The 112,146-nt window shown below is 66.8% G+C and carries 103 protein-coding genes and 1 pseudogene (2 of these 104 running past the window's edge); 64 read left to right on the forward strand and 40 right to left on the reverse strand.

The annotated features are described in order from the left end of the window. The 6 genes from IE92_RS0100505 to IE92_RS0100520 all read left to right on the forward strand — a co-directional run. Positions 1-1,421, forward strand: the 3' portion of a protein-coding gene (locus tag IE92_RS0100505; RefSeq protein ID WP_051701432.1) for an FAD-binding oxidoreductase. It extends 157 nt beyond the left edge of the window; only the last 1,421 of its 1,578 coding nucleotides appear in the window; its start codon lies off the left edge, out of view; its stop codon occupies positions 1,419-1,421. A 142-nt stretch (positions 1,422-1,563) separates the two neighbouring features. After that, a complete protein-coding gene (gene nusA / locus IE92_RS0100510) occupies positions 1,564-2,553 on the forward strand; it encodes a transcription termination factor NusA (protein WP_030142920.1) in 990 nt (329 codons plus the stop codon). A gap of 94 nt (positions 2,554-2,647) precedes the next feature. Next, positions 2,648-2,893 carry a YlxR family protein gene (locus IE92_RS17635; protein WP_081863830.1) on the forward strand — a complete coding sequence of 82 codons (246 nt, stop codon included), beginning with the start codon at positions 2,648-2,650 and terminating at the stop codon, positions 2,891-2,893. A gap of 85 nt (positions 2,894-2,978) precedes the next feature. After that, complete coding sequence (gene infB, locus IE92_RS0100515; protein ID WP_030142921.1) at positions 2,979-5,828, forward strand: translation initiation factor IF-2; 2,850 nt, start codon at positions 2,979-2,981, stop codon at positions 5,826-5,828. 550 nt (positions 5,829-6,378) lie between these two features. Continuing rightward, positions 6,379-6,957 carry a hypothetical protein gene (locus IE92_RS18040; protein WP_156027344.1) on the forward strand — a complete coding sequence of 193 codons (579 nt, stop codon included), beginning with the start codon at positions 6,379-6,381 and terminating at the stop codon, positions 6,955-6,957. Positions 6,958-7,025: 68 nt separating this feature from the next. Next, positions 7,026-7,619 (forward strand): hypothetical protein, encoded by a 594-nt coding sequence (locus IE92_RS0100520; RefSeq protein WP_030142922.1) that lies wholly within the window; start codon positions 7,026-7,028, stop codon positions 7,617-7,619. Here the strand turns inward: IE92_RS0100520 and IE92_RS0100525 are convergent. Next, positions 7,592-8,215, reverse strand: coding sequence for a TetR/AcrR family transcriptional regulator (locus tag IE92_RS0100525; RefSeq protein WP_051701433.1), 624 nt, complete (start codon positions 8,213-8,215; stop codon positions 7,592-7,594). The genes IE92_RS0100520 and IE92_RS0100525 overlap by 28 nt on opposite strands. Positions 8,216-8,223: 8 nt before the next feature. Beyond that, complete coding sequence (locus tag IE92_RS0100530; protein ID WP_051701434.1) at positions 8,224-10,062, reverse strand: glycoside hydrolase family 3 protein; 1,839 nt, start codon at positions 10,060-10,062, stop codon at positions 8,224-8,226. Positions 10,063-10,225: 163 nt separating this feature from the next. On the opposite strand from IE92_RS0100530, the gene IE92_RS0100535 reads away from it, so the two are divergent. The 4 genes from IE92_RS0100535 (at position 10,226) to IE92_RS18045 (ending at position 13,792) form a co-directional block, all read left to right on the forward strand. Next, the gene (locus tag IE92_RS0100535) at positions 10,226-11,554 is read left to right on the forward strand and encodes an MFS transporter (protein ID WP_030142925.1); all 1,329 of its coding nucleotides are present in this window, start codon (positions 10,226-10,228) and stop codon (positions 11,552-11,554) included. Further along, positions 11,551-12,342 (forward strand): tyrosine-protein phosphatase, encoded by a 792-nt coding sequence (locus IE92_RS0100540; protein WP_030142926.1) that lies wholly within the window; start codon positions 11,551-11,553, stop codon positions 12,340-12,342. The genes IE92_RS0100535 and IE92_RS0100540 overlap by 4 nt, the downstream gene beginning before the upstream one ends. Positions 12,343-12,516: 174 nt before the next feature. Next, positions 12,517-12,948 carry a 30S ribosome-binding factor RbfA gene (gene rbfA, locus IE92_RS0100545; protein WP_030142927.1) on the forward strand — a complete coding sequence of 144 codons (432 nt, stop codon included), beginning with the start codon at positions 12,517-12,519 and terminating at the stop codon, positions 12,946-12,948. A gap of 232 nt (positions 12,949-13,180) precedes the next feature. Beyond that, positions 13,181-13,792, forward strand: a complete 612-nt coding sequence (locus IE92_RS18045) for a hypothetical protein (RefSeq protein ID WP_156027345.1) — start codon at positions 13,181-13,183, stop codon at positions 13,790-13,792. Positions 13,793-14,068: 276 nt separating this feature from the next. Here IE92_RS18045 and IE92_RS0100555 read toward each other — a convergent pair whose 3' ends face one another. Continuing rightward, positions 14,069-15,103 (reverse strand): zinc-dependent alcohol dehydrogenase, encoded by a 1,035-nt coding sequence (locus IE92_RS0100555; protein WP_030142929.1) that lies wholly within the window; start codon positions 15,101-15,103, stop codon positions 14,069-14,071. A 378-nt stretch (positions 15,104-15,481) separates the two neighbouring features. Between IE92_RS0100555 and IE92_RS0100560 the strand changes: the two genes are divergently transcribed. Genes IE92_RS0100560 through IE92_RS0100580 form a run of 5 tightly spaced genes read left to right on the forward strand, consistent with a single transcriptional unit; the run spans position 15,482 to position 20,727 of the window. Next, positions 15,482-16,585, forward strand: a complete 1,104-nt coding sequence (locus IE92_RS0100560) for a sugar ABC transporter substrate-binding protein (RefSeq protein WP_030142930.1) — start codon at positions 15,482-15,484, stop codon at positions 16,583-16,585. Between the two features lie 25 nt (positions 16,586-16,610). Beyond that, a complete protein-coding gene (locus IE92_RS0100565; RefSeq protein ID WP_081863768.1) occupies positions 16,611-17,672 on the forward strand; it encodes an ABC transporter permease in 1,062 nt (353 codons plus the stop codon). Further along, entirely contained in the window at positions 17,672-19,192 is a 1,521-nt protein-coding gene (locus IE92_RS0100570; RefSeq protein ID WP_030142932.1) for a sugar ABC transporter ATP-binding protein, read from the forward strand. Before IE92_RS0100565 ends, IE92_RS0100570 begins: the two co-directional genes overlap by 1 nt. A 3-nt stretch (positions 19,193-19,195) precedes the next feature. Beyond that, positions 19,196-20,185 (forward strand): ABC transporter permease, encoded by a 990-nt coding sequence (locus IE92_RS0100575; RefSeq protein ID WP_030142933.1) that lies wholly within the window; start codon positions 19,196-19,198, stop codon positions 20,183-20,185. 23 nt (positions 20,186-20,208) lie between these two features. Further along, positions 20,209-20,727, forward strand: coding sequence for a VOC family protein (locus tag IE92_RS0100580; protein ID WP_030142934.1), 519 nt, complete (start codon positions 20,209-20,211; stop codon positions 20,725-20,727). A 61-nt stretch (positions 20,728-20,788) separates the two neighbouring features. Here IE92_RS0100580 and IE92_RS0100585 read toward each other — a convergent pair whose 3' ends face one another. Beyond that, complete coding sequence (locus IE92_RS0100585) at positions 20,789-21,127, reverse strand: DUF1048 domain-containing protein (protein ID WP_030142935.1); 339 nt, start codon at positions 21,125-21,127, stop codon at positions 20,789-20,791. A gap of 11 nt (positions 21,128-21,138) precedes the next feature. Further along, positions 21,139-21,462, reverse strand: a complete 324-nt coding sequence (locus IE92_RS0100590) for a PadR family transcriptional regulator (protein ID WP_030142936.1) — start codon at positions 21,460-21,462, stop codon at positions 21,139-21,141. A gap of 154 nt (positions 21,463-21,616) precedes the next feature. Here IE92_RS0100590 and IE92_RS0100595 point away from each other — a divergent pair, with 154 nt between their 5' ends. Then, positions 21,617-22,609: an NAD(P)H-quinone oxidoreductase gene (locus IE92_RS0100595; RefSeq protein WP_030142937.1), complete on the forward strand. Its 993-nt coding sequence runs from the start codon at positions 21,617-21,619 to the stop codon at positions 22,607-22,609. 72 nt (positions 22,610-22,681) lie between these two features. Here IE92_RS0100595 and IE92_RS0100600 read toward each other — a convergent pair whose 3' ends face one another. Both IE92_RS0100600 and IE92_RS17020 read right to left on the reverse strand, forming a co-directional pair. Continuing rightward, positions 22,682-23,908 carry an MFS transporter gene (locus tag IE92_RS0100600; RefSeq protein WP_030142938.1) on the reverse strand — a complete coding sequence of 409 codons (1,227 nt, stop codon included), beginning with the start codon at positions 23,906-23,908 and terminating at the stop codon, positions 22,682-22,684. 99 nt (positions 23,909-24,007) lie between these two features. Next, positions 24,008-24,667, reverse strand: a complete 660-nt coding sequence (locus IE92_RS17020; protein ID WP_051701435.1) for an HAD-IA family hydrolase — start codon at positions 24,665-24,667, stop codon at positions 24,008-24,010. A 186-nt stretch (positions 24,668-24,853) separates the two neighbouring features. Between IE92_RS17020 and IE92_RS0100610 the strand changes: the two genes are divergently transcribed. The 3 genes from IE92_RS0100610 to IE92_RS0100620 all read left to right on the forward strand — a co-directional run bounded on the left by IE92_RS0100610 (position 24,854) and on the right by IE92_RS0100620 (position 27,056). Beyond that, positions 24,854-25,612, forward strand: coding sequence for a DeoR/GlpR family DNA-binding transcription regulator (locus IE92_RS0100610; protein WP_030142940.1), 759 nt, complete (start codon positions 24,854-24,856; stop codon positions 25,610-25,612). Positions 25,613-25,757: 145 nt separating this feature from the next. Then, positions 25,758-26,606: an MBL fold metallo-hydrolase gene (locus IE92_RS0100615; RefSeq protein ID WP_030142941.1), complete on the forward strand. Its 849-nt coding sequence runs from the start codon at positions 25,758-25,760 to the stop codon at positions 26,604-26,606. An 18-nt stretch (positions 26,607-26,624) separates the two neighbouring features. Then, the gene (locus tag IE92_RS0100620; RefSeq protein ID WP_051701436.1) at positions 26,625-27,056 is read left to right on the forward strand and encodes a hypothetical protein; all 432 of its coding nucleotides are present in this window, start codon (positions 26,625-26,627) and stop codon (positions 27,054-27,056) included. Positions 27,057-27,223: 167 nt separating this feature from the next. Here the strand turns inward: IE92_RS0100620 and IE92_RS0100625 are convergent, their stop codons facing one another. Genes IE92_RS0100625 through IE92_RS0100645 form a run of 5 tightly spaced genes read right to left on the reverse strand, consistent with a single transcriptional unit; the run spans position 27,224 to position 31,381 of the window. Next, entirely contained in the window at positions 27,224-28,123 is a 900-nt protein-coding gene (locus IE92_RS0100625) for a MurR/RpiR family transcriptional regulator (RefSeq protein WP_162178470.1), read from the reverse strand. Positions 28,124-28,139: 16 nt separating this feature from the next. Continuing rightward, entirely contained in the window at positions 28,140-29,072 is a 933-nt protein-coding gene (locus tag IE92_RS0100630; protein WP_030142944.1) for an NAD(P)-dependent oxidoreductase, read from the reverse strand. 4 nt (positions 29,073-29,076) lie between these two features. Further along, positions 29,077-30,048 carry a shikimate dehydrogenase family protein gene (locus tag IE92_RS0100635; RefSeq protein WP_051701437.1) on the reverse strand — a complete coding sequence of 324 codons (972 nt, stop codon included), beginning with the start codon at positions 30,046-30,048 and terminating at the stop codon, positions 29,077-29,079. Further along, on the reverse strand, positions 30,045-30,773 hold the full coding sequence (locus IE92_RS0100640) for a bifunctional 4-hydroxy-2-oxoglutarate aldolase/2-dehydro-3-deoxy-phosphogluconate aldolase (protein WP_081863770.1): 729 nt from the start codon (positions 30,771-30,773) through the stop codon (positions 30,045-30,047). Before IE92_RS0100640 ends, IE92_RS0100635 begins: the two co-directional genes overlap by 4 nt. After that, positions 30,770-31,381 (reverse strand): glucose-6-phosphate isomerase family protein, encoded by a 612-nt coding sequence (locus IE92_RS0100645; RefSeq protein WP_051701438.1) that lies wholly within the window; start codon positions 31,379-31,381, stop codon positions 30,770-30,772. Before IE92_RS0100645 ends, IE92_RS0100640 begins: the two co-directional genes overlap by 4 nt. 213 nt (positions 31,382-31,594) lie before the next feature. Between IE92_RS0100645 and IE92_RS0100650 the strand changes: the two genes are divergently transcribed. From IE92_RS0100650 to IE92_RS0100660, 3 genes are read left to right on the forward strand one after another with little or no spacing between them, the layout of a single operon-like run. Further along, positions 31,595-32,614 carry a zinc-dependent alcohol dehydrogenase family protein gene (locus tag IE92_RS0100650; protein ID WP_051701439.1) on the forward strand — a complete coding sequence of 340 codons (1,020 nt, stop codon included), beginning with the start codon at positions 31,595-31,597 and terminating at the stop codon, positions 32,612-32,614. Positions 32,615-32,620: 6 nt separating this feature from the next. Continuing rightward, positions 32,621-34,129 (forward strand): xylulokinase, encoded by a 1,509-nt coding sequence (xylB, locus tag IE92_RS0100655; protein ID WP_030142949.1) that lies wholly within the window; start codon positions 32,621-32,623, stop codon positions 34,127-34,129. Continuing rightward, a complete protein-coding gene (locus IE92_RS0100660; protein WP_081863831.1) occupies positions 34,122-35,201 on the forward strand; it encodes a phosphotriesterase family protein in 1,080 nt (359 codons plus the stop codon). The genes xylB and IE92_RS0100660 overlap by 8 nt, the downstream gene beginning before the upstream one ends. A gap of 57 nt (positions 35,202-35,258) precedes the next feature. On the opposite strand, the gene IE92_RS0100665 is transcribed toward IE92_RS0100660, so the two are convergent. From IE92_RS0100665 to IE92_RS0100685, 5 genes are all read right to left on the reverse strand, one after another. Continuing rightward, positions 35,259-36,887, reverse strand: a complete 1,629-nt coding sequence (locus tag IE92_RS0100665; RefSeq protein ID WP_051701440.1) for a hypothetical protein — start codon at positions 36,885-36,887, stop codon at positions 35,259-35,261. Then, on the reverse strand, positions 36,869-37,816 hold the full coding sequence (locus IE92_RS0100670) for an ABC transporter ATP-binding protein (protein ID WP_081863832.1): 948 nt from the start codon (positions 37,814-37,816) through the stop codon (positions 36,869-36,871). Before IE92_RS0100670 ends, IE92_RS0100665 begins: the two co-directional genes overlap by 19 nt. Positions 37,817-37,947: 131 nt before the next feature. Then, positions 37,948-38,199, reverse strand: coding sequence for a PspC domain-containing protein (locus IE92_RS0100675; protein WP_030142953.1), 252 nt, complete (start codon positions 38,197-38,199; stop codon positions 37,948-37,950). Further along, the gene (locus IE92_RS0100680) at positions 38,199-38,846 is read right to left on the reverse strand and encodes a hypothetical protein (RefSeq protein WP_030142954.1); all 648 of its coding nucleotides are present in this window, start codon (positions 38,844-38,846) and stop codon (positions 38,199-38,201) included. Before IE92_RS0100680 ends, IE92_RS0100675 begins: the two co-directional genes overlap by 1 nt. Then, positions 38,846-40,417: a PspC domain-containing protein gene (locus IE92_RS0100685; RefSeq protein WP_030142955.1), complete on the reverse strand. Its 1,572-nt coding sequence runs from the start codon at positions 40,415-40,417 to the stop codon at positions 38,846-38,848. The genes IE92_RS0100680 and IE92_RS0100685 overlap by 1 nt, the downstream gene beginning before the upstream one ends. Positions 40,418-40,563: 146 nt before the next feature. Here IE92_RS0100685 and IE92_RS0100690 point away from each other — a divergent pair, with 146 nt between their 5' ends. Both IE92_RS0100690 and IE92_RS0100695 read left to right on the forward strand, forming a co-directional pair. Then, positions 40,564-41,973 (forward strand): ATP-binding protein, encoded by a 1,410-nt coding sequence (locus IE92_RS0100690; RefSeq protein WP_043321259.1) that lies wholly within the window; start codon positions 40,564-40,566, stop codon positions 41,971-41,973. Then, a complete protein-coding gene (locus tag IE92_RS0100695) occupies positions 41,970-42,632 on the forward strand; it encodes a LuxR C-terminal-related transcriptional regulator (protein WP_030142957.1) in 663 nt (220 codons plus the stop codon). The genes IE92_RS0100690 and IE92_RS0100695 overlap by 4 nt, the downstream gene beginning before the upstream one ends. Before the next feature lie 6 nt (positions 42,633-42,638). Here IE92_RS0100695 and IE92_RS0100700 read toward each other — a convergent pair whose 3' ends face one another. Together IE92_RS0100700 and IE92_RS0100705 are read right to left on the reverse strand one after the other, a co-directional pair. Further along, the gene (locus IE92_RS0100700; RefSeq protein ID WP_030142958.1) at positions 42,639-43,157 is read right to left on the reverse strand and encodes a hypothetical protein; all 519 of its coding nucleotides are present in this window, start codon (positions 43,155-43,157) and stop codon (positions 42,639-42,641) included. 17 nt (positions 43,158-43,174) lie between these two features. Further along, a complete protein-coding gene (locus tag IE92_RS0100705) occupies positions 43,175-44,047 on the reverse strand; it encodes an HhH-GPD family protein (RefSeq protein WP_030142959.1) in 873 nt (290 codons plus the stop codon). A gap of 108 nt (positions 44,048-44,155) precedes the next feature. On the opposite strand from IE92_RS0100705, the gene truB reads away from it, so the two are divergent. The 5 genes from truB to IE92_RS0100730 all read left to right on the forward strand — a co-directional run bounded on the left by truB (position 44,156) and on the right by IE92_RS0100730 (position 47,322). Then, positions 44,156-45,166, forward strand: a complete 1,011-nt coding sequence (truB, locus tag IE92_RS0100710) for a tRNA pseudouridine(55) synthase TruB (protein ID WP_043321260.1) — start codon at positions 44,156-44,158, stop codon at positions 45,164-45,166. Further along, positions 45,163-45,531, forward strand: coding sequence for a hypothetical protein (locus tag IE92_RS0100715; protein ID WP_030142961.1), 369 nt, complete (start codon positions 45,163-45,165; stop codon positions 45,529-45,531). The genes truB and IE92_RS0100715 overlap by 4 nt, the downstream gene beginning before the upstream one ends. Before the next feature lie 106 nt (positions 45,532-45,637). After that, positions 45,638-46,093, forward strand: a complete 456-nt coding sequence (locus IE92_RS0100720; RefSeq protein ID WP_030142962.1) for a membrane protein — start codon at positions 45,638-45,640, stop codon at positions 46,091-46,093. Next, positions 46,090-47,031: a bifunctional riboflavin kinase/FAD synthetase gene (locus tag IE92_RS0100725; RefSeq protein WP_030142963.1), complete on the forward strand. Its 942-nt coding sequence runs from the start codon at positions 46,090-46,092 to the stop codon at positions 47,029-47,031. The genes IE92_RS0100720 and IE92_RS0100725 overlap by 4 nt, the downstream gene beginning before the upstream one ends. 72 nt (positions 47,032-47,103) lie before the next feature. Next, entirely contained in the window at positions 47,104-47,322 is a 219-nt protein-coding gene (locus IE92_RS0100730; RefSeq protein WP_051701442.1) for a heavy-metal-associated domain-containing protein, read from the forward strand. 76 nt (positions 47,323-47,398) lie between these two features. Here IE92_RS0100730 and IE92_RS0100735 read toward each other — a convergent pair whose 3' ends face one another. Both IE92_RS0100735 and IE92_RS0100740 read right to left on the reverse strand, forming a co-directional pair. Then, positions 47,399-48,253: an alpha/beta fold hydrolase gene (locus IE92_RS0100735; RefSeq protein ID WP_051701443.1), complete on the reverse strand. Its 855-nt coding sequence runs from the start codon at positions 48,251-48,253 to the stop codon at positions 47,399-47,401. Positions 48,254-48,379: 126 nt separating this feature from the next. Beyond that, entirely contained in the window at positions 48,380-49,732 is a 1,353-nt protein-coding gene (locus IE92_RS0100740; protein ID WP_030142966.1) for a M20/M25/M40 family metallo-hydrolase, read from the reverse strand. A gap of 245 nt (positions 49,733-49,977) precedes the next feature. Between IE92_RS0100740 and IE92_RS0100745 the strand changes: the two genes are divergently transcribed. Beyond that, positions 49,978-52,185, forward strand: a complete 2,208-nt coding sequence (locus IE92_RS0100745) for a DEAD/DEAH box helicase (RefSeq protein ID WP_030142967.1) — start codon at positions 49,978-49,980, stop codon at positions 52,183-52,185. Continuing rightward, on the forward strand, positions 52,182-52,571 hold the full coding sequence (locus tag IE92_RS0100750; RefSeq protein WP_030142968.1) for a DUF6804 family protein: 390 nt from the start codon (positions 52,182-52,184) through the stop codon (positions 52,569-52,571). The genes IE92_RS0100745 and IE92_RS0100750 overlap by 4 nt, the downstream gene beginning before the upstream one ends. Before the next feature lie 45 nt (positions 52,572-52,616). Here the strand turns inward: IE92_RS0100750 and IE92_RS17025 are convergent, their stop codons facing one another. The 3 genes from IE92_RS17025 to IE92_RS0100760 all read right to left on the reverse strand — a co-directional run bounded on the left by IE92_RS17025 (position 52,617) and on the right by IE92_RS0100760 (position 54,762). Beyond that, on the reverse strand, positions 52,617-52,961 hold the full coding sequence (locus IE92_RS17025; RefSeq protein ID WP_051701444.1) for an RNA-dependent RNA polymerase family protein: 345 nt from the start codon (positions 52,959-52,961) through the stop codon (positions 52,617-52,619). A gap of 20 nt (positions 52,962-52,981) precedes the next feature. After that, positions 52,982-54,181 (reverse strand): RNA-dependent RNA polymerase family protein, encoded by a 1,200-nt coding sequence (locus tag IE92_RS17030; protein WP_051701445.1) that lies wholly within the window; start codon positions 54,179-54,181, stop codon positions 52,982-52,984. Between the two features lie 323 nt (positions 54,182-54,504). Next, a complete protein-coding gene (locus IE92_RS0100760; RefSeq protein WP_030142969.1) occupies positions 54,505-54,762 on the reverse strand; it encodes a glutaredoxin domain-containing protein in 258 nt (85 codons plus the stop codon). Positions 54,763-54,945: 183 nt separating this feature from the next. Here IE92_RS0100760 and IE92_RS0100765 point away from each other — a divergent pair, with 183 nt between their 5' ends. Further along, a complete protein-coding gene (locus IE92_RS0100765) occupies positions 54,946-55,974 on the forward strand; it encodes a 6-phosphofructokinase (RefSeq protein ID WP_030142970.1) in 1,029 nt (342 codons plus the stop codon). A gap of 129 nt (positions 55,975-56,103) precedes the next feature. Here the strand turns inward: IE92_RS0100765 and IE92_RS18670 are convergent, their stop codons facing one another. Further along, entirely contained in the window at positions 56,104-58,419 is a 2,316-nt protein-coding gene (locus IE92_RS18670) for a S9 family peptidase (protein WP_211250736.1), read from the reverse strand. Positions 58,420-58,549: 130 nt separating this feature from the next. On the opposite strand from IE92_RS18670, the gene IE92_RS0100775 reads away from it, so the two are divergent. From IE92_RS0100775 to IE92_RS0100795, 5 genes are all read left to right on the forward strand, one after another. Next, positions 58,550-59,389, forward strand: a complete 840-nt coding sequence (locus IE92_RS0100775) for an aldo/keto reductase (protein WP_030142972.1) — start codon at positions 58,550-58,552, stop codon at positions 59,387-59,389. Positions 59,390-59,481: 92 nt separating this feature from the next. After that, positions 59,482-61,536, forward strand: coding sequence for a DUF2207 domain-containing protein (locus IE92_RS0100780; RefSeq protein ID WP_030142973.1), 2,055 nt, complete (start codon positions 59,482-59,484; stop codon positions 61,534-61,536). Between the two features lie 309 nt (positions 61,537-61,845). Next, positions 61,846-63,249 carry an inorganic phosphate transporter gene (locus IE92_RS0100785; protein ID WP_030142974.1) on the forward strand — a complete coding sequence of 468 codons (1,404 nt, stop codon included), beginning with the start codon at positions 61,846-61,848 and terminating at the stop codon, positions 63,247-63,249. Then, a complete protein-coding gene (locus IE92_RS0100790; protein WP_030142975.1) occupies positions 63,246-63,581 on the forward strand; it encodes a hypothetical protein in 336 nt (111 codons plus the stop codon). The genes IE92_RS0100785 and IE92_RS0100790 overlap by 4 nt, the downstream gene beginning before the upstream one ends. A gap of 206 nt (positions 63,582-63,787) precedes the next feature. After that, complete coding sequence (locus IE92_RS0100795; protein WP_030142976.1) at positions 63,788-65,227, forward strand: leucine-rich repeat domain-containing protein; 1,440 nt, start codon at positions 63,788-63,790, stop codon at positions 65,225-65,227. A 90-nt stretch (positions 65,228-65,317) separates the two neighbouring features. Here the strand turns inward: IE92_RS0100795 and IE92_RS0100800 are convergent, their stop codons facing one another. The 5 genes from IE92_RS0100800 to IE92_RS0100820 are packed head-to-tail and all read right to left on the reverse strand — an operon-like array spanning position 65,318 to position 72,114. Next, the gene (locus IE92_RS0100800) at positions 65,318-66,478 is read right to left on the reverse strand and encodes an ROK family transcriptional regulator (protein WP_030142977.1); all 1,161 of its coding nucleotides are present in this window, start codon (positions 66,476-66,478) and stop codon (positions 65,318-65,320) included. Continuing rightward, positions 66,475-67,326 (reverse strand): carbohydrate ABC transporter permease, encoded by an 852-nt coding sequence (locus tag IE92_RS0100805; protein WP_030142978.1) that lies wholly within the window; start codon positions 67,324-67,326, stop codon positions 66,475-66,477. The genes IE92_RS0100800 and IE92_RS0100805 overlap by 4 nt, the downstream gene beginning before the upstream one ends. Beyond that, complete coding sequence (locus tag IE92_RS0100810; protein WP_051701446.1) at positions 67,319-68,242, reverse strand: carbohydrate ABC transporter permease; 924 nt, start codon at positions 68,240-68,242, stop codon at positions 67,319-67,321. The genes IE92_RS0100805 and IE92_RS0100810 overlap by 8 nt, the downstream gene beginning before the upstream one ends. Beyond that, complete coding sequence (locus IE92_RS0100815) at positions 68,239-69,495, reverse strand: ABC transporter substrate-binding protein (RefSeq protein WP_030142980.1); 1,257 nt, start codon at positions 69,493-69,495, stop codon at positions 68,239-68,241. Before IE92_RS0100815 ends, IE92_RS0100810 begins: the two co-directional genes overlap by 4 nt. A 57-nt stretch (positions 69,496-69,552) precedes the next feature. Beyond that, on the reverse strand, positions 69,553-72,114 hold the full coding sequence (locus IE92_RS0100820) for a glycoside hydrolase family 97 catalytic domain-containing protein (protein ID WP_030142981.1): 2,562 nt from the start codon (positions 72,112-72,114) through the stop codon (positions 69,553-69,555). A gap of 123 nt (positions 72,115-72,237) precedes the next feature. Between IE92_RS0100820 and IE92_RS0100825 the strand changes: the two genes are divergently transcribed. Continuing rightward, positions 72,238-74,451 carry an alpha-galactosidase gene (locus IE92_RS0100825; protein ID WP_030142982.1) on the forward strand — a complete coding sequence of 738 codons (2,214 nt, stop codon included), beginning with the start codon at positions 72,238-72,240 and terminating at the stop codon, positions 74,449-74,451. A gap of 90 nt (positions 74,452-74,541) precedes the next feature. Then, positions 74,542-77,163 (forward strand): glycoside hydrolase family 97 N-terminal domain-containing protein, encoded by a 2,622-nt coding sequence (locus IE92_RS0100830; RefSeq protein WP_030142983.1) that lies wholly within the window; start codon positions 74,542-74,544, stop codon positions 77,161-77,163. Between the two features lie 78 nt (positions 77,164-77,241). On the opposite strand, the gene IE92_RS0100835 is transcribed toward IE92_RS0100830, so the two are convergent. Further along, positions 77,242-78,594 (reverse strand): uracil-xanthine permease family protein, encoded by a 1,353-nt coding sequence (locus tag IE92_RS0100835; protein WP_051701447.1) that lies wholly within the window; start codon positions 78,592-78,594, stop codon positions 77,242-77,244. 101 nt (positions 78,595-78,695) lie between these two features. On the opposite strand from IE92_RS0100835, the gene IE92_RS0100840 reads away from it, so the two are divergent. From IE92_RS0100840 to IE92_RS0100875, 8 genes are all read left to right on the forward strand, one after another. Further along, positions 78,696-80,138, forward strand: coding sequence for an NCS2 family permease (locus IE92_RS0100840; RefSeq protein ID WP_030142985.1), 1,443 nt, complete (start codon positions 78,696-78,698; stop codon positions 80,136-80,138). A 214-nt stretch (positions 80,139-80,352) separates the two neighbouring features. After that, a complete protein-coding gene (locus IE92_RS0100845) occupies positions 80,353-81,795 on the forward strand; it encodes an aspartate ammonia-lyase (RefSeq protein ID WP_030142986.1) in 1,443 nt (480 codons plus the stop codon). Between the two features lie 61 nt (positions 81,796-81,856). Further along, positions 81,857-82,225, forward strand: coding sequence for an FKBP-type peptidyl-prolyl cis-trans isomerase (locus tag IE92_RS0100850; protein ID WP_030142987.1), 369 nt, complete (start codon positions 81,857-81,859; stop codon positions 82,223-82,225). A 5-nt stretch (positions 82,226-82,230) separates the two neighbouring features. Then, positions 82,231-82,752, forward strand: coding sequence for an adenine phosphoribosyltransferase (locus tag IE92_RS0100855; protein WP_051701448.1), 522 nt, complete (start codon positions 82,231-82,233; stop codon positions 82,750-82,752). Positions 82,753-82,918: 166 nt separating this feature from the next. After that, complete coding sequence (locus IE92_RS0100860; RefSeq protein ID WP_156027347.1) at positions 82,919-83,395, forward strand: hypothetical protein; 477 nt, start codon at positions 82,919-82,921, stop codon at positions 83,393-83,395. Next, positions 83,395-84,579, forward strand: coding sequence for a putative T7SS-secreted protein (locus IE92_RS0100865; protein WP_030142990.1), 1,185 nt, complete (start codon positions 83,395-83,397; stop codon positions 84,577-84,579). Before IE92_RS0100860 ends, IE92_RS0100865 begins: the two co-directional genes overlap by 1 nt. A 2-nt stretch (positions 84,580-84,581) precedes the next feature. Beyond that, positions 84,582-85,085 carry a hypothetical protein gene (locus IE92_RS0100870; protein ID WP_051701449.1) on the forward strand — a complete coding sequence of 168 codons (504 nt, stop codon included), beginning with the start codon at positions 84,582-84,584 and terminating at the stop codon, positions 85,083-85,085. Beyond that, positions 85,082-86,137 carry a hypothetical protein gene (locus tag IE92_RS0100875; protein ID WP_030142992.1) on the forward strand — a complete coding sequence of 352 codons (1,056 nt, stop codon included), beginning with the start codon at positions 85,082-85,084 and terminating at the stop codon, positions 86,135-86,137. Before IE92_RS0100870 ends, IE92_RS0100875 begins: the two co-directional genes overlap by 4 nt. A gap of 49 nt (positions 86,138-86,186) precedes the next feature. Here IE92_RS0100875 and IE92_RS0100880 read toward each other — a convergent pair whose 3' ends face one another. Together IE92_RS0100880 and IE92_RS0100885 are read right to left on the reverse strand one after the other, a co-directional pair. Then, positions 86,187-87,221 carry a GNAT family N-acetyltransferase gene (locus IE92_RS0100880; RefSeq protein ID WP_030142993.1) on the reverse strand — a complete coding sequence of 345 codons (1,035 nt, stop codon included), beginning with the start codon at positions 87,219-87,221 and terminating at the stop codon, positions 86,187-86,189. Between the two features lie 33 nt (positions 87,222-87,254). Next, a complete protein-coding gene (locus IE92_RS0100885; RefSeq protein WP_081863772.1) occupies positions 87,255-88,667 on the reverse strand; it encodes an MFS transporter in 1,413 nt (470 codons plus the stop codon). A gap of 152 nt (positions 88,668-88,819) precedes the next feature. On the opposite strand from IE92_RS0100885, the gene IE92_RS0100890 reads away from it, so the two are divergent. Both IE92_RS0100890 and IE92_RS0100895 read left to right on the forward strand, forming a co-directional pair. Further along, a complete protein-coding gene (locus IE92_RS0100890) occupies positions 88,820-89,857 on the forward strand; it encodes an LLM class flavin-dependent oxidoreductase (protein WP_030142995.1) in 1,038 nt (345 codons plus the stop codon). Positions 89,858-90,092: 235 nt separating this feature from the next. Beyond that, on the forward strand, positions 90,093-91,484 hold the full coding sequence (locus IE92_RS0100895) for an MFS transporter (protein WP_245601191.1): 1,392 nt from the start codon (positions 90,093-90,095) through the stop codon (positions 91,482-91,484). Between the two features lie 138 nt (positions 91,485-91,622). On the opposite strand, the gene IE92_RS0100900 is transcribed toward IE92_RS0100895, so the two are convergent. Further along, on the reverse strand, positions 91,623-92,030 hold the full coding sequence (locus IE92_RS0100900) for a VOC family protein (RefSeq protein ID WP_030142997.1): 408 nt from the start codon (positions 92,028-92,030) through the stop codon (positions 91,623-91,625). Between the two features lie 13 nt (positions 92,031-92,043). Further along, on the reverse strand, positions 92,044-92,484 hold the full coding sequence (locus tag IE92_RS0100905) for a helix-turn-helix transcriptional regulator (RefSeq protein ID WP_030142998.1): 441 nt from the start codon (positions 92,482-92,484) through the stop codon (positions 92,044-92,046). A 146-nt stretch (positions 92,485-92,630) separates the two neighbouring features. Between IE92_RS0100905 and IE92_RS0100910 the strand changes: the two genes are divergently transcribed. The 8 genes and pseudogenes from IE92_RS0100910 to IE92_RS0100950 all read left to right on the forward strand — a co-directional run bounded on the left by IE92_RS0100910 (position 92,631) and on the right by IE92_RS0100950 (position 101,603). Next, on the forward strand, positions 92,631-93,863 hold the full coding sequence (locus IE92_RS0100910) for a hypothetical protein (protein WP_030142999.1): 1,233 nt from the start codon (positions 92,631-92,633) through the stop codon (positions 93,861-93,863). Further along, positions 93,860-95,197, forward strand: a complete 1,338-nt coding sequence (locus IE92_RS0100915) for a hypothetical protein (RefSeq protein ID WP_030143000.1) — start codon at positions 93,860-93,862, stop codon at positions 95,195-95,197. Before IE92_RS0100910 ends, IE92_RS0100915 begins: the two co-directional genes overlap by 4 nt. Positions 95,198-95,202: 5 nt before the next feature. Next, on the forward strand, positions 95,203-96,312 hold the full coding sequence (locus IE92_RS0100920) for a hypothetical protein (RefSeq protein ID WP_030143001.1): 1,110 nt from the start codon (positions 95,203-95,205) through the stop codon (positions 96,310-96,312). Continuing rightward, on the forward strand, positions 96,309-97,640 hold the full coding sequence (locus tag IE92_RS0100925; RefSeq protein WP_030143002.1) for a hypothetical protein: 1,332 nt from the start codon (positions 96,309-96,311) through the stop codon (positions 97,638-97,640). Before IE92_RS0100920 ends, IE92_RS0100925 begins: the two co-directional genes overlap by 4 nt. Before the next feature lie 78 nt (positions 97,641-97,718). Continuing rightward, the gene (locus IE92_RS0100930) at positions 97,719-98,909 is read left to right on the forward strand and encodes an LLM class flavin-dependent oxidoreductase (RefSeq protein WP_081863773.1); all 1,191 of its coding nucleotides are present in this window, start codon (positions 97,719-97,721) and stop codon (positions 98,907-98,909) included. 46 nt (positions 98,910-98,955) lie between these two features. Beyond that, positions 98,956-99,510: pseudogene (locus IE92_RS0100935) on the forward strand (CE1759 family FMN reductase); the annotation flags it as partial. 360 nt (positions 99,511-99,870) lie between these two features. Next, positions 99,871-100,638: a bifunctional 4-hydroxy-2-oxoglutarate aldolase/2-dehydro-3-deoxy-phosphogluconate aldolase gene (locus IE92_RS0100945; RefSeq protein WP_081863775.1), complete on the forward strand. Its 768-nt coding sequence runs from the start codon at positions 99,871-99,873 to the stop codon at positions 100,636-100,638. Continuing rightward, positions 100,635-101,603 (forward strand): sugar kinase, encoded by a 969-nt coding sequence (locus IE92_RS0100950; protein ID WP_051701452.1) that lies wholly within the window; start codon positions 100,635-100,637, stop codon positions 101,601-101,603. Before IE92_RS0100945 ends, IE92_RS0100950 begins: the two co-directional genes overlap by 4 nt. Positions 101,604-101,699: 96 nt before the next feature. Here the strand turns inward: IE92_RS0100950 and IE92_RS0100955 are convergent, their stop codons facing one another. Next, positions 101,700-102,470 (reverse strand): IclR family transcriptional regulator, encoded by a 771-nt coding sequence (locus IE92_RS0100955; RefSeq protein ID WP_030143007.1) that lies wholly within the window; start codon positions 102,468-102,470, stop codon positions 101,700-101,702. Between the two features lie 159 nt (positions 102,471-102,629). Between IE92_RS0100955 and rpsO the strand changes: the two genes are divergently transcribed. The 5 genes from rpsO to IE92_RS0100980 all read left to right on the forward strand — a co-directional run bounded on the left by rpsO (position 102,630) and on the right by IE92_RS0100980 (position 107,817). Next, complete coding sequence (gene rpsO, locus IE92_RS0100960; RefSeq protein ID WP_030143008.1) at positions 102,630-102,899, forward strand: 30S ribosomal protein S15; 270 nt, start codon at positions 102,630-102,632, stop codon at positions 102,897-102,899. 114 nt (positions 102,900-103,013) lie between these two features. Further along, positions 103,014-103,649 (forward strand): hypothetical protein, encoded by a 636-nt coding sequence (locus tag IE92_RS0100965; RefSeq protein ID WP_030143009.1) that lies wholly within the window; start codon positions 103,014-103,016, stop codon positions 103,647-103,649. 134 nt (positions 103,650-103,783) lie between these two features. Beyond that, a complete protein-coding gene (locus IE92_RS0100970) occupies positions 103,784-104,851 on the forward strand; it encodes an FUSC family protein (protein WP_030143010.1) in 1,068 nt (355 codons plus the stop codon). 138 nt (positions 104,852-104,989) lie between these two features. Further along, complete coding sequence (locus IE92_RS0100975; protein ID WP_156027348.1) at positions 104,990-105,259, forward strand: hypothetical protein; 270 nt, start codon at positions 104,990-104,992, stop codon at positions 105,257-105,259. Positions 105,260-105,555: 296 nt separating this feature from the next. Then, positions 105,556-107,817, forward strand: a complete 2,262-nt coding sequence (locus IE92_RS0100980; protein WP_030143012.1) for a polyribonucleotide nucleotidyltransferase — start codon at positions 105,556-105,558, stop codon at positions 107,815-107,817. Positions 107,818-107,882: 65 nt separating this feature from the next. Here IE92_RS0100980 and IE92_RS0100985 read toward each other — a convergent pair whose 3' ends face one another. Together IE92_RS0100985 and IE92_RS19125 are read right to left on the reverse strand one after the other, a co-directional pair. Further along, positions 107,883-108,437, reverse strand: coding sequence for a hypothetical protein (locus IE92_RS0100985; RefSeq protein ID WP_030143013.1), 555 nt, complete (start codon positions 108,435-108,437; stop codon positions 107,883-107,885). A 43-nt stretch (positions 108,438-108,480) separates the two neighbouring features. Next, entirely contained in the window at positions 108,481-109,035 is a 555-nt protein-coding gene (locus tag IE92_RS19125) for a matrixin family metalloprotease (RefSeq protein ID WP_081863776.1), read from the reverse strand. A 138-nt stretch (positions 109,036-109,173) separates the two neighbouring features. Between IE92_RS19125 and IE92_RS0100990 the strand changes: the two genes are divergently transcribed. Together IE92_RS0100990 and IE92_RS0100995 are read left to right on the forward strand one after the other, a co-directional pair. After that, the gene (locus IE92_RS0100990) at positions 109,174-109,557 is read left to right on the forward strand and encodes a MerR family transcriptional regulator (protein WP_030143014.1); all 384 of its coding nucleotides are present in this window, start codon (positions 109,174-109,176) and stop codon (positions 109,555-109,557) included. Continuing rightward, complete coding sequence (locus tag IE92_RS0100995; RefSeq protein WP_030143015.1) at positions 109,554-110,543, forward strand: aldo/keto reductase; 990 nt, start codon at positions 109,554-109,556, stop codon at positions 110,541-110,543. Before IE92_RS0100990 ends, IE92_RS0100995 begins: the two co-directional genes overlap by 4 nt. A 46-nt stretch (positions 110,544-110,589) precedes the next feature. On the opposite strand, the gene IE92_RS0101000 is transcribed toward IE92_RS0100995, so the two are convergent. Continuing rightward, positions 110,590-111,756, reverse strand: coding sequence for a globin domain-containing protein (locus IE92_RS0101000; RefSeq protein WP_030143016.1), 1,167 nt, complete (start codon positions 111,754-111,756; stop codon positions 110,590-110,592). A gap of 175 nt (positions 111,757-111,931) precedes the next feature. Further along, positions 111,932-112,146: the 3' portion of a DoxX family protein gene (locus IE92_RS0101005; protein ID WP_030143017.1), read on the reverse strand. It continues 154 nt past the right edge of the window; the window shows 215 of its 369 coding nt (coding positions 155-369); the start codon falls outside the window, past its right edge; it ends in the stop codon at positions 111,932-111,934.

Here is a 112,146-nt window from a genome sequence, read left to right on the forward strand (position 1 = left end):
ACTGGGACGCCCTCGCCCAGAGCCTCGGCGACCGGCTGCTGCGCCCCGGCAGCGACGCCTACCGCGCCGCCGTGCCCACCGAGATTCCCGTATACGACGGGGCCGCACCGCCGGCGATTGTGCGCGCCCAGGACGCCGCCGACGTGGCCACCGCGGTGAGCTTTGCCGCCGCCTCGGGGCTGCACATCGCGACCCGCTCGGGCGGCCACAACTATGCGGGCTGGTCTAGCGGTGGCGGCGGAAACACCGGTTTGCCCGAGGAACTGGTGATCAACGTTCACGGTCTCAACTCGGTCGAGGTGGACCCGGGCACCGGCGTCGCCCGCATCGGTGCCGGCGCGCCCCTCGCGCTGGTGTACGAAAAACTCGCGGCGGCGGGCCGGGCGATCGGTGGCGGCAGTTGCGGCTCGGTCGGCATCGGTGGCCTCGCGCTGGGCGGGGGAGTGGGGGTCCTTGCCCGCGCGTTTGGACTGACCAGCGACCAGGTGGCGGCGGTCGAGATCGTGACCCCGGATGGAAAGACCCGCACCGTGGATGCGAACACCGATCCCGATATCTTCTGGGCCTGCCGCGGCGGGGGCGGCGGGCTGCTCGGTGTGGTGACCGCGTTCCACCTGAACACCAAGCCCGCGCCCGAGGTCACCATGTACTTTCTCTCCTGGGATGCCCGGAACGCCCCGGCGGTCATCGCCGCCTGGCAGGAGTGGGCACCACAGGCGGACCCGCAGCTGTGGTCCACACTCAAGCTGCTGACCGGATCCACGCATCCGGGCGGGGCTTCGCTGAGTGTTTCGGGCACCTGGATCGGGCCGAATGGTGGACACACCGCGGCCCTCGCCGGCCTGCTGAGTCGAGTCCCTGCCCCCGGTCGAAACCAGGCAACCCGGCACGGCTATCTCGACGCGATGATGCGCTATGCGGGCTGCGCCGGATCCACCGCCGCGCAGTGCGTCTCGGGCCCGGGCGGCAAGCTCACCCGCACCTCGTTTGCGGCAACCTCGGGGATCGCGACCCGGGCGCTCACCGCCGCGGAGATCACCGCCCTGATCCAGGCCACCGAGGCCGTGGGGAAGGTGGCGGGGGTGACCGAGGGCGGGTTCTCTTTTGACGCGCTCGGCGGCCAAGCCAACGCCCTCGGTGCCGACGCCACCGCGTTTGGACACCGCGGCGCGCTGTTCAGTGCCCAGTACACGGCAAACTTTGCCGACGGCGCGAACCCCGATCCCTACCGCCAGGCCGTGCGCACGCTGCGCGCGGTGACCACCCCGGCCTGGGGCCCCGGAGCCTACGTCAACTATCCCGACGCGGGCATCGAAAACCCGGCCAGCGCCTATTTCGGTGATAACGCCGCACGGCTGAAAAAGATCCGCGCCGCCGTCGACCCGCACGGGGTGTTCCCCGCCTGGCAGCTGGGCGCCTAACCCGGTTTGCCGAGAGTTCACAGAAACTTGGAGATTTCCAGGCTTTCGAGGTGACGCCGTGCCCAAAAATCCGGTACGGTTATAGATCGACCCCGCGCCAGAGTGCAGGGTTTTGTGTAGCTGAATATAGAGGAGGCCTCCGATGGATATCGACCTCAGTGTGTTGAAACTGACCGAGCGGGAAACCGAAATCCCGTTTGATGAACTGGCGGGGATTATTGAGCAGGCCATCCTCACGGCCTACCTCAAGCACGTCACCCAGGAGGGCCAGCCCGAACCCTCGGCGCGCGTCCACCTGGACCGCAAGACCGGCCACGTCGCCGTGCTGCTGCACGAGCTGGACGAGGAGGGCGAGATCATCGGCGAGTCCGAGGCCGACCTCGACGACTTCGGTCGCATCGCCGCCTATGCGGCCAAGCAGGTTATTACCCAGCGTCTGCGCGACATCGCCGATGACGGCGTGCTGGGCGAGTTTAAGGACCGCGAGGGAGACATCGTTGCCGGTGTCATCCAGCAGGGCCCGAACCCCAAGATGATCCACATCGACCTCGGCACCGTCGAGGCGATTCTGCCCCCCGAGGAGCAGGTTCCGGGCGAGGACTACTCGCACGGTCGCCGCATCCGTGTCTACGTGACCGCCGTGGCCAAGGGCACCAAGGGCCCGCAGATCACCGTGTCGCGGACCCACCCGGGCCTGGTGCGCAAGCTGTTCGCGCTCGAGGTTCCCGAGATCGCCAACGGCCTGGTCGAGATCGTCTCGCTGGCCCGCGAGGCCGGTCACCGCACCAAGATCGCCGTGCGCGCCACCGACTCCTCGATCAACGCCAAGGGTGCCTGCATCGGTGAGATGGGTCGACGCGTGCGCGCCGTCAACGAGGAGCTGGGCAACGAGAAGATCGACATCGTCGACTACTCGCCGAACCTGCCGACCTTCGTGTCCAACGCGCTGTCGCCGGCGAAGGTGTCCAGCGCCTTCATCCTGGACGAGTCGATCAAGGCCGTTCGCGCCCTGGTTCCCGACTTCCAGCTGTCGCTGGCCATCGGCAAGGAGGGTCAGAACGCACGACTCGCCGCCAAGCTGACCGGTGCCAAGATCGATATTCAGCCCGACAGCATTCTCGAAGGCGAATAACCACGGCCAAATCGCGGCGCTCGAACATCGGGCGCCGCGATCTTCGCCGAGCGCGAATCGCCGAGGAATGGCGAGAACCCACAAAGGGGGTAAGATGGAAGCCGTTAGAACGTGCGTTGGATGCCGTACTCGCGCCGCGCGATCCTCCCTGTTGAGGGTTGTGCTGCGGGGAAATGCGGTGGTTGTCGACGAGACTGCATCGCTCCCCGGACGTGGAGCCTGGGTGCATCCAACACTGCAGTGCTTCGGTACGGCAATCAAGCGACGGGCCTTCGGCCGGGCGCTGCGATTCACCGGAGTGCTGGACGTGCAAACCCTAGAGAACAGGCTGAATGGCTAATGGACAACTAATGAGCGGCTCGAAATGAGACCCGTCCGTTACTAATGGTCTGCCCACTGTCTGGGCAGGCCCAGACAGGAGAGAAGTGGCTGTAAAACAGCGCGTGCACGAAATCGCTGCAGAGCTGAACGTGGACAGCAAGGTAGCCCTTGCAAAGCTTAAGGAGCTTGGCGAGTTCGTCAAGTCCCCGTCCTCGACGATCGAACCCCCCGTAGTACGTAAGCTGCGCGAGGCACTCATCGCCGATGGTGCCGCCGGTGCCCCCGCACCCGCAGCAACCCCGGCTCCGGCCGCGGGCGCCAAGCCCGCCGCCGCGAAGCCGGCAACCCCGGCTGCCGCCCCCGCGGCAACCCCCGGTGCCGCAAAGCCCGCGGCCGCCAAGCCCGCAGCGGCAAAGCCTGCCGCCGCGAAGCCCGCGGCTGCCAAGCCCGCAGCGGCCGCCGCCAAGCCGGCGGCTGCCAAGCCCGCCGCGGACGCCAAGCCCGCCTCGGCAAAGCCCGGTACCGCTAAGCCGGCCGCGGCCAAGCCCGCGACCCCCGGTTCCTCGGCAAAGCCCGGCGCTCCGCGTCCGGGTAACAACCCGTTTGCCTCCTCGCAGGGCATGGGTCAGCAGCCTCCTCGCCCCGCGGGCACCCCGCGTCCGGGTAACAACCCGTTCGCTTCCTCGCAGGGCATGGGTCAGCGACCCACCCCCGGCAACATTCCCCGTCCGCAGGCTCCGCGCCCGCAGGCACCCCGTCCCGGTTCGCCGCGTCCCGGCGCTCCGCGTCCGGGTGGTGCCGGTCGTCCCGGCGGTGCCGGTGGCGGATTCCAGCGTCCCGGTGGCGGCGCGGGTCGTCCCGGTGGCTTCCAGCGTCCCGGCGGTGCCGGTGCTGGTGCCGGCGCGGGTGCTCCCGCAGCCGGTGGCTTCCAGCGTCCCGGTGGTGGCTTTAGCGGCCCCCGTCCCGGTGGCGGTGGCGGTCGTGGCCGTGGCCCCGGTGGTGGTACCGCCGGTGCGTTCGGTCGCGGTGGCGGCAAGAGCAAGGCACGGAAGTCGAAGCGGACGAAGCGGGCAGAATTCGAGCTGCGGGAAGCCCCGTCGCTCGGTGGTGTCTCGGTTCCCCGTGGTGATGGATCGACCCCGATCCGTCTGCGCCGCGGTGCATCGATCGCCGACTTCGCCGACAAGATTGAGGCCCTGACCGGTTTCCCGGTTCAGCCCGGTAACCTCGTCACGGTGCTGTTCCACCTCGGTGAGATGGCAACCGCGACCGAGTCGCTGGATGAGGCCACCTTCGACGTGCTCGGTTCCGAGCTTGGCTACAAGATTCAGATGGTTTCCCCCGAGGACGAGGACCGCGAGCTGCTCGACGGCTTCGACATCGACCTGGACGGCGAGCTGGAGGCCGAGACCGAGGACATGCTCGAGGCACGTCCGCCGGTTGTGACCGTCATGGGTCACGTTGACCACGGTAAGACCAGCCTGCTCGACGCCATCCGCAACGCGGATGTGGGTAAGGGCGAGGCCGGTGGAATCACCCAGCACATCGGTGCGTACCAGGTGCAGACCACCCACGAGGGCATCGAACGTAAGATCACCTTCATCGACACCCCGGGTCACGAGGCGTTCACCGCCATGCGTGCCCGTGGTGCTCAGGTCACCGACATCGCGATCCTCGTGGTCGCGGCGGACGACGGCATAATGCCGCAGACCGTTGAGGCCCTGAACCACGCCCAGGCAGCGAACGTGCCGATCGTGGTCGCGGTGAACAAGATCGATAAGGACGGCGCCAACTCGGCCAAGGTGCGTCAGCAGCTGACCGAGTACGGCCTGGTTTCCGAAGAGTACGGTGGAGACGTCATGTTCGTCGACGTCTCGGCTCGCAAGAACATCGGTATCACCGACCTGCTGGACGCCGTTCTGCTCACCGCAGACGCCGGCCTGGACATGCGTGCGAACCCGAACAAGGACGCCCGCGGTGTGGCCATCGAGGCCAAGCTGGACAAGGGTCGTGGTTCGGTTGCTACCGTGCTGATCCAGTCCGGTACCCTGCGCATCGGTGACGCCATCGTCGCCGGTACCGCCTACGGTCGCGTTCGTGCCATGGCCGACGAGAACGGCAACGCCGTTGCCGAGGCCGGTCCCTCGCGTCCGGTGCAGGTGCAGGGTCTCTCCAGCGTTCCGCGCGCCGGTGACACCTTCATCGTCACCGAGGAGGACCGTACCGCCCGTCAGATCGCCGAGAAGCGTGAAGCCGCCGAGCGTAACGCTCAGCTGGCCAAGGCTCGCAAGCGCATCAGCCTGGAAGACTTCACCCGTGCACTCGAAGAGGGCAAGGTCGAGTCGCTCAACCTCATCATCAAGGGTGACGTTTCCGGTGCCGTTGAGGCCCTGGAAGAGTCGCTGCTCAAGATCGAGGTTGACGAGAGCGTGCAGCTGCGCATCATCCACCGTGGTGTGGGTGCTGTCACCGAGTCGGACGTCAACCTGGCGACCATCGACAACGCGATCATCATCGGCTTCAACGTCCGTCCGGACACCAAGGCCCGCGAGCGTGCAGCCCGTGAGGGTGTTGACATCCGCTTCTACTCGGTGATCTACAACGCCCTCGAGGACGTAGAGAACTCGCTGAAGGGTATGCTCAAGCCCGAGTACGAAGAGGTCCAGTCCGGTGTGGCCGAGATCCGCGAGGTCTTCCGCTCCTCCAAGTTCGGAAACATCGCTGGTGTTATCGTTCGCTCCGGTACGATCACCCGAAACGCCAAGGCTCGCGTTATCCGCGACGGCGTCGTGGTGGGCGACAACCTGGCCATCGAGTCGCTGCGTCGCTTCAAGGACGATGTCACCGAGGTCCGCACGGACTTCGAGGCCGGTATTGGTCTGGGCAAGTTCAACGACATTCAGATCGGTGACGAGATCGAGACCACCGAGATGAAGGAGAAGCCCCGCGTCTAATCCCGCAGGCTGATCCATACGACTCCGCCCCCGGCACCTTCTGGTGCCGGGGGCGGAGTCGTTTTCTCTTGTCCTAGGGGTCCTTCATTCCGTTCGGTCAAGAATCTAATGGACCCCGGGGGCCCAATGATAAATCCGGTTATCGCTCGAATAATGATGCCGTCACGGTAGCGCTCAGATCATCTTGCTCCGGGCTAATGCTTGTACTGACAAAGTCGACTTCGGTTCTCGATCCGCGTGTTGATCGAGACGCCCGGCCTCCCCGTGGACATCAATGATGATCGGGATTTCAATTCCCGCGGGAAAACATCACCGTGGTACTGACATATGAATGAACGTGGCTTCACATTCGGGGAGAATCTGCGCCTGAAATCGTCCCTAGGTTCCGTAGATCGAGCGGCAGTGTAGTTCGGCGTGAAGCTGAGTTACCACCGCCGTGTCCGGAGAAGTCTCGAGCAGCGCTCCGATTTTGCTTGTGTCTCAACCCCTGTAGTTGGAGGCTTCACACATGACCCGAAGCTGATTGGAGCTCAAAATGAATGTACACAGCATGAGCAAGAGTATTCGAGGTGTTGTCGCCGTCGTCGGGATTGCATCTCTGGTCGCGTTGGGCGCGGTGGGGAGCGCTAGTGCGACCGAGACCAAACGATCTCCGGAACCACTCGGGCTTGTCGGATTTGATACCGTCGTAGCCGCCGCCCACGGATTCGAAGTACGGACGGATATAAACGGCTATAAGTGTTCGATACCGCAAAACTCCCCGCCGGGCCTCTGCCCCAGCGATTTTCGACTGGGCGAAGCGAATCAGGGAAAGACTTCCACGTACAACACCGTGCGGGATACCTGCGGATACTCCTACCTCTACTGGACCAGTTCGGGCAGGGGCTACGAGACCGGGTACTACATCAACGCGTCGGCAGGGTTCGCACTCACCCACACCTGGAGTCTCTTCTTCACGACCACCTCCGGTCCGGAGCTTCGAGATCACTCGGGGATCGCGCCCTGGGGTGGACGAAGCTGGAGCGCAACGGGAACCCTTGACGGCGGTGGGCAAAGCGGTAGTGCCTCCGGCACCGTGTTCCTGAATAACGGTGGAATCTGCGTTTCTAAGGGCCCCGTTGCAAACTAGCCAGCGGTTCTTGGCCGTAGGGCTCCGAGGGAGCGGTGGTCGCAACATGACTCGGGAGGGAACGACCAATGCAACAGAAGACGAAACACGGATGGATAGCGGTTACAGGTGACGATGAATTGCCTTTCATCCTGGCGCTGGTCGCCGCCGATTTTTATGATCTCAGCGAGGTTCATGGCTTACCGAGGATTGATCTGCCGGCCATGATATCCAGATTCAGCCGATACGCGTTGGCCGAACTTCCGTCGCTGCCACGGGCGGAGCTGTCCGAATGGTGGCAGGCTCTCCTGAGCGCACCCGGCTTGCCAATGCCACCGCCGGGTGTAACACCATACGTTGATGCCTTGAACGCGGCCGGGATCAGTACCTGGTCGATCTCGTGGCAGGAATCATGGCGTCGATGGTCGCGCACGCGAGGCGAGGCGGATTATGGAGTCTACGCGGCCATCATGAGCGAGTGGGAGTCTGCCCGCGCGCGAAACTCGCCGGATTTCAGGCTGAGCGTGCACGTCCTTCCGTTGAAAACAGAATTGGTGTGGACCTTCGAAAACCACGTGTTTGTGAGCGAAAATGCCTGGCGGGATGCATCGAAGTTTCCGGCGCAGTTGCGAGCAATTCTGTTCTCTGCCGCCGATCAGGCAGTGCGTGCCACCGAGGCGTAGAGGCGGTTGAGGGATCGGGTGAAGACGGGGATATAGTCGATGACCTCGGGGGAGACCACGACTTGGCCGCGCACACCCTCGTTCAGGGCGAGGGCCTCCAGCACGAACTGTCGTGGGTCGGTGTCGGCGACAAGTTCGCCGGAGTCGATGCCGCGCTGGACGATCGGCACCAGGGTCGCGAGCGAGGTTTCCAGGACGTGGCGCAGGTGCCCGCTGGCAGGGCTGTCCTCCAGCAGGGCTTCCCCGCTCAGGACCGCGCGGAAGCGCAGCAGTGCGGGCTCGTCGGCGGCCGAGGCGGCACCGGCGATCAGGCGGTCCATCAGGTCGCGCACGCTGGTTGCGGCCGAGGGATCGTGGCGGGCGTAGGCGTCCTCGCGGTGGGCGACCACCGCGTTGAACAGGTTTTCCTTGCTCCCGAAGTGGTGAAGCACGCCCGCATCGGTGACCCCGACTTCCGCGGCGATCTTGGCCACGGTCGCCCGGGTGTAGCCCACCCGGGCGAAGTGCTCGGCCGCGACCTCGATGATTCGCCGCTGCCGCTTGAGCCCGCTGGGGCGCGGGGTCTTGGCCGGAACCTTCGACTCGGACGTGCTCATCAAAACCTCTACTCGCTCGGGGACACCGATTCCGTGCCGGCCAGGACCCTCGTGAGCGGCCGGGGGCTGCCCCCGGGCCAGACCAGGCCGTGTCCAAAACGGAATACCGGATCCACGGTATCGAAGGGAACGTCGGTTCGGGAGGCCGCCACGGCGGCGGTGGACCGTGGCAGATCAAACGGTAAGGTTCCGTTCACCGGCTGATAACCAAAGATCGCATCCAGCACAATCTCATCCTCGACCCCGAAGGTCCCCAGCAGCGCGGTCGCCGCCTCGGCGATCTCGGGCAGTGCGGTGGGGCGCTCCAGATAGACGTCGATCACAGTGGGAACCGTGGCGCACAGCGTCAGCAGGTGTGTGAGCTGCGCGGGCGGAAACTCCAGCGCGCCGTCGTGGAAGGCGCCGGCGAGCAGGCCCTCGCGCGCCTCGAAGGGGGCATCCACCCGGACAATTGCCAGGTGGGCCTCGGCCGGATCGGTGACCACCTCGCCGTAGACGGCGAGGGTTTCGGCGGGGATGCCCTCGGCGTAGAGGCGCATGCCCTCCCGGCCCGGTGCCTCACCGGTGAGCGCCACGACGCTCGCCCGGCGGGTGGCCAGGGCCACCGCCCGATGCTCGGCGGTGGTCGCCGGGAAGGCGGCCCGGGCTGGATCCACGTGCACGGGGGAGATGCGCACCACCGAGTCCTCAGGGGTGGAATCTTCCACCTCGGTCAGCAGGCCCAGCGCCAGGCGGTCGGCGAGCACGCGGCGCACCGAGACGTCCAGACGTTCTTCGGTGACCTCCCCGGCGGCGACCGCATCGATGATCAGGGCGGGATCATCCTCGCCGCCGAGCTGATCCACACCGGCGGCAAACAGGCGTCCGACCCGCTGGATCGGCGTCAGGTGCTCCACGCCCCAGGCGCGCACCGGCAGTTCGATCCCCAGAGCCGGCAGCCGCATCCCGGTGACCACGTTGAAATCGGTGACCACCAGACCCTCGAAGCCGAGTTCCCCGCGCAGCAGATCGGTGATGATCGAGCGGGCAAACGCAAAGCCCACGCTCTCATGCGGGGTGTCCAGCGGGGCCGCGTAGCCGGGCATGACCCGGGTGGCACCCGCGTCGAATGATGCCACAAATGGGCGCACGTGATCGTTGAAGCGTCCGCCCGGATAGACGGTGTGCGCCCCCTCGGCAAAGTGCGAGTCGAGTCCGTCCCGCTGTGGCCCGCCGCCGGGGAAGTGCTTGACCGTGGCGGCCACGCTGTGCGACCCCAGGGCGTCGCCCTGCAGGCCGCGAACCCAGGCGGCGCTGATGCGTCCGGCACGCTCAGGATCCTCCCCGAAGGTCCCCGAGATGCGCGCCCAGCGCGCCTCGGTGGCCAGGTCCGCCATGGGGTGCACGGCCACGCTGATCCCGCACGCGCGCAGCTCCCGCGCCATCGCCCGCGCCGCCCGCTCGGTCAGGGACGGATCGTCGGCGGCGGCGAATCCGATCGGCTCGGGGAAGCGGCTGAGGCCCGAGCTGACCAGCGCGGTCTGCACGTTGAAGCGCGACCCGTGACGCGGATCCGAGGCCACCTGCACGGGCAGCCCCAGGCGGGTGCGTGCGGCAAGGTCCTGGAGAGAATTGTGCCAGGTGGCGATGGCCTCGGCCGGGGGCGCGTTCATCAGCAGGACCGAGGAGATGCCCCGGTTCACGATCAGCTCGGTGGCCGGCACAAAACCAAAGGGTGCGGCCGGATCATCCCCCTCCCAGAGGCTCCCATCGGGGTTCGCGACAATCCGCGCCACACACAGGGCCGCGGCCTTTTCGGCGAGGGTCATCGAGGCGAGGATCCGCTCGATCAGGGGGATCTGGGTCATGCTGCTCCTTGAAATCGCGACGGCTGAGTGACCGCCTGATGCCAGCCTAGGCAGCGGAGGACAAGCGCTGGCCGAAGTTAACTTAGTGGTCACTAAGTCTTTTCCGGGATGTTAAGAAGCGCTGCTGAACTGAGCCCAACTTCACGAAAGGAAGCCCTCAGACATGTCCCTCCCCACCCCGTCCGGCACCGTCCCCATGCGCCGGATCCTCGCGTTCTCCCTCCTGGAGCTGGTCGCGTTGGGATCGCTCGCCACCCCGCTCGTTGTGGGTCTCTCGCTGCGCGTGCTGCAGCTCGTCCCGGAGAGCGGTAAGGAGGCCGGGCTTGCCGCGGTCACCGCCGCGGGGGCGATCGCCGCCCTGCTGTCCAACCCGATCTTTGGTTACCTCTCCGACCGCACCACCAGCCGATTCGGGCGCCGCCGCCCGTGGCTCGTGGCCGGAACCGCCCTCGGTCTGCTGGGTGCGCTGATCGCGACCTTCGCCCCGAACCTGGCCGTGCTGGTGGCCGCCTGGGTGATCGCCCAGATCGGCTACAACGCCGCCCTCGCCTCGCTGAGCGCGCTGCTCGCCGACCAGATTCCCGAGCACCAGCGTGCCCGCGCCTCGGGTCTGTTTGGGGCCTTCGGGTTCCTGGGACTCGTGCCCGCCCTGCTGGTGTCCACGATCTTCTCGGGGTCGATCCCGGTGATCATGCTGTTCATGCCGGTGGTGGCCGTGATCGTGACCGTGCTGGTGTGCTGGAAGATCCCGGACCCCGCAGTGGATGCCTCGGCGGTGCCCAAGGTGCGTCTGCGCACGGTGTTTACAGCGATGTTTGTGAACCCGTTCACCTATCCGCTGTTCACCCTCGCCTGGATCCAGCGCTTCGCGATGCAGTTCGGCTACACCGTGGTGGGCACCTTCGGACTGTTCTACCTGATGCTGCGCCTGGGACTCGACGTCCCGCACGCCACCCCGCTGGTAACCCTGTCTACCCTGGTCGGGGCGACCCTCAACTTCGTAGCGGCCTTTGCCGGCGGCTACCTGGCTTCGCGCCGCGGCAACTACGTGCCCTTCCTGGTGGGATCGGCCGTGCTGCTGGCGATCACCCTGCTAATGAAGGCCTTCACCGACAGCCTCTCGATCTTCTGGATCAGCACCGCCCTGGCCGGTTTCGCCCTCGGCTGCTACTACGCGGTGGACCTGGCCATCGCCCTGCGCACGATCCCCGCCCGCGACGCCGGTCGCTACCTCGGTGTGTTCAACGTGGCCAAGACCCTGCCGCAGTCCCTCGCCCCGATTGCCGCCCCGCTGATCATCATGATCGGCCACGGCGACCCAATCTCCGGCGGCGATAAGAACTATGCCGCCCTCTATATCGTGGCCGCCGTGCTGGTGCTCGGCTCGCTGATCACCGTGCCGTGGCTGATGCCCGCGCTGCGTCGTAGCAAGACCGAGCAGGCCGCTACCGGTGCCGCCACCGACGTGCCCGCAGCCGAGGTGCGCGCATGAGCGGCGAGCGTATCCCGCTGAGCGCAACCTTTAATACCCGCGAGTGTGCAGGTTTGCCGGTGCGCGGCGGGGGAGTGATCCGTTCGAACGTGCTGTGGCGCTCGGATGCGGTGCCGGTCTTGACCGATCAGGATGTGGCGTTACTGGACGGCCGCCTGCACACCGTGATCGATCTGCGCAGCGAGACCGAGCGCGCGAGCCTGCCGAGCGCACTCGAGGCGATTGCCCGTGAGCTACACCGGATCGATCTGGCCGCCGGTGCCCTGCCGAGTGGAGGTGCCTCCGGCGAGGAGGATCCCACCGCGGCGATGCTCGCGCAGATTCCCTCGCTGGAGACCCTGTATCGGGGCATCCTGACCGAGGCGGGGCCGGTGATCGCCGAAATCGCCCGTGCGGTCATCGCCGCGGCGCCGCACGGGGCCACGCTGATCCACTGCACCGCCGGCAAGGACCGCACCGGGGTGAGCGTCGCGCTGCTGCTGGACGCCGTGGGGGTGGAACGCGAGGCCGTGGTCGAGAACTACGCGCGGACCGCCGAGAACCTGGCGGGGGAGTGGGCCGAGCGTATGTTCGCCGCGATCATCGCCCACGGTGTTCCGCTGACCGAGGGCATCCGCGCACTGGTATCGGCCAGCCCCGCGGAGGTCATGGCGGAACTGCTGGCAGGCCTGGACACCGAGTATCCCGACGCTTCCTCCGGGGCTCGCGGATACCTGGCGGTCCACGGCCTGACCGAGGCCGAACTGGCCGAGCTGGATGCGACCCTGGTCGCACCCGCTCCCGCCTGATCGGGCCCGCCCCGGATCGGAACCCGGCCCCGAGGTCGCGTTCCGGTTCGGGGCACCGGCGTTCGCGCAGGGCTGCGCCGGACCCGCGTGTGCGGGTTATATTTCGGGGGTGTCGCTGCTCTAGACTGGGGGTTGCCCGATCGAGTTCGTCGATGGGGAGGCAAGGAGATCATCATGGCTAACCCCCGCGCAAAGAAGCTGGCAGACCGTATCAAGGAGGTCATCGCCAAGCGACTGGACAAGGGACTACGCGATCAGCGACTCGGCTTTGTCACCATTACCGATGTGCAGGTGACCGGTGACCTGCAGCACGCCTCCGTGTTCTACACGGTGTACGGCAGCGACGAGGAGCGCGCGGACAGCGCCAAGGCCCTCGAGCGCGCCAAGGGCATGCTGCGCACCGAGGTTGGCCGCAACATCAACTCGCGGCTGACCCCGTCGCTCGAGTTCATCCTGGATGGTATCCCGGAGAACGCCAAGCACATCGAGGATCTGCTGCGTGAGGCGCACGAGCGCGACACCGCGACCAGCGCCCAGGCATCCACCGCACAGTACGCCGGCGAGGCCGACCCGTACGTGAAGCCCCGCGAAACCGAAGAGGACTAGTCCTCATCCAACAAAAACCCCGCATCCGAGAAATCGGATGCGGGGTTTTTGTATGGGCGTAATCGCTCGGAATTGAGAACAATCCGGTTCCCGACTGTTGAGATTGAAGGTCATCGATCCATTGCGACGCCTCGGAGCGTTCTGAGGTCCGAGCGTTCAGCGAATAACGGGTGAGGCATGTTTTTCTACTGCTTGTCTCAAACCGGTTGAGACATCGCGTAGGGAGAAAACAATGGAGTTGAAGACTGCGCGCCGCAGAGGCGCGAAGCTAGCCGCCGTGTTAGTGGCTTTGATTGCTTTCGCAGGTAGTCCTGCAATCGCCAATGCAACGTCGCCGCACGCATCGCCAGAAAATGAGCAGACTGGGTCTGTTGCAAAAACCTCATCCGCACTTTCTCAAGACCAGGTAGTCACCCTGGGAACCTCATTGAAAGCGGGAAACAGTAGACGAGAGGTTCGACAGACATCCTTCGGAGAACAAACGACGTTCCTGTTTGATAGCGGGCTTCGAATCGGGTTCACCTATGATTTATCCGGTCAGCCGATAGTTCTGCCGAAGAACCATCCAGGTATGGAAGCTCGAGTGGAAGCCGGCGCAGATCCGTTTCCCTATGTAAGTTTCGATTCCGCAGAGCAAGCGGCCGGAGCTGCTGGAAGCGTAGGGGTGTTGGTGGGAGCGGTATGCGCTTCATTGGGGCCAGAGACAGCCGGTGTCGGCTGCGTGGTCGCCGGAGGCATCGGCGCCACAATTGTTGGTATCTTGACGGCCCACGGAGTCTGCGACCACGAACAAAACTATAGGATCTATGTTCTTACTCTCGAAGGGCAGTGCAGAAATGACTAGAGCTGTAGAAAGCCCCACGTATCGGCGGGGGATTATTGCAGGGACGGTACTTGCCGGGATGTACGTATTTTCACAGCTTGTCGTGATTCCCCTCATCACCCACCGGAGTCCCTGGGATGGGATTTGGTTTGTCGCGTTCGTCACCGTTGCACTTTTCCTCGCGGGGCACCTGATCCAGACAAAGCTCGCTGGGATTCTTCGCCGAGGTCGATAAAGTCGACCCAAACCAAAAACCCCGCATCCGAGAAATCGGATGCGGGGTTTTTTGTGGCTGGGTTAAGGGGTAACCAGCACCTTGACCTCGAGGCCGGTCAGCGAGGCGGCGAAGGCGTCGGCCGCGCGTTCCAGCGGGAAGGTGTTGGTGATGATGATGTCCTCATCCACGCCACCGGCGGCGATGATCTCGATCGCCTCGGCGTAGTCCTCGGCCAGGTACGTGGCCGCACCCTGCAGCTTCACCTGCATGTCCTGCATCGCGGGCAGCGGGACGGTGACCGGCCGCTGGGGCACACCCACAACCACCACGGTGCCACCCTTGCCAGTCAGGGCGAAGGCGGAGTCGATGGTCGGCTGGATCGAGACGCAGTCGAAGACCACGTCGGCGGTCTCGCCGAAGAACTCGTGGATGTCGGCGACCAGGGTCGGGGAGGCGGCGTCGAAGACGGCGTCGGCGCCGGCCTTGAGGGCGTGCTCACGCTTCTGCTCGAGCATGTCGGTCATCACCACGGCGCGGGCACCGTGATACTTGGCGGCGGCCAGCACGAGCAGGCCGATGGTGCCGCCGCCGAGTACGGCGACGGTCTTGCCGGTCAGGTCGCCGGCCAGACGGACGGCGTGAACCGGGGTGGCCAGCGGCTCGATGATCGCGGCCTGCTTGTCCGTCATTCCGGCGGGGACGATGTGCAGGCGGTCTGCGGGCACGGTGAACAGGTCTGCCATGCCGCCCTCGCGGAAGCCGCAGCCGAAGAAGCCGAGGTTGTCGCAGATGTTCTCGCGGCCGGTGCGGCACATCTTGCACTCGCCACAGGGAAGGGTGGGCTCGGGGGTCACCCGGTCGCCAACATTCACGTTGGTGACGGCCGATCCCACGGCCTCGACGATGCCCACAACCTCGTGGCCGGGGTAGTACGGGGGCTTCATGACGGGGTGGTGGCCGCGCAGGGCGTGGGTGTCCGAGCCGCACACACCCGAGACGAGCAGCGAGACCAGGGCCTCGTCCTCCAGAACCTCGGGAACGGGTTCGACAACGATCTCAAGGGTGTCTACGTCGCTGACTTTGACCCGACGACGGGTGGATTCGCTGATGCTCATGGTTTCCTTCGACATTGAATGTGAAAACGGGGTGTTTGTAGTATAGCTACATTTTAAGTCCGGGGAACCATCGGATCGAAAAATCTTCGGAGATTGGCAATTCATCCAAAACGGGAGATCAATTCCGCGTATTTACGGGAAATTTTGGCGATTGAAACCGTGAAATTGCGCCAAATTGGGGGAGTGCTGCGCAAGTGTGTACGACGGCGAGCTTTACATCTACGTAGTCTTGCTACATAATCGCTTCCAGGGCAGCGAATGGCCGCGAAATTCGGCAGTGAATCGATCTTAGTTCAGCGCCGCCCCGACTATCTCACCGGCGAGATGCGCTCCCCAGCACCCGCCGGTCACAACGAAGTGAAGGAGCACTGGGTACCTATGAACGCACACGGATCTTTCCCGCGCTGGACCAAGCGCGCGGCCGGAATCGCCACGATTATGGCCGTGGCCATCGGACTGAGCGCCTGCTCATCCGCGGCCGATGACAACAAGCCCGCCGCGGGCGGAGAAAAGGGCGACGTCCTGCTGGTGCAGGGCATCCGTAGCCTTTCCAACTCCTACCACGCCAACTGGGCCGCCGGCGGTGACCTGTTCGGTGAGAGCGTTGACAAGAAGGTCATCGTGCTCTCCGATGAGGCCGACTCGCAGAAGCAGCTTTCGCTGGTGAAGGGCCTCGCGGCCAAGGGCCAGGTCTACGCGCTGAACATCGACCCCAACACCTCCTCGGACACCGAGGCCATCGTGCGTGCGGTGACCGAGGCCGGTGGCTACGTCGTGACCCAGTGGAACAAGCCCGACGACCTCAATCCGTGGGACATCGGCGACCACTGGGTCGCCCACATCGCCTTCGACGGCACCGGCATCGGCAAGGACGTCTCGCAGACCCTGTTCGACTCGATGGGTGGCGAGGGTGGCATCATCGCCCTCCAGGGAATCCTCGATAACAAGCCCGCCAAGCAGCGCTTTGCCGGTCTGCAGGAGGCCCTGAAGGCCAACCCGGGCATCACCCTGCTGGATGACCAGACCGCCAACTGGAGCCGCACCGAGGCCCTCTCGGTGACCCAGACCCTGCTCGCCAAGCACGGCGACAAGGTCAAGGGTGTCTGGGCCGCCAACGATGAGATGGCCCTCGGCGCCCTGGAGGCGCTGAAGGCCGCGGGAATGGCCGGCAAGGTGCCGATCATCGGCTTCGACGCCGTTCCGCAGGCCCTGGATGAGATCAAGAGCGGCACCAATAAGTACGTGGCCACCGTCTCGACCGACCCGTGGTGGCAGGGTGGCGCGGCGCTCTCGCTGGCCTATAAGGCCGCAACCGGCGAGATCGACGTCTCCAAGCTCAGCCACGACCAGCGTGCGTTCTACGCCGAGCAGTCGATCGTGACCAAGGACAATGTCGAGAAGTTCACCCAGGCACCGACCCTGGAGGCGCTGAAGCCCGACCTGGACGACCCGTTCAAGCGCTTCTCCGCTCCGATCAACTAAGCCCGATTAGCTCCTAAGGAATTTCATGTCTCAATCCGGTCCCCAGGTTGCGGACGCTCCCGCCACCGGCACCCCCTCGCGGACTTCCGGTCCGACGCCCCCGGATCCCACCACTCCCGGCACCCTGGCCCGGGTACGCGGCCTGATCGGCGGCGGGGGCCCGGCGGTCGCGCTGGTGGTGTTGATCGCGTTCTTCTCGATCGCCACCCCCAACTTCTTCTCCGTGTCCAACGCGTCGAGCCTGCTGAGCCAGCTCTCGATCCTGCTGGTCATCTCGATCGGCCTCACCTTTGTCATCCTGCTGGGTAGCCTGGACCTCTCGGTGGAGGGCGTGATGGCCTCCTCGTCGCTGGTGTTTGTGCTGCTGGCCAGCAACGATCGAAACGATCTGAGTCTCGGGTTTATCGCGCTGATCGCCGGGGTGCTCACCGGCTCGCTGTTTGGCCTGCTGAACGGTGTGCTGCACGTCTATCTCCGGGTTCCCTCCTTCATGGTGACCCTGGGTACCGGCGCCATCGGCGTGGGTCTGGCCACCGTGCTGTTTGGCGGCCGGGCTCCGCGCCTGATGGATGACGGTTTGCGCGGGCTGGGCTTTGGTAACTTCGGGATCTTCCCCAAGCTCGCCCTGATTGCGATCCTGGTGCTGGTCGTGGCCCTGCTGGTGCAGAAGTTCACCCGCGTGGGCCGCTACGGCTACGCGATCGGTGGTGATGAGCCGGTGGTCCGCCTGTCCGGCGTGAACGTCGAGCGCTATAAGGTGCTCTCGTTTGTCCTGGCCGGAACCGGATCGGGAATCGCCGGCGTCATGGCCGCGATGCAGCTCGGTGTGGGCGATGTCTCGATCGGTGCGGGCTTCCAGTTCACCGCGATCACCGCGGTGGTTCTCGGCGGCACCGCCCTGGTGGGTGGCATCGGCGGCGTGGGCAAGACCCTGGTGGGTGCGGCGATCATCACCGTGCTGGCCAACGGCCTGATCCTGCTGGGTGTCAACCCGTACGTACAGATTTCAGTGCAGGGCCTGGTCATCGTGGTGGCCGTGGTCGCGACCGGCTGGTCGCTGCGCAAGCGAGTAAGGGCGATTAAGTAATGACCGATACGGTACTGGAGGTTCGAAACCTCCGTAAAGAGTTCCGCGGGGTTGTGGCCCTGGACGACATCTCCTTCGAGCTGCGCCGCCACGAGGTGGTGGGCCTGATCGGCGAGAATGGTGCGGGCAAGTCGACCCTGCTCAAGGTGCTCTCGGGCATCTACAAGCCAGACGGGGGAGAGATCCTGCGCGAGGGCAAAAAGGTCACGTTCCGCACCGCCGCCGAGTCCGCCGCGGCGGGCATCGGGATGGTGCACCAGGAGCAGTCGCTGGTGACCTCGATCTCGGTGGCCGAGAACATCTTCCTCGGCGTCGAGGGTGCCGGGGTTTCGGCGGGCGTCTATCGCTGGGGCACGCTGCGCACCCTCGCCCAGGAGCAGCTGGACAAGATCGGCTCGCCGATCTCCCCGAAGACCAAGGTCGAGCACCTGTCCTTTGCCGAGCGGCAGATGGTCGAGCTGGCTAAGGCCCTCTCGGTCGAGGAACGCGCGGATTCCGAGCCGGTGATCGTCCTGGACGAGCCCACCAGCGTGCTCGAGGGCGACGAGTTGGAGGTGCTCTTCGACCAGATCGATCGCCTGCGCAAGTTCGCCTCGATCGTCTTTGTCTCGCACCGCCTCGACGAGGTGCTGCGGGTCTCCGATCGAGTCTACGTATTCAAGGACGGCCAGTGTGTGGCCGTGCGCGACCGCTCCGAGGTCGACGTGGATGAGCTGCACCGCCTGATGGTGGGCCGCGAGAGCACGGCCGAGTTCTACCACGAGGCCAAGCAGACCGCGGTGGTGGATCAGCCCGTCCTGATGCAGGTCACCGGGCTCGGCAAAACCAAGGCCTTCGAGGATGTGAACTTCACGCTGCGGGCCGGCGAGGTCGTGGGCATCACCGGCGTGCTGGGCTCGGGCCGCGAGGAGCTCTCCCGCGTCCTGTTTGGGGCCGAGGGCTTCGATCAGGGCTCGATCACGCTCGGCGGCAAGTCCATCGGGCTGCGCTCGCCGGTGGAGGCCGTGCGCGCGGGCATCGGGTACATTCCGGCCGAGCGCCGGATCGAGGGGATCGCCCAGGGGCTGTCGGTTCAGGAGAACATCTTCCTCGCCGATCCGTCCACCGTGAGTGCCGGGCCATTCCTCAAGCCCCGCGCCGCCGCGGCCGCGGCCGACGAGTGGATCCGCAAGCTCAAGATCAAAACCCCGAACCGCGGCACCAACATCTCCAACCTCTCCGGTGGTAACCAGCAGAAGGCGGTGCTGGCCAAGTGGCTGACCTCGCCCCGACTAAAGGTACTGATCCTGGATCACCCCACCCGGGGACTCGACGTGGGGGCCAAGGAGGACGTGTACGGCTTCATTCGTGAGCTGTGCGCCCGCGGCATCGGCGTGATCCTGCTCGCCGACACCCTCGAAGAAACCATCGCGCTCAGCCACACCATCCTCGTGATGCGTGATGGCCGGGTGCAGCAGACCTTCGACGCACACCCCGGGAACAAGCCCCGGCCCGTCGATCTTGTGGAAGGAATGGTCTAGGCCATGGCGATACTCACCCCGACCCGCCCGCGTCAGGCGGCGGCCTCCGGCGTCACCGTGAAGGACCGGATCATCGCGGTCTTCCCCCTGCTGGTGCTGATCGTCCTGGTGCTGCTGGTGCTGACCCAGCAGCCCAACTTCCTGAGCTTGGCTAGCGTGCGTGGCCTGTTGGAGAGCATGGCGCCGATCCTGCTGCTGGCGATCGGCCAGACCTTCGTAATCCTCACCGGCGGGATCGACCTGTCCTTTGCCGTGGTGTCCTCGCTGAGCACCGTGCTCCTGGCGCTGTGGCTCCCGGACATGGGGGTCGGCGCGCTGATCCTCGTCCCGATCCTCGCCTGCCTGACCGGCGTGCTCACCGGAACCGTGGTGGCGTTTGCGCAGATCCCGTCCTTCATCGTGTCCCTCGGCGCGATGGGCTTGTGGACCGGTGTGGCGCTCACGCTCTCCTCGGCCTCGACCATCCGCATCTCCGCCAACTATGACGTGATCGGCTGGGTCACGGACATGCGGATCGCCGGACTGCCGGTGTCGGCGCTGCTGGCGATCCTGCTGGCGATCCTCATCTCGGTGGCGATCCGGGTTCTCAACCGCGGTCGCGCCCTGCACACCATGGGCCTGGCCGAGAACGCCCTGCTGATGTCGGGTAACCCGACTCGCGCCTACCGTATTCTCGCGTTCGCCCTGTGTGGCCTGTTCTCGGGCCTCGCCGGTGTGGTGCTGGCTTCGAGCCAGTACTCGGGTGGCCCCTCGCTCGGTGACACCCTGATGCTGCCCGCTATTGCGGCCGTGGTCATCGGTGGCAACGCGATCACCGGTGGTGTGGGTGGCCCGCTGAAGACCCTGGTGGGTGCGCTGATCATCGTGGTCCTGCGCGTGGGCCTGAACGCGATCGGCATCGACCCGGCATACGAGCAGATCATCTACGGTGCTGTCATCATCGGCGCCGTGGTGCTGACGATCGACCGCTCCCGCCTCGGCATCGTCAAATAGCCCCTCATATTCAAAGGAGAATCATGACCAAGACACCCCGCCTGATCGATCACATCGGCATCCTGGTGGAAAACCTGGAGGAGTCGATCGTGGCCTGGGAAAAGGCTACCGGTTACACCTTCGGCCCGATCGGCCGCTACCGCACCGAGCGCTGGCGCGACCACAGCGATGCGACCCCGCACCCGCACGACGCCCGGATTTCCTTCTCGGCCGAGGGTCCGCCCTTCATCGAGCTGATGGAGTTCCACGGCGAGGGCACCCACTCGGCCACGGAGGGCGAGGGCTTCCACCACTTCGGCTTCCTCGACTATCCCGAGGTCGAGTCGAAGATGGCCGAGCTGGCCGAAGCCGGCATCGGCCACGACGGTGAATCGCTGGATGAGGGCGGCCGCCCGATCCTCTGGTTCACCGAGAAGCGCGACCTGAACGGTATCCGCCTGGAATTCGTAGCCGCGACCCCGCAGCCCGTGGTCGCCGATGACGGTTCCGAGCTGGCCGAATCCCTGGTCACCCTGCCCGCCGGCTGGACCGATAAGGACTAGCGCCGAACGCGCGGAACGCCCGCCACTGATCAGTCAGCGGCGGGCGTTTCGTGGTTCCCGACTAGTTGGCGGTCGCGGTCGCGATGGCCCGGGTGAGGCGTTCGCGCTCGCGGATGATCCAGTCGCCCACCGGGTAGTTGAGCCGGAAGGCCTCGGCGAATTCGACCGGGTCCTCGCCCACGATGGCGGCGACCGGGGTGCCGTCGGCGGCCGCGGTCTCAAACAGGTCGGCCAGGTCCTCCAGCATGAGCATCAGCTCGGAACCCTTGCCCGGACCGAAGTACATCAGGTAGCGCTCCAGCGCATCGATGCTGGCCCGGTACGGCTGCGGGAGGGCGGCGGTGCGGGCCTTATAGGTGCGGTAACGCTTTTTCTCATCGATCATTTTTGATACAAACATGTTCCTGTCCCTTAGTCGTTGCGGAGGTGGTTGAGTCGCCCGGACAGGAAGGTCCAGGCGGTCCAGAATTCTTCGAGGTAGGTGTGCCCGCTCGCATTGAGCGTGAACACCTTGCGGGGCGGGCCCTTCTCGGAGGGGCGCTTCTCGATATCGACGAGCCCCTTCTGTTCGATCCGCACCAGCAGGGCATAGATCGTGCCCTCGGCGATCTCGGTAAACCCCTCATCGCGCAGCCGCGCGGTGATCTCATACCCGTAGGCGGGTTTCTCGGTGAGGATCGCCAGCACGATGCCCTCCAGCGTGCCCTTCAGCATCTCGGTCATCAGCTTGGCCATCGGCATCCTCTCAGTACTCAGTGTTGCTATCTACTAGTACATAGTAACGTTAAGTACCGAATGTGCAAGGGGTGATTTCGGCTCGTGGTGTCGCGGGCGTCGGGCGTAGGCTGACGGGAGTGGCCGCGGAAGTCTCGCGGCGGGAGAGGACACCATGCTTGCAGTTCACGCCGACCGCCCGGGCGGTCCCGAGGTTTTGACCGCGACCGAGACCGAGCGCCCCACACCTGGACCCGGCGAGGTCCTGATTCGGGTGCTGGCGGCCGGGCTCAACCGCGCCGACACCCTGCAGCGCGAGGGGCACTACCGCGTGCCGGCGGGGGCCACCGACATCCTGGGACTCGAGGTCTCCGGAAGCGTGGCCGCCCTGGGTGAGGGCGTCGCCGACGATGAGCGGGCTCCGTCGATCGGCGAGCCGGTCATGGCCCTGCTGGCCAGCGGCGGATACGCCGAATTTGTGAGCGTGCCGGTGGGGCAGGTGCTGCCGATCCCCGAGCGGATCGATCCGGTGCACGCCGCCGGGATCCCCGAGGTGGCCGCCACCGTGGTCTCCAACCTCAACCTGGTGGGTCGATTCCAGCCCGGAGAGACCGTGCTCATCCACGGCGCGACCGGCGGCATCGGGGTCTTCGCGATCCAGCTGGTGCACGCCCTGGGTGGCGTCGTCGCGGTCACCGCGAGCAGCACCGCCAAGTTGGAACAGGCACGCCTGCTGGGGGCGCGAATCCTGATCAACTACCGCGAGCAGGACTTTGCCGAGGTTATGGCCGAGCATGGCGGGGCCGATGTCATCCTCGACACCGTGGGTGGAAGCTACCTTGAGCGCAACGTCCAGGCACTGCGCCGCGGCGGCCGGATCGTGACCATTGCCGTGCAGGGTGGCGCGCGTGGTGAACTCGACTTCGGCGCGCTGATGACCAAGAAGGCGAGCGTTTCGGCAACCACGCTGCGGGATCGATCCGTGGCCGAGAAGACCGAGATCATGGACGCCGTGCGCCGGATCGTCCTGCCGCTGCTGGAATCGGGCCAGGTGCGCCCGGTCACCGACTCGATCTATCCGCTCGCCGAGGTGGCCGCGGCCCACGCCCACTTCGACACCGGCACCCACCTGGGCAAGGTGTTGCTGGACTGCCGCCCGAGCGAGTAGGGTCCCGCAAAAACTAAACGCCACTGCCCGCACACCTCGGGGTGTGCGGGCAGCGGCGTGTGCGGCGGGCGACTAGGCGGCCGGTTCGGCGGATTTCCTGGTGTTGGTCAGGACGCCGGAGAGGGCAAACGCCAGGATTCCGGCAATCGGAACCACCAGCAGGCCGAAGCGCAGCGAGGAGTTGTCTGCGATCAGACCCACCAGCGGAGGCGAGACCAGGAAGCCCAGGCGCATCAGCCAGGACACCACGGTCACGCCGGTGCCGGCGCGCAGTCCGGGGAGCTCGTCGGCCTGCTGCATGGCCGCGGGGACGAGTGTCGCGACACCGAATCCGGCGGCGGCGAATCCGGCGATCGTCCCGGGAATGCTCGGAAAGGCGAGGGCGGTGCCCATGCCGATGGCGGTGATCAGGCCACCCACGCGGGCAACGGTGCGCTGGCCGAAGCGGTCAACCAGGCGGTCGCCCAGCAGGCGTCCGATGAACTGGGCTCCCACGAGCGCCACAAAACCGGTGGCGGCAATCGCCGCCGGGGCGCCGAGGTTGTTCCCCAGGTACACGGCGGCCCAGGTGGACCCGGCATCCTCCACCAGGGTTCCGGCAATCGCGATCACCACGAGCGCCACCACCATAAAGATCAGGCGCGGGCTGAGCGCCGAGCGCAGCTTTGAGGCGGTTTCCTCGCCCACCGGGTTGGCCACCAGGCCCGCATCCTCATCCTTGCCGGGCAGGCAGAAGCGCAGTGCGATGATCGCGACCACCGAGAACAGGATGCCGGAAATGGTCAGGTGCACCGAGCGCGGCAGGCCCAGGGCGATCGCCCCGGCGGCCATACCGCCGCCCAGCACCGCGCCGATCGACCACACCGCGTGGAACGAGTTGATGATCGAGCGCCCGAATCGGCGCTGCACCCGCAGGCCGTGCGTGTTCTGGCCCACATCGGTGATCGAGTCCATCGCCCCGGCAAAAAACAGCGCGGCGGCAAACAGCGGGAACGAGGGGGAGAAGCCCACCAGGATCGTGCCCAGGGCGGTCAGGATGGTTCCGATTGCCGCGGCCCGGGCCGAACCCAGACGGCGGATGATCGTGGCGGCGGCCAGCCCGGCGATGATCGCCCCGGCGGGGAACGCGGCGATCGCCAGTCCATAGGCGGCATTATCCAGCGCGAGGTCGGCCTTGATGCCGGGGTAGCGCGGCACCACGTTGGCAAACAGCGCGCCGTTGGTGAGGAACAGGACCGCCACGGCGATCCGCGCGCGGCGTACCTCGAGGGTGGGCTGGGAAGTCTGAGTCTTTTTCACGAGGGCTTTCGTCGTTCGGTCGAGGGTCGGGGGGATGCCCGGATGACGCGTCTACACTGCGGCACACTAGCATCAGGCGGGGTACGGATGCCAAAGGTGTCAGCTGGGTGATGTTCGATTTCGCAGAATGGACAGCGGCCAGGGGCGACGCTCGGTGCGGGCCTGGCCAAAATCGATTCCGGCCAGGTCGGCGTCCAGTCGGTCGGCACCGGTGAAGTGGTGGGTCTGCAGGCCCAGGGTGATCGCGGTCTCGATGTTCTCGCGGCGGTCATCGATGAACAGGGTTTCCCGCGGCGTGGTTTCGGTCACGGCCAGAGCGGTTTCAAAGATCCGCGTCCCGGGTTTGACCATGCGCAGCTCGCAGCTGAACAGCATGAGCGAGAAGATCTCCCGCATCGCCGCGAATCTGCTCACGGCATCGGCGAGGTCCTGCGGGGCGTTGGAGAGCAGGGTGAGGCGGGCGCCGCGGCGGTGGGCATCCCGCAGGGCTTCGATGGTGTCGAAGTTGAGGTGGATGTTGCCGGCCAGATCCAGGCGGCGCAGCTCGGCGAGTTCCTCGACGGAGGCCGCGCGGCCCAGCACCTCGGCCCAGTACCCGTGGGCGTGCCGTCCGCGATCGTACTCCTCGCGAAAGCGCCAGTAGCGTTCGTGAAAGTCGCCGGGGGCCATGCCCACCATGGCGGCCATTCCGGCGGCGGCGAGTGCGGGTTGGGCCACGCAGATTACCTCGCCATAGTCCACAAGCAGGTGTGTTGTCATCGGCGGTTGCCGTCCTTCCCGATCACAAAATGCGATCGAGCAATCATCATATATGTTCATACGAACAAGTCAAATGTTCGTAACCGAGATGTCAAAGTCCCGGATTTCGGCGATTGCGCATGGGGGAATTCGCCGGGTTTGATCACAAAACCTTTCAAACGAACATTTTGGGTGTATCTTTGGCTTATGAGTGGAAACGCCCGGCATGAGGCCATTTTGGAAACCCTGCAGTCCCGCGGACGCGTGGACGTCACCGAGGTGGCCTCGCGCTTTTCGGTGTCCGAGGTGACCGTGCGTCGCGACCTCGACCAGCTCGCCCAGGCGGGAATCCTGCGTCGGGTGCGCGGAGGCGCTGTGAGTGTGCGCATGCGCGGGGAGGGGATGCCGTTTGCGATGCGCAAGCTGGAGTCCTCGGCGGCCAAGGAGCGCATCGCGATCGCCGCCGCCGCCCTCGTGGTGGATGGTGAGGCCGTGTGCGTGGATAGCGGCACCACGGGGGCCGAGCTGGCCCGGCAGCTGGTTAATCGTCGACTGACGATCATGCCCTTTAGCGTGCAGGCCCTCATGGTTCTGGCGGGAAGCCCCACCGCCCGCATCCTGCTACCCGGCGGTGCCGTGAACCCCGACGAGGGGGCGATCGTGGGGCCGCTCGTGGAGCAATCCCTGCGCGGTCTGCGGTTTGACACGGTGTTCCTGAGCTGCTGCGGGGCCTCCCTTGATGAGGGTGTCACGGCCCACGATCTGGAGGATGCGGCGGCGAAGCGGGCGATGCTCGCCTCGGGGCGGCGCGTGGTCCTGATCGCCGAGGGGTCTAAATTTGGCCGCTCGGCGATGTCGATCACCTGCTCGCTGCGCGAGGTCGACCTGGTGGTGACCGATGAGTCGGCCCCGCTCGATGTCCTGGAGCAGCTGCGGTCCGAGGGTATCGAGGTCATCGTCGCCTAGGTTTCTGGGTGTTTCGGGGGAAATTTGCGCACCGATTGCGTGACATAGGTAAAAGACCTACGCTTCTGTCATGGGCACCGAGGGTGCCGATGAGAGGAGCGAAGATGTCGCGAACCATAAACCCCCTGAAGCGTGAGGTAGCCCGATGAGTGGCACCCTGCGCTTTGACACCCTGGTATCGGGGCTGGCGCCGATTACCGGTGCCCCGCTCCCCGGCGGCGAGCAGCCCAGCTGGTCGCCGCTGACGCACACCCTGATCTTTGGGGAGCGCGATGCGGTCCTGGTGGACCCGCCGATTACCGCCGCCCAGACCGAAACGCTGGCCGACTGGATCGCCGCCCATGAGCGCCGCCTGATCGCGATCTATATCACCCACGCCCACGCCGATCACTGGCTGGGCACCGCTCGACTTCTCGAACGCTTCCCCGAGGCGCGGGTCTACGCGGGCGAGGCGGCGACCGCGCGCATCTTTGCCGACACCGCCGACGGCACCCCCGGCGCGCTGTGGGCTACCCTCTTCCCCGAGCAGCTGCCCACCCCGATCCGATTCCCGGTTGAGCCGGCACCCGCGGCGGGCATCGAGCTCGAGGGGGAGCGCCTGCACTCGATTGCCGTGGGGCACTCGGACATGGATGACACCACGGTGCTGCACGTCCCCGCCCTGGATCTGGTGGTGGGCGGCGATATCGTCTACAACAACGTGCACCTCTACCTCGCCGAGGCCAGGAATGGGGGCTTCGAAGCCTGGCACCGCGCCCTGGATGCCGTGGAGGCGCTGAATCCGGCTGCGACGATTGCCGGACACAAGGACGCCTCCCGGGATGATTCTCCAGTGAACGTGGACGAGACCCGCCGCTATCTGCGCGACGCCGAGGACATCCTGGGTACCGCCACGACGCGGCTGGAATTCTTCACCGCCCTGACCGCGCGCTATCCCGAACGGGTGAACGCGTACACGACCTGGCTCTCGGCCCTGCGCCTCTTTGACCGCTAACCCCCGAAGGACATCATCATGACCAGCTATCTCGGCTCGGGAGACCCCGCCACCCACCGCACCGACTACACCCCCGAATGGTTAGGCAACCTCGCCGAGGACGTGACCCTGGAGGCCTCGGTTCTCAACGGCATCCTGCGCGGCCCCGAGGCCGTGCGCACCATTCTCGGCTTTGCGCGCACCCTCTACGACTATCAGGAGTTCAACTTTGTGGGCCCCTACGGCGACAACGGGTTCGTCGAGGATTACACCGCAACCTTCCGCGGCAACCCGATCGGCAGCGTCGTGGTGATCAACTTCAACGCGGCCGGACAGGCTCAGCAGATCATCATCAACCACCGCCCGCTGACCTCGGTGGTGCGCTGGACCACGATCATGCGGGAGCACTTTGCCGGTACCGAATATGAGCCCTATTTTCTGAGCGCGGCGGAGCTGGCCGAGCTGGGCTAGTCCGCCGTGCGCGGCTCGGTGGCCGAGCTGGGCTAAGCCACCACGCACCGCCGCGCCAGTTCAACCCACCGCGCCCGTCTGGTCGCCCGATCGGCCAATTCCGCGCCTGAATGCACGAAAAAACGGGCCGCGAAGCGTGTGCTTCGCGGCCCGTTTGTGTCGGCTCCCTAGTCGAACGAGGCGGAACCCGAATCGGTTTCGCGATCGCTCATTCGGGCGTAGCCGGCCAGGCCCGCCTTCATCGCCTCGAAGTCGGCAAAGTGGGCCTCGCCGCGGCGTAGCGACACCGCGGTCGAGAGGATATCGATCACCACGAGTCCCGCCAGCCGGCTGACCGTGGGCGTGTAGATATCCGTGTTTTCGAAGGTTTTGGCCACGATCTTGACGTCGCACACCCGCATCATCGGGGTGTCATCGTCCCCGCTGATGCCGATCACCGTGGCACCGCGCGAGCGTGCCATCTCGGCCACCCGCATGGTCGAGCGGGTGCGGCCGGTGTTGGAGATGACCACAAACGTGGTCTCGGGATCGGTCATCGCCGCGGCCATGAACTGCTGGTGGGTGTCGCTCGGGGCGCTGCAGGGAATCCCGAACAGCTGCGCCTTTTGCAGCGCATCCTGGGCGATCAAGCCCGAGGCCGAGAGGCCGATGAAGACCAGCGCGCGCGAGCCGAGGATCGCGGTCACCGCCTGCTCCATCTGATCCGGGTCGAGGAAACGACGCGATCGGTCGATGCTGGAGATCGTCTGATCGAAGATCTTGCTCGCCAGTTCGGCCACCGAGTCGCCCCGGTTCATCGCCGATTCCACCGAGGGAACCCCGAGGATCAGCGCCTGGGCGAGGGCCAGCTTGAAGGCCTGGAACCCGTCGAAGCCGAGTCCCGTGCAGAATCGCATGACCGTGGGCTCGGATACCCCGGCCCGGGCGGCCACCGCGGACATCGAGGATTCCATCACGAAGGTGGGATCCTCGGTGACCAGTTCGGCGACCTTGCGTTCGGACTTACGCAGAGAATCGAGAGACTCTTTCAGACGCTCAAAGAGTGATGTTTGCGAGGTGCTCTCCATCCTATGCATCCTAGTGCTATTGCCCGGTGAGCGCGGCAAGGAGGTTCTCCACGGCGGCCTCGGCGGCGCGCCGAGTGCTCGCCCCGGTGAACGCGCCGATATGCGGGGTGAGCAGGGTCTGCGGGTGCGAGAGGACCGCATCCAGGACCGGGGGTTCGGTCGCGAACGCATCCACCGCGTAGGCGGTCAGGGTCCCGTCGGCGTAGGCGTCCAGCACCGCCGCGTGATCCACCAGCGCCGATCGGGCGGTGTTGATCAGCACGCTCCCGGTGGGCAGCAGCGCGAGCTGATCGCGGCCCACCAGCGGAGTGCCGTCGGCGGGCGGGGGCGCGTGCAGGGTCACCACGTTGGACACCCGGAACAGGGTGGCCAGGTTCACCAGCTCCACGCCCTCGGGTGCCTCGGTCACAAACGGATCAAACGCGACCACGCGACCGCCCAGCTGCAGGATCGTGGCGGCCACGTGGCGACCGATCGCCCCGAACCCGACGATACCGACGGTCACCTCGGCGACCTCCCGTCCGCGCGAGCGCGCCCATCCGCCCTCGTGCAACAGGGTGTTGGCGGCGGGGATCTGGCGCAGCGATCCGAGGATCAGGCCCAGCGCGAGCTCGGCCACGCCGCGGGCGTTGGCCCCGCGTGCGGTCTCGATCCGGATGCCCCGGGCGGAGGCCGCGGCGAGGTCGATCGAATCGGCCCCGGCCCCGTTGCGGCTGATCACCCGGAGGTTTCCGGCGGCCGCCAGAATCTCGGCGTCAATGGGCTCCACCCCGGCGATCCAGCCGTCGATATCGCCCACCAGGTCGCGCAGCTCGGCGGCCTCGGGCTGGCGCCCGGCCGGGCCCGAGACGATCTCGAATCCGGCCGCGCGCAGCGGTTCCAGCAGCGGATGGGTTGCCGCGTCCTCGGCGGTGAGTGAGCGCGGGGTGACCAGAATCTTTCCGGGCATCGCGCTAGCCCTTGGTGCTCGAAGCCAGACGGGAGAGCTCGTCAAAGCTCGGACCCGAGGTGGGAATGGTGACATCGAAGACCTCGGCGATGACCTGGGTCCAGCCGTGCAGGAAGTACACCCAGCCGTCAACCACCGTGACATTCAGCGCGGGATCCTGGGCGCGAGCCTGGTCGAGGAAGATCAGGTCGCCGCGGTAGTTGAGGTCCCAGACGATCGCGTCCTGCGGGAACACCACCGCGTTTGTCAGCGGGGATCCGGGGGCGTCCTTGCCGAGGCCGGTCGCATTGATGATGACCGATCCCGCCGGCAGATTCGCGACGATCGCGTCACTCAGTTCGGGCTTGGGGGTCAGCCGCACGGTGACCGGGACCCGCGGGTCCGAGGTGGCCAAGACCTCGGCCAGGTCGTCCAGGCGCTGCCGGCTGCGGTTCGCCACGATGATCTCGCGCGGGTGCGCGGCCCGCTCGGTCCGGGAGAGATACCAGGAGATCGCGATGGCCGATCCGCCCGCCCCGATCACAAACACGTCGGGGTTGTACCGGGTGAGGTGGGCGGGGGAGAGGAACGCGTCGAGGGCCAGGCCCGACGAGATCGGGTCCTTGGCATGGGCGATCAGGCGACCATCCCGCTTGGAGATACTGGAGATCTCGTTCATCAGGGTTGCCAGCGGATCCTCCTCATCAAAGAGGTCGCGGGCGGCGGCAAACAGGTCGAGCTTATGCGTGGTGACCAGGGCGCCGCGGCTCAGCGGATCGTTCTTGATGAACTCGACCACGCGTCGATACTGCTCGGCGGGGGCGTGCAGCGGCAGGTCGATGCCCACCAGCACGGCGTCGCCGAGTCCGAGTTCGGCGGCCCACAGCGGGAACACCTGGCGGATCGAGGAGGACCCGGTGGTCACCCCGATGAAGTACATCGTGGGGGCGGTGGCCGGGACCAGGGTGTCGGCGGTGAGGGTAACGGGGGCGCTCATTTGGTGGTGTCCTTATCGCGGAGGAGCGCGCGGGCCTGGGTGAGGGCACGCGCGGCGTTGTCACGGATGGTGTCGAATTCGCCGGCCTGGATCAGCGCTCGCGGGGCGATCCAGGTGCCGCCGGCGGCGATCACACGCGGGATGCGCAGGTAGTCGCCGAGGTTGTCCGGGGTCACGCCGCCGGTGGGCATCACGTGGCGCAGGCCCGAGGCGGCGAGCGGTGCCAGCAGGGCCGAGAGGGCCTTGGCCCCGCCGTTGAGTTCGGCGGGGAAGAACTTAACGGTGTCGAAGCCGTCCTCGACCGCGGCCATGATCTCCGAGGCGGTTGCGGCCCCGGGAATCAGCGGCAGTCCCGCCTCGCGGGCGGTCCGGCCGAGCAGCGGCGTATAGCCGGGGGAGACGCCGAACCGGGCCCCGGCTGCCTGCGCGTCGATCACGTTGGCCGGGGTGAACAGGGTGCCCACACCCACGTAGAACTCGGGGAGTTCGGTGGCGATCTGGCGGATGGACTCCAGGGCGTCGGGGGTGCGCATCGTCACCTCGATCGTGGTGAGCCCGGCCTCGGCCAGGGCGCGCGCCAGCGGAATCGCGAAGCGTGCCTCGGGGATTTCGACCACGGGGACGATCCCGAACCCTGCCAGCAGGGCGAAGGGATCCGTGGGGGAGTCCGCGGAGGTCTTCTGTGCGCTCGCCGCGGCTCGTGCGTCGGCTACCCGCGTGCTCATGCGTTCACGCCCACGCGGTAGCCGGTGTGCTCGGGGTTGGGCACGCTCGCCCAGCCGCCGCGTCCGTCGGTGACCACGAGCTCCTTCATCCCGGCGGCGTCGCCGATGATCGCGTAGTCCTGGCCGGCGTCGGCCGCATAGGTAAAGAGGGTGACAAAGGGCTCGGTGCCCACGTTGATCGAGCGGTGGATCCAGTGTCCGGGCACGTTCACGGCCTCGCCCGGGGTCAGCTCGACCGCGGCGCTCCGGCCGTCGATGGTCTCCAGTAGCATGACGCCGTGGCCGGCCAGGCAGTAGTACAGTTCGGCGCGGTTCTCGACCGCGTGGATGTGGCCGCGGGTCACCGCAAACTCGGTCCCATAGGTTCCGGGCAGCAGCGTGCTGGTGCCGATCACCAGCGCACCCTCCGCATCGGAGTAGCGGTGCTCCTCGACCGAGTACACCAGGGTGTCGGCGCCGTGCTTTTCCACTGCCGCCCGATAGGCCGCGTCGTCGCGGTAGACCCCGGCCATGTCGCCGAGGAACTTCTCGTAGCGACGGGTGTTGCCGGTGAGGTCCCCATTGGGGTGGACCCGAAGCGGAACCGGAATATCTACGCTGATGCTCATTGTTCTCCTAGGTGGGTGGATTTGGTAGTAATACTACATAATTAAGGATGTGAACGTGCACATTTGGGCGAGATTGCCAAATTAAGCCCAATAATTCGTGCCGGACATCGATTTGTCTGTAGTATTACTAAAAATCAGGAATTTAGCCCCGTGTCCCCACACGCGGCCATCGTTCTTCCGTATTCACCGTCGAATTCGTGCGAGAGGTTTGTCATGAAAGCAATCGTTTTCCGAGAGGGTTCCCAGTGGGCCGTCGAATCCATCGAGAAGCCGGTTCCCGGCCCCGGCGAGGCGCTGCTGCGGGTCATCCAGACCGGCGTCTGCGGCACCGATGAGCACCTGCTGCACGGCGGATTCATCGCCAAGTTCCCGCTGATTCCCGGCCACGAGATGGTCGGCGAGGTGGTTGAGCTGGGTCCGGGCGAGGCCAACGCGGTGGTCGGCGACAACGTCGTGGTGGACAACACCGTGCTGTGTGGCAAGTGCCACGCCTGCCGCGAGGGCAACGACCTGTTCTGCGAGAACTTCGGCTCGCTCGGCTGCAACATGCCCGGCGGATTCGCCGAGTACGTGGTGGTCGATTCCAGCAAGGTGTACCCGATCGGGGACCTCGACCCCGACGTGGCCGTCTTCGCCGAGCCCACCGCCTGCGCCGTGCACGGCGTGGACATCCTGAACCTCAAGCCCGCCTCGGACGTGCTGATCTTCGGTGCCGGCCCCACCGGTCTGATCCTCTCCCAGCTGCTGAAGACCGCGGGTGCCGCCCGCGTCACCGTGGCCGCGCCGACCGCCTCCAAGCTCGAGGTGGCCACCGCACTTGGAGCCGACCACACCGTCCAGGTGGATCGCTCAAACCCCGAGGCCGCCTCGGCGGCGCTGCGCGACATCGCCCCGCGCGGATTCGACGCGGTCATCGAGGCCACCGGCTCGACCGCGGTCCTGGAGCTCGCCGTGAGCCACACCAAGACTGGCGGCACCGTGCTGGTCTACGGTCTGGCCGGCGAAAACGACACCGCGGCGATCAAGCCCTATGAGGTGTTTAGCCGTGAGCTGACCATCAAGGGATCCTACGCACAGGTGCACTGCCTGGGCCGCGCGCTGTTTGCGCTGCAGACCGGACGGGTGCGCACCGAGGGCCTGATCACCTCCAAGCTCAACCTGGACACCTTCGACCAGGCGCTGGCCAACCTGCACGATTCCGAGCAGATCAAGACCATTGTCTCGTCGCGATAGCGTGTCATGATCATCTCCCACGACCTCGGAACCACCGGTAATAAGGCGACCCTGGTGGCCAATGACGGCCGCCTGATCGCCGCCGTCACCGTTCACTACGACACCGATTTTGGCCTCGGCGGTAAGGCCGAGCAGTATCCCCTCGCCTGGTGGGACGCCCTCGCCCAGGCCACCCGTGAGCTGCTGGCCTCGGCCGGTGCGCGGCCCGAGGACATCGACGTGGTGTCCTTCTCGGGGCAGATGATGGGGGTGGTGGCCATCGATGACGCCGGGGATCCGGTGTTCCCCTCGATCATCTGGGCCGACACCCGGGCCACCGCGCAGACTGTCCGGCTGCTCGATGTGGTGGGGATGGAGCGCGGCTATCAGATCACCGGGCACCGGCTGAACCCCACGTATTCGCTGGCCAAAACCATGTGGCTGCGCGATACCTCCCCCGATGCCTTTGCCCGCGTGCGTCGCATCCTGCTGGCCAAGGACTTTATCGCCTTCAAGCTGACCGGCGTGCAGGTCACCGATCGCTCGGATGCGTCGAGCACCAACGCCTACGATCAGCGCGCGGGCACCTGGTCCGAGGAACTGATCGCCGCCTCGGGGCTGTCGCGGGAAATCTTCCCGGAGATCGTGGACTCCACCACGGTCATCGGCACAATCACCGCCGATGCGGCCCGGGCCACCGGCCTGCTGGCGGGAACCCCCGTGGTCATCGGTGGTGGCGACGGGCCGATGGCCGCGCTCGGCGCCGGAATCATCGACGCGAGCTCGGGGGCGTATGCGTGCATGGGGTCGTCCTCGTGGGTATCGGTCGCCGCGGATGCGCCGCTCTATGATCCGCAGATGCGTTCGATGACCTTCAACCACGTGATCCCCGGCCGCTTTGTCCCCACCGCCACGATGCAGGCGGGCGGGGCCTCGCTGCAGTGGATCGTGGATACGCTCTCCCCGGCGACCGCCGCCGACTACGCCGAACTCCTCGACGCCGCCGAGAACCGGCAGGCCTCGGGGGAGGGACTGTACTTCCTCCCGCACCTGTTGGGGGAGCGCTCGCCCTACTGGAACCCGCACGCCCGCGCCGCGTTTGTGGGCCTGCTGCGCCATCACGACCGCGGACACCTGACCCGCGCGGTGCTGGAAGGGGTCGCGTTCAACCTGCTCACCGGGCTGCGTGCGTTCGCCGACTGTGGCACCGATGTGGACCGGATCGACGTGATCGGCGGGGCGGCCAACGCCTCGGCGCTGCTGCAGATCTTCGCCGACATGTGGGGCATGCCGGTCGCCCGGCGCGATTTGGTGGACGAGGCCGGGGCGATCGGCGCGGCCGTGGTGGCCGGAGTCGGCGTGGGCATATTCGACAACTTCGAGGTGGCCGCGACGCTGTCCAAGCGGAGCACGGGGTATGAGCCGAACCCCGAGGCGACCGCGCGCTACGCCCGCGAGTATCCGGTATTCCTCGACGCGTATGCGCGCCTGGAACCGTGGTTTGATGCGCTGGCGGCGGGTGGCTCGGATGCCTGAGTCGCGCAGGGTGCACACGGTACCCGCATCCGACTCGGCGAATCCCGGGGTCAGCTCGGGACCGAACCTGTCTGGCTCGGCGTCGACAGATCGCGAGGCTTCCCCGCGGGTGACGCCCGCCGCGGGCATCATCCGCACCGTCGGCGGCGATATTGCCCCCGAGGACCTCGGCCGCACCAACTATCACGAGCACCTGTTCCAGGTCTCGCCCCTGCTGGCCGGGGACGAACTCGACAACGAGGAAGCCTCGGGACACGAGGCGATCTCGCTGGTCGAGTCGGGCTTTGGCGCGATGATCGAGGCAACCCCGATGGGACTCGGTCGAAACCCGGCGGCGGTCGCACGGATTGCCGCGCGGGCGGGGCTGCACGCGGTGCACGTGACCGGCGCGCACCACGGCGGGCACTATCCCGAGGTACACCCGATTCGGGCACTGACCGAGGACGAGCTGGTCGATCGCTGGACCGCGGAGATCCGCCACGGGTTCGGGGAGGATCCGGGGGCGGTAGCCTCTATCTCTGCGTCCAACGTGCGCGCGGGCATGCTCAAGGCGGGGATCCGTTACTGGCAGATCGGTCCGTTCGAGCGGCGCGCGCTGGCCGCGGTCGCCCGCACCCACGCCGAAACCGGGGCCGCAATCATGGTGCACCTGGACTATGGATCCGCGGCTCACGAGGTCCTGGACCTCCTGGAACGGGACGGCGTATCCCGGGACCGTGTGGTGCTCGCGCACATCGACCGCAACCTGGACTCGGGCCTGCACGCGGATCTGATCGCCTCGGGTTCCTACCTCGGCTATGACGGCCCGGCCCGGCACCGTGAGGCGCCGGATCAGGCGATCCTCGAGTGCCTGGAGCGCGTGGTGGCCCGGGTCGGATCGGACCGGATCCTGCTCGGTGGCGACGTCGCCCGAGCCTCCCGCTACCTCGCCTACGGCGGCATGCCCGGCCTGGAATACCTCGGCCGTCGCTTCATTCCGCGCCTCGAGGTACGCCTCGGTGCCGACCGCGTCGACGCCCTCCTCGCCGACAACGCCGCCCGCCTGCTCACCCTCGCGGTGAACGGCGGCTAGCCAGACACACAGAAAACCCCGCGTCCGATGTGGACGCGGGGTTTTGTGTACGCCGGTCTAGGCGTGCTTGGTCAGGCGGGTGAGCATGTCCGGAGCCGTGCGGTCGAGGATCCGGCCGCCCCAGCGCACACCGATCCAGTAGAACAGCGCGCCGATGCCCAGGCCCACCGGGAGGGTCAGCCAGATCAGCAGCGCCGATCCGGTGACCGCGCCGACGATCATCAGGATCAGGGCGGGCAGGCTCAGGACGATCAGCGCACCCATGCTGCCGAAGGTCCCGGCGAGGGAGAGCACACCCGAACCGGGCTTGGAGGCCCAGGGGCTGTCCGCGGGGTCGGGCACGGGCATCAGGAAGAAGGCCGATTCCACCGAGGAGACGCCGTTTCCGGCCAGGATCATCCCCAGGCTCACCCCGAGCACCGCGGGGAGCAGGTGAACGCCGCCGGAGATGACCGCCACGATCACCGCGATCACGATGGTCATCGGGACGATCAGGGTCATAAACGCCCAGGCGCGTCCACGCCGGTCATCGATGCCGCGCACCCCGTGGGCCACGTGGGCGGCAAACGCGGTGCCGTCGAAGGCCAGGTCCACAAACGTCGCGGTGGCTACAAAGAGCAGCATGAACGGCGTCGCGAACGCCAGTACCTCGGGGCCGCCCTCGGTCTGCCGGGTGATGAACCAGAACAGGAACGGCATCAGCGGCACCAGGATCAGGCTGCGTGCATAGCGGGGATCCCGGAACCAGTAGATCAGGCAGCGGGCGGCAATTGCCCCGGCCGGGTTGGCCGGGAAGAAGCGGAACGGACCGCGCGCATCGCGCACCCGTCCGGTGGAGGAGGAGCGGGTGGCCGAAGCGTTGACGCTGGCCGCATACGCAACCTGCCACAGCCAGTACACCACTGCGACGCTCGCCACGGCGACCAGCAGGTGCAGGATCGCGCCCAGTGGATCCCCGGCGGCCACCGCGGCCGGAACCGCCCAGACCGCGCCAACCGGGGTCCAGGAGGCCACCGCGGCGATACTCGGGAACAGGCTGATGGAGAGGACGATGCCGCCGGAGAGCCCGGCGATCAGCGGCCCGAGCAGGATGATTAGGACCAGCAGCACGGTCCCGATGATCTCGCGATAGCGGCGACTCATCGCCAGCCGGGTGGCCAGGGTCAGGACCAGCTGGGACACCAGCAGGCAGGTGACCAGCGCGATCGGCGCGCAGATCACCGCGACCACCGCCGCCAGCGGCGAGCGGATCCAGGCCAGGGCGGTCAGCGCCGAAACCAGCAGGGTGATGATGCCGGGGATCCCCAGCGCTCCGGCGAGGAGCGTGCCCCAGCGTAGGGAGGTTTGGGAGATCGGGAACGTCGCGAACCGGGCCGGATCCAGGGTGCGATCGGCACCCGCGGTGGCCAGCGGAACAATGCCCCAGCCGAGCACCAGAACCGAGCCCACGGTGATCAGGATCACCCCGGTGTATTGATCTGCATTGATCCCCAGCACCACCAGTGACACCAGCGCCATGCCCAGGATGCCCAGGCCGTAGAGCGCACCGATGATCGCGCCCACCAGCTGCCAGGTGTTGCGGCGCAGCGAGTTCCACATGATCTGATAGCGCAGCTTGACCAGCACCCTGACGATGCTGGGCTGCTTGGCCGTGACCGGGGCGGGGGCTAGAAGCTGCGCAGCCACTCGGGGCCCTCCTGCTGGTGGCGGCCGCCGACAAGCTGGACGAAGCGGTCTTCCAGGGTTGATCCGGCGCGCACCTCATCGACGGTGCCCGCGGCGACCACACGACCGGCGGCGATCACGGCCACATGGTCACACATGCGCTCGACCAGGTCCATCGAGTGGCTGGACACGATCACCGTGCCGCCCCCGGCCACGTAGCCGTGCAGGATGTCGCGGATGTTCGCGGCCGAGACCGGATCCACCGACTCAAACGGTTCATCCAGCACCAGCAGGCGCGGGGCGTGGATCATGGCGCAGGCCAGTGCGATCTTCTTGGTCATACCGGCCGAGTAGTCCACCACCAGGGTGTTTGCTGCCTGCTGCAGGTCGAGCAGGCCGAGCAGGTCGGTGGTGCGGGTCGCGACGGTTTCGGCGTCCAGGCCCGAGAGGAGTCCGTGGTAGGTGACCAGCTGCTGGCCGGTCAGGCGGTCAAACATGCGCACGCCGTCGGCGAGGTTACCCACCAGGCGCTTGGCTTCGACCGGGTTTTCCCACATGTCCACGCCGTAGATCAGCGCGGTGCCAAACTCGGGACGCAGCAGGCCGGTCGCCATCGACAGGGTCGTGGTTTTACCGGCGCCGTTGGGGCCCACCAGACCGTAGAAGGAACCCTGGGGGATCGTGAGGTTGATGCCGTTGACCGCGATCTTCTCGCCAAAACGCTTGGCGAGGCCGCGGATCTCCATGGCCGGGGTGCCGGGGGCAGCCTGGGCACCGAAGGGGGCGGGGGTCGCCTGGGCGACATCGGCCGCGGGCACGGTGGCGGGCTGCGCGGGAGCGGCCTCGGTACCGGGGGCGGGGGTGTCCAAACCGGCGGCGAACTGTGCGGGCACGGCGGCGGGCTGCGGTGATGGCTGCGGGATTCCCTGGGGCGGGATGGGGTCGGTCATCGGGTCCTTCCGGATGGTCGCGGGAGCGATTGCGCGGAAAACGCCGATCGCCCGGTTGATCACCGCCAACCTACCAAGAATGGTGGGTGTGGTGGGGAACAGCCGGGCGATTTGGCGTATTTGGAGACCCGCTAGCGCGGATCGCGGGGGCGCAGCCAGCGCTCCAGCACGATCGATCCGTCCTGCCAGGGCAGCAGGATCCAGACGATCAGGTAGGTCAGGATTCCGATCCCGGGGAGCAGGAACGCCAGCAGGGTGCCGATTCGCACCGCGGCGGGGTTCCAGTTGAAGCGGGTCGCGATGCCGGCGCAGATTCCGCCAAACATGCGGTCGGGTCCGCGCCGGACGGTGCTCTTGCGCAGCACGTCGAAGAAGCCGTTCATTATTTTGCTCCCGTTGAGTTGCGGGCATTGCGGACAACCATGCCGATTCCGCAGCCCACCAGGACCGCGCCGGCGGCGGTGACCACGGCGAAGGCCAGGGTGATCGGATCCACCGAAATGTCCCAGACGTTCCGGGCCACCAGCAGCACCCCGAAGGCCAGGAGCAGCATGCCCCAGACGATGGTGAATGCGCGCGGCGTGCGGTTGATCGGGGCCTCCACCCGGGTGCCCACGGCCACCGGTGTTCCGGTCGGATAGGCGGCGGGCGGAACATAGGGGTAGTTCGGGGTCGCCGTGTGCGGGCCCGGGTAGGTGGCGGTGGGGATGCCGTCCTGAGCGGGCGCGGGCGTTGACTGCGGGTACGCGGCGGTGGGGATTGCGTCTTCCGCGGGTGTGGTCTGCGGGTACGCGGCGGTGGGGATTGCGTCCTCCGCGAGCGTGGCTTGGGGATACGCGGCGGTGGCGCTCTCGTCCCGAGCGGGTGCGTCGCTGGTGGTCTCATCGGCGCTCGTGGGCGTCACCTGATGTGCGTCGGCGGGGACATCTTCCGGGCTCTCCCGCTGCGCCTCGGCCACCAGATCCTCGATCCGCAGCTCCTTCTCGGGCTCGCTGTTGTGCCCGTTCTTGTCCGGGGTGTTCGTGGACACTAGTGTGCTCCCTTGCTGATAGCGGGTGCCGCGGCGCTGTCGCCGACGACTCGGGGTTTGTCGGTGACCGTGACGTTACTGAACGCGCCACGGATTTCCAGGATGATCTGCGGGCCGTCTTCGGAGTTCGGGCCGAAGCCGGCGGAGTTGTCGAACCAGATTCCGCCGCGCTTGTTATCCACGCTGCCACCGGTGATCTTCGAGGCAGCGAGGGCCAGGGACGTATCCACCGAGACTCGCACGTCGTTCGGGACGTATACCCGCAGGTCGGACATCGCGACGTTCACCGGGACGGTGATCGGTCCGCTGCTGTCCAAATCCCTGATTCGAGAGAGATCGATGGTCCCCGAGGCGGCGGCGATGGCGTAGCCGTCTCCGGCCTCGGCGGTGGTGCCGGGGATGAAGGTGGCCGAGGTCGCGGCGGCCCAGTTAAGGCTCTGCCCGCCAAACGAGGTGAACAGCCCGCCGATCAGCGCAAACATCGCCATCCAGCCGAGGAACCCACCGTGCCGGCCGCGGATTCCGCTGATCAGCACGCCGAGTGCGAAGACGGACGCGGCCACGCCCAGGGCAATCGCCACGGCGCTTCCGTTGAAACCGTAACCGGCGATCGTGGAGACTCCGAGCACCGCGGCACCGGCCAGGAACGCCAGCCCGGTGCAGAGCAGTCCGGTTGCGGCACCCGGGCCCAGAACGCGCGGCCGCGGCGGCCGGGCGGCGTGGGGGACGTGCGGCGGGTGCGGGGCGCGGACACCCTGCGGGTTACGGGTGGTCTGCGGCGCGGGACGAGCAGGCTGAGCGGGTTGAGCGGGTTGAGCGGGCTCGGCCGGCACCGAAAACTCCGTGGCCGGTTCGGGTGCCGCGGCGCTCGCATTCCCATGCAGTTCGTCTACCGACAGGGGCGCGGCGGCCGGTGCCGGTGCCGCTGCCTGTCCCGGTGCGCCGAAGGGTGCGGGCGCGGTGGCCGGTTCCTGGGCCGGGGCCACGAAGGGCGCGGGGTATCCGGACGAGGTACCGGACGGGGTTCCGGTCGGGTCTCCGCTGGGGGAGCCACCATCCGGGTAGCGTCGATCATCGGGCCCGGGGGTGGGCGGCGTGCTGCCACCCTGCGAGCCGCCACCGGTCTGACGCGTGATGAAAAACACCGTGGCACCGATGATCAGGGCCAGCACAACCAGCGAGGAGAGCCAGGAGTTACGGCCCCAGTCCCAGGGGGAGAAGGATCCCACCTGAATGTTCAGCAGTCCGACGCCGCCGACAATCACCGCGCCGGTCATCCCCGCCGCCCATCGTCCGTGGCGCAGGGCCTCGGCGTGAATGTAGCCGTTGCGGTCGGGCAGGAAGGCCCAGGCCAGGCCGTAGAGGAAGGGACCGATGCCCGTGAAGATGCTGAGCACCACGATGAAACCGCGGACCAGGATGGGATCGATGCCCATGCGCTGGGCGAGACCACCCGCGACGCCACCGAGCCAGGAGGACTCGGAGCGAATGATGCGGGTGTCGCGGATGCTGTCAAAGAAGCCGCGGTTGGGCCGGGCTGGGCCGGAGCGTTCGGAATCGGTGGTGTTCATACCTTCAGTGTGGTGCGGGGAAGGCACGGTCCGCTATGGGGGCCTACCCTGATAAAACCCTGAGCCTGATGGGGGAGCGTCCGGGGTTGCCCGGATTTCCGGCGCTGCAGGTGGTCGCTTGCGCGTGGGCGTGCTTGTATGGACCCATGCGTCTTCCCCTGGTCAGAACCCGATCCCGTGCGATCGCGGGTGTGTGCGCGGGTCTTGCCCGGCACCTGAACCTGCCCGTGGTCTGGGTACGGGCGGCCATGGTGGTGCTGACCCTCTTTGGCGGTGCCGGTGCGATGCTGTACGCCTGGCTCTGGCTGCTGGTTCCCAGCGAGGACGACGTGGACCGCGCCGCCGACCGCAACTTCAATCCGCGAAACGTGGCCGAGAATTTCGCCCGCAACGTGGCCCCGTGGCTCCGCACGCGCCCGGCCGATCCCGGACAGGCACCTCCGACCCCATTTGGTCCCGGTACGTTCGACCCCGAGTCCGGGGCGACATCGGGACGTCCGGGTCGCCCGGCAGCCCCCGGGTCGGTGCCCCCGCCCGGTGCCTCGGACGCCCCCGCTCCCGCGGGCACCGACGGGCGTCCCTGGCGACAGTGGAAGATGGGCCTGCCGGAGATCGCCGTGGGCGTGGTGCTGCTGGGGATCGCGGTGGCGATTCTGCTGGAGATGGTGGGCGTCCACATCAACTGGCAAACCTGGCTGCCCGCGATCGCGATTGTGACCGGCGTGGGGCTCACCTGGATCCAGCTGGATACCGGGTCCCCGGGACGCCGGGCCGGAGCCCGGGGTTCCTCGGGCGCGCTGCGCCTGATTGCCGGAATCGCCCTGGTGGTGATCGGCATCCTGATCCTGATCACCGGCGCGGTGGACCAGGTCCTGATCGGACAAACCCTGCTGGCCACCTTCGCTATTCTCTGCGGATTGGCGGTGGTCCTGGCCCCCTGGGTCGTGAAGTACTGGCGCGAGCTGGGCGCCGAACGCGCGGCCCGAGCCCGCGAATCCGAGCGCGCGGACATCGCCGCGCACCTGCACGACTCGGTCCTGCAAACCCTCGCGCTGATCCAGAACCGTGCCGACAGCCCCGCCGATGTGCGCCGGCTGGCGCGCGCCCAGGAGCGGGAGCTGCGCGCGTGGATCAGTTCGGATCAGCCCGATCCCGGCGGCAGCATCGCCGAGCGCCTGCGCGGAATCGTCGCGGAAATCGAGGACGGCTACGGGCGCAAAATCGAGATCGTCACCGTGGGTGACACCGAACACTCGGATCGCCTGGAACCGCTGCTGGCGGCGACCCGTGAGGCGATCCAGAACGCCGCCAAACACGCGACCGGCACGATTTCGGTCTATCTTGAAGTGGGTGCCGGCGCGTGCGAGGTGTTTGTGCGCGACCGCGGACCGGGTTTCGACCCGGACCAGGTGCCCGAGGACCGCCACGGCGTCCGCGACTCGATCCTGGGCCGGATGACCCGGCACGGCGGCACCGCGACCCTGCGCAACACCGGGCAGGGAACCGAGGTGGCCCTGCGGATGCCGCTGCCCGATCTACCAAAGGAACACGTATGAGCGAGCACGAACCCCAGAATCTCCGGGTTGTCCTGGTGGACGATCACGCGATCTTCAGGTCGGGCCTGCGCGGCGCGCTCGCCGCGGACATTGAGGTGGTGGCCGAGGCGGCCACCGTGGAACAGGCGATCACCGCGATCCATGACACCCTCCCGGCCGTGGTCCTGCTCGACGTGCACCTGCCCGGAGGCCGGGGAGGGGGCGGAGCCGAGGTCATCGTGGGATGCGCGGACCTGCTGGCCCACACCCGGTTCTTGGCGCTCAGCGTCTCCGATCAGGCCGAGGATGTGGTGACCGTGATCCGTGCCGGAGCCCGCGGCTACGTCACCAAAACCATCGACGCCGACGAACTCAACGACGCGATCCGCCGAGTAGCCGCGGGAGACGCCGCATTCTCCCCGCGCCTGGCGGGGTTTGTACTGGATGCGTTCGGTACCCAGAACGTCGCCCAGATCGATGATGAGCTGGACAAACTCTCGGCCCGCGAGCTCGAGGTTATGCGGCTGATCGCCCGCGGTTACTCCTATAAGGAGGTCGCCGCCGACCTGTTCATCTCCACCAAGACGGTGGAGTCCCACGTGTCGGCGGTGCTGCGCAAGCTTCAGCTGTCGAATCGGCACGAACTATCGCGCTGGGCCGTGGACCGACGGATCCTCTAGCGGAAGCTAGTCGGTCAGCAGCTCGGGGGCACCCACGCGGAGGTCGAAGGCTCCGGCGAACTGCGCGTCAAACTCCTGCACCGATCCGCCGATGCTGTGCGCGATGAACTCGGTGGCGCGCGGTCCAACCTGGTCGATCAGGGCCTGAATGACCTGGGCCACGGCACCGGGAAGCCCGGCCTCATCGGCACCGTTGAACACCACGACGTACTCCACGTCGTCGCCGAAGGACACCTCGGCGTCCTCGCTCAGCACGGTTTCGTTGGCGGTGACCTGGAAGAACCAGCCGGGGATCCGCTCGGCACCGGTGGGCAGCACACCCTCCTCGGGACGGTGCGCGGCGAGAGTTGCCTCGAGGTCCTCGGAGTACAGGTATTCGGCCACAAACAGCGGCGGCAGCACCCCGGAAACCTCGAGTTCGGGCTCGGCGTCGGCCACAATCTCGAACGCGGGAGAGTCCGCGGCTGCGAACTCCTCAAAACCGGGCTCGGGGGTGAAGTTCTGCGGGTTTTCGGCGCTAGTCATGCGCCCAGTTTAGCGGGTTAGGGCAGGACGTATCCGCCCTGGGACTCCATCGCCAGCCCGTCGGCGAGGAGCCCGGCAAGGGCCCGATCCAGCTGGACCCGGTCCTCCCAGAGCCCTATAATCTCGGCATCGGTGACCGGCAGGTGCGCGGCCCGAAGCTCGCGCAGAATCAGCCCGCGGACCTGCCGATCACTACCCGCATAGGTCTTCTGCACGGCCTTGGTGGGGCCGAAGTATTCGGGCGAGCCGGCCTGGACCCAGGCGCACGCGTCCCGGATCGGACACACGTCACACCGCGGCGAACGCGCCGTACAGACAACCTGTCCCAGCTCCATGATCGCCACGTTAAAGGCGCGGGCCGCCTCGCGATCCTCGGGCAGCAGCGCGGCCATATCGGCCAGGTCCGCGGCGGCGCGGGGCGGGCCGGGTTCGGCCTGGGCATGGATCGCGCGGGCAATGACCCGGCGACCGTTAGTGTCAATCACCGGATGACGATCCCCATAGGCAAAGACCGCCACCGCTCGGGCCGTATAGTCGCCCACGCCGGTCAAAGCGAGCAGGGTGGGGACATCCCGCGGCACGATTCCGTCGTGCTGCTCGGTAATCTGCACGGCGGCCCGGTGGAGCCACAGCGCCCGGCGCGGATAGCCGAGGTTGGCCCAGGCGCGCACGGCCTCCCCGGAGGGGGACGCCGCCAGATCGGCGGGGGTCGGCCAGCGCTCCAGCCACTCGGCGAGGCGCGGAATGACCCGGGCCACCGGGGTTTGCTGCAGCATAAACTCCGACACCAGGGTGCCCCAGGCCGGGAAATCGTCTTCGCGCCAGGGGAGGGCGCGGCCCTCCCGGGCGAACCAGTCGATCAGCGCCCGGGGAATGTCGGTGGTGTTCATCGATTCCAGCGTAGCCGGGCGGCCCGATACGTTGTGAACCGGGCACCCGATGCCGATGAATATGGGAGGATGGAGGCTGGTTTTATACGGCGGTGTGGCGAGGAGATTTTGGTGAGTTCAGGCATTGTGCTGGTGGATAAGTCCGGCGGGATGACCAGCCACGACGTGGTCGCGCGCACCCGACGTCTCGCGGGCACCCGCAAGGTTGGCCACGCCGGAACCCTGGATCCGATGGCCACCGGCCTGCTGATTCTTGGCATCAACTCGGCCACGCGCCTGCTCACCTACGTGGTGGGTCTGGACAAGGAGTACTACGCCACGATCGTGCTGGGATCCTCCACCACCACCGATGACGCCGAGGGGGACACCGTGGAAACCGCGGCCCCCGAGACCGTGTCTGCGGTGACCGAGGAGGCCATCGCGGCGGGCATCGAGGTGCTCCGCGGCGACATCCTGCAGGTACCCACCCAGGTATCGGCGATCAAGGTGGACGGTAAGCGCGCCTACGACCTGGTGCGCTCGGGGGAGACCGTCGAGCTCAAGGCTCGTCCGGTCACCATCTCGGCCTTCGAGGTGCTGGAAACCCGTCGCCTGGGGGACCGGATCGAGTTGGATGTGCGGGTCGAGTGCTCCTCGGGCACCTACATTCGAGCCCTCGCCCGGGACCTTGGCAACGACCTGGGTGTCGGGGGACATCTGAGCGCCCTGCGCCGCACCCGGATCGGACCGTTCTCGGTGGCCGATGCGGTGACCCTCGAAGACCTGGATCCCGCCGCCCGGCTGATCTCCTCGGCCGCCGCCGCCAAGACCCTGTTCCCGCACGTCACCCTGGATGCCCAGCGCGCGATCGATCTGGGCCACGGTAAGAAGATCGGGATCGAAGGCTTCCCCGCGGACGTTTCCGGCCCGATTGCCGCGCTGACCCCGAATGGCGCGCTGATCGGCCTGGTGCAGGCGGGCAAAAACAGCGCCCGTTCGCTGGTCAACTTCCCCTCGGACGAGGCGCAGGTGGCACCGGCCGCTGCCGCTGCAGCCGTCGCACCGCACGCTGCAGCCGCCGCTGCCGCTCCCGCCGAGACCGCTGCCGCCGCCGCAGATTCCGCCGAGGCTCAGGCATGATCACCTGGCTGACCTACGGCATCACCGGGATCGCCGCGCTCGCGGGCCTGATGTGTGTGGTGATGGGCCTGCTCGGCCGCAAACCCAGCGACCTGAGCCTCGGCTCCGCCGCACTGGTGGAGCTCCTGCTGCTGGTTCAGCTCGTGGTGGCGATCATCGCCCCTGCCACCGGCAACAACATCTATGGCGACCCGATCGAGTTCTACGCGTATCTGATCTGCGCGCTGATCATCCCCGCCGCCGCGGTGTTCTGGGGGCTGCTGGATCGCACCCGCTGGTCCACGGTCATCGTCGGAGTCGGGCTGCTCGCGGTGTCGGTGATGGTCATCCGGATGGAGGTCATCTGGACCACGGTGGCCGCCTAACCCACAGGAAACCAACCCTCTCACCATGCCCGCGTGCGAAACGCCTGTCATCTCGTTCCGACCACTGCCGGAGTGTGAGACGAAGGGGCATAGAATTGGCTTCGACATGAACAGCACCGATCCCGCCGCCCAGAACCCCACAGCCTCCTCCTCGTCCACGCGAGATGCCGCCCCGCGAATCAGCGGCGTGGGCCGAGTCCTCGTAGCGGTCTACGGCATTCTCGCCCTGGCGGCGACCGGACGCTCGGTCACCCAGATCATCGGCAAGTTCGATCAGGCACCGCTGGCCTATACGCTTTCGGCGCTCGCCGCGGTGGTCTACATCCTGGCCACGGTCGCCCTGATCGTCCCCGGTGCCACCTGGCGCAAAATTGCCTGGATTACAATCGGCTTCGAAATGGTTGGGGTCATCGTGATTGGTCTCCTCTCGATTTTTGATTCGGCCCTGTTCCCGCACGACACCGTGTGGTCCTACTTCGGTCGCGGCTACGGCTTTGTGCCGCTGGTCCTGCCCGCGCTCGGCCTGTTCTGGCTGGCCAAGCAGAAGGGAAAGCGCGCGTGAGGGTTTTCCGCGACCTGACCGAGGTTCCCCTGGACTTTGGCCCGAGTGCCGTGACCATCGGCAAGTTTGACGGCGTCCACGCCGGTCACCGCGGCGTGATCGAGGGTCTGCGTGGAATTGCCGAGGAGCGCGGTTTGCGCTCGGTGGTGGTCACCTTCGACCGTCACCCGCTGCACGTGATCGCCCCGGGCCAGGCCCCCACCGCCCTGACCGGGATCGACCAGAAGCTGGACCTGCTGGCCGAAACCGGGATCGATGCGGTCCTGGTACTCACCTTCGACCGGCTGCTCTCGGCGCTCGAGCCCGAGTCGTTTGTGCGCTCGATCCTGTGCGCGACCCTCGATGCCAAGGTTGTTCTGGCCGGGGATGATTTCCGCTACGGACACCGCGGCGCGGGGGATGTGGCCTCGCTCACCGAGCAGGGCAAGATCGAGGGCTTCGAGGTTGTGGCCATCGATGATGTGATGCCGCGGGAGGGCCGTCGCGCCTCGTCAACGTGGATCCGTGAGCTGCTGGCCGACGGCCGGGTGGACGCCGCCGCCGATCTGCTGGGTCACTACCCGAGTGTGCGCGGAACCGTGGTCCACGGGGCCAAGCGCGGCCGCGAGCTGGGCTTCCCGACCGCCAACCTCTCGCCCGAATCCACCGGCTACATCCCCGCCGACGGCGTCTATGCGGGCTGGCTCACCAGCGAGGGTGAACGCTATGCGGCGGCAATCTCGGTGGGTAATAACCCAACCTTTGACGGCGTGCCGCAGAAGCAGGTGGAGGCGTTCCTGCTGGATCAGGACATCGACCTGTACGACCGCGAGGTTGAGGTGTGCTTCGTGGAACGGGTACGCGGAATGGTTGCCTATGCGGGCATCGATCCGCTGATCGCGCAGATGCATGACGACGTGGTGCGGGTGCGCGAAATCCTGGACGTCCCCGCTCCATAGCAAACCTTCGGAATACACACTGCTGGATAACGGTTGTTGAGTTTATGATGATCTTGACGAAGGGACACCATCATGGGACTCAAGACCACCCTGCTGACCATCACCGGGATGCGTGACACGTACTGCGTGAACAAGATCCTGCGCGAGTTTGAGGCGCTGGATGGCGTCACCGCCGAGGTAGACCTCGTCTCCGGCCGTGCCCGCGTGCACGCCTCCGAAGACACCGACCAGGGTGCCCTCGTAACCGCGGTCTCCAACGCCGGCTATTCCGCCGCGGTGGTCGCCGCCTAGTTACCTCGTTCGAATCTAGATATCCCGGCACTCACTGAGTGCCGGGATATCGACGTTAACCGGTGTGGTGCCGGTCCTAATCCAAATACCCCAGGAACAGACCCGGCTCCGACCACAGCAGCGAGCCGCCGGCCCCGGACACCAGGTGCCGCTGGGCACCGGGAATGCGGTGGGTGAGGGTGTCGCCGTGGTCGGGGGAGTGGACCTCGTCGCGGTCGCCGAACCACACATGCACGGGGATGTCGATCTGGTCCAGGGGGAGACGCCACGGGCTCATCGCCAGGATGGTGTCGGCGGCATATCCATGGGCACCGCCGGCGAAGGATTCGGCGAGGGTGCGGCGGTAGAGCGCGCGGAAATCCTCGTCGCCGTAGACCTCGGCATCCGCCGCGGAAATCTCGGACATGACGTATTCCCACATCAGCTCGGGGGTGAAGCGGGCAAAGTGGGCGCGGACGGTTTCGGGTTCGCGGCCCACCGAGTCGATCAGGGTCACCATCTCCTCGGGCAGCATCCCGGTAATCAGCGGGTGCGCGACCTCGTCGGAGGGGGATACCAGGTTGAGCGAGGACACCGCGCCGGTCGCTGCCAGGGCCAGCGCAAACGGTGCCCCCTGGGAGTTGGCGATCAGCGGGATCCGGCCCAGTCCCAGTGCACTGAGCAGGTAGCGCAGGTCCTCGGCCACGCTGGTCAGAGACTTATCGGGGTCGTGGTCGGAGGCACCGAGGCCCGGACGATCCACCGAGATCAGCCGGATTGCCCGTTCGCTCAGCAGCTCGGCACCGAAGTTCATCGCGCGACCACTGGCCGCTCCTGGGATGAACAGCACCGGGGTTCCATCGGGGGTTCCATATTCGGCGAAGCCGAGGGCCCGGCCATCCGGAAGAAAAATCTCTCCGAGGCGGGCCGAAACTATGTCTGAGGTATTCACCCTCTCAGCTTATGGGCGCGAACCCCGACACGACGTGGTGCCGCGTCGGGTTCGCTGGAGGCGCACACGCTGCCCTCGTTCGCCACCGGCATCGCGCTCGCAACCGGCACCAACCAGGCGCACACGCTAGGCGCTGAGCACCAGGCTGCGATAGAACTCGATGCCCTCAAGCCAGGTGGATACCCGGATCCGCTCGTTCACCGCGTGCAGACCGGCGCGCTCATCGGCGCTCATCCGGAACGGCGTGGTGCGATAGACGTTCGGGGAGATCCGGGCGTAGTAGCGGGAATCGCTGGCCCCGAGCATCACGTACGGGGAGACCGTGGCATCCGGGGCGGCGACGGCAAAGGCGGACACAATACGCTCCCAGCCCGGTCCGGAGGAGGGGGACACGGGGGAGGGATCGTGGAACTCAGCCACCCTCAGCTCCACCTCGGGATCGTTGATAATCCGGTTCAGCCGGCGCACGGTCGCCGCCACACTCGATCCCACGGCCACCCGCACGTTCAGGGTCGCGGTGGCCCGCTCGGGCAGCGCGTTGGCGGCCGACGCCCCGGAAAGCTGGGTGGTGACGGTGGTGGTGCGCACCAGTGCGGCGGTTTCGGCCCCGAGCCGGGGGAGAACCTTTGCCAGCAGCGGGGCCAGCAGATCGACGTTTTTGGCGACCCAGGGCAGCGGCGCGGCCGAGCGCGGCCCCAGTGTGCGCAGCAGATCTTTGGCCGGGCGGGAGAGTCGCCCGGGGAAGGGCGACCGATTGACCCGGGTGATCGCCCGCGCCAGTCGCGCGGTTGCGGGGAAGGGCGGCGGGGTGGACGCGTGACCGCCCACCTGCGCGACGCTCAGCGTGATCGTCGCCAGGCCCTTCTCGGTGGTGCCCACGAGCGCGGCCGGTCCCCGCAATCCGGGCAGCACATCCTCGATCACCGCGCCACCCTCATCGATCACCAGTCCGGGCACAACCCCGCGGGATTCCAGCAGCTCAACCGTGGCCCGCGCCCCGGCCCCGGTGGTCTCCTCGTTGTGCCCAAAGCTCAGGTAGAGGTCGTGTGCGGGGGTGAATCCCGATTCGATCGCGTGCTCCACGGCCTCGAGGATCGCGACCACCGCGCCCTTATCATCCAGGGTGCCCCGGCCCCACAGCACCCGGTCCTCGCCGGTTCCGGTGATCTCGGCGGCAAAGGGCGGATGGGTCCACTCGGGTTCGTTTTCGCCCACGTTGACCGAGACCACATCGTAGTGTCCCATCAGCACGGTCGGGTTTTCGGGGGAGGCACCGGGCCAGCGCAGCAGCAGCGAGTAGCCGCCGATTTTCTCGCGTTCGAGGGTGCCGAACACCCGTGGGTACAGCTCCTCCAGCGTGGTGAGGAACGTATCAAACGCATCCCAGTCGATCAGGGTTTCATCCAACCGGCCCACCGTGGGGATGCGCAGCAGCGCGCGAAAACGGTCCAGGGATGCATCACCGAATCGAGGGTTCATTGGTGCAGTATAGTGCGGTCCCGCGAGCCCCGGCGGGACGGATCGCGCGGTAAAACCGAAGCGCCACGCGAAAAGGGGAGGAAATCGCGGGCATGAATATCGTAGAATGTTTCCGCGCCCGCCGTTTATCCGGCTTCGGTTCCGGTGTCTATCACCGCGAGAACCCCGAGTCGAGGCAGCAATCACCCGGCCGGCGCAGTATCGGACCCGGCATTTGCCCGGGTACTGGAGCGCTCAGGAGGAGCATGCCAAACACCGGTCAGCGCCGTTCACCCGGCCGATCCGCACACCGCGCCGCGGGCGCACGCGGAACCGCAGCCCGTAAGTCGTCGCGCAATCAGGTCTCGCGCCACGACGAGGAAGCCCCGATCATCCCGATCCTCGCCCGCAAGGTGCGCGAGGTCGAGGCGAAGGCCCAGAAGGGAAAGGTTGGCCCGACCAACCGGGTGAAGTTCCAGGTCATCGCCTTCCTGGTGCGCGAGGAACGCGCCCGGGTTAAGGGATCCACCGAGATGTCCGAGAGCATGCGCACCGAGCTGCTTAAGCGCCTGGATGGCGTGGCCACGATTCTTGCCAAGACCGCCGCCCGTGACACCTCGCTGATCACGCTGCTGGAGGCCGACGCCGCCACCAGCCCGGTGGCACAGAAGATGCGCCGCGACTGGCTGCTGGAATCCGGTGCCGAACTCAGCCCCGAAGAGCTGATCATCACCACCCAGGCCCCCGAGCCCGAGCAGATCATCCCCGCCGAGCTCGCGCAGAAGCAGGTCGTGCCGATCCAGGTGAAGGCGCGCCAGCGCTCCAACCCGTTCCTCGCCCCCAATCTGACCCCGGCCCCGGCCGAGCGTTCCACCCGTGGACGCCTGGACAGCTGGGAGCTGATGGGTCCGCTGTATAAGTCGTTTGAGACCGGTGCCGGTGGTGCCTCGGCGTGCATGCCCCTGCCGGATGCCCCGAAGATCGACCGTCTGGCCCCGCCCGGACGCGAGATCATGAAGCACCAGGCCCGCTTCGTGGAGGCCGTCAAGCGCGGTCAGCGTTCGATTCTGCTGGCCGATGAGCCGGGTCTCGGCAAGACCGCGCAGTCGCTGCTGGCAGCCTCGGTCGCCCAGGCATACCCGCTGCTCGTGGTGGTTCCCAACGTGGTCAAGATGAACTGGGCCCGCGAGGTCGAGCGCTGGACCCCCGGTCGCCGCGCCACGGTGATCTACGGTGACGGACGCGACATCGACGCGTTTGCCGACATCTTCATCGTCAACTACGAGGTCCTGGACCGTCACCTGGCCTGGCTGAGCACCCTCGGGTTCCGCGGCATGGTGGTGGATGAGGCGCACTTCATCAAGAACCTGCACTCGCAGCGCTCGCAGCACGTGCTCTCCCTGGCCCGTCGGATTCGCGCCAACACCCCCGGTGGCAAGCCGCTGCTGATGGCGCTGACCGGAACCCCGCTGATCAACGACGTGGCCGACTTCAACGCGATCTGGCAGTTCCTCGGCTGGACCACCGGCGATAAGCCCGGACCCGAGCTGATGGCCAAGCTTGAGGAAAACGGGCTGACCCCGGCGGACTCGGGCTTCTATCCCGAGGCTCGCAATGCGGTCATCGACCTGGGTATTGTGCGCCGCAAGAAGATCGACGTGGCCGCCGACCTGCCCTCGAAGATGATCGCCGATATCCCGGTTGAGCTCGACGATGAGGCCGGGCGTTCGATCCGCGACGCCGAGCGCGAGCTGGGTCAGCGCCTGCTGGCCAAGTACAACCGCATCATCGAGGCCCGTCCCGACCGGGCCGGGCGCCCGAGCGGTCCCGACCTCGACATCATGCGCCTGGTTGCCCAGGGCGAGCTCGAGGAGTCCAAGGCCGCCGGTGGGGGCGAAAACGTCTTCACGATGGTGCGCCGGATCGGTCAGGCGAAGGCTCAGCTGGCCGCCGACTACACCGCGCAGCTCGCGCACTCGGTGGGCAAGGTGGTGTTCTTCGCCAAGCACATCGACGTCATGGACACCGCCGAGCGCGTGCTGGCCGGACGCGACCTGCGTACCGTGTCGATCCGCGGAGATCAGAGCACCCAGGCCCGTCAGGAAGCCATCGACGCGTTCAACAACGACCCCGGTGTCTCGGTGATCGTGTGTTCGCTGACCGCCGCCGGCGTGGGTGTCAACCTGCAGGCAGCCTCCAACGTGGTGCTCGCCGAGCTCTCCTGGACCGCCGCCGAGCAGACCCAGGCGATCGACCGCGTGCACCGCATCGGTCAGGACGAGCCGGTCACCGCCTGGCGGATCATCGCCGCGCACACCATCGACTCGAAGATCGCCGAGCTGATCGACTCGAAGCAGGGCCTCGCGGCCCGCGCGCTCGACGGCAGCGACCAGGCGATCGAGTCCAGCGACTCGGTGCAGCTCAACGCGCTGATCTCGGTGCTGCGGGACGCGATTGTGGCGAGCGGAAAATGAGTTCCGACCGCTACGGTCGCGGCTCCAAGCGCGAACCCACCTTCACCCGTCCGGCGCTCGCGCCGGGACTGCTGGCGGCCATCGTGATGATGGCCACGGTGGCGCTGCTGGATTCGGATCTGTACTACATCGTGCGCTTCGTGGTGTGTATTCTCACCGCGATCGTCGCGTTCTATTCGATCCGCGCCGGCCGAGCCTGGTGGCTGATTGGGCTGGTGCCGCTGCTGGTCTTTGTGAACCCGATCATTCCGCTGCCCACCTGGCCGGTTGAGGTACCCACGGATCTGATCTTCTCGCTGACCCTGTTGTTCCCGCTGGTGCTGATCGGTGCCGCGGTCACCCTCAAGGTGCCGGACATTCAGGAAGAAGCCCGTCGCGGACGCTAGCCCGCAACCACAAACGCCCCGGTTCTGCCGGGGCGTTTGTGTATCCTAGTCCGTCCACTCGATGGCGTCCCAGAGCCGCCACAGGGCGGGGGCTCGCTCGGGGGTGAGGGCGATGGCCCAGTTGATCCGCCCGAGCAGGTGCGCGCGAAAGTGTGGGTGCCGGTCACGGTTTTGAGCCTCGGGACCGGTGCGGGCGCAGTTGCGCAGGATCGCGCGTAGCCGATCATAGGCGTGCCGATCCATCGCCGGATGCTCGTTCACCACGATCCCGGTGACCCGCTGGCTCGTTCCGCGTGGACGCACCCGGGTTTTGCGGGGGTTGATCCGCTGGCCCGAATCGGTCACGATCGCCTCGATCCCGCGGATGAACGCATCTGAGCGGGCAGCCAAGCGGGGACCGCCGCTGAAGGTCAGGTCGTCGGCGTACCGGGTGTAGCGGGCCCCACGGCATCTGCCCAGCCGGTGAGCCGCTCATCCAGCCGGTGCATCGCCAGATTCGCCAGCAGCGGCGAGGTGGGGGCACCCTGTGGGAGGTGGGGGATCCGCAGTGCCGCCGCGAGCGCCTGCCTTTCATCGGGCTCGCCTCCGGGTGGCATCGCGCGAATCACCGCGGGCGGGACCGCGTGGGTCCCCAGCGCGGCGAGGACCGGTACCAGCGCCTCACCCCAGCCCTGTCGGCGCAGCCCGGCGTGGATCTGGCCGCGGGTGACCCGGGCGAAAAACGTGGTGAGGTCCATTCCGATCACCACGTGTGATCCGGCATGGAGTGCCGCTCCGGTGATCGCCGACCGGCCGGGCACAAACCCGTGGGCCGCCGGGTGCACCGGCAGATCGGCGTAGACCTCGGCGATCAGCTGCCGGTGAAGCGTCATCAGCCGCCGCCCGGGGACCTCCAGGAGCCGCGGAACCCGTCCCGGCCGGCTGCGCCATTCATACCGGTAGTGGTTCAGGCGTGTGCCGGGGGCCAGCCGGTTCCACCCGCGCAGATCGGCGAACCAGTCCAGCTCGCCCGCGTCGAGGCCCAGCAGCCGGGCGAGCTCGGCGGGGGTGTCGGGACGACGGCTCGCGGGTTCCTCCGCGAAAACCTCAGCCCCGGATGGGGCAGGGCGTTCGCCGACGGCCACGGTGCCGAGTGCGGTAGGCATCTCATACAGGGCGTGCCGGACCAGGACGAGGTGTCGGCCCTCGGCGCTCGCCCGCTCGGCGGCGGCGGTGAGTTCGGCGCTCTGGGCGATCCAGCGTCCGAGTTCCCGGGGACGGTCGAACGGCACCCGCGGGTACGCGGCCAGCACGGCGGACACCAGGCCCGGCAGCCAGCGACGACGGGCTCCGAGCACGTCCGCACCGGCGGCGATCAGCGCCGGTCGCGTCCAGCCGACTCCGAATGCGGGATCCCGGTCTCGCGTGGGGTCCGCGCCTTGCGGAGCGTCTTGGTTTCGGGTGGGGGCCGGGCCTGATGCCGCTTTCCGGTCTCCGGTGGGGTCCGAGCCTTGCGCCGGGTCCCGGTCGCGAGCGGGTTTCGGATACGCTGCCTCCAGGAACGCGGCGGCCAGCGAATCGGCCACCGCGGCGAGCGAGGGCGCGGGGGTGTGTCCGGCACGCGTACCCATCAAGATCCGCCGCTAATAGGGGCCCGTTCGGCGGCGGCGCGGGAAAGTGATCGACCGGTTGATGCGGCCGTGTGCGGGGCGACGCGAAGCGTCGGGAGGCACTCGGGGCGCGGAGTCCTACTCGGTTTGCGGTCCCCGGGGTTACCCCGGAGCGGAACGGTCCCATCCATGATGAGCCCTCCCGTTCTCGACCGATTCCCCGCGCTGCCGCCGGGGTGTGTACAGGCTAGCCGGTGGTGGCAAGCCGAACAAGGGGAACCATCAAACACGGCGGGGTGCCCACATTCCGTGGGCACCCCGCCGGGAGGCGTGAATCGGGCTCGCTAGGCGCCGAGGCGCGACTTGACCTCGATCAGCGAGGGGTTGGTGGCGGCGGTGCCGTCGGGGAAGATCAGGGTCGGCACGGTCTGGTTGCCGCCGTTGAGTTCGGCGACGAGTTCCGCGGTGCCCGGGACCTCCTCGATGTTGATCTCCTGATAGCCGATTCCGGCCGAGGTGAGCTGGGTCTTCAGACGCTGGCAGTATCCGCACCAGGACGTCGAAAACATGGTGACCTGGCCGGCTTCGGGTGTGTAATCCATGCCCCGATTCTAACCCCGCATGCGCCATGCACAGATTCCCAATCGTCACCCCCCGGTGCCCCGGGTTGCGGCAAACCGATACGCTCGATGTGAGGGCAACAGGGTGTTGACCTCACCGACCCGCCGTTGGGCCAGCACCCTCGGGCACCGGGTCAAACTATTGCGCGCAAGGGAAGTGATTCGATGAGAATTGGTGTGCTCACCAGCGGTGGCGACTGCCCCGGACTCAACGCCGTGATTCGCGGAGCGGTACTCAAGGGCACCGCCGTCCACGGCCAGGAGTTCCTGGGGATTCGTGACGGATGGCGTGGCCTGGTTGAGGGCGATGTTTATCCCCTGACCCGCCATGACGTACGCGGCCTTTCCAAGCAGGGTGGCACCGTTCTCGGCACCAGCCGCACCAACCCCTTCGATGGCCCCAACGGCGGTCCCGAAAACATTCGTGTCACCATGGACCGTCTGGGCATGGACGCGGTTATCGCGATCGGCGGCGAGGGCACCCTGGCCGCGGCCAAGCGTCTGACCGACGCCGGTCTGAACATCGTGGGTGTGCCCAAGACCATTGACAACGACCTCGACGCCACCGACTACTCATTCGGATTTGATACCGCCGTGGAGATCGCCACCGAGGCCATCGACCGCCTGCGCACCACCGGTGACTCGCACCGTCGCTGCATGGTGGTTGAGGTTATGGGTCGTCACGTGGGCTGGATCGCGCTGCACTCCGGCATGGCCGCGGGCGCTCACGCGATCCTGATGCCCGAGCAGCCGCAGTCGATCGATCAGATTGTCGCGTGGGTAGAATCCGCCAATAACCGTGGCCGTGCGCCGATCGTGGTGGTGTCCGAGGGGTTCACCCTGGACACCATGGAGACCGCACACTCGGAAAAGGGCCTGGACGCCTTCAACCGTCCGCGCCTGGGCGGTATCGCCGACGTGCTCGCCCCGATCATCGAGGAGCGCACCGGCATCGAAACCCGAGCCACCGTTCTCGGCCACATCCAGCGCGGCGGCGTGCCCAGCGCGTATGACCGCGTCCTGGCGACCCGCCTGGGAATGGCCGCAATCGACTCGGCCGTGGCCAAGCAGTGGGGCACCATGATCGCCCTGCGCGGCACCGAGCTCGTGCACGTTCCCTTCCAGGACGCCCTGGGCGGTTTGAAGACCGTGCCGCAGGACCGCTACGACGAGGCCGCAATCCTCTTCGGATAGCCCCTCGGGGCGCGTCAGCCGGGCACTCTCCGCCCGAGCGCCCCTCCCGAACACGAAGCGGGCCCGGAAACCAGATGGTTTCCGGGCCTGCTTTATGTGGAGCCGTCGGTCGCGCCGACCCGTTGGTGCTTACTCGTGGTCTGCCAGTCCCAGCACATCGAGGATCCAGGCAAGTTCAAACGCGCGCTCACGCCAGGAGTTGTATCGTCCGGTGACGCCACCGTGCCCGGCCGACATTTCGGTTTTGAGCAGCACCGGCGCCTCAACCTCGCGCAGGCGGGCGACCCACTTGGCCGGTTCGACGTAGAGCACTCGCGTGTCGTTGAGGCTCGTGATCGCCAGGATTCGCGGATAGGTGACGTCGGTGCGGATGTTCTCGTAGGGCGAGTACTCCTTCATATACCGGTAGACCTCGGGGGCGTGCAGTGGGTTTCCCCACTCGTCCCACTCGATGACGGTGAGCGGCAGGTCGGGGTCGAGGATCGACGTCAGCGGGTCCACAAACGGGACGCTGGCCAATACCCCGGCGAAAAGCTCGGGGGCCAGGTTGGCGATGGCACCCATCAGCAGACCACCGGCGCTACCACCCTCGGCGACCAGGCGATCCGGCGTGGTGTAGCCGTGATCGATGAGGTGCTTGGCGCTGGCGACGAAGTCGGTAAACGTATTCTTCTTGGTCAGCGTCTTGCCGTTTTCGTACCAGGCTCGACCCAGCTCGCCGCCACCCCGGACATGGGCGATGGCGAAGGTGACCCCGCGATCCAGCAGCGAGAGGCGCGCCACCGAGAAGGACGGATCCATGCTGGCCTCATAGGAGCCATAACCGTAGAGTTCCAGCGGCCCGGGCACCCGGTGCCCCGGCGCAGCTTCGGCATTGGCATTGGACGCAGCTTCGGCATTGGTACCGGACGCAGCTTCGGCATTGGCATCGGACGCAGCCTCGGCATTGGCGCTTGCACTGGCGCTGGGGGCGCTCGCCGCGTGTCCACGCTTCCAGACCAGCGAGATCGGGATGCGGGTACCGTCCTCGGCGATGGCCCACTCGCGCGCCTGCTGATAGTCGGCCGGATCGTAACTACCAAGAACAGGCTGACGCTTGAGCACGCGGATTTCCCCGGAGACAACGTCCAGCTCGGACACGGTCGAGGGGGTCACCAGCGATCCGTATCCCAGACGCAGCGTGGGCTGGTCCCACTCGGGATTCGAGCCGGTGTGCACGGTGTAGAGCGGCTCGTCGAATTCGATTTCGCGCGGCTCGATGGTGGCCAGGGTGGTGTCCGGGGTGATCGCGGCGACCGCGACCCGGGCCAGTCCCTCACGCCGGTATTCAACCGCCAGGAAGGAGGAGAAGACCGCCACGGATTCCAGCCGGACATCTTCTCGGTGGGGGAGCACCACGGTGGCCGATTCGGGGGATGCTGCCGCGAGCGATCCGGAAGACGGCCCGATGGCGGAGACGGGGACCGCCACCAGCTCAAAGTTTTGTGCCCCGGCATTGTGGGTGATCAGCAGGATGTCCTCGCCGCCGATCACCGCGTGCTCCACCTCGTATTCCACGCCGTCGCGGCGCGGCCAGATGACCTCGGGAGTGGATCCAGCAGCCTCGTCTCGCACCAGCAGCCATTCGGAAGTGATCGAAGATCCGGCGGCGATCAGCAGGAACTTGCCGCTCTGAGACAGGCCCGCGCCCACCCAGAAGCGCTCGTCGGGTTCGTGAAACACCTGCTCGTCGGTGGCGCCGGCACCGAGGGTGTGGCGCCAGAGGGTATCCGGACGCCAGCTCTCGTCGACGGTGGTGTAGTAGACCCGACGCCCGTCCGCCGAGAAGAACGCGCCCCCAAAGGTGTTCTCGATGGTGTCGGGCAGCTCACGGATCTCTCCGGACGCACCTGCACCGGCACCCAGCCCGCGCAGATCCCGGAACCGCAGCGTATAGCGCTCATCCCCGGAGATATCGACCCCATACAGCAGGCTGTTGCCGTCCTGGGAGACGTCGAAGGATCCGATCGAGAAGAACTCATGGCCCTCGGCCAGCACGTTGCCATCCAGCAGGATCTGCTCGCCGGGCACGGGATGGGCGGGATCCAGCTCGGGCGGGGTCCAGTCCTCGGGCCCGGCGATGGGGGCACGGCAGTGCAGCGCATACTGGCTGTCCTCGACGCTGCGGGAGTAGTACCACCAGCTGCCCTCACGGGTGGGAACCGAGAGATCGGTTTCCAGCGTGCGCCCCTTGATCTCGCCGAAGATGCGCTCGCGCAGGTTTTCGAGGTGTGCGGTGTGCTCCTCGGTGTAGGCGTTCTCGGCCTCGAGGTGAGCGAGAACCTGCGGATCTTCCTTCTCGCGGAGCCACTCATAGCTGTCGATCACGGTGTCGCCGTGATGGGTGCGTTCGATGGGGCGCTGCTCGGCGCGGGGTGCGGATGCGGATGTCGAAACCATATTCATACGCTATCGCTGACGGCTTCGGAAATGACCCGAGGGAGCCGAACCTGTGGAATTTCGCTCAGCGCTGAACGCCTGTGGAGGAGGGGCGAAATGCTTGGCGAGGGTGGGGGCCGAGGGGTAAATTCGGGATATGACCCAGTATCCAGTGCATCCCCTGAACGATGGCCACCGCCTGCCCGCGATCGGGTTCGGAACCTATCCGCTGACCGGACCGGAGGGGGTCGAATCGATCGCCGAGGCGCTCCGGATCGGCTACCGCATGTTGGACACCGCGGTGAACTATAACAACGAGGAGACCGTGGGGGAGGCCCTGCGAGTGTCCGGCGTCGCCCGTCGCGACATCACCCTCACCAGCAAGCTTCCGGGTCGTGATCACGGATTCGATGGGACCCTGCGCTCATTCGACGGCACCCTCGAACGCCTCGGCGTGGACAAGCTCGACCTCTACCTCATCCACTGGCCCAACCCCAGCGTGGATCGGTTTGTCGACACCTGGAAGGCGATGATCCGCCTGCGCGAGGAGGGCCGTGTGTCCTCGATCGGTGTGTCCAACTTCACCCCCGAGTTCCTGACCCGTCTGCTGGCCGAGACCGGCGTGCTGCCCGCGGTCAACCAGGTCGAGCTGCACCCCTATTTCCCGCAGGAGGCGCTGCTGGACTTCCACCGCGAACACGGCATTGTGACCGAGGCGTGGAGCCCGCTGGGTAAACGCGCCAAGCCGCATGAGGAGGCAGTGATCGGCGAGATCGCGACCAAGCACGGGGTGACCCCGGCCCAGGCGGTGCTGCGCTGGCACCTGGAGCGCGGCGTGGTTCCGATCCCCAAGTCCTCGTCTCCCGGGCGCCAGCGGGAAAACTTCGATGTGTTCGGATTCACCCTGGATGAGGCGGACATCTCGGCCATCACCGCGCTGGGTAAGCCCGATGGGCGACTCTTTGACGGTGATCCCAACACGCACGAGGAGATGTAACCGCACGAACTCCCCGGGGCATCCGCGACAACACCGTCGTGGATGCCCCGTTTTATTGCCGGGAGCGGTTACATGTCCCCTAGGGTGGATGCATGATTCTGCTGAGTGCGCCCTCTACCCGAACCTCGATCGGGATGCGCGGGTTGGCGCGGCGGGCGGCGCGTTGGACCACGGCCCTGCTGCTGGGGACGGCCCTGCTGGGTGGCACCGTGCTGTTCCCGGAGTCCGGAGCGCTCGCCGCAGAGGTGCGATCCTCGACGCCGGTGAACGCACACTCTGCCTCACCGATGGACGCGGACTCCGGCTCACCGGCGAACCCGGACGCCACCTCCCCGGCGAACACCCCGGCATCGGGGATCCTCGCCACCACGGTGATGGCGAAGTCCGGGGTCGAAAACTTCACCTTTGACAGCTTTGAGGGTGTCTACTCGCTCTCCCGGGACGCCGAGCGTCACTCGCGCGTCGACGCGCGGGAGACCTTTGTGGCCCGGTTCCCCGACACCGATCAAAACCGCGGCATTGTGCGGGCGATTCCCCGCGACTACCGGGGTGTGGACTTGGGGACCCGAGTGGAGTCGGTGACCGATGCCGAGGGCAAAGCGGTGCCCTTCAGCGTCGAGTCCAGCCGATCTAACATCCTGGTGTCGGTCGGGGATGACACCTTCCTCCACGGAACCAACACCTTTGTGCTGCACTACACCCAGCGCGATTCCACCCGGTACTTCTCAAATACCCGGATGGATGAGTTTTACCGTGATTCAATCGGAACCCAGCTGCGTCAGCCCGTGGATGCGGCCACCATGAAAGTCATCATCGATCCCACCCTGGTGCCGGCCCTCACGAACCATCAGGCTTGCTATGTTGGGCCAGAGAAGTCCTCCCAAAAGTGCGAGTTCTCTCGGGCCGATGCCGACGGGGCCGCGGTGTTTACCTCCGCGCAGCAGCGCCTGGCCCCGGGGGAGAACATCACGATGTCGGTCGGATTCACGGCGGGAACATTTGCCCAGACAAAGTCTCTCGGCGAGCAGCCGATTTTCGGCTGGCTCCCCGCGGTCCTGGCCGCCCTGAGTATTTTGCTGGTCATTTTCGCGGCGATCCTGCGCCGCCGCCGAAACCCGCGAGTTACCGGGGACGGGATCGTGGTGGCGCAGTACACCCCGCAGCCCGGTGTGGATCTGGGGGTTGCCGCGGACCTGCTGCACAAGCGCAACCTGCCCCAGGCGGCGATGGTGGACCTCGCGGTTCGGGGCAAGCTGCGCATCGTGGAGACCGAGGGGAAGGGTCTGTTTTCGAAGAAATCGACCTACACGCTCGAGTATCTGGCACCCGAGGAGGGGAAGGGGACCTCGGCGCGGGTGCTGCGCGCGCTGTTCGGAAAGGATCCGGCGGTCGGGAAAACGAGATCGCTGGATAAGCCCAGCCGAAAGCTCACCGAGGCGATTACCACGCTCACCTCCTCTGCTCGTGAGCAGGCCCTCGCGCAGGGATTGCGTCGCTGGGAAAAGCTACCCGCGGCCGCATGGTGGGCCATCACCGCGGTGTTGGCCTTCATCACCACCCTGGGCATGACCATCACCGCGGCTTCCCAGGGGGGCGCGCCGGCCGTGGCGGTCGGGGCCACCGTCATCACCGGGATCGCGATGCTCCTCACACTGGTTTTTGCCGTGCCGGTAGCCGCACTCAGTGCCGAAGGCATGCGCGCAGTGGAGTATCTCAAGGGGCTCAAGCTGTACCTGGAGGTGGCCGAGGAGGAGCGGCTGCGCATCCTGCAGTCCCCGCAGGGTGCCGAGCGAGTGGATGTCACCGCTTCCGCCACGGGCGTGGATTTCGGGGCCGAGGCGATCGAACCGCAGCGGGTGCTCCGCCTCTACGAGGCGCTGCTGCCGTATGCGGTGCTGTGGGGTGTTGAGAAGGAGTGGGCCAAGACCCTCGCCGGCCGATACGAGACCGACCTGAGTGAGCCCAACTGGTACGTCGGACACAACGGGTTCAACGCCGCCGCCCTGGGTGTGGGGATTGCCGGATTCAACTCGGCCGTATCCACCGCGTCGTCCTGGAGTAGCTCGGGCGGTTCCGGCGTGGGCGGGTCCATGGGCGGCGGCTTCTCCGGCGGCGGTGCCGGAGGCGGCGGGGTCGGCGGACGCTAGGTTTCGGGACCATCGGACAGGGGGCCGTCAATAGCCGCCAGGTATGCATCGGCGGAGGAATTAAATCCAGCGAATTTGAGGTCGTGACATCGGTGGCGTTTTGCGCGCTCACCGGGGGGAAAGATGCGGCGTGTCGAGGGGATTGAGGGTGTGAGCCTTCGGCGCGTCGAATGTCGAGTTGACGCACGTGGATACCGATGGAAGTATCGACATGACAACCCCGTTTGCAACCCCGTGTGTGGGAAATCGTCGTGAACTCCGTATGACGCATTCCTGAACAGTGGGGGTCCGACTCAGAGAAAAATCCCGGTGGACGCAACCTTTATCGTTATTCTCGTAATAGCGCTCGCACTCTTTTTTGACTTTACAAACGGTTTTCACGACACCGCGAATGCGATGGCAACCCCCATTGCTACCGGTGCGATGAAGCCGAAAGTCGCGGTTACACTCGCGGCCATCCTCAATCTGGTCGGAGCCTTCCTCTCGACCGAGGTTTCCAAAACCATCTCCCACGGCATCATTCGTGAGGGCGGAGACGGCGGGGTGCAAATCACCCCCGAGCTGATCTTTGCGGGCTTGATGGGTGCCATCATCTGGAACATGCTGACCTGGCTGCTGGGTCTGCCCTCGAGCTCGTCTCACGCGCTCTTTGGTGGTCTGATCGGTGCGGCCATCGTGGGTATCGGGTTTACCGCGATCGACAGCGGACAGCTCCTGTCTAAGGTGATTCTCCCGGCGGTGTTGGCGCCACTTACGGCCGGGTTGATCGCCTTCCTGGCGACCCGCCTGGTGTACGCGATGACCCGTCGCTACGACGGCAAGCCCGATGGTCGTGCCGGCTTCCGCTACGGCCAGATCTTCACCTCCTCCCTGGTGGCCCTCGCGCACGGTACCAATGACGCACAGAAGACCATGGGTGTGATCACCCTGACCCTGGTGGCCGTGGGTGCACAGTCTGCCGACCACACCGAACCGCAGTTCTGGGTCATCCTGGTGTGTGCGCTGGCCATCGCACTGGGCACCTACGTGGGTGGATGGCGCATCATCGCGACCCTGGGTACCGGTCTGACCGAGGTGAAGCCCGCCCAGGGCTTCGCCGCCGAGACCTCCACCGCCGCCACGATCTTGGCCTCCAGCCACCTCGGATTCGCCCTGTCGACCACCCAGGTCGCCTCGGGATCGGTGATCGGTTCGGGACTTGGACGCCGCGGCTCCAAGGTGAAGTGGGGCACCGCCGGGCGCATCGCGCTGGGCTGGCTGATGACCCTTCCCGCCGCCGCCATCGTGGGTGGCCTGGCCGCCTGGGTGGCACACAACTTCGGTACCGTGGGCCTGATCATCGACGCGATCGTCGGATTCGGCGCCGTTCTGTTCATCTACCTGTGGTCGCGTCGCAGCAAGACCGACTTCGTCGAGGCCGCGGTGGCCGATGTGGCCGAGTCCGCATTCGCCGTGGATATCCCCGAGGAGATCGAGCCCAAGCCGATCCCCGCCCGGATCGAAGCCCGCCTCGAGGCGCAGGCGGAGGCGAAGGCCGAAGCCAAGGCCGAAGCCAAGGCCGAAGCCAAGGCCGAGTCGCAGGCTGCCAAGAATGAGGCAGCTGCGAAGGCCGAGGCAGCCGCGAAGGCAGCGGCAGCGGCCCCGTCCGAGGAGACGGCCCGCTCCGAGGCGGCCGGCACCGAGTCCGAGTCGAACGAGGGAGACAAGCGATGAGCGTCGACTGGATCGCCTTTATTACGGTTTTTGTGGCCGCCCTGACCGGCACCATTCTGGTTGTTGCCCTGTACGCGATGGGTGTGCGCCTGCTGGTGACCGCCGGACGGGTGCCGGTGGCACTGCCGGCCGAGTTCACCGATGCGATCACCGTGCTGTCCAAGGCCGAGATCAAGCAGGCTTCCAAGCGTGCGGCCAAGGCCGCCAAGAAGAACCCGCTAACCCCGGCCCAGAAGGGCCTGGCTCGGGCCGGTGCCTATGCCTGCTTCGCCCTGTGCGCGGCGGCCGTGCTGGCCGGTATCTACCTGATTGTGCCGTTCTTCCACGGCTAAGCTTCACCGTCATCCCGGGGTGTCCGCGTTTTCGCGGGCACCCCGGTTGCGTTTTTCCGTGCGACAGGGGTGCATCCAAATAACGACGGGACCCTCGGGCCGACTGCATATCAATCGATATGTTAGTCATATCAACTGGTTTCTACCGGTGACTAACCCGAAACTGAGCCACCACCCGTGGTTCGCACCCCCGATATTGGAGATGCATGACTCAGCCCACGTTCCCCCGATTCCACAAACGATTCCGTGCCCCCGTCGCGTTCGGAATTACCGGCGCTCTGCTCACCTCGGTTCTCTGGGGCGGGGCCACGGCCGCCACCGCCGCCGAGGGCGTCACCTTCGCCGATGCGGGACTGGAATCCTGCGTCCGGGCGAGCCTCGATACCGAACCCGGGGCGGCGCTGGACCCGACCGATGTGGCCAACCTCACGGTTCTGGAGTGCGGCACCGCGGGCACGCTCGGAGGCATCGAACAGCTCTCGAACCTCAACACCCTCACCCTGACCGGGCCGCGGATCGCCTCGCTGGCACCGCTGGCCAGCCTCGAACGGCTGATGACCCTGCGTGTCACCGGATCCTCGCTCACCTCGCTGGCCAGCATGCCCTCCCTCCCCAACCTGCTCAAGCTCTCGGTAAACGGCGGCAGCCTCACGAATGCCGCGCTGCCGCAGCTTCCTCGTCTCCAGGTGCTGGAGCTTGATGGCAACGCACTGAGCAGCCTGGCTTCGCTGGCACCGGTGAAGGACCAGCTCACCGGCCTGATTATCAGTAATAACCGAATCTCCGACCTGACGCCGCTGACGGGTGCCCGCAACCTGATGGGCATCGCGGCCGCGAACAACCAGATCGGTGATGTTTCGGTGCTGCCCACGTTCCCCGCATTCCGAGGTGCCGACCTCTCCGGTAACCGGATCATCAGCCTTGCCCCGCTGGCGGGCTGGAACTCGGCGATGGATCTGCGCCTGAGCGATCAGCGCTCCACCCTGGGGGCCATTGCCGCCGGTGAGATCCAGCAGAACCCGGTGCGCAACGCCGACGGAACGGCTATTTCGCCGGTCTCCGACACCGCGAACGTGGCCGCCGACGGCGAATCCTGGACCTATGCCGAGGCCCTGGGCACCAACACGCTGAGCTGGACGGTTTCGGTAGCCGGACACCCGGGATCGGTCTTCTCGGGACGAATCGTGCAGGAATCCACCCCGGCGGTCATCGTGGAGCCGACCGACCCGACCGAGCCGACCGACCCGACCGAGCCGACCGAGCCGACCGACCCTACCGACCCCACCACTCCCGTCGACCCGACCGACTCGACCGAGCCGACCGAGCCGACCGACCCTACCGACCCCACCACTCCCGTCGACCCGACCGACTCGACCGAGCCCACCACCCCGACCGAGCCGACGACCCCGACCGCACCCGTGGACCCGAACGCACCGGCAATCACGGACCCGCTGACCATCAACGCGAGCGACATCACCGCGACCGCCACGACCGATCCGGCGGCGGGCACCGGTACCGATACCGGCACCCAGGCGACCGAAGCGCTGGCTCGTACCGGAGCCTCGGCCTCCTGGTCTCTGCTGGCCACGGCACTGCTCCTGATGCTCGCCGGTGCGGCGTCCGTGCTGCGCCATCGCCGGGTCTAGCCGGCCAGGCTCCCTCCCTCCGACACCCACAAACGGGCCCGGTCCTCAGCAGAAGAGGACCGGGCCCGTTTGTGATGCGGTCTCGGTAACCTACCCGCGCCCGCGAGCGATCTCGCGGATCACCGCCACCGCGCCACCGCGCGCCCACTCCTCGAAGGTGTGGGACGCGACGATGATCTCGCAGTTCAGGGCGGACCCGAACGCGTGCTCGGCGAAGGCCTTGCGGATGCGCTCGGCATAGAGGTCGTACTCACCCACGGCCTCGCCGGCGATGATTACGCGCTGTGGCCCGATCAGGTTGACCAGCGCGGCCAGCGCCGATCCGATGGTCTCGCCGGCGTCGGCAAACGCGGTCCGCGCGGCCACATCGCCCGCACGGGCGAGCTCAACCACCGCGGGCATGTCCAGGGTGTGATTGCCGAGGGCGCGGCGCACGGCGGTCACGATCGCCGCCGAGGAGGCGATGGTCTCCACACACCCGCGGCGGCCGCAGGAGCACACCAGGTTGCCCGGCGCGAGCGGGAGGTGCCCGATCTCGCCCGAGACCCCGTGGGCACCCTCGACCACCGCGCCGTTGACAAAGATGCCGCAGCCGATGCCTGCACCGATGGTGACCATCGCAAACGAGTGGGTGCCGGCGCCACGGCCAAACATCTGCTCGGCGATGGTCAGCGCGCGCACGTCGTTTTCCAGGACGATGGGCAGCCTCAGCCGCTCACCGAGCAGCGCGGCCACCGGGACGTCCCGCCAGCCCATCAGCGGGGAGTCGCGGACCACGCCGGCCTGCGCATCCACGTCGCCCGAGACGGTGATTCCGACCCCGGAAACCGGGGTGCCCTCGATCAGGAGATCCCGCACCACCGCGGCAATCTGGGTGAGCACCGCCTCGGGGGTCGTGTCGGGATTGGCGCGGCTGGTCGAGGCCAGCGGGGTCGCCACCAGGTCGGTGCGGACCGCATACACCCGGTCTGCGGTGACCTTGACCCCGATCGCCTGCGCCCGCCCGGCGCGCACCCGCAACGGGTTGGCCGGGCGGCCCAGCGGGGCCTCCGAGCGCGGGGGAGCGGCGGCGTCCTCATCCTCCAGGAAGCCATCCTCGATCAGCACGGTGACGGCCTTGGTGACCGCCGCCTGCGAGAGCCCGGTCGCCCGGGCCACGTCGATCCGCGGCACCGGCCCGTGACTGAGGATGTGTCCAAAGACCGCGATGCCTGCCGGGGAGGACACCGGGATCTGCGCGATGCCGGTCATCCCTTGAGTCCGCTCGACGCGATTCCGGCAAAGAACTGGCGCTGCAGGGCCACAAAGATGATGATCAGCGGCAGCGAGACGATGAAGGATCCGGCCATCAGCAGGGGATAGTCGGTACCGTACTGCCCCTGCAGGGCGGCGAGTCCAACGGGCAGCGTCATGGTTTCCTTCGACGAGGTGACAATCAACGGCCAGAGCAGGTCGTTCCACGAGTATAACGAGGTCAGCACCGTGAGGGCCGCAAGCGTGGGGCCCGTCATCGGAAGCATGATCTGCCAGAAGATCCGCCAGGATCCGGCACCGTCCAGGCGCGCGGCCTCCTCGAACTCGCGCGGGATCGCCAGGAAGGCCTGACGCATCAGGAACGTACCAAACGCCGAGAAGATGCCGGGGAGGGCGATGGCGGGCACGGTGTCGAGCATTCCCAGGCCCTTGACCAGGTCGAACTGGGCGATGATGAACAGCTGGCTCGGGGCCATCAGCATGATCAGGAACGCCCCGAACAGCAGGTTGCGACCGCGGAACTCGAAGCGGGCAAACCCGTAGGCCGCCAGCGCACAGATCAGCAGCTGCCCGGCCACCCGCAGCAGCAGCGCGCCGAGGGAGACCGCGAGCAAACCCCAGAAGGGCACCATGTCAAAGAAGCGCTCATAGGAGGAGAGGTTGAACGTGCCCGGGAGCAGGGTGGGCGGAACCGCCCGCGACTCGGGGATCGTTTTCATGCTGGTCAGCAACTGCCAGATGAAGGGGGCCACCATCACGAAGGCCCCGAGGATCAGCGCCGTGTGGGTGACCCACTGCGTCGGACGGCGTGAGGCTCGTCCGCGGCTCAAAACTGTCTCACCCATAAAAGACCCATCTGCGCTGAAGGCGGAACTGGATGGCGGTGGCCGCCATGATGATCATCAGCAAGACGATCGCGATCGCGGCCCCAAAGCCCTGATCGTTTTCGATGAATGCCTTCTGATAGAAGAGGAACACGATGGTTTTCGAACCGTCGAGGGCGGGGGATCCACGGCCGATCATCACGTAGATGAGGTCGAACATCTGCAGCGAAGAGATCACCGAGAGCACCGAGACGAAGAAGATGCTGGGGCTCAGCAGCGGCAGCGTGATGCCGAAGAACTGGCGGACCGGACCCGCACCATCCAGCGAGGATGCCTCCATGAGCTCCTCGGGGATGCCCTGCATTCCCGCGCCCAGGATGATGATGTTGGTGCCGAGGGTCATCCAGATACCCACGATGGCGACGGCAAAGATCGCGACCTGCGGGTCGGCGACCCAGCTCGGCCCGTCGATGCCGAACAGACCGAGGAACTGGTTGAGCAGACCGAAGTCGCCGTTATAGATGTAGCGCCAGACCATACCCACGGCCACGGGGAGGGTGACCACGGGCAGGAAGTAGAGGACGCGGTAGATCGCGCGGCCGCGGCGGGCGTTGTTGATCAGCGCCGAGACGAGGATCGCCAGCGGGATACCGATCAGCACGATCGCCGTGTAGATCGCACTGTTCCGCAGGGCGTGCCAGAAGGCCTCGTCGCCGAGCAGCGCCTCATAGTTGGACAGGCCGGTGAACTTACCGCCGCCAAAGGGCCCGGTCTCCATCAGGCTGAGGACAACCGTGCGGACCAGGGGGATCAGATAGAGGGCGAGCAGCCCGATGAACGCGGGAGCGATAAAGAGTAGGCCGACCGCGGCACCGCGTCGCCGGGCCGGACGGGCGGGACGCGTGTTCGCGCCCCGCCCGCTCAGTGTGCTGGTCATTCTTTGGCGAGAACCTTGTTCATGGCCTCGGCGAGGGCGTTTGCCGCATTCGGCACGCTCTCACTCAGCTCCCAGGCCGGGGCGAGCAGCTTGTCCTCAAGCTCGTTCCAGGCGGGGGTGTTCTTGGACACCGGGTAGACCACCGAGTCGGGGACCTGGTCGATGAAGTTCTTCAGCGCGAACTCGGGCATCGAGTCGATCCACGCCTGCTGGGTGTTCTCATAGGCGGGGATCGCGGCACCGGTGTCGGCCTGGATCTTGGCGGCCTTTTCGCCACCGAGGAACAGCAGGAACTTCTTCAGCTCCTCGGGGTGCTTGGTCTTGCCATAGCCGACGTTCTGGATGCCGTTGATCACCGTGGCGCGCTTCTCGCCCTTGGGTAGCACGGTCACGTCGATCTCGCCGCGCAGCTTCGTGTCCTCGTAGAACCGGCTCGCGTAGAAGGATCCGCCGTAGTACATGGCGACCTTGCCATTTTCGAACTGGGCGACGGCCTCGGTGTCGGCGAGCTGCTTGAGGGTGGGGGACTGGCCGTTCTTCACGAAGTCGACCCAGTACTGCAGACCCTCCTGGGTCTTGGGGTTGTCGTAGCCCGACTTCTTTCCGTCGGCCGAGATGACCTCGCCACCGGCCTGGGCGATGGTGTTGTAGATGCCCTCCTGACGGTTCAGCGGGGCGGCGATGCCGAAGGTGCCGGCGGCCGGATCGGTCAGCTTGGCCGCGGCATCCTGGACGTCCTTCCAGCCCCACTGGTCGGTGGGGTAGGCGACGCCGGCGGCATCAAACAGGGTCTTGTTGTACCAGAGACCGATGGTGTCAAAGTCCTTGGGCAGGCCGTACTGCTTGCCGTCGTAGTTGAACAGGTCCACCAGGGCCTTGGGATAGACGGAGGTGTCGATGCCCGCGTCCTTGATCGCGTCATCCAGCGGGAGGAGCTGATCGTTGGAGGCGTACACCTGGAAACGGTCGCCGAGCATCCAGAACGCGTCGGGGGCGGTGCCGCCCTGGGCGCTGACCTGGAGCTTGGTCCAGAACTCATTCCACGGGTTGACCTGCAGCTTGACCTTGATCTTGGGGTTGTCAGCCTCGAAGGCGTCCACGATCTTCTGCATGGCGTCCTCCTGCGACCAGACGCCGTAGGTGAGGGTCACGGCTTCGTCGCCGTTCGAAGATCCGGGGCTCGACGATGAGCACCCGGCCAGGAGGGCACCGGCCGCGAGCATCGCGACGGTGGTACCAAGCCACTTCTTCATGGGGATTCCTTTCGTTGTTCCGCCCGGGGGCGGGAGGGATGGAACACTGGGGGAGGGTTAGGACTGGAGGCGCGGGTTCAGCCAGTCGATGTGGGCCGTGGCCGCTCCATCGAGGGGCTGGGTGCGCAGGGTGAGGGTGTGAGCACCGGCGACCGGAATCTCCAGGTCGTGGGGTGCCTCACCCGAGCGGAGGGTGAGCCGGGTGTGCTCGGTGCCGTCGATCTCGATCGAAACCTGGGCGGCGGCATCGGGGGTTTCGTCATCCACGGCGACCGCGGTGAATAGCGTGGAGGCCGAACCACCCAGGTAGAAGGTGACCGCGGAGTTGTGGGAGACGCCGAGCCCGGACGGATAGGCGGTTCCGGCGACGGTCAGCGTGGTGCCATCGTGGGGATCACCCCCGCCGTTGGACTCGTTGCGTTCCACCGGCCCGACCTCGTTGTGGCAGGAGAGGAAGGGTGCATCCGAGAGCGGGTGCTCACCCTCCCCGAACGGCAGGACAAAGCGGGCGTGGGCGGTGCGCGGGACACCGTCGGTCCCGGGCAGCTCGACGGTCACGACCCCGGTGTCTCCGGCGCTCGCCGAGGCCGGGGCGGTGATGGTCCAGGCGCGCTCATTGTCGCCCGCGGGCAGCGCCGACCAGCCCGGGGTGATGCGGATGCGAGCGCCGGGCTCGGTGTGCAGGGTCGCGGTGCCGCCGGCGGTGATGGCGGCCACCCGGGGTTCCACGGTCGGTTCGGGAAGCACCGTTCGCGGCTTCGCCCGCAGCAGCGGGGTACCGGCGGGGACCGCGATGGCCACAAATCCGCCGTTGGTGGCAACCGGGACGTCGATCGCCTCGCCGTCGTGGGCGCTCAGCAGTGTCTCCTCGAGGGTGTTGTCGGGACCGTCGGTGACCAGCCAAATATCCAGCGCGGCTCCCGGCTGTGCGCCGGCCGCGGCGTTCCCGGCTGCGGGATTGCCGGCGGCCGGACCGCCCGCCGTGAGCTCGCCGATCGGCAGGCTCAGCGTGCGTGCGGCACCCGTCGCGATGGCCCCCAGATACCAGGCGTCGCCGTGCCGGCGGGCGATCAGCGCGTGGCTGTCGGGGTCGCCGCCGAGCAGGCGGGTTTCGTGCCAGGTTGCCGGCAGCTCGGCCAGGAAGCGGTTAGCCAGCGGACGCTCGCGGTAGCGGTCGGGATCATCGGCAAAGTGGGTGATCCCCGACTCATAGACGATCCCGAGAGCCAGCTCGTGGCCGTCGCTGGTTTCGCGCTCGGGGGCGCTGAAGGTGACCGGGGTGTAGTCCATCGCGCCAACCACGTTGCGGGTGAAGGGCTGGATCACATTGTGTGCGGCCGAGAGTGGATTGCCGTAGAACACGTAGTATTCGGCCCCGCGAATGCCCTCATAGGAGACCACGTGCGGGTAGGTCTTGGCCCAGCCGCGGGGGATCACCGAGCCGTGGAAGTTGACCATCAGGCCCACCCGCGCGCTCTCGCGCAGGATCGCGTCGTACCAGCGGTAGCGGCGGTTGCCCTCGGACTCCATGAAGTCCACCTTGATTCCGGCCACACCCCAGTTGCGCCAGCGCTCAAGCTTGCTCAGCGCCTCGGCACCGTCGAGGTCGGACCAGGAGCTCCACAGGTGCACCTGAATGCCGCGGGCGGCGGCGAAGGCGACCAGCTCGGGGACCCAGGTTTCGTCCCAGCCGCAGTCCACCAGTACGTGCTCCCAGCCCTGCTCGGCGGCGTACTCGGTGAAGCGCTTCTGGTCGGAGAGGTAGGCACCGGAGTACTGGCTTGACCACCAGGACCAGGCCGCACGTCCCGGCCGCGGCGCGGTGATCGGGCCGCTGGGTGCGGGGGCGAGGTCATCCACCAGGGTCGAGGCGACAACCTGGGCCAGGGATCCGATGATCGCGACCCGCCACGGGGTGCGGTGTCCGGCCAGGATCGAGAGTGTGGGATCCGCCGGGGTGACCAGCAGAGCGGGTCCGCCCTCGCGGGTGAACACCGGGTGGGCGCCCGAGTTGGTGGCGTCGATGTCGGATTCGCTCCAGAGGACGTGTGCGCCCCCGGGGCGCGAGACCAGCAGCGGGAACCCATAGTCTCCCGGGGCGAGGTCGGCGAGATCCACGCCCACGCGCGGGGTTTCGTACCAGGTCTGGTAGTCGAGTACCCAGGTGCGCTCGGCACCCTCGAGCGAGATCCGGGTCAGCTCGGTACCCAGGGTCAGGGTGTCGGCGGGAACCGCGCCGGCGGTGCCGATCTGGTAGCGGAAGGCCAGACCGTCGTGACCCAGGCGCAGGATGAGGGTCCACTCGGTGCCGCGCGGGGAACGCAGTTCGATGTGTCGCTCGGCGTGGTCCACGGTGCGGGTTCCGGTGGCCTTGCCGGTATAGGCGGTGTAGGTCTCGGCGATCCGCTCCTGGTGGATGCCGGTGATCTCGCCGGTGCCGGTGAGGGCCTCGCCGTTGACGGTGATGCCCAGTTCGATCGGGTCGATCGCCGGGGCGCCGTTGTGGGTTGCGCTCAGCAGCAGGCGTTCCCCGTCGTGGGTCAGGGTCGCGGTGAGGTCACCCTCGACCAGCTCGGTGACGGCGACGGGGGTGGGGAGAGGGGAGGTGCTTGTGATCATCGTTGATCGGGGTCCTTTTCGCGGGGAATCCGGATTACACGGTTGCGTTGTTGGTTGAGTGTAGACATTATTAATTCACGATGTCAAGTATGCACGAACGATGTGCCAGATGAGGAAGTCTGCATGAACAACACACCTGCTTCGCCCATTCACCTGTCCGCGGCCGGGGTCAGCGTGGTCCTCGACGTGGTGGGGGATGAGCTCCCCGCGGTGATCCACTGGGGGGAGGCCATTCCCGCCGGGGATGCCCACGCCCTGGAGGACCTGCGCGCGACCGCGCTCCCCGCGGTGGTCAACAGTTCCTTCGATCAGCCACGGCGGCTCGGGATCCTGCCCGCCCAGTCCGACGGCTGGTCCGGGGTCCCGGGGATCGAGGCGGCCCGCGGCGGGCGCAGCGCGACCCGGTTTGAACTGCTGCGGGTGGAGAGCGATACCCGGTTGGCCCGATTCTGGCTGCGCGAGGCGGCAACCGGCCTGGAGGTGGTGGCGAACTATGAGCTGAGCCCGGCAGGGGTGCTGGCCGTGCGGTTTGAGCTGGTCGCTGCGGAGTCGCCGCTGGGCGCCGATGGATCGGCGGACGGGGTGAGCTTGCTCGCCGAGGACCCGGCGGACTCGATCCTCGCGCTCGGTGCCGTGCGCGCCCTGCTGCCGGTACCCGAGCGTGCCCGCGAAATCCTCGACTTCACCGGCCGTTGGAGCGGGGAGCGCCGCCCGCAGCGCACGCCGCTGAGCGACGGCGGTCACGTGCGCGCCACGCATCGTGGACGCCCCGGACACGACGCCGCCTACCTCACCCTGCTCGGCACCCCGGGCTTCGAGAACCGCAGCGGAGAGATCTGGGCCACCCACGTGGCGTGGTCGGGATCCCTCGAACAGCGCGTGGATCGCCTGCCCGAGGGGGCCGGCGCGCTCACCTCGCTAATCGGCGGCGGTGAGCTGCTGGAACCCGGCGAAATCCGGCTGCGGGCGGGGGAGCGCTACGTCTCGCCCGAGGTGCTCTTTACCTGGTCAGACGCGGGAATCGACGGCATCAGCGCCCGCTTCCACGCCTATTCGCGCGCCCTGGCCGCGCACCCGGAGAAGCCGCGTCCGCTGGTGCTCAACACCTGGGAAGCGGTGTACTTCGACCAGAATTTCGAGACCCTGGCGCGCCTGGCCGATACCGCGGCCGAGATCGGGGTTGAGCGATTTGTGCTGGATGATGGCTGGTTCCGCGGGCGACGCGACGACACCGCAGGCCTCGGCGACTGGTTTGTGGACGAGGGAATCTGGCCCGGCGGGCTGGGCAAGCTCGCCGCGCATGTGCACGGTCTGGGCCTGGAGTTTGGGCTGTGGTTTGAGCCCGAGATGATCAACCTGGACTCGGATCTGGCGCGCGCGCATCCCGAGTGGATCCTCGCCGACGAGCGCCAGCTCGGCCGGAGTTGGCGTCACCAGCACGTCCTGAACATCGCGCATCCCGAGGCCTATCGCTTCATCTATGACCGGATCTCGGCCCTGGTGCGGGAGTGCGGCATCGACTTCATCAAGTGGGATCACAACCGCGAGCTGCACGCGGCGATCGACCGCACCACCGGCACCGTCCGGGTCCACGAGCAGACCCGGGCGCTGTACCGGATGTTTGCCGAGCTGCGGGCCGAGTTCCCCGAGCTGGAGCTGGAATCATGCGCGAGCGGCGGGGCTCGGGTGGACCTGGGGGTCATGGGCCGCGCGCAGCGGGTGTGGGCCTCGGATACCAATGATCCGATCGAGCGACGATGGATCCACCGCTGGACCGCGGCGCTGCTGCCACCCGAGGTGATCGGGGTGCACGTGGGGCCCGAGGAGGCGCACACCACGCACCGCTCGATCGCGCTGCCGTACCGGCTGATCACCGCGCTGTTTGGTCACGCCGGAATCGAATGGGACATCACCTCGTGCACCCCCGAGGAGCGCACGATGCTGACCGCCTGGACCGCGCTGTATCGCGAGCTGCGTCCGGTCCTGCACGCGGGCACCTCGGTGCACGCCGACGGGCTGGATGCGGGGGCCGCGCTGCACGGAGTTGTCGCATCGGATGGGGCGCGGGCGATCTATGCATGGGAGCGTTTTGCGACCAGCGCGATGGCCCACACCCCGCGTGTTCGCTTCCCGGGCCTGGATCCCGAGGCGCGTTATCGGGTGGCGATTCGGCGCGAGGTGGGACCCGCGCAGGCGCATCAGGTGGCGGATCCCGAGTGGTTGCCCACGGGGGAGTCGGTGCCGATCCTCTCGGGGTTTGTGCTTGGTGTGACGGGGGTCCCGTTGCCCCTGCTCAACCCGGGAAACGCGCTGCTGTTCGACCTGGTTCGCGCCTAACCGAGATCAAACTGTTACTTGACGATGTGAATTAAATTCGGTTTACTCCTGAGTGTCGACGCGATGGCGCGTCGACCGACAGGAGGAAGCATGAAACAACATCGTCTTGTTGCCCTCGCGAGCGGCGCACTGCTGCTTGCGGGGGCCGCGATCCCGCTCGGATCGCTTCCCGCAGCCGCCGTCGGAGGGGCCTATACGGTCACCTCCCCGGACGGCAACACCTCGCTCGTGGTGACCGAGGCCACCGGCGGCGCGCTGAACTACAGCGTCGCCCAGAACGGCCAGAGCGTGATCGATTCCTCGGCCCTGGGGCTGGTGACCGCGGCTGCGGACCTCAGCACCGGACTGAATTTTGACTCGGTGACCACCCGCGCCGTGCACCAGGAGTACTCGCTGGTGGCCCGGACCAACGGCCCGATCACCTCGGACGCCAACGAGATGACCCTGACCTATCGCAAGGGCGCGGCCACCCTGGAAATCACCGCCCGCGCCCAGAACGACGGGGTAGCCTTCCGCTACCGGGTCGCCGGCGTGGGCCAGACCACGCTGACCCGCGAGGCCACCAAGTTTGCGCTCCCCGCGGGGACCGGGCTCTGGGCCAGCCCCTATCGCGAGGCCAAGGACTACGAGGACAGCTACCCGTATGTCTCCTCGACCCAGATGGGCACCAAGAAGTTCTCGATGCCGGTGCTGGCCAGCCTGCGCGATAACGCCTCCTGGGCGCTGATCACCGAGGCCGCCGTCTACAACAACGACTTCTATCCGGCGATCCGACTCGATGCGAACGGCAACAACAACCGCACCCTGAACGCCCAGCTGCCCGGACCCGACAACAACGTGTTCAACACCGCGGCCTCGGCCGTGGCGGTGCCCGTGAACGGTGCGGTGCAGACCCCGTGGCGCGTGGTGATTGCCAGCTCGCAGCTGGAAAAGGTCACCGTGAGCTCGATGGTCACCGACCTCAACCCCGATCCGGCGGCCGGGACCGACAGCTCCTGGGTCGAACCGGGGGCCGCACTCTGGTCCTGGTGGTCAAATGAGGAAAAGGCGGGCGAGGGCGACAACATGCGCCTGTCCCAGCAGTCCTATATCGACTCCGCCGAGGAGCTCGGGGTGCGCTACGTGACCGTGGACTGCTGTTACAACAACACCAACGGCGACGTGGAATACCTGGCCGCCTACGGCAAGGAGCGCGGCGTGGGCATCTTCATCTGGATGCACAAGGGCGACTTCACCAACGCCGACGGTAGCTACTTCACCCAGGCCCAGGTCAACCAGGTCATGCAGAACGTGAAGAACCGCGGGGTTTCCGGGGTCAAGATCGACTTCATGCAGTCGGACCGAGCCGAAACCATCGCGCTCTACGATCGCATTTCGAAGGCCGCCGGAACCTCCCACGTGTTGGTGAACTTCCACGGTTCCACCAAGCCGGCGGGGGAGAACCGCACCTATCCGCAGATCATCACCAGCGAGGCCGTGCTCGGTAACGAGCAGTATAAGTATGGCCGCCCGCCCACGGCCAAGGACTCGGCCACCTACCCGTTCACCCGCAACGTGATCGGCGGCATGGACATGACCCCGATCACCTTCTCGATCGGATCCCTGCTCACGACCCACGCCCACCAGCTGGCACTCGGCGTGGTGACCGCCTCGGCGATGGCACACTATGCGGACTCCAACGCCGCGTATGAAACCTGGGTTGGCCGTCACCTGCTACGCGCGATCCCCAGCGTGTGGGATCAGACCAAGCTGATCGAGGGCTTCCCCGGCGACTACGCGACCCTGGCTCGACGCAGCGGGGACGACTGGTTCATCGGATCGGTCACCGATAAGGCCCGTACCGCCACGATCCCGCTGAGCTTCCTGGGCTCGGGATCCTACACCGCGACCATCTTCGCCGACGGCGCGGATGATCGCAGCATCGCGCTGAGCACCCAGACGGTGACTGCGGGCACCACGCTGAGTATTCCGCTGCGCCTGCACGGCGGCGTCTCGGTGCATGTGTCCAAGACCCCGCTGGCGATGTTCGGGACCGCCGACCGCGTGATCGAGGCCGAGGGATCCGCCGCTGTGCGTGCGGGCGGCGCCCAGATCGCCGCCTGCCCGGGCTGCTCGGGTGGCAACAAGGTGGGCAGCATGGGGGGATCGGCGACGCTGAGCTTCCCGAACCTTCAGGTCGCCTTGGCCGGAACCTACACGCTGCGGGTCGGCTATCTCTCCGAGGACCCGCGCTCCTTCACCGTGAAGGTCAACGCGGGCTCGGCGCAGACGGTCTCCCCGCCGCGCTCGGGTAAGGGCAACGACGGCAAGCCGAGCGGATGGGAGATCGTCCGCACGGTCGATGTGCCGGTTCAGCTGAACGCGGGCAATAACACCGTGGTGATCGGGGCCGTCGGTGGCTATGCGCCGGACTTCGATCGGGTGACCGTGGTGTCCGGTTACGCGCTGTCCTCGGGTAGCGCGAGTGTGAACGCAGTAAATGCCGGATCCACAACCGCGCAGATCCGCTACTCGGCGGCCACCGCGATCTCGGCCAAGGTGGTGGTGAACGGGACCGTGGTGCCGATCACCCTGCCCGCGACCGGTGGGGCCGGGCACGTGGGGACGCAGACCGTGTACCTGCCGCTCGGCGTCGGGGCCAACGCGGTGAGCGTGCAGCGCGCCGACGGCGGCGCGATTGCCGGGCTCGAACGCCTGGACGTGCGCCAGTAGCACGATCCGGTTCGCCGCTGAAAACGGGAACCCCCGCCGAGTAGCTCGGCGGGGGTTCCTGTGTGTGGCGGGATGGTGCTACGCGGCTGTGCCCGCGTCCTTGCCCGAGGCGGCCGGGGCCTCGGTGCCACCGATCAGCGGCGAGGCATCCTCACCGTCGGTGCCGCGCCAGCGACCCAGCACGTTCATCACGTGGTAGATCACGATGGCGGCGATCGCGCCCAGGGCGATCGAGTTGAACGAGATGCCGTCGAAGGTGAAGACAAACTGTCCCACGGCCACGATCAGCGCGGTGGCCGCGGTGAACTGGTTCTTGGGCAGCGAGAAGTCGACCTTATTGTCCAGCCAGATCTTCACGCCGACGATACCGATCAGACCGTACAGTGCGGTGGTCACGCCACCGAGGACACCGGCGGGGATCGTGGTGATGATCGCGCCGATCTTGGGGGAGAGGCTCAGCAGGATCGCCACGATACCGGCCACCCAGTAGGCGGCGGTCGAGTAGATCCGGGTTGCGGCCATCACACCGATGTTCTCGCCGTAGGTTGTGGTGGCCGAACCGCCGCCGGAACCGGCAACGATGGTGGCCAGGCCGTCGGCGAAGAGGGCGCGGCCGGTGAGCTTATTGAGCTTGGGCTGGTCCACCATCTCGGCGACGCCGCGGATGTGGCCCACGTTCTCGGCGATCAGCACAAGCACCACGGGGATGAAGGCCGGCAGCACGGTCCACAGCCCGGAGTCCAGGAACGGGTTGCCGGGCAGGTGCAGGTCGGGCAGTCCGATCCAGGCGGCCTCGCCCACGGCCTTGAAGTCGATCTCGCCACGGAACACGGCGAAGACGTAGCCGACGATCACGCCGATGAAGATCGAGAGGCGACCGAGGATGCCCTTGAACAGCACGGTCGAGAGGACCACCGCGAACAGGGTGACCAGCGCGGTGATCGGGGCCTTTTCGGCGTTCATCCAGGCCGCCGGGCCCAGGGCAAAACCGATCAGCGCGACGATGGTTCCGGCAACAACCGGGGGCATGAGCTTATTGATCCAGCCCACACCGGTCCAGTTGACCAGCAGACCGATCAGCGCCAGGGTCAGACCCACCACCACGATGCCAAACAGTGCGCTCTCCTGGCCGTGGCTGGCCACCGCCGCCTGAACCGGGGCGATAAACGCGAACGAGGAGCCGAGGTAGCTGGGAAGCTTGTTCTTGGTGATGAGCAGGAACAGGATGGTTCCGATACCCGAGAAGAGGATGGTGGTGCTCGGCGGGAACCCGGTCAACACGGGGACGAGGAACGTCGCACCAAACATTGCAATAACGTGCTGGGCGCCGATTCCGATGGTGCGGGGCCAGCTCAGGCGTTCGCCGGGGGCAACAATTTCGCGGGGCTGAACGGTTTTTCCGTCGCCATGCAGGGTCCAAGGGAGGGCCATGTATTCACTTTCAGGGAGGGTAGGGTATCGCGTGTCGTCAACAGACCTGGCAACACTCTATGCTATTTCACAGACAAACTTTTTGAGAGGAGCGCCCGCCAGTGGCCTCAGAGAACGCATCCAGCGTCAAGAGCAAGATCGACAGGTTTTTTGAGGTAACCAAGCGAGGTTCCTCCTTCGGCGCGGAAATCCGCGGCGGTCTGGTGACCTTTGTCACCATGGCCTACATCGTGGTTCTGAACCCGATTATTCTCTCCGGTCACCCCGATATCGCCGGTAAGGCCCTGGACTTCGCCCAGGTCAGCGCGGTCACCGCCCTGACCGCCGGTGTGATGACCATCCTCTTTGGTGTGGTGGCTCGTCTGCCCTTCGGTTTCGCCGCGGGCCTCGGGATCAACTCGTTCCTGGCCGTGAGTGTCGTGGGCCAGGTCACCTGGTCCGAGGCCATGGGTCTCGTGGTCATCAACGGTGTGATCATCGTGCTGTTGGCCGTGACCGGCCTGCGCCGGATGATCTTCGACGCCGTTCCGGTGCAGCTCAAGGTGGCCATCTCGGTGGGTATCGGCCTCTTTATCGCGTTCATCGGTTTTGTGAACGCGGGCTTTGTGACCTCGACCGGCCTGGGTTCGCCCCCGGTGGGCCTCGGCAAAGACGGATCGATCACGACCGTTCCGACCATCATGTTTGTCATCGCCCTGCTGCTGACCGGAATCCTGGTCGCCCGCAAGGTGCGCGGCGCGCTGCTGATCGGCCTGGTTGTCAGCACCGTGCTGGCGATCATCGCCGAGGCGATCTTCAAGCTCGGCCCGGCCTTCGTGGACGGCAAGCCGAACCCCGGCGGCTGGGGCCTCACCGTGCCCGAGGTCACCGGCAGCCTGGTCTCGCTGCCCGACTTTAGCCTGATCGGCGCCTTCAGCTTCGGCGGTTTCGAGCGCCTGGGCATCCTGGCCGGCATCATGGTGGTCTTCACCCTGGTCTTCTCGAACTTCTTCGACGCGATGGGCACCATGACCGGTCTGTCCAAGGAGGCCGGACTGGCCGATGAGAAGGGCAACTTCCCGCGTCTGAAGTCGGCCCTGGTGGTTGAGGGCGTCGGAGCGATCGCCGGTGGTGTGACCTCGGGTTCCTCCAACACCGTGTTTGTGGAGTCCGGTGCCGGAATCGGCGAGGGTGCGCGCACGGGTCTGGCCAACGTGGTCACCGGTCTGCTCTTCCTGCTGGCCGTGTTCTTCACCCCGCTGACCCAGCTGGTGCCCTCCGAGGTGGCCTCGGCCATGCTGGTGATCGTGGGTGCCATGATGATCAGCCAGATCAAGGAGATCGACTGGACCGAGTACACGGTCGCGCTGCCGGTCTTCCTGACCATCACCGTGATGCCGATGACCTACTCGATCGCCAACGGTATCGGCGTGGGCTTTGTCTCCTGGGTTGTGCTGCACGCCCTGGCCGGCAAGATCCGCACCATCAGCCCGCTGCTGTGGATCGTCGCGGCCGGCTTTGTGGTGTTCTTCGCCCGCGGACCGATCGAGGCTCTGATCGGCTAAATCCGAACAACACACACGGCGAGGACACCTTTGTTTCCTCGCCGTGTGTGTTTAACGGAATATTGTCTGGGGGTTCAGGAGCTTTCCGCGTCGGGTCGGGCGAGCCGGTGTTTTCGCGGGCTAGGCTTGAGCCATCACCCTCTCCCACACCGGAGGGCAACGACGCCACAGTGACTATCGCGCGGTATCCCGCAGATATGGAGCAAGGAATAACATGACCACCACCAACGCCACCCGCACCGAAACCGATTCCCTCGGTTCGGTCGAGATCCCGGTCGACGCCTACTGGGGCGTTCACACCGCCCGGGCCCTGGAAAACTTCGCGATCACCAAGCGACCCATCTCGGTGTATCCGGACCTGGTCAACGGTCTCGCGGCGGTTAAGCAGGCGGCGGCCCGGGCCAACATGGAGCTGGGCACGCTCTCGGCCGAGAAGGGTGACCTGATCGTTCGTGCGTGCCAGAAGGTACTCGATGGCGAGTACCACGACCAGTTCTGCGTGGGCGTGATCCAGGGCGGTGCCGGCACCTCCACCAATATGAACGCGAACGAGGTCATCACCAACATCGCGCTCGAACTGGCCGGTCGGGAGAAGGGCGACTACGCCTACCTCTCGCCGATCGATCACACCAACCGCAGCCAGTCCACCAACGACGTCTACCCGACCTCGATCAAGATCGCGCTGGCCTTCTCGCTGCAGACCCTGCTGACCGAGCTCAAGGCGCTGCGTGCATCCTTCACCGCCAAGGGGAGCGAGTTCAACCACGTGCTCAAGGTGGGACGTACCCAGCTGCAGGACGCCGTGCCGATGACCCTGGGCCAGGAATTCCATGGGTTCGCCACGACCCTCGGCGAGGACTACGACCGCCTGCGCGAAACCCTGCCGCTGCTGGCCGAGATCAACCTCGGGGCTACCGCCATTGGCACCGGCATCACCGCGGATCCGCGCTATGCCGGCGTGGTGGTGCGTCACCTCAACGAGATCACCGACCTGGGGCTCTCCACCGCCCCGGACCTGGTCGAGTCCACCTCGGATGTGGGCGGATTCATGTCCTTCTCGGGCACGCTCAAGCGTTCGGCCGTGAAGCTCTCCAAGATCTGCAACGATCTGCGTCTGCTCTCCTCGGGTCCGCAGGCGGGTCTCGGCGAGATCAACCTGCCCGCGCGTCAGGCGGGATCCTCGATCATGCCGGGCAAGGTCAACCCCGTCATCCCCGAGGTCGTCAACCAGGTCGCGTTCTCGGTGGTCGGCGCGGATATGACCGTCACCATGGCGGTTGAGGGTGGCCAGCTGCAGCTCAACGCGTTTGAGCCGGTGATCGCGCACTCGCTGCTGCAGTCGATCACCTGGATGGCGCAGGCCTGCAACACCCTGCGGATCAACTGCATCGACGGCATCACCGCCAACGAGGAGCGCCTGGAAACCATGGTGGGGACCTCGGTGGGTGTGGTCACCGCACTGACCCCGTTCATCGGTTATGCCGCCGCCGCGGCGCTGGCCAAGACCGCCCTGCTGACCGGTCGCAACGTCGCCGACCTGGTGGTCGAGGCGGGGCTGATGACTCGTGAAGAGGTGACCAAGCAGATCGCTCCGGCTCGTCTGTCGGGTATGGAGGCCATCACCAGCGCGATCCCGATCATTTCGCCGACCGCTTAAGTTCATGTGCCGCGTCCGGTTCGGGTTTTGAAATCCGGGCCGGACGCGGTTTGATTAACCCATGACCAACAACACCAAGCCTGAAATCGACGCTCCCGTCGGTCCCGCGCCCACCGAACTGCAGATCGTTGACCTCGAGGTCGGCACCGGCGATGAGGCTCAGGCCTCCTCGACCGTTGACGTTCACTACCTCGGCGTCTCGTTCGACTCCGGCGAGGAGTTCGACTCCTCCTGGAGCCGTGGACAGTCCATCAACTTCCCCCTGCGCAACCTCATCTCGGGTTGGCAGGAAGGTATCCCCGGCATGAAGGTTGGCGGCCGCCGCCAGCTGACCGTGCCGCCGCACCTGGCCTACGGCCCCGCCGGTTCGGGTCACCAGCTCTCGGGCCAGACCCTGATCTTCGTGATCGACCTGCTGGGTGTGAAGTAAGCACCTTGACCGCCGCCGATCTGGTGCTCGCGCACAGCGTCACCATTCCCGACTTTCCCAAGCCGGGTATCCTGTTTCGTGACCTCACCCCGGTCTTCAGCCACGCGGACGCGTTCCGCGCGGTCATCGACGAGTTTGCCGAGCGCTTTGCCGGCCAGTTCGATGCTGTAGCCGGTGTGGAAGCACGCGGATTCCTGCTGTCCTCGGCGCTTGCCTACGCCACCAACACCCCGCTGATCGCGGTGCGTAAGGCCGGCAAGCTGCCCGGTGAGGTGATCCGTGAGGATTACCAGCTGGAGTACGGCACCGCGTCGCTTGAACTGCGTCCCGGGCAGCTGCCCGAGGGCAGCCGGGTACTCATCCTCGATGATGTGCTCGCAACCGGTGGCTCCTGCCACGCGTCCGGTCGCCTGATTGAGCGCGCCGGCTACGTGGTTGCCGGGTTTGGTCTGGTGCTGGAACTGGCCGATATGACCGGTCGGGAGCGTCTGGCGGGTTACCCGCTGCACGCGATCATGAGCGAATAGGGTTTTCACCTTCAAAACGAGCCTCGCCTTCGGGCGGGGCTCGTTTTGTGTGTCCACGGCCCCGCTACGCACGGATCGACGTGCCTGAACATCAAGCAGATGCCCAGGGTTATCTGGGTTCCCCGATGCCATACCGGTCCCTACTCTGATTCCAGGGAGGGTGGTGATGAGTATGGCACAGCGCATCTATATCGACGCCGCGGGGATCAAAAACCTGGGCACCAGAATCGGCGATGCCGCTGCGGTCTCGGACGGCGAATTCGCGATCCCTGCGCGCGGCGGAGACCCCGACCTCTCCCGCGCCGGTGCACGTTTTGCCCGGGCTTTTACCGAAGATTTGGCCCGGCTGCGAGCCGATGCCGAGGAGTTCCGCGGGCGCATCCTGCTGACGGCCGAGCACTTCGACACCCATGAACAGGCCGTGGACACATCGGTGCGGGCGATCCTTCAGGGACTGATGCTTTCGCGCGCACCGGGAGCGCCGGCGGGGGTACCGGCAGAGCAGGGCGGGCGCTCACCATTCACGCCGGGCATCGCGGTGCCCGATGCCGCTGCGCCCGGTGGTACCGGCCTCGGTGCTGCCGACCCTGGGACCACGGTCCCCGGTACCGCGGGCGAAGACTCCTCGGGGCGGCGCGGCTAGTGTCCGAGCAGCCGGATGTGACACTCGCCGAATCTCGGGATCCCGAGGTCCTGATCCCCGGGGATCCGGCGGGACTGCGCCGGGTCATCGAGGACTGGCGTGCCCATGCGACTTCGGCCGGAGAAACGGCCGTCCTCCTGGAGCGGATCAGCACCGAGGCCGTATGGGAGGGCGAGTCGGCGGATGCCTTCACCGCCAAGTTTGCGCCGTATCCCCGGCGCTGGCGTGCCGCCGAAACACAGACCTTGGCCGGGGCGAACGCGCTCGAACAATACACCGACACCCTGGAATGGGCACGCGCGCGGGTGGCCGCCGCCCCGGAAGCTGCGGCGCAGGTGGCCGAGCCCGCGCCCGATGACGAGGCGCAGGCACTGCTGGAGGACATCCAGGCGCGTGTCGCCGAGGACGCCAACATCTGCGCCCAAACCCTGACCGGCCTTGCCGACCGGGTGGCCTCCACCGACACATTTTGGCCCGCGCTCACGGCAGCCGGGGGCCTGATCGGCGAGATGATGCTGAGTGGACTCCGGGACGGCGTCAACGCGGTGGGCTCGGTCGGAAACGCGGCCATGGAGGATCCGGCGGCGCTCACCGAGGCGGGGATCGGACTCGGTTTACTCGTGGTGGGGATCGCCGGGGAGGTCGGCGGCGGTGCCCTGGATGTCACCGGCATCGGGGCGGTGGGCGGAATCCCGCTGAACATCGCATCCGCCGGGGCGATCGGGGCCGGGGCGGGCCTGATCGGAGCCGGCATCGGCAGCCTGGTGACCGACGCTACCGGCAGCGCCGGCGTCGTGATCTGGGAAAGCTCGGGCATCGACCGCGGCGATAAACGCGACGAGGCCGGGCACTACACCGGCAACAACGGCGGGGCAAATGGCCCAGCAAGCGATAAGGAGCGTCAGGGGCTTGCCGAGGTCGGAACGGACCAGGGTGCGGATGTGATCGATCGGAAGATCCGCTCGACGGTGCCCGGGGGTAACCCCAACGGTCGCTATTACGACGGGCTGATTCGCAATGCCGACGGCACCTATACGGCAATAGAGGTCAAGAGCGGCGGTGCCCGGTTGACCTCCAGCCAGCGGATTTTCGACGGAATCGTCAGCCCGGGCTCCCCGGCAACCGCGACCCTGAACGGGGTCTCCATCAAAATCATCGGCGTCATCTTGAAACGGGTTCCGTAACCATGAACGATACACATCTGGTCACCACAAACGGCGCCTCCGTCGGCCCGCTCACCAGCGTCAGCAGGCCGTACGCCGCGCAGATTCGACGATTCCTTGATCTGCTGGACGGCGACTCCCGCTGGGCGTTCTCGCTCTGGCGTGGGCCCGAGGGGGTGCACCTGATGGACATCGATCTCGATCGGGTTCCGCAGTCGTACATGCAGAGCGCGGGAAGCGCCCAGGCGATGGTCATCGAGGTGAGATTCATCGAGGATGACGGGATCGCCCGGCGCTATGCGGTGGGACGCCCGCACGGCGACTATACGGGGGAACCCGCCGTCTCGATCCCGTACCGTTCGGATGAGGCGGCGGTGTGGGTCTATCCCAGCGAGGTGTTTGATGCGGCGGAGGCTGCGGGCATCTACGACCACTATTTCCACACCGATCGGGTTCCAGCCGACTACGTTTTACGGCCGCTGGATACCCATGGGCCCGGCCAACACACTTCAGGGAGCACATCATGAGCCACATCACCCACCTCGTGAAAGCCAATGCGCAGGACACCGCGGCCCTCAGCGACCGAGATCAGCCCCTCGGCGACGAGATCCGGCGGCTGCTGCGCCGCCTCGACGGCGACGACCAATCGACGATCCTGCTGTTTCGTCGCCCTCCCGGAGTCCACTATCTGGACCTGATCTGGGGCACTGAGACCGCCGCGTACCTGCAGAGCGCCGGTGCACGTGGGCGGCTGACGATAGACATTCGGTTTGTGGACGATGAGGGTCGGGCGCGGCAGTACCTGCTGGGACACCGCGGTGGACGCTATCGCGGGGACCCCGACACGGAGCTTTCCTTCTTCGGTGGGCGTGGGGGCACCAGCGTGTATGCCCACGAGGTGTTTGAGGCCGAGGAGGCCGCGGTGGTGTACTCCCACTACATCGCCACCGGGTGGATCCCCGATGGGTTTCTGCTCCGGGAGGTGCGGTGGCCACGCGTGGAGGGAGCTCCGGAAGTTGTCGAGTCACGCGCCATCCGACCCGATCCTCAGCGCCAGTTTGAGCTGGCGCGCGGGCGGGAACCCGAACCCTCGGCCACCGCATACTGGGTGCAAACCAACGCGGAACCCGAGGAACCCATCGATGGCCCGGGCCTGGAACCCGAGGACAAGGTCGGGTTCGGACTGGAAAAGCTTGATGGCGACTGGCGCTGGGGATTCCGGCTGCGACGCAACGAGCCCGAGGCACCGTTGCGCCCGATCGACCCCGATTTTCACGGACCGCGCTACCTCGCGGCGCTCGGTTCAGCGAGCGCCCTGACCCTCTTTGCGCGCCTGGTGGATGCCGACGGCGCGACGCATCTGGTGGCGATCGGTCGCACCGATCCCCGCTTCTTCGGGGACTATTTTGAGGGTGCGCCCCCGCTGAGCCTGACCTTCAACGGGGGACCAGGACGGATTGAGGTTTTCCCCGGTGAGCTGTTCACCTCCGCCGAGGCCTTCGAGATCTTTCGGCACTATGCCCGCACCACCCGTCTCCCCGATGGCTTCCACCTGCGCAGGCTTCCCACCGGCGACTAGACGCAAACGGCTCGGGTTCGAAAGAACCCGAGCCGTTTTGCCGTCCGATCTAGAACTCGCGCACGAGCGAAACCGATTTTGCCTCGGGGGCGAAGCCGACGGACTGGTAGAGACGCAGTGCACCGGTGGGGCTCTCCGAGTCCACATCCAGGGCGGCGCGTTCGAGGCCCTCGGCCTTCAGGTTGCGCAGCACCTGAGCCAGTAGTGACTTGGCCAGGCCCTTGCCTCGCCAGTCGCGTCGGGTCGCCACCAGATCGATGTAGCCATAGGTGTAGCCGGCGGCCTCCCACTGGGCGGGATCCACCGAGACGATGACCAGCGCGGCCACCTCGTTCTCGGGGGTGACCGCGAGAGCCGACAGGTCCCCGCGCAGGGTCGAGACCGCGCCGTACTTCTCCCAATCTTCCCGGTTGGTCGGCTGGGATCCCCAGTGATCGCGGAACGAATCGTTGAAGGCCAGGCGGGTGGCCTCGGAGAGATTGTCGGTGAGCGATTCCAATCGAACATCCGCGTGCAGCGGAAGCTCGGGGATGGGCGCGCTCAGATCCCGGGTGAGCTCCATCCACCAGCGCCGTTCCCCGTACCCGCGAGAGGTGAGGAATCCGCGCGGGCTCGTCGCGTGTTCGGAGGCCCCGGTGGAGAACCACCCGGGCACGCTCAGCTCGGAGGCCGCCAGGTGCTGAGCGGCGCGAGCCTCCTGCCAATCGAGCAGCGCGGTACCAAGTCCTCGGCCGCGGTGATCGGGATGCACGGCCCCCGGGATATGCGCCTTGACCACGCTGCTGGCCTCGGGCTCGGCGTGGGAGGTGCCGTAGGCGACAACGGTGCCGTCGGTGGTTTCGGCGAGCAGGGAATCGGTTTCGGGATCAAAACCCGAGGCGGCAAAGTCCACGGTGAGGGCTTCCAACGTGGTGACGTGGCGCGGATCGTCCACGGCCTCCACGGCGCGATCAAGTTCCAGGATCGCGGGCAGGTCGGCACTGGTGGCCGGACGCCAGGTGACGCCCTCGAAGCCGGTGGGCAGCGAGAGCTGGGTGGGTGCGGTGATCCGCTGGTTCAACGGGAGCATGCTTTCCGTAGTCATGCCCCAATTCTTTCACCCGTTATATAAAAGACGCTAGGGCACGGGATGGAGTGCGTCATAGTGACGGAAGCTCCGCTGGGTGGCCACCAGCACGTAGACCAGCGCGATGATGACCACGCCGCCCACCAGAGGCGGGGCCCAGGCCAGCAGGAGCGAGGCCATGATACCCATGTAGAGGTCGCCGAGGCGCGGCCCGCCGGTGACCACCACGGTGAATAGGCCCTGGAGTCGTCCCCGGACCCCGTCGGGCACCGCCGACTGGAGCAGGGTGCTGCGGAAGATCGCCGAAACATTGTCGGCGGCACCGGAGCCGGCCAGTGCCAGCGCGGCGAGCACCAGCCCCGGGATGTAGGCATCCGCGAACAGGTCGCCCACGCGCGCGTTGCCGGTCCAGGTCACCACACCGAGCACCAGCCCGAACAGGCCCATGCAGGCACCGTAGGCGGCCACGGCCCAGGCGATCGCGCGCCCCTGATAGCGCACGCGTCCCAGCGGTCCCGAGAACACACTGCTGACCAGCGTGCCCACCGCGGACGCCGCGGTCAGCACACCCACGGTGATCGGTCCGCCACCCAGCAGAAACGCGCCCACCGCGGGGAAGATCACGCGCGGCTGGCCGAAGGTCATCGCGATGATGTCGATCACAAACGAGGCGCGCACGTTGGGGGCCGTGCGCAGGAAGTTCCATCCGTCCACCAGGCTCGACAGCCCCGGCAGCTTGCGGGATGCCCCATCGGGCACGATCGCCGGAAGCGAGGCGATGCCCCAGAACGCGGCGAGGAACAGCACCAGGTCCAGCGTGTAGGTCCACGGAACCCCGACGGTCGCGACCAGCACACCGGCGAGCATCGGCCCCACGGTCACCGCGGCCCCCATCGAGATGCCGCCGAGCGCCGAGGCCGCGGGCAGTAGTCGGGCGGGCAGGATGCGGGGGAGGATCGCCGCCCGGGAGGTGCCCACCACGGTCGAGGAGACCGCGTTGAGGGTGGTCAGGACGTACAGCGGCCACACGGTGGTCGAGCCGGTCCAGGCAAGAATCGCGATGATTGCCGTGGACACCCAGGTCACCGAGGCGGCGGCCAGCGCGAGCTTACGACGGTCCACCGCGTCGGCGAGCATCCCGCCGTAGAGCCCAAAGATGATCATCGGAACCAGCGCAACCACACCCACCAGGGCGACGGCGAAGGTGTCGTGGGTCAGGTCGAAGATGTGCAGGCCCACGGCGACGATGGTCAGCTGGCCGCCGATGGCGGTGATCGCCGAGCCCGCCCAGAGTCGGGCGAACGCCGGGCTGAAGCGCAGCGGTTCCAGGTCCAGGAAGAGGCCGCGATGCTTATGTGGGGCATCCTCGTGGGGGTCGTTGGGGGAGCCGGGGGTGTGCGGAAGCGGATCCTGACCGGTCTCGGTGGGCAGGGGGATGGGGGAGGTCTGTGGATCCGCGGGCATGGGGTAAGCCTAGTCCGCGGCCCGGACACTTTGAGGTGGCGTGTCACGGTGGACATCACGACCACTTTGGGCGGCGGGGAATTCCGTGCGATGGATGTGGCTTATACCGAGGGTGTGGTTCGCGAGGGTCGCGCACATACGAAGGGACGGCAGTGAAACTTTCAATTCTGGATCTGGTGGCGGTACGCACGGGACAGACCACCTCTCAGGCGCTTCGAGCGGCGGGATCGGTAGCCCGCTGGGCCGACGCCGCGGGGTTCACCCGCTACTGGCTGGCCGAACACCACAACATGCCCTCGGTGGCATCCACCAACCCGCCGGTGCTGATCGGCCTGATCGCCGCGCAGACCGAGCGCATCCGAGTCGGCTCGGGCGGCGTAATGCTGCCCAACCATGCACCGCTCGTGGTGGCCGAGCAGTTTGCGCTGCTGGAGGCCGCCTATCCGAACCGGATCGACCTGGGCATCGGCCGTGCCCCGGGCAGCGACCCGGTGGTCACCGCCGTGCTCAACCGCTCGGGTGCAACCAGCGATGTGAACACGTTCCCGCGTTCGATCCAGGAGATCCAGGGCCTGCTCGAGCGCGACGGCATCGAGGTGTCCCTCTCCAGCGGCCGCGAGTACGGGCTACGTTCGACCCCGGATGCTGCCAGTAGCCCGGACCTGTGGCTGCTCGGATCCTCCGACTACTCCGCGCGCCTCGCCGCCGCCCAGGGCCTGCCCTACGTGTTTGCCAATCACTTCGGGGGAACCGTCCCGGATCAGGCGATGCAGGTGTACCGCAGCGAGTTCCGTCCCGGTGCCGAGGAGGCACCGCGCACCTTCATGACCGTGACCGCGGTGGCCGCCGATACCGCCCAGGAGGCGGAGGAGCGCGCGCTGTCGCAGATGATCATGATGGCGCGAATGCGCACCAATAAGCCCATGACCAAGGGGCTCACCCGTGACGAGGCGATCGCCGTGGAGCTCGATCCGATCGAGCAGAGCGTGGTCGAGGGCATGCGTCAGAACTGGATCATCGGCGACGCCGACACCGTGGCGTCCCGCATCCAGGCCCTCGCCGACCGCTTCGGCGTGGACGAGGTCATGATCGCCCCGGCCACCGCCGAGGACTCGGCCACCGACCTCGAGAGTGCCCCCGCGCGGATTCGCACGCTCGAACTGCTGGCGGATCGTCTGCTGGATCGCTAGCGCACACCCCGCGCGACACGCCGAGGCGAGCATGGGCGCGAGTTATTGTTGAGATGACTTTAACTGGGTTGAGGGTGACACTAAGTCACCACTCGGCCGGCGTGATCGCCCGCAATTCGCGGGATAAGTCAGGAACGGCCCCGTTGTGGTCCGAGTGACACTAACTCGGTGCGGGGCCGTTTTTGCGGGCAAAAACCACGAAATCGCGGGGTCAAATGCGAGCAAAATGGCCTCCATGACTCGATTAGACCGCCTCGACGCGCTCCCCTTCACCCGTGAACACCGCAAGCTCCTGTATGGATCGGGCGTGGGCTGGGCGCTGGACGCGATGGATGTGGGACTGTTCTCGTTTGTGATCGTCGCGCTCACCCAGCAGTGGAAGCTCGAATCCGGTGAGCAGGGGATCATCGCCTCGGTGGGCTTCCTGGGCATGGCGATCGGGGCCAGCGTGGGTGGGTTGCTGGCCGACCGGTTCGGTCGACGCCAGGTCTTCGCGATCACCCTGCTGATCTTCGGCCTGGCCACCGGCGCCTCGGCACTGGTGTGGTCGGTGGGCGCGCTGATCGCGTTGCGCTTCCTGGTGGGTCTCGGCCTCGGTGCCGAGCTGCCGGTGGCCTCGACCCTGGTGAGTGAGTTTGCGCCGCCGCGCATTCGCGGCCGCATCATCGTGCTGTTGGAGGCCTTCTGGGCGGTGGGATGGATCGCCGCCGCCGTAATCGGCTACTTCGTGGTCAAGGCCGGGGATGACGGCTGGCGCTGGGCCCTGCTGATCGGTGCGGTCCCGGCGATCTATGCGGCCGTGATCCGCTTCGGAATGCCCGAATCGGTGCGCTTCCTCCAGTCTCGCGGCAGGAACCTGCAGGCCGAGAACACCGTGCGCCGGTTCGAGCGTTCGGCGGGGATCGATGCCCCGCACCTCAGCACGCTGCCGGCCGCATCCGATACCGATGCCGCGGCCGAAACCGCGACCGTGGAGCCTCCCGTTCCCGCCCGGGAACGCCTCGCCGCGCTGTTTGCCCCGGTTCGCCGTGGGCAGACCATCGCCCTCTGGACCGTCTGGTTCTGCGTGAACTTCTCCTACTACGGGGCGTTTGTGTGGATTCCCACGCTGCTGGTGAACTCCGGCTTCTCGCTGATTCAGTCCTTCACCTACACGCTGATCATCACCCTCGCCCAGCTGCCCGGGTATGCGGCCTCGGCCTATCTGGTGGAGAAGTGGGGTCGTAACCGCACCCTGGCGATCTTCCTGATCGGCTCGGCCATTGCCGCGACCCTGTTCGGTCTGGCGACGGTCGAATGGCAGATCATCGCCGCGGGGATGCTGCTGTCCTTCTTCAACCTCGGTGCCTGGGGCGCGCTGTATGCGATCACCCCGGAGCTCTACCCGACCAAGCTGCGCGGAACCGGGGCGGGCTGGGCCGCGGGCTTCGGACGGATCGCCTCGATCATCGCCCCGCTGATTGTCCCGACCCTCGCCAAGACCGCGGGCCTGCCCACGGTGTTTATCGTGCTGGCCACCGCGTTTGTGATCGCGGCCATCGCGGCCTTCCAGCTGCATGATCGTCGCGGCCAGTCGATCGATGACTTCACCGAGGAACTCGCGAAGGTTCCCGCTCCCGCCGCCTAGCGCCGGTTTTCGTCACAGCACAGCAGCCCGTTCCGGGATCCGGAACGGGCTGCTTTTATGGGTGGAGCTAGGCCTGATTGATGCGGATGAGATGACGGGCCGGGTCTGCCCGGGTGGGCGCTGTGCCGGGTCGCGCGGTTAGGCCTGGTTGATGCGGATGAGGTTGCCGGCGGGGTCACGGAACGCCGCATCACGCACCCCATAGGGCTGGTCGGTGGGCTCCTGAATGACGTCGGCTCCGGCGGCGGCCAGGCGTTCGAACAGCGCGTCGAGATCATCGCTGGACAGGGTGATCGCGGTATACACACCCTTGGCGATGAGTTCGAGCACCACGCGGCGCTCCTCCTCGGTGACGCCGGGGTCGGCAACGGGCGGGTGCAGCACGATCGAGGTGCCGGGCTGGTCTACCGGTCCGACGGTGATCCAGCGCAGATCGTTGTAGCCGACGTCCTGACGCACCTCGAAACCGAGGAGGTCGCGGTAGAAGCCGAGGGCGGCTTCGCCGTCGGTGTGGGGCAGGAATGCGTTCTGAATGGTGAGGGTCATAACGCCATGCTAGTTAGGCGTTGTCGTCACGCGCTTCTTGATTCCTGACCGGTCTGGTGATCTGCTTGGCCAGGCAGTGCGGGATGCCCGCGGCCGCCTGCGACTGGTCGCGGCGATACACGCTGGGAGCCACCCCGACCAGCTCGGTAAAGCGGGTGCTGAAGGTCCCGAGCGACGTAAATCCCACGGCAAAACACACCTCGGTGACGCTGTGGTCCCCGCGGCGCAGCAGGGTCATGGCCCGCTCGATCCGCCGGGTCATCAGGTACGAATACGGCGATTCCCCGTACACCCGGCGAAACTCCCGGCTGAGGTGTCCGGCGGACATGTGTTCGCCGCGGGCAAGCTCCTCGACGTTGAGTGGTTGGGCGTGCTCGCGGTCGATCCGGTCGCGCACCCGACGCATCGTGACGATGTCGCGCAGCCGCTTCTGCTCCTCGGGTGTGCCGCTCATACCGTCATCCTTACACGCCCACATATCGAACGTCATAAAAACCCGGGCGTTTCGGTTGCGGACGTGGCGCACTTCCCGCCAAAATTCAGCTATCCCGCGCACGGGCGTGGATGGAAATGGTGGACTGAATCGTGGGGGACCGGAGCATGCAGCAGCAGGCAGCCTCGAATCGGCGACCCACGGACGAGTATCCGCGCGGTCCTCTGGGGCTCGGCGTTCGCGTTCCCGGAACCGGAAATCCCGCCCGACTGTTTCTTGCCTGTCTATTTGTCCCGTTGACCGGGGCGAGCGCGCTGCTCTGGTTCTTCGCCGAGGAGCCCGGAAATCCGCTGGCCTTTCTCGGGACCCACGGGATCGGTGTGGTCTGGGTGGCCATGCTGCTCCTTGTGCTGCGCGCGCTGATCGGCGGTGTCTGGGTTCGTGGCGACGCGGTCCTGGTGCGCTCCTGGTGGCTCACCCGACGCTTCGCTCGGATCGATATCACCCGGGTGTCGGTGATCGGCGGGCCCTCCGTGCGGCTGGCCGCGCTGGAATTTGGGTTGGGGACGGCGCAGAACTCGCGGCCGATGGCGGGGACCGTCCTGTTTGGTCGTCGAATCCCCGAGGCGCTCCTCTTCCTCGCCGAAGCGTGCGACCTACCGCCGCTGATCGCGGGTTTTCCCGATCCGGTGCGCGAGCGTGCGGTGGCTCAAAACGTGCGCGGGGTTCTGGATGGGCCTCGGGCCGCGGAGAGCAGGCTTGTTCGTCCCCGTCCGGCCGGCCCGGCACGCTGGCATCGGGTGCGCGGAACCGGCACGCTCTCGGGGCTGCAAACCCTGCCCTGGGCGGGCCTGTTATTCCTGATCGGGTGGGATCTGTGTTCCGGTGCCGTATCGCACCAGGCGGTGACCGTCGGATCGACCGCGTTGGGCTGGTTGTGTCTTGCCCCCGCGATCTTCCTGGTGGTGCGCTTTTTCACCACCGGGCTCTTCATCCGCGGCGACACCGTGCTGATGTTCCGGCTGGGATTCCCCACGATCATTCGTTTTGGCGAGGCCACCCGCGTGGATGTTGCACCCGTCCTGCTCCCCTGGGGGCAGACCCTGTCCATCACCCGGTCGGGTCGCGCGATCACCCTGCTGCGGCACGCGCATTTTCCCGCGCACTCGGCACGGATTCGGGACGAGGTGAGCGCGGCGCTCGGCCTCCCGCTCAGCACCGACCCAGGCGCGGGTACCCGGGCCGACTTCACCGCGACTCCCATCACCGAACCGTCTTCCGGTATCGAACGGTCTCTCGGCACCGAACGGTCTCTCGGCACCGAACAGCCTTCCGGCCCCAACGTGGCTCCGGGCACCCACGCATCTCCCGGCACTCACCCGGATGGAGTATCCGCATGAGCCCCGTCGCAGCGCCGCCGCGCGGCCCCGGCTACGTTCCCCATGTTGTGCGAATCCAGGGCACCGGTGCCCTCTATCGCATTCTCCTCACCCTGGCCCTGCTTGGGCTGATCATCAGCTTCGTGGTTGTCCCGCGGGGAACCTGGTTCCTGCCCGACTGGGTGGCCATTCTCTGCGTGCTCGCGGGAGTGTGGGTGCTCGCTCGCGGGGTCTGGATCACCCGCTCTCACGTGGTGCTGGTGAACATCTGGGGCGTCTTGGTGTTTAGGCGTTCGCACATTCGCCGGGTGTACGTGGATACGCGGGTGATCTGGGTGTCTCGATTCGCCCAGGAGCGGACCTTCCTCGGGTTGGAGATCGAGGGACGCCGACGTCCGGTGCGGGTCGAAGCGGCCTTCGTGGAGGAAGACTCGGTGCTCGACGCCTATCAGGAGCTGGTCTGGCGACTGACCGACAACCTGGGCGACCCGGTATTTGGACGCGATGGTGCCGGAAAACCGGTACTCCTGAGCCCTGCCTCGTTCGCTGCGCCGCCCGCCCGGGACGGGTGGGAACAGGATTCGCCGGTGCTGCCCGTGGACCTCGACACCGCCCGCGCCCTCATCCCATTGCAGGTCGAGCTGTCGTCGGACGCCTGGACGGATCCGCAAGCGGGGGTTCAGACGCAGCGGATTGCCCACCTTCCGCGGGTGCGTCCGCTCATCATCCAGCACCGAGACCTCGCGCTCGCCGTGGTCCGAACGCTGCTGCCCGGGTATTTTGATGCGGCCGGTGTGGCGAGCGCCACGGAGATTCTCGAATACGAGCCCAGCCTGACCGCGGTGGAGCGGGCACTGGCCAGCCGCGGTCTCGGCCTGAGGGTTGTTCCCTCGGGCTGGGTGCTGTGCCCGGCGGACACCCAGGGGTCCGTGCGGATTCCGACCTCCCCGTCGCCGGAGACGCTGATCGCCGAGCTGCACGCGGAGCGGCTGGCTCGTATCGACGGGCTCAGCCCGATCTGGGACGAGACCGAGGCGAAGGCGATCGAGGCGACCAGCGCGTTGCTGCGCCCGATCCCGCAGGCCGAACAGGGCCTGATTGCCGCCACGTTCCTGCTGGCCGAGCGTGACGACCTGGACCGCTTTCGCCTGGCGATCGTTGATGCCGATACCGCGATCATCGAACGGGAGCGCGATGAGGACTGGATGCTCAACACCCTGATCGACGACGGCTATGCGGCCCCCACCCTCTGGGACTATGTGGCCACACTCGGTGCCGAAGCCGTGCCCGTGGCGATGTCCCGCCCCCATCTTTCACCCATCCCGCGCACGGTCGTGGAACCTCAGGAGGACTAGAACACGTGGTTGACAATCTGTCCGCACCGCCGAGCATCGCGCGCACGCCGCGCGGGGTCGCCTGGCTGGGGCGTCGAATCCCGGGGACCGGTGCGCCGGCGCGGCTGGGTCTGCTGGTGACGTATCTGTTTTTTGTGGGAATTTTCTGCCTGATGGCCATTGACTATGAGGATCCCGAGACGATTCTTGACACGGTTCAGGGTGGGCTGTTCGCCCTCCTCCCGGTGTTTGCGCCGCTCATCCTGCGCGCCCCGTTTGTCGGGGTGTGGGATGCCGGCGACCTGATCCTGGTGCGCTCATGGTTCTCCACCCAGCGATTCGCCAAGGCGGATATCGTCCGTGTCTCGACCACGGCGCACTCGGCCTGGCGGGTGCTGGCGTGGGGCTCCCCGCGGGATCGGGTGCGCTCGCTCACCCTGGGGCTGGGCGTCTCGAACGCTCGGCTAATCTTCCCCACGGCGGCAGTGCGGCGAGGACGCGCCCGCACCGCGCTGAGCGCGCTCGCCGCGGCGCTGGGGCTGCCCTCCCGGGTGATGGAGTTTCCTGGAGCCCTCGATGATCTGGTTATCGGCACGGACGTACGAGAAGCCACCCACGCCATCGACACCGCACCGGCCACCCACCTGATGAGCCCGCCGCCGGTGGGCTCACACTGGCGGCGGGTGAGCGGGACCGGGCTCATGTCACTGTTCTTCGCCCTGCCGCTGTCCGCGCTGGCGGGCGTCCTGGCTTGGAGCGCGATCGTGGGGGATCCCAACGTGCTTGATGATGATGGCGACGTTCTTGTCTCGTACCCCCTGGGTATTTTCTTCCTGTTCTGCATGGTCGCCTGTGCCCTCTCCGTCCTGGGCAGCGGGATCTTTGTGCGCGGGGGCACCGTGCTACTTCTGCGTTTTGGTTTCCCCACGATCATCAACCACGGGGAAGCCACCCGGGTGGACCGGGTGGGCAGCATGCTGCCCTGGGGCGATTCGATCCGAATCACCACCCGCACCGGCCCGATCCGGATGTGGATGCTCACGAGCTTTAGCGGCGATACCCGGCGCATCCGCACCGAGATTAGTCGGGCCCTGGGCCTGCTGACCACCGATTCCACGCGAAAGGACCGAGTATGAGTGAGGGCACAACCGGCACGCACCGCGGTCCCACCTTTGAGCAGCGGTTTGTGCGCATTCGCCGCTCGGGATCCTTTTTCCGGCCCTTCGTGATCGCGATTCCCGTATCCGTGGCGATCGGCATTCAGAACTCCGAGGGTGTGCCCGGCTGGTGGAGCGTTGTCGCGGTATTGGTCGCGCTGATCCTGCTCCTGCGGGGCGTGTGGGTCACCCGGAGACACGTGATCATCATGAACCTCTGGGGTCCGCGGATTGTGCGCCGATCACGCGTTCGCGGCGTCGGGATCGAAAAGAGCGAGGTGTGGTTTGCCAATTCACCGGGCTACACGCGTCCGATGCTTGTGCTCGCACTGGAGGGGCGCACCAGCCCGGTCGGCGGTGAGGGCGGTTTTGTTCCCGCGCGCGACGCGCAGGCGGCCCTCGATGAGCTGCGCTGGCGTCTCGGGGCACACCTGGTAGACCCGATCGTGGCGGTCCCCGAATCCGGCACCGCACAGCGGCGTGGGCTGCGTGTGCTCCCGGCGGATCTTCCGCTTCCCTCGGGTCTCACCCCGGTGGAGAACCCCGCGGTGCTCCTGCCATACCGCTATGAAAATCCGGCCGCGCGCGTCTCCACCCAGGGAGTCGTGGCCAACGAGCTGATGTACCTCGGCGACTATTACAAGATGCCCGTGGCGCAGACACAGGCGACCGGGGAGGCCTGGGTGAAATCCGATGAGCTCCTGGATTCCTCACGCATCCCGCGGCTTCCGGCGCTTCTCCCGCTCGTGATCCGGCACCGGGACATGGCGCTCGCCGTGACCCGCACCCTGCTACCCGGGCGGATGGATGGTGCGGGACCGCTCGGTGCCGAGGACCTTTTTGATCGTGAACCGCGCGGAATCGAAGTGGACCGCGCCCTGGCCGGAACCGGGCTGGCCCTCGCCCTGGTGCCGGAGGGGTGGGAGCTTGCCTCGCGCGAACACTCGGCTGCCGTGGATCCCGAGAGCCTGCGTGAGCCCGAGCCGATCCTCCTGGAGGTGTTGCATCGCGAGCTCGCCGATGGGTGGGCACGCAGCCGGGCTGCGGATCTGCGTGCGGTGTTTCGATCGGACCGGGACGAGTTCTCCCAGCTGCCGGTGGAGGCGCGTGGACTGGTGGCCGCGGCCCACCTGATGCGCAACCAGCCGCGGTACCTCGCGCTGGTGTCGAGTGAGACCGTGCTGCGTCGACAGGACACCGGAGACGCCTGGGTGCTGGAGCGCCTGGCCGCCTCGGGATTCGCCGCGGACGCACTCTGGGACTACGCGCGAGCCCGGGACCCTCGCCGCGAAAGGGTCGGGGAATAAACTCGGGAGGGGTGCAGTTGACCCATATATCTATTCAAATGGATATACTTAGGGTGATTGAGAGCAGAGGGACACACCATGCAGTTTGGAATCTTCAGCGTCGGTGACGTGACCACCGACCCCACGACCGGCAAGACCCCCACCGAGCATGAGCGGATCCAGGCGATCCTTGCCATCGCCCGCAAGGCCGAGGAGGTGGGCCTGGACGTCTTCGCGACCGGTGAGCACCACAACCCGCCGTTTGTGCCCTCAAGCCCCACCACGATGCTCGGGTTCCTGGCCGCGCAGACCAACCGCATCCTGCTGAGCACCTCGACCACGCTGATCACCACCAATGACCCGGTGAAGATCGCCGAGGACTTCGCGATGCTCCAGCACATCAGCGGCGGCCGGGTGGACCTGATGATGGGCCGGGGCAACACCGGCCCGGTCTACCCCTGGTTCGGCAAGGACATCCGCGACGGCATCTCCCTGGCCATCGAGAACTACGCGCTGCTGCACCGCCTGTGGCGCGAGGACTTCGTGGACTGGGAGGGGAAGTTCCGCACCCCGCTGCAGGGCTTCCAGTCGACCCCGCGTCCGCTGGATGGGATCGCCCCCTTCGTCTGGCACGGCTCGATCCGCAGCCCCCAGATCGCCGAGCAGGCCGCCTACTACGGCGACGGATTCTTCCACAACAACATCTTCTGGCCGCAGCAGCACACGGCTCAGATGATCAACCTGTACCGCGAGCGCTATGAGCACTACGGTCACGGGCCCGCGGCCCACGCGATCGTGGGTGTGGGTGGTCAGGTGTTTATGCGCAAGAACTCGCAGGCCGCGAAGGATGAGTTCCGTCCCTACTTCAACAACGCCCCGGTCTACGGTCACGGCCCCTCGATGGAGGAGTTCACCGAACAGACCCCGCTGACCGTGGGATCCCCGCAGGAGGTCATCGACCGCTATGCCGCCCAGCAGGAGCTCTACGGCGACTACCAGCGCCAGCTGTTCCTGATGGATCACGCGGGCCTGCCGCTGAAGACCGTGCTCGAGCAGCTCGACCTGCTGGGCGAGGAGGTTGTGCCGGTGCTGCGCCGCGAGTTCGCCGCCAAGCGTGCGCCGGGTGTGCCCGATGCGCCGACCCACGCGAGCCTGCTCGCCGCCAGCGGTACTGTCTCCCAGGCGATCGCGCCGCAGAACGACCCGACCTATGACACCGGTTTCGGGGTGACCGGTATCGCACCGGGTGCCGCGACCCTGGCCTCGCTGGATGCCGAGTCGGGCCGTTGAGCACGCTCGTCGCACCCGTCGCACCCCGAGAACTGGAGGTTTGATCATGACCGCGCGTCGCATTGCCGTCATTAGTGCCGGGCTCAGCGAGCCCTCCTCGACCCGTCAGCTGGCCGATGCCCTCGCCCGCGCGAGCGCAATCGAGCTGGAGCGCGGGGGAGAGGCGGCCGAGATCGAGGTCATCGAGCTGCGCCACATCGCCCCCGACGTGCTGAACGGTCTGCTCACCGGAACCCATGCCGCGCCCCTCGCGAACGCCCTGCGCGTGGTCGAGGATGCCGACGCGGTGATCGCGGTTACGCCGATTTTCAGCACCAGCTACTCGGGCCTGTTCAAGATGTTTGTGGACCTGATCGACCGCGACGCCCTGACCGGCACGCCGGTGATCCTCGGCGCGACCGCGGGCACCCCGCGGCACTCGCTGGCGATCGACTATGCGATCCGTCCGATCTTCGCCTACCTGCACGCCGACGTGGTCCCCACCGGGGTCTTCGCGGCAACCGCCGACTGGGGTGGGCAGGGGACCGATGCCGAGGGTCTGCCGGGCCGCATCGCCCGCGCCGCGCGTGAGCTGGCGGGCAAGCTCGCCGGTAGCGCGCCGCGTTCGTTCCGGGAATTGCCGGCCGCCTCGGAGTCCGCCGCGGGAGAGATCGTTGCGGGTGGCGCTGCTGTGCCCGGATCGGAAGGGGCCGACTCCGGTACCGCTCGTGCCGGCGGTTCCCCCTCCGCCCCGCGACCCACCGCCTCGCTGGGTGGCGCGGCCTCCCGGGCTTTCGATGGTGGTTTTGTCCCGATGGGGGATCTGCTGCCGCACTAGATTTCTCCCTGCCTCACACCTCGCGCCGGGGTATCCCCTTCGGATACCTCGGCGTTGTGCGTATCCGCGCGCGCCTGCTAGGGTCATCCCACACAGTCGGGATATCGTCCCGATTATCGGTACCGTCGCCGAAAGGGCCCCGCAATGACCGTTTCCCCCGCTCGCACCCCGCTGTCTCCGATCCTCACGGAGACCCCGATTGTGGCCGTGCTGCGTGCCCGGCACGCGCGCGAATACGCGCCGGTGATCGAGGCCCTGGTGGCCGGTGGGGTGCGCTCGATCGAGCTGACCCTCAGCACCGACGGCGTGTTTGAGCACCTGCCCGAGCTGATCAAGAACTTCGGCGAGCGCGCCGAGATCGGGGTCGGCACCATCACCTCCCGCGATCAGGCCAGGCGTGCCCTGGATGGCGGTGCCGCGTATCTGGTCACCCCGATCACCGACCTCAACATCATCGCCGCCGCCACCGCGCGCCGCGTGCCCGTGTTCCCCGGCGGGCTCACCCCCACCGAGCTGTTCTCGGCCTGGGATGCCGGAGCCGCCGCGGTCAAGCTGTTCCCCGCGAGCACGGTTGGGCCCGGCTATATCGCGCAGCTGCGCGGTCCGTTCCCGGGCATTCGGGTGGTCCCCTCGGGGGGAATCGGCGTGGATGACGCGGCCGCCTGGATCCGTGCCGGTGCCTCGGCCGTGAGTCTCGGAGGCCCGCTGCTCGGGGACGCCTTCGCCGGCGGCGACCTGGCCGCGCTGACCGATCGCGCCCGCCGCCTGGTCGACAACGTGGCCGACGCCCGCGGGGAAGCTCGTCCCGCCGTCTCCGCTGGCGCGGAGCATGCATCCGAAAACGTCTCGACTGCCGAGGCTGCCGCCGCGCGGGTGGCGGAAAACCCGTCGAGCGTCGAGGCCGCCCGATGACCCGCAACGATCTGGGCGTGAGCGCAACCGAGGTGCTGACCTTCGGCGAGACGATGGCGCTGATGCGCACCGATTCGCCGGGCCCCCTAGCCACCGCCCATCAGCTTGCCCTGGGCATCGGTGGGGCCGAAACCAACGTGGCCATCGCGCTGCGCCGGCTCGGGACCGACGTGACCTGGATCGGTCGGGTGGGCGACGACGGTCTCGGCGAAAAGGTGCTGCGCGAGGTCGCCGCCGAGGGGGTGCGGGTGGTACCGATCCTCGATCCGCACGCCCCCACCGGGCTGATGATCAAGGAGCGTCGCACCGGTGACCACACCCGGGTCACCTACTACCGTGCGGGCAGCGCGGCCTCCCGGCTCACACCCGAGGACGTGCCTGCCGAGCGGATCGCCGCCGCCCGACTGCTCCACGTCACCGGCATCACCCCCGCGCTCTCGGCGAGCGCCCGCGAGACGGTGTTTGCCGCCGTGGATATCGCCCGCGAGCGCGGCGTGACGGTGGCCCTGGATCTCAACTATCGTGCGGCGCTGTGGTCGGCGGAGGAAGCCGGGGAGGTTCTGCGCGAGCTGGTCACCCGGGCGGACATCGTGTTTGCCGGGGATGATGAGGCCGCGCTGGTTGTGGGCACCGGCGAGTGCGCCGATCTGGCGCGCGGACTCGCCGCTCTGGGGCCCGCTCAGGTCGTCATCAAGCGCGGGGACAAGGGTGCCCATGCGCTGATCGAGGGCGAGGTGCTCGATGTGGAGGCCGTGCCCATCCGCCCGGTCGACACCGTGGGGGCCGGGGATGCGTTTGTGGCCGGATACCTGGCCGAGTATCTGGCCGGTGAGTCGCCCGCCCGTCGCCTACACACGGCCGTGCGCACCGGCGCATTTGCCTGCCTGGTCGCGGGGGACTGGGAGGGCATGCCGACCCGCCGCGAGCTCTCCCTACTCGACTCGACCGATCCGGTCCAGCGCTAGCCCGACGCCGGTCGGGGCTCCAACCGTGAAGACTCGGGTGACGACCGGCGAGGTAGGTGTGCGCGACCCGTGCCCGGTTTCGAGTGGGAACCGGGCCTAGACCCAGTGCTCGGCGAAGTCCGGGGTGAGGTGCGCGCCGATCTCCGGGGCGGCGGCGCTCAGGACCGCGGCCACCTCGGCGATCCGCTCGGGTGTCATAAACACGCTCGGTGCCGACACCGACACCGCCGCGCGATACTCCCCGGTCACGTCCGCGACGGCCACCGCGACACACGTGATGCCCAGCTCGTTCTCCTGATCATCCAGCGCAAACCCGCGGGTGGCAACCGCGCCGAGTGCCGCACTAAACGCGCCGACATCGGCGAGGGAGCGCTCGGTGCGGCGCTCGGCCGGATCGAAGTAGGTCGCGGCCACCGCGGGATCGGCATGGGCGAGCAGGGCCTTTCCCATCGCCGTGTGCTGGGCGCGAAAGCGCGCGCCGGGACGCGAGGCCATGTCGATGCCGCGGCGTCCGCGGGCCTTGGCTAGGTAGAGGATGTCGGTCCCGTCCAGGATGCCCAGGTGGGTCGCATCGCCCAGTTCGGCGGCGATCCCGGCCAGGAGCTGCTGGACGCGGCTGGGGAGATCCATCTCGCGCTCGGCCAGGCTGCCGAGCTCCAGCAGCGCTACGCCCAGGCGGTAGCGTCCATCCGAACTCAGGGTGAGAAAACGGGTGTTCACCAGCGAGGTCAGCATGCGGTGCGCGGCCGACCGGCTCAGGCCGCTCGCGGCGGCCAGCTCATCCAGGCGAACCGTGCCGTGCGCGACCAGGCGCAGCAGGCCCAGCCCGCGCTCGAGGGTCAGGGCACCGGATGTGGGCGTAGTCATGCCCCCAGTATCGCAGCCGGAGGGTTCGCCACGCCTGGTTCGGAGGGGACGCGCGAAGCTGTTATAGTTGAGAGGTTGCCGTTAGATCGGCCGCGGATTAAGAGAGCCCACGCATCCCGTGTGCGGCACCGCGCAGCGAACAGAAAGGGGATCACCACTATGGCTATTACTGACGAAGTCAAGAAGGCGATCATCGAAGAATACGCGACTCAGCCCGGTGACACCGGATCCCCTGAGGTCCAGGTTGCTCTGCTGAGCGCCCGGATCAAGGATCTGACCGAGCACCTCAAGGAGCACAAGCACGACCACCACTCGCGTCGTGGCCTGCTGCTCATGGTGGGTAAGCGTCGTCGTCTGCTGGGTTACCTGCAGGATGTGGACATCAACCGCTACCGTTCGCTCATCGAGCGCCTCGGCCTGCGCCGCTAGTTCGCGACACAGTTCTTCGCGTTTTCAACGCTCTCGTCGGGCCGTCGATCTTCCTCTGGGAATGATCGGCGGCCCCTCGTCTTTTCCCCGCAGAATTTAGAGGATGATCCCGGTATGACCACCCCGACCACGCCCCGTCCGCGCCGCGCCCTGACCCAGTGGGTCGGATATCCGGTGCTGGTTCTGCTTGTGTACTTTGTGGCGGGATCGGTGCTGCTTCCGCTGGTCGACGGCGTCGCGCATATCGTCGCCGTGGCGGTCCTGGTCGCGATCGGGCTCTACCTGCTGGTGTGGCTCTGGCGCTGGGGGAGTGGTCCCAAGGCCGCCCGCAAGCCGCTCACCTCGCTGCGGGACGTGAGCCTGCGCGCCCTGGGTCGCGATGCGGATACCGTGGGTGAGGTCACCACCCTCGCCTCGCGCACCCCGGTGCCCGAGAGCCGTTTCTTCCGCAGCCCCCTGACCACCGTGCAGGCGTGGCGCGGGGATTTCCCGGCCGCGATCCTGGTGCCCGGCATCACCAGCGGCGTCTCCCGCAACCTGCGCGTGGGTGTGCAGATGGAGGGCGGCGGCAAGGTCTATCTGGTGGGATTCATCGCCCCCGAGCAGGACCGTGACCTGCTCGAGCGCCTCGAACCCCTTGCCGCGCGCGGCGAGTATGTCAGCGTGCCCGCGCAGATTCTCAAGAGCACCCTGGGTCACAACCTCACCGTCGACCTGGATCTCTCGGTCCTCCCGGCCGAGCTCGCCTAGTCTTCGCCACCGCGCGTCTCGGAGAGTCGGCGCGCGCGTTTTCCGCCCGCGCGTACCGCGGGGCGAATGGTCGCGCTGTACTCTGGAACGTACTACGGGTATGTCACCCGCACCATATAACGGGGAGAGAATGCATGGCCGAGCGCGGAATCGCCTCCAGTCTGGTGCGATTTGCCCCGGGCGGCCCCCGCTGGCCGGCCGCCGTCCAGGCGGGCATCGCGATGTTCCTCCCGATCACCATCGGTACCGCCCTCGGTGCACCCCAGCTGGGACTGCTCGCCGGAACCGGCGCCTTCGCGGCGATGTACGGGGGCGGAATCTCGCGCCTGGACCGTGTCCGGGCGCTGCCGTTTGTGGTGGTCGCACTGATCCTCTCGGCGGGGCTCGGGGTGCTCGGCTCGGGATCGCATGCGACCGCGCTGATCGTGGTGTTGATTTCGGGAGTCCTCTCCTCCATTCTCTCCGCGGGATATAACGTCGGTGCCCCCGGTGCGTTCATGTTCACCCTGGTGACCGGAATCGGCGTGCAGCTGGCCGCCCCGCGCACGAGCGGGGGTGCGGGCCTGCCCGGATGGGAGGTCATTGCGCTGGTTGCCGCCGGGGCGATCCTGGCCTACCTGGTGGTGATCGCCCCGCTGATTGTGCCGAGGATTCGGCGCGCCCAGCCCGTGCGTACCCCGGTCGCGGGAATCTTTGGCCGCTTCGGATTTGATGACAACAGCTACCTGGCCACCGTGCGCATGGTGGTGGCGGTGGTGCTGGGAACCCTGGTGGGGATTGGAATCGACGGACACCGGGGCTACTGGATCGTGTGCACGGCCATGGCGATCCTCAGCGTGGGACACAGCCGACGGCTGACCCTGGAACGCGGAACCCACCGGGTCCTGGGAACCCTGCTGGGCGCCGGGGTTTTCCTGCTGCTCGCGCTGATGCAGCCGCACGGGTTTGTGCTGGCGATCATCCTGGGGATCTTCCAGGGTGTCACCCAGCTGGTCATCTCGCGCCACTACGGGCTCGCCCTGACCCTGATCACCCCGCTCGCGCTGCTGATCGCCGGAAACTCGCACGTCAACGCCGAGGCCGTGGCCTTCGAGCGGGTGCTGGACACGGTGATCGGTGCGATCATCGCCGCCGGCGTGCTGCTGGTGACCGTGCCCCGTCCTCGGCGCCGTTCGTCAGAGGCTCCGGTCGAGCCGGCCTAGCGCGAACCCCGTCGCCGCTCGACGGAAGCTCCGGTCGAGCCGGCCTAGCGCGAACCCCCGTCGCCACGCCAGGATGGGTGATTCCAGCGAAATGGGTTAGTGTGTACCGTTGTTGTTTTCGCCGGAAAGGGAACCTGGATGGGTCTGTGGAAGCGTCGTGAACGTTCCAGCAGCATGGAGGAGCTCACCGCCGCGTATGAGCGGGCGGAAGCCGAAGCCAACACCCCGGCCATGGTCGAGGCACTGATCGATATCGCCTGCGCCTGCGAGGCCCGTTCGGCCGGTCGCGGGGTGCGCCACGCGATCGATACCGCCGCCGCGCTGGCCGCCGAGGCCGAGGATCCCGCGCTGATCGAGCGGGTACGCAGCATGGATGCGGCCCTGGACTGCGCCGCACACCGCGCCTAGCCCACCCCCGCGTGTGGTCGATTCGATCACGCCACACCCTCCCTCTGTGCGACCCCCTCTGGTAGTGTTGAGGTGGCCTCCCGCTTCGGGAAGCCACTAACTCCGCGTGGGATAGGCCGGCAGGAAGCTGGTCCTCGGTGGTAGGTTCCTCTCGAATAATACGGTTCGCAGGGTGACTTTCTACTGGAGATCAGCCAGACCCAGGTCGTGGTCTGAGCAAGTACCGTCGCCCCAACCTTCGCGGGCCAACGAGCGCGCGCCCGGCGCGCGCTCAGACGCGAATGGAGATGTGACCTATGGAGGGTCCCGAAATCAAGTTTGCCGAGGCCGTTCTCGACAACGGTAAGTTCGGTAAGCGCACCGTCCGGTTCGAAACCGGACGTCTGGCACAGCAGGCACAGGGTGCCGTTGCCGCCTACCTCGACGAGGAAACCATGCTGCTGTCGGCTACCAGCGCCAGCAAGCACCCGAAGGATAACTTCGACTTCTTCCCGCTGACCGTTGACGTTGAAGAGCGCAGCTATGCAGCCGGCAAGATCCCCGGCTCGTTCTTCCGCCGCGAGGGTCGCCCCTCGACCGAGGCCATCCTGGTCTGCCGTCTGATCGACCGTCCGCTGCGCCCGTCGTTTGTGACCGGTCTGCGCAACGAGGTTCAGATCGTGATCACCGTGCTGTCGATCGCACCGGGTGAGTTCTACGACGCCCTGGCCATCAACGCCGCTTCGGCCTCGACCCAGATCTCGGGTCTGCCCTTCTCGGGTCCGATTGCCGGTGTGCGCCTGGCCCTGATCCCGGGTGCCAACAGCGCGGATGACCAGTGGATCGTCTTCCCGACCGCCGCTCAGGTAGAAGACGCCGTCTTCGACCTGACCGTTGCCGGTCGCGTTGTGACCGACGCCAACGGCAAGCAGGACGTCGCCATCATGATGGTGGAGGCCGAGGCTACCGAGAACAGCTGGAACCTGATCAAGGGTGGTGCTACCAAGCCGAACGAGGCCGTCGTGGCCGCCGGTCTTGAGGCTTCCAAGCCGTTCATCAAGCAGCTCGTTGAGGCTCAGGCTTCGCTGGCCGCCCAGGCTGCCAAGGAAATCGCCGACTACCCGGTCTTCCTGCCCTACACCGAGGCCGGCAAGGCCCTGGTTTCCGAGCTGGCTCTCGAGGAGCTGACCTCGGTCTACCAGATCGCCGACAAGACCGAGCGTCAGAACGCCGACGACGAGCTCAAGGACCGCACCAAGGCAGCCGTGGCCGCCAAGGTTGAGGCCGAAGAGGTCGAGCAGATCGTTCTGGACCAGTTCTCCGCCGCCTACAAGGCCGTGACCAAGGACGTTGTCCGCGGTCGCATCCTGCGTGACGGTGTCCGTATCGACGGCCGTGGCGCAGCGGACATCCGCGCGCTCGACGCCGAGGTTCAGGTCATCCCGCGCGTGCACGGTTCGGCCATCTTCCAGCGCGGCGAGACCCAGATCCTGGGTGTCACCACGCTGAACATGCTCAAGATGGAGCAGCAGATCGACTCGCTGAGCCCGAACAAGAGCAAGCGTTACCTGCACCACTACAACTTCCCGCCCTACTCCACCGGTGAGACCGGTCGCGTGGGTAGCCCGAAGCGTCGCGAGATCGGGCACGGCTTCCTGGCCGAGCGCGCCCTTGTGCCGGTGCTGCCGAGCCGCGAGGAGTTCCCCTACGCGATCCGTCAGGTATCCGAGGCGCTGGGCTCCAATGGTTCGACCTCGATGGGTTCGGTTTGTGCCTCGACCCTGTCGCTGCTGAACGCCGGTGTGCCGCTGCGCGCACCCGTGGCCGGTATCGCCATGGGCCTCGTGTCGGATGAGGTGGACGGCCAGACCCGTTACGCCGCACTGACCGACATTCTGGGTGCCGAGGACGCACTGGGCGACATGGACTTCAAGGTCGCCGGTACCTCCGAGTTCATCACCGCCATCCAGCTGGACACCAAGCTGGACGGTCTGCCCGCATCGGTGCTGACCGCAGCCCTGGCCCAGGCCAAGGATGCCCGCACCAAGATCCTCGACGTGATCAACGCCGCGATCGACACCCCCGACGAGATGGCTCCGACCGCGCCCCGCGTGATCAGCGTCAACATCCCGGTGGACAAGATCGGTGAGCTGATCGGCCCCAAGGGCAAGACGATCAACGCGATCCAGGACGAGACCGGCGCGGACATCTCGATCGAAGAGGACGGCACCGTGTACATCGGCGCCGTGGACGGTCCGTCGGCCGAGGCTGCGCGTGCGCAGGTCAACGCCATCGCGAACCCGACCAACCCGGAGATCGGCGAGCAGTTCCTCGGAACCGTCGTGAAGCTGGCCGCCTTCGGTGCGTTTGTGTCGCTGCTGCCCGGTAAGGACGGCCTGCTGCACATCTCCGAGGTACGCAAGCTTGCCGGTGGCAAGCGCGTGGAGAACGTCGAAGACGTGCTCGGCGTGGGCCAGAAGATCCTGGTGGAGATCACCAAGATCGACGACCGCGGCAAGCTGTCGCTGTCGCCGGTGGTCGCCGATGAGGCTGCCGCCGAGGCTCCGGCCGAGGACTAATCCTCAGGTTTCACACCACACCGCCGCCCGTCCCGTTCTCGGGGCGGGCGGCGGTGTTTTGTGGATTAGGGTCCCTCGGCCAGCAGCTCGGCTTCGGTCTTGGTAATGGTGGGGAGCGCGGCCCGATCATTAAGGTCGAGTTTCTTGGGAAGGTCGGGGCTCTGCGTATCGACCCGTTGAAACCGTGTCTGGGTGTCCCTTTGGGCATTCGCGAAGAGGCCGGCGGGTCCGCCGACCACGACATACCCACCGATCGGATCGTTGGTGTTGTACATCGCCGGCGCGAGGAAAACCAGATAGGGCCCACCGGTACTCAACGCCGAGGCACCGGTGTTGTCATCGGTGCCCGGAGTCGCGATCTCGATGGTGTCGCCGCCGAGGGTGCCCGACACCACGCTCGTCACGCGCACCACGTCAAACACTGTCGGTGCGGAGTCCGGCTGCCCGTATCCCGGAGGCAGAGGCACCTCGCGGGAGCTCCCTGTGGGCTCAATCACGGCGATGGCACTCGCACGCTGGGCAAGATCGTCGAGGCTCGAATACGTGCGGGCACGAGATCCCTGATCTCGAATCTCGGGAATCGGGATCGACTCGGAGGTCGCCGAGCATCCGGTGAGCATGAGTGCGCTTGCAAGTCCAAGCGAAACGAAATTACCTGGTTTCTTAGTAGATAGCATTGATTCCTGCCCTGTCATCATTGGCCGGCACACTGGTCGTGCGGCTGTCATCCGGATACATCAGGATTGCCCGTGAGGACGGATTGTGTGCAAGTCCTAGGGCATGGCCGAGTTCGTGAGCGGCTACTCCCTGGCGTTGAGCCGCGGAATAGGACCCGACATAGGACCAGTTGAGAACGACCTCCATCTGTCCGTTCACCCAGTTACCTCCGTTACAGGGAGGAAAGGAGGCCGCTGTGCCTTTGCCTCGAGTAACACCGCTCCATGTAACGGTGTTTCCCCACAATTCGTAAGTGCCGTAGACATCTGGTGAGCCCGAAGACGAGACCGTCACACTCGCATTTAGCCACGACCACGTGCTTGCGGCGGTGCCCCAGGCTGGTGCAGAAAGCAGCGGTGCGGGTGCGTTGAGCTGGACCGCCGGATTCACCCAACGGCAGCCGAGAGATCCGTAGGCCTGCGCGGGACTTATCGCGGTAATACCTCCTCCAATAACTAACCCAACGGTCAGTAGTGATGTCATGAGTGATCTGTGACGCATATTTACCCCCCCCCTGATAGGTGAATCATCTTTCCACTGCAAATGCCGGTGTGCGAGCAACTAGCGCAAGTTGGAAAAGGCGGACAGATACGGTTCGAGCTTGACCTGGAGTGCACTCCAGGGTCTATCGTGACGGATATGAGCACCACTACCACCGACCTCTCGATCTCCGCCCTGGCGGAACTCTCCGGGGTCACCATTGATACGCTGCGCTACTACGAGCGCGCCGACCTGTTTGTGCGTCCGGTTCGCCGGGACGAGGCGGGCCGGCGGCGCTACGGGGAGCGTGACGTGATCTGGGTCCAGTTTGTGACCCGGCTGCGTGCCACCGGAATGGGGATTACCACCATCGCCGAGTACACCCGGCTGGCCCGGCTCGGCGAGGTCACGAACCCCGAGCGGCTTGCGCTGCTCGAGGAGCACAGGGAGCACGTGGTGGAAAAGCTCAGGGAGACTCAGGCGAGCCTCGACGCGATCTCCTACAAGATCGCCGAATACGAACGAAAGGTAGCCGACCTATGAAAACCACCACACTGGGCAGCGAGAACACCCCCGGCGGCGCGCTGAGCGTCGGAAGGCTGGGGCTGGGCTGCATGGGCATGTCCGCGTTTTACTCGGGCGCGGGCCTGGATGATGCCGCCTCGATCCGCACGATTCATCGTGCGCTAGATCTGGGCGTCACCCTCATTGACACCGCCGAAATCTATGGCCCGCACACCAACGAGGTGCTGGTGGGCAAGGCCCTCGCGGGTCGCCGCGAAGAGGTCACCCTCGCCACCAAGTTCGGGATTGTGCCCACCGGTGAGGGCGAGCGCCGATTCGATGGCAGCCCCGAAAATGTGCACCGCTCGATCGACGGATCCCTGCAGCGCCTCGGCACCGACTATGTGGACCTCTACTACCTGCACCGCGTCGACCCCAACGTGGCCATCGAGGACACCGTGGGTGCGCTGGCCGAGCTGGTGGCGGCGGGCAAGATCCGGCACATTGGGCTTTCCGAGGCTGCCGCCGACACCATCCGTCGGGCGCACGCCGTGCACCCGATCACCGCTGTCCAGACCGAATACTCGCTCTGGACCCGCGATCCCGAGGCCGAGATTCTGCCGGTTGTGCGTGAACTCGGTATCGGATTCGTGCCGTATTCGCCGCTGGGACGAGGCTTCCTGACCGGGACCATTCGCACCCTGGATGGGCTGGATGAGAACGACTTCCGCCGCTTCAACCCGCGCTTTGCCGGGGACAGCCTGGAAGCCAACATTCGCATCGTGGAGCAGGTGGATGCGGTCGCCCGTGAGCTGGACGCGGCCCCCGGCCAGGTTGCGCTCGCGTGGCTGCTGGCACAGGGCGAGCACATCGCCCCGATCCCCGGCACCCGCAAGGTCGCCAACCTCGAGCAGAACGTGGCCGCCGACGCCCTGGTGCTGAGCGCGGCCCAGCTCGCCACCCTCGACGCGGTGGCGGCTCCGGTTGGCGCACGCTACCCGGACATGTCCTCGCTGAACCGCTAGGCCCCAAACACGCATCGCCCGTCCTGTTCGACGGGCGATGCGTGCGTTAACCCCGCTCGGGATACCAGAGGTCGGGGCCGAACATCTCGTAGTGGATGTGGCGGGCGGGGACGCCCTTGTCGATGAGCTGGCCGCGGGCCAACCGCATGAAGGGGAGCGGGCCGCAGAGCACCACGTCGGCGTCGTCGGGAATCGCCATCAGGGTGAGGTTCATGTCGCCGGTAAAACTCGCGGCGTCGCCGCCCTCCTGATACCAGGTTTCCAGGGTTGCGCTCGGCAGCGCCCGCACGTCGGCGATGATCCGCTCGCGTAGCGCCCAGTGGGCGGGGGAGCGGTCGGCGTGGAACACCTGAACGCGACGGTCGCTGCCAGCCTCGACCAGCGCCCGCAGCATCCCCGCCGCCGGGGTTGCCCCGATGCCGGCGGTGATCAGGACCAGCGGGGCCTCGCTCGGGGTGAGCACCACGTTGCCGTAGGGATTGGAGAGTTCCAGCATGTCGCCCACGGCCAGCGAATCGTTAAGGACCGGAGACACCATGCCGCCCTCGCTGCGCCGGACGGCGATCTGTCGGGCGGCGCCGCCGCCGCTAATCAGCGTGTACTGACGAGCCTGCTTGCGTCCCGACGGGGTCGTGACCCGAGCACTCACATACTGGCCGGGAACCGCCGGAGACACCGGCGTATCGGTCACCGGTTCGAAGGTCAAAAACACCGTATCGCCGTGCTCCTCGCGGGCGGTGACCCACCAGAAGGTCCAGCGTGCAAAGCTCGCCTGGGCATCATAGAGGTCACACTCGACGCGAAGCAGGACGTTGCTCAGCAGCCAGTACACGTCGTTCCAGGCGCGGCGAACCTCGGGGGTGAAGGCGTCGGCCAGCACCACCTCCATCGCCTCAAACAGGTGATCGTGCACGATGTCGTACTGGCTTGCGCTCACGCCGAGGGCCGTGTGGCGGTGGGCGATCCGGGTGAGCATCGCATCCACCGCATCGTTCTCCTCCTCCGCCATGCGGGCTGCCATCGAGATAAATCCCAGGGCGAACGCCGAATGCTGGATGCCGCTCTTGTGGTTGGCTTCGTTGAAGAGACCATCCAGAAACTCGGGGTGCGCGGCAAACATGCGCTCATAGAAGATCGGCGTAATCTGCTCGATCTTGGCACGGACCAGCGGAAGACTGGCGAGAACGGCGGAGCGGGAAGATGCTGAGAGCATGCGTGGGTCCAGACGGGAGCGGGCGTGGCACGGGCCCGTGCCACTGGTTAGGCTCTCACCTGCCCGGCGCCTGTGCGGCGGCCGCTGCGGATTTTAGAACATCCACTGTCGGACGCCCCGGCACACACAACGCCCGCCGGTGCAAGGTGGCATCGACGGGCGTGTGGGGGAGAGGCTAGGCCGCGACGTAGACGAAGCCCAGCACCGCGCCGGCCAGGCTCAGCAGGGTCAGGACCACCACGGGAATGACCGGCTCCGAGTGGCGCACGTGAATCACGATCGCTCCGATCATGATGATGGCCAGACCCACGGCGGCGATCGGGGTGAGGATCGGGGCCACCCCGGTCACCACCGGCAGGATCAGGCCGATGCCACCGAGCACCTCGACGA

The sequence above is a fragment of the Mycetocola saprophilus genome, assembly GCF_000718085.1.
Taxonomy (GTDB): domain Bacteria; phylum Actinomycetota; class Actinomycetes; order Actinomycetales; family Microbacteriaceae; genus Mycetocola; species Mycetocola saprophilus.

What these genes read in the sequence shown, in the direction of transcription:
- nusA (WP_030142920.1), top strand. Translation starts at nt 1,564, where the DNA reads ATGGATATCGACCTCAGTGTGTTGAAACTGACCGAGCGGGAAACCGAA.
- IE92_RS17635 (WP_081863830.1), top strand. Translation starts at nt 2,648, where the DNA reads ATGGAAGCCGTTAGAACGTGCGTTGGATGCCGTACTCGCGCCGCGCGA.
- IE92_RS18040 (WP_156027344.1), top strand. Translation starts at nt 6,379, where the DNA reads ATGAGCAAGAGTATTCGAGGTGTTGTCGCCGTCGTCGGGATTGCATCT.
- IE92_RS0100520 (WP_030142922.1), top strand. Translation starts at nt 7,026, where the DNA reads ATGCAACAGAAGACGAAACACGGATGGATAGCGGTTACAGGTGACGAT.
- IE92_RS0100525 (WP_051701433.1), bottom strand. Translation starts at nt 8,215, where the DNA reads ATGAGCACGTCCGAGTCGAAGGTTCCGGCCAAGACCCCGCGCCCCAGC.
- IE92_RS0100530 (WP_051701434.1), bottom strand. Translation starts at nt 10,062, where the DNA reads ATGACCCAGATCCCCCTGATCGAGCGGATCCTCGCCTCGATGACCCTC.
- IE92_RS0100535 (WP_030142925.1), top strand. Translation starts at nt 10,226, where the DNA reads ATGTCCCTCCCCACCCCGTCCGGCACCGTCCCCATGCGCCGGATCCTC.
- IE92_RS0100540 (WP_030142926.1), top strand. Translation starts at nt 11,551, where the DNA reads ATGAGCGGCGAGCGTATCCCGCTGAGCGCAACCTTTAATACCCGCGAG.
- rbfA (WP_030142927.1), top strand. Translation starts at nt 12,517, where the DNA reads ATGGCTAACCCCCGCGCAAAGAAGCTGGCAGACCGTATCAAGGAGGTC.
- IE92_RS18045 (WP_156027345.1), top strand. Translation starts at nt 13,181, where the DNA reads ATGGAGTTGAAGACTGCGCGCCGCAGAGGCGCGAAGCTAGCCGCCGTG.
- IE92_RS0100555 (WP_030142929.1), bottom strand. Translation starts at nt 15,103, where the DNA reads ATGAGCATCAGCGAATCCACCCGTCGTCGGGTCAAAGTCAGCGACGTA.
- IE92_RS0100560 (WP_030142930.1), top strand. Translation starts at nt 15,482, where the DNA reads ATGAACGCACACGGATCTTTCCCGCGCTGGACCAAGCGCGCGGCCGGA.
- IE92_RS0100565 (WP_081863768.1), top strand. Translation starts at nt 16,611, where the DNA reads ATGTCTCAATCCGGTCCCCAGGTTGCGGACGCTCCCGCCACCGGCACC.
- IE92_RS0100570 (WP_030142932.1), top strand. Translation starts at nt 17,672, where the DNA reads ATGACCGATACGGTACTGGAGGTTCGAAACCTCCGTAAAGAGTTCCGC.
- IE92_RS0100575 (WP_030142933.1), top strand. Translation starts at nt 19,196, where the DNA reads ATGGCGATACTCACCCCGACCCGCCCGCGTCAGGCGGCGGCCTCCGGC.
- IE92_RS0100580 (WP_030142934.1), top strand. Translation starts at nt 20,209, where the DNA reads ATGACCAAGACACCCCGCCTGATCGATCACATCGGCATCCTGGTGGAA.
- IE92_RS0100585 (WP_030142935.1), bottom strand. Translation starts at nt 21,127, where the DNA reads ATGTTTGTATCAAAAATGATCGATGAGAAAAAGCGTTACCGCACCTAT.
- IE92_RS0100590 (WP_030142936.1), bottom strand. Translation starts at nt 21,462, where the DNA reads ATGGCCAAGCTGATGACCGAGATGCTGAAGGGCACGCTGGAGGGCATC.
- IE92_RS0100595 (WP_030142937.1), top strand. Translation starts at nt 21,617, where the DNA reads ATGCTTGCAGTTCACGCCGACCGCCCGGGCGGTCCCGAGGTTTTGACC.
- IE92_RS17020 (WP_051701435.1), bottom strand. Translation starts at nt 24,667, where the DNA reads ATGACAACACACCTGCTTGTGGACTATGGCGAGGTAATCTGCGTGGCC.
- IE92_RS0100610 (WP_030142940.1), top strand. Translation starts at nt 24,854, where the DNA reads ATGAGTGGAAACGCCCGGCATGAGGCCATTTTGGAAACCCTGCAGTCC.
- IE92_RS0100615 (WP_030142941.1), top strand. Translation starts at nt 25,758, where the DNA reads ATGAGTGGCACCCTGCGCTTTGACACCCTGGTATCGGGGCTGGCGCCG.
- IE92_RS0100620 (WP_051701436.1), top strand. Translation starts at nt 26,625, where the DNA reads ATGACCAGCTATCTCGGCTCGGGAGACCCCGCCACCCACCGCACCGAC.
- IE92_RS0100625 (WP_162178470.1), bottom strand. Translation starts at nt 28,123, where the DNA reads ATGGAGAGCACCTCGCAAACATCACTCTTTGAGCGTCTGAAAGAGTCT.
- IE92_RS0100630 (WP_030142944.1), bottom strand. Translation starts at nt 29,072, where the DNA reads ATGCCCGGAAAGATTCTGGTCACCCCGCGCTCACTCACCGCCGAGGAC.
- IE92_RS0100635 (WP_051701437.1), bottom strand. Translation starts at nt 30,048, where the DNA reads ATGAGCGCCCCCGTTACCCTCACCGCCGACACCCTGGTCCCGGCCACC.
- IE92_RS0100640 (WP_081863770.1), bottom strand. Translation starts at nt 30,773, where the DNA reads ATGAGCACGCGGGTAGCCGACGCACGAGCCGCGGCGAGCGCACAGAAG.
- IE92_RS0100645 (WP_051701438.1), bottom strand. Translation starts at nt 31,381, where the DNA reads ATGAGCATCAGCGTAGATATTCCGGTTCCGCTTCGGGTCCACCCCAAT.
- IE92_RS0100650 (WP_051701439.1), top strand. Translation starts at nt 31,595, where the DNA reads ATGAAAGCAATCGTTTTCCGAGAGGGTTCCCAGTGGGCCGTCGAATCC.
- xylB (WP_030142949.1), top strand. Translation starts at nt 32,621, where the DNA reads ATGATCATCTCCCACGACCTCGGAACCACCGGTAATAAGGCGACCCTG.
- IE92_RS0100660 (WP_081863831.1), top strand. Translation starts at nt 34,122, where the DNA reads ATGCCTGAGTCGCGCAGGGTGCACACGGTACCCGCATCCGACTCGGCG.
- IE92_RS0100670 (WP_081863832.1), bottom strand. Translation starts at nt 37,816, where the DNA reads ATGACCGACCCCATCCCGCCCCAGGGAATCCCGCAGCCATCACCGCAG.
- IE92_RS0100675 (WP_030142953.1), bottom strand. Translation starts at nt 38,199, where the DNA reads ATGAACGGCTTCTTCGACGTGCTGCGCAAGAGCACCGTCCGGCGCGGA.
- IE92_RS0100685 (WP_030142955.1), bottom strand. Translation starts at nt 40,417, where the DNA reads ATGAACACCACCGATTCCGAACGCTCCGGCCCAGCCCGGCCCAACCGC.
- IE92_RS0100690 (WP_043321259.1), top strand. Translation starts at nt 40,564, where the DNA reads ATGCGTCTTCCCCTGGTCAGAACCCGATCCCGTGCGATCGCGGGTGTG.
- IE92_RS0100695 (WP_030142957.1), top strand. Translation starts at nt 41,970, where the DNA reads ATGAGCGAGCACGAACCCCAGAATCTCCGGGTTGTCCTGGTGGACGAT.
- IE92_RS0100700 (WP_030142958.1), bottom strand. Translation starts at nt 43,157, where the DNA reads ATGACTAGCGCCGAAAACCCGCAGAACTTCACCCCCGAGCCCGGTTTT.
- IE92_RS0100705 (WP_030142959.1), bottom strand. Translation starts at nt 44,047, where the DNA reads ATGAACACCACCGACATTCCCCGGGCGCTGATCGACTGGTTCGCCCGG.
- IE92_RS0100715 (WP_030142961.1), top strand. Translation starts at nt 45,163, where the DNA reads ATGATCACCTGGCTGACCTACGGCATCACCGGGATCGCCGCGCTCGCG.
- IE92_RS0100720 (WP_030142962.1), top strand. Translation starts at nt 45,638, where the DNA reads ATGAACAGCACCGATCCCGCCGCCCAGAACCCCACAGCCTCCTCCTCG.
- IE92_RS0100730 (WP_051701442.1), top strand. Translation starts at nt 47,104, where the DNA reads ATGGGACTCAAGACCACCCTGCTGACCATCACCGGGATGCGTGACACG.
- IE92_RS0100740 (WP_030142966.1), bottom strand. Translation starts at nt 49,732, where the DNA reads ATGAACCCTCGATTCGGTGATGCATCCCTGGACCGTTTTCGCGCGCTG.
- IE92_RS0100745 (WP_030142967.1), top strand. Translation starts at nt 49,978, where the DNA reads ATGCCAAACACCGGTCAGCGCCGTTCACCCGGCCGATCCGCACACCGC.
- IE92_RS0100750 (WP_030142968.1), top strand. Translation starts at nt 52,182, where the DNA reads ATGAGTTCCGACCGCTACGGTCGCGGCTCCAAGCGCGAACCCACCTTC.
- IE92_RS17030 (WP_051701445.1), bottom strand. Translation starts at nt 54,181, where the DNA reads ATGGGTACGCGTGCCGGACACACCCCCGCGCCCTCGCTCGCCGCGGTG.
- IE92_RS0100760 (WP_030142969.1), bottom strand. Translation starts at nt 54,762, where the DNA reads ATGGATTACACACCCGAAGCCGGCCAGGTCACCATGTTTTCGACGTCC.
- IE92_RS0100765 (WP_030142970.1), top strand. Translation starts at nt 54,946, where the DNA reads ATGAGAATTGGTGTGCTCACCAGCGGTGGCGACTGCCCCGGACTCAAC.
- IE92_RS18670 (WP_211250736.1), bottom strand. Translation starts at nt 58,419, where the DNA reads ATGAATATGGTTTCGACATCCGCATCCGCACCCCGCGCCGAGCAGCGC.
- IE92_RS0100775 (WP_030142972.1), top strand. Translation starts at nt 58,550, where the DNA reads ATGACCCAGTATCCAGTGCATCCCCTGAACGATGGCCACCGCCTGCCC.
- IE92_RS0100780 (WP_030142973.1), top strand. Translation starts at nt 59,482, where the DNA reads ATGATTCTGCTGAGTGCGCCCTCTACCCGAACCTCGATCGGGATGCGC.
- IE92_RS0100790 (WP_030142975.1), top strand. Translation starts at nt 63,246, where the DNA reads ATGAGCGTCGACTGGATCGCCTTTATTACGGTTTTTGTGGCCGCCCTG.
- IE92_RS0100795 (WP_030142976.1), top strand. Translation starts at nt 63,788, where the DNA reads ATGACTCAGCCCACGTTCCCCCGATTCCACAAACGATTCCGTGCCCCC.
- IE92_RS0100800 (WP_030142977.1), bottom strand. Translation starts at nt 66,478, where the DNA reads ATGACCGGCATCGCGCAGATCCCGGTGTCCTCCCCGGCAGGCATCGCG.
- IE92_RS0100805 (WP_030142978.1), bottom strand. Translation starts at nt 67,326, where the DNA reads ATGGGTGAGACAGTTTTGAGCCGCGGACGAGCCTCACGCCGTCCGACG.
- IE92_RS0100810 (WP_051701446.1), bottom strand. Translation starts at nt 68,242, where the DNA reads ATGACCAGCACACTGAGCGGGCGGGGCGCGAACACGCGTCCCGCCCGT.
- IE92_RS0100815 (WP_030142980.1), bottom strand. Translation starts at nt 69,495, where the DNA reads ATGAAGAAGTGGCTTGGTACCACCGTCGCGATGCTCGCGGCCGGTGCC.
- IE92_RS0100820 (WP_030142981.1), bottom strand. Translation starts at nt 72,114, where the DNA reads ATGATCACAAGCACCTCCCCTCTCCCCACCCCCGTCGCCGTCACCGAG.
- IE92_RS0100825 (WP_030142982.1), top strand. Translation starts at nt 72,238, where the DNA reads ATGAACAACACACCTGCTTCGCCCATTCACCTGTCCGCGGCCGGGGTC.
- IE92_RS0100830 (WP_030142983.1), top strand. Translation starts at nt 74,542, where the DNA reads ATGAAACAACATCGTCTTGTTGCCCTCGCGAGCGGCGCACTGCTGCTT.
- IE92_RS0100835 (WP_051701447.1), bottom strand. Translation starts at nt 78,594, where the DNA reads ATGGCCCTCCCTTGGACCCTGCATGGCGACGGAAAAACCGTTCAGCCC.
- IE92_RS0100845 (WP_030142986.1), top strand. Translation starts at nt 80,353, where the DNA reads ATGACCACCACCAACGCCACCCGCACCGAAACCGATTCCCTCGGTTCG.
- IE92_RS0100850 (WP_030142987.1), top strand. Translation starts at nt 81,857, where the DNA reads ATGACCAACAACACCAAGCCTGAAATCGACGCTCCCGTCGGTCCCGCG.
- IE92_RS0100860 (WP_156027347.1), top strand. Translation starts at nt 82,919, where the DNA reads ATGAGTATGGCACAGCGCATCTATATCGACGCCGCGGGGATCAAAAAC.
- IE92_RS0100870 (WP_051701449.1), top strand. Translation starts at nt 84,582, where the DNA reads ATGAACGATACACATCTGGTCACCACAAACGGCGCCTCCGTCGGCCCG.
- IE92_RS0100875 (WP_030142992.1), top strand. Translation starts at nt 85,082, where the DNA reads ATGAGCCACATCACCCACCTCGTGAAAGCCAATGCGCAGGACACCGCG.
- IE92_RS0100880 (WP_030142993.1), bottom strand. Translation starts at nt 87,221, where the DNA reads ATGACTACGGAAAGCATGCTCCCGTTGAACCAGCGGATCACCGCACCC.
- IE92_RS0100885 (WP_081863772.1), bottom strand. Translation starts at nt 88,667, where the DNA reads ATGCCCGCGGATCCACAGACCTCCCCCATCCCCCTGCCCACCGAGACC.
- IE92_RS0100895 (WP_245601191.1), top strand. Translation starts at nt 90,093, where the DNA reads ATGACTCGATTAGACCGCCTCGACGCGCTCCCCTTCACCCGTGAACAC.
- IE92_RS0100900 (WP_030142997.1), bottom strand. Translation starts at nt 92,030, where the DNA reads ATGACCCTCACCATTCAGAACGCATTCCTGCCCCACACCGACGGCGAA.
- IE92_RS0100905 (WP_030142998.1), bottom strand. Translation starts at nt 92,484, where the DNA reads ATGAGCGGCACACCCGAGGAGCAGAAGCGGCTGCGCGACATCGTCACG.
- IE92_RS0100910 (WP_030142999.1), top strand. Translation starts at nt 92,631, where the DNA reads ATGCAGCAGCAGGCAGCCTCGAATCGGCGACCCACGGACGAGTATCCG.
- IE92_RS0100915 (WP_030143000.1), top strand. Translation starts at nt 93,860, where the DNA reads ATGAGCCCCGTCGCAGCGCCGCCGCGCGGCCCCGGCTACGTTCCCCAT.
- IE92_RS0100925 (WP_030143002.1), top strand. Translation starts at nt 96,309, where the DNA reads ATGAGTGAGGGCACAACCGGCACGCACCGCGGTCCCACCTTTGAGCAG.
- IE92_RS0100930 (WP_081863773.1), top strand. Translation starts at nt 97,719, where the DNA reads ATGCAGTTTGGAATCTTCAGCGTCGGTGACGTGACCACCGACCCCACG.
- IE92_RS0100945 (WP_081863775.1), top strand. Translation starts at nt 99,871, where the DNA reads ATGACCGTTTCCCCCGCTCGCACCCCGCTGTCTCCGATCCTCACGGAG.
- IE92_RS0100950 (WP_051701452.1), top strand. Translation starts at nt 100,635, where the DNA reads ATGACCCGCAACGATCTGGGCGTGAGCGCAACCGAGGTGCTGACCTTC.
- IE92_RS0100955 (WP_030143007.1), bottom strand. Translation starts at nt 102,470, where the DNA reads ATGACTACGCCCACATCCGGTGCCCTGACCCTCGAGCGCGGGCTGGGC.
- rpsO (WP_030143008.1), top strand. Translation starts at nt 102,630, where the DNA reads ATGGCTATTACTGACGAAGTCAAGAAGGCGATCATCGAAGAATACGCG.
- IE92_RS0100965 (WP_030143009.1), top strand. Translation starts at nt 103,014, where the DNA reads ATGACCACCCCGACCACGCCCCGTCCGCGCCGCGCCCTGACCCAGTGG.
- IE92_RS0100970 (WP_030143010.1), top strand. Translation starts at nt 103,784, where the DNA reads ATGGCCGAGCGCGGAATCGCCTCCAGTCTGGTGCGATTTGCCCCGGGC.
- IE92_RS0100975 (WP_156027348.1), top strand. Translation starts at nt 104,990, where the DNA reads ATGGGTCTGTGGAAGCGTCGTGAACGTTCCAGCAGCATGGAGGAGCTC.
- IE92_RS0100980 (WP_030143012.1), top strand. Translation starts at nt 105,556, where the DNA reads ATGGAGGGTCCCGAAATCAAGTTTGCCGAGGCCGTTCTCGACAACGGT.
- IE92_RS0100985 (WP_030143013.1), bottom strand. Translation starts at nt 108,437, where the DNA reads ATGCTCACCGGATGCTCGGCGACCTCCGAGTCGATCCCGATTCCCGAG.
- IE92_RS19125 (WP_081863776.1), bottom strand. Translation starts at nt 109,035, where the DNA reads ATGCGTCACAGATCACTCATGACATCACTACTGACCGTTGGGTTAGTT.
- IE92_RS0100990 (WP_030143014.1), top strand. Translation starts at nt 109,174, where the DNA reads ATGAGCACCACTACCACCGACCTCTCGATCTCCGCCCTGGCGGAACTC.
- IE92_RS0100995 (WP_030143015.1), top strand. Translation starts at nt 109,554, where the DNA reads ATGAAAACCACCACACTGGGCAGCGAGAACACCCCCGGCGGCGCGCTG.
- IE92_RS0101000 (WP_030143016.1), bottom strand. Translation starts at nt 111,756, where the DNA reads ATGCTCTCAGCATCTTCCCGCTCCGCCGTTCTCGCCAGTCTTCCGCTG.